Source organism: Mucilaginibacter lutimaris (assembly GCF_042676625.1).
In the GTDB taxonomy this organism is placed as follows: Bacteria; Bacteroidota; Bacteroidia; order Sphingobacteriales; family Sphingobacteriaceae; genus Mucilaginibacter; species Mucilaginibacter lutimaris.
This window is the reverse complement of record NZ_JBHTIA010000009.1, coordinates 172897-288239: the sequence shown is the minus strand read 5'-3', so window position 1 is coordinate 288239 and position 115343 is coordinate 172897. Positions and strand designations below refer to the sequence as shown.

Below are 115343 nucleotides of genomic sequence, written 5' to 3'. Positions count from 1 at the left end.
CAGCCATTTTAGCTGTCGCCAAAAAGTTCACTCAGCAAAAAGAGAAGCCCAAACGCAGCATAGTTTTCCTTGCGGTAACTGCCGAGGAACAGGGGCTTTTAGGTTCGGAATATTACGCAACCCACCCTGTTTACCCGCTAAATAAAACCGTAGCTAATTTAAATATCGACGCGCTGTCGGACTTTGGCGAGACCAGCAATTTCTCCATCACAGGCAAAGGACAAAATGATCTGGATGATTACGTAATAGCTTTAACTAAATCTAAAGGCTGGGATGTTGTAGGTGATGAAGCACCGGGCTCGGGCAGTTACTACCGCTCAGATCATTTTAATTTCGCCAAAGTTGGCGTGCCTGCTTTAGACCTCCACAATGGTTCAAAAAGCATCCAGCGGGGCGAGGAGTTTGGCAAAGAGAAAGCAAAAGAATATAACGAGCAACATTATCACCAACCCTCAGACGAATATAGCGAGGCGATGGATACCAAAGGCATGGCACAAACTGCCCGCCTGATGTACCAGCTTGGCGTAAAACTCAGCAACGAAACAATCTTCCCCGGTTGGAAAAAAGGTTCGGAGTTTAAAGCGGTAAGAGATAAAATGATGGGGAAATAGTGAGCGGTGATAACACCGATGATAGGCTTTTCCTTCGAGCGCCATTGCGAGAAGTGACGGTGACAGGCTATTTTCGATAGGCATATTTACGACTGTTCTATTGAAGATTGCCACGCTACGCTCGCAATGACGCTTGGTTAAGAGACGCAATGACGCGTTTATTAACCCATATTACACTTTATCGATCCTAACCCATTGCATGCCTGCGGCTTCTGCGGCTTGTACACCGGGTTCGCCATCTTCAAATACCAGGCAGTATTTGGGGTCAACGCCCAGTTTTTCGGCGGCGGCCAGAAATGGGTCGGCGTATGGTTTGCCGTGGGTAGTTTCGCCTGCGCAGATTAGCACTTCTACTTTATCAAGTATACCTAATACGCTCAGGGTTTTCTCAACCGAGGTACGGCTCCCGCCGGATACTACACCAATACGCACCTTGCCGGCGTGGTTTATAAGATGGTTAACTACGTAATCTATTGGCTGGGTTTTCTCTATGTATTCGCTAAAGAACACTTTATGCTTTCTTGCCGCAAAGTCAACAGGGTCAAACGTGGTATTGTACCGTTTGTTTATTTCGCCAACTACGTTTAGTATAGGCAGGCCGGCAAATTCATCAATAATATCGCCGTCAATAACATAGCCGTCATCAGCAGCCACGCGGATATAACTTTCTTTGTGCGCGCCCATATTATCGGCAAGTGTGCCATCGCAATCATATAAAAACGCTTTAAAATCACCGGACGAAAGCTTTGTTAAAGCCTTATATTTTTGAATTGATGTAGCCTGTTCCATTTTGGCTGCAAGTATAAATAAACAGGCTAATATATTTGTAATGGTTAGGTAATGACTATCATAGATAGTAATTTGTAATTTTGCGAATGAATCTGAAGATCTATATCGTAATATTTGTGGGTGTGCTTATTATCGTGTTCGCCATATTTAGCCTTTTTGCCGTTGGAGCGCAAAACGAGCAGTGGGTCAGCGTTTTAATAGGCGCGGCAATTGGCTGTGTGCTTGCCATTGGTTTCCGGGTAATGAAAAAGAAACGGCTGCAAAACAAACAACCTCAATAAATATTGCGCCCGGCGCCACCATCAACCTGTATGGTTTGCCCGCTAATGTATGCAGCCTGTTCTGATGCCAGGAAAGTTACCAGCGCAGCCAGTTCTTCGGGCTTACCAATGCGCCCAAGCGGAATGGTTTTAGCTTTTTGATCTATAGCTTCGTCAGGATCTACATCTTTGGGCAAAGTATGTTTAATGCGGTCAGTAAGTATCAATCCCGGCGCTACATTGTTTACCGTGATGTTGTAAGGGCCAAATTCATCGGCCATAAGTTTTGCCATTCCTACTACGCCCATCCGCATAGCGGTAGACAGCACTGAACCGCCAAGCACTGACTTTACCGAACCACTGATGATATTTATGATTCGCCCGCTGCCGGTTTTTTGCAGGTGCGGTAACACTAATCGGCTGGTACGCGCCATGCTAAGCAAGTTCAGGTCGAAGGCTTGCTGCCATTGGGTGTCATCAAAATTTTCAAACTTATCAAATGGTGGCCCGCCTGCATTGTTAAGCAAAATATCTATCCGGCCAAAAGCATTGGCCGCTTTATTTATAAACCCGGCCACCTGCGCAGCATTAGCTACATCAACAGGTATGGCAATAACATTGTTACCCGTTGCATCTTTGATCTCATCTGCGGTTTTGGTAAGCTCCTCTTCATCACGGGAGCCTATAATAACCTTGGCGCCTTCGGAAGATAACGCCATGGCTATAGCTTTGCCTAAACCTTTACTTGCTGCCAAAACAATGGCCACTTTGTTAGTTAGTTTTAAGTCCATTTTGCTAATGTTAAACCTTTGCTAACATAAATAAAATATATTTGTAAAGGCTTAAGTGCCCACCATCGTTACATAAAAATGAAAAACCAAACCGCCCGAACTTTTTTATTGCTGGGCATTGCTCTTATACTATTTGCAAGCGCCGCCCTTTTTGTTGAACCCGGCAAAATGCAGGATGTTATGAACGGCGCGTCGGCGGGTTTCGCGCTTGCCGGCTGTATTAGCTTTGTGATGCTGCTGGTACAAAACTCTAAAAAACGGTAATGAAAAAATTTATCCGGAGTGTTGGTTTCGCGCTTAAAGGCATCAGCTACGCTTTTGCTACGCAGCTAAACTTCAGGATCCAAACATTTGTGGCACTAATTGCCATTGCAATGGGCTTGTATTTTAACATCAGCGCAAGCGAGTGGCATTGGGTAACACTTTGTATTGCTTTGGTTTTAATGATGGAACTGTTTAATACCGGCGTTGAGGCCCTTGTAGACTTGGTATCGCCGGGATATAATGAACTGGCAGGCCGCGTTAAAGATGTAAGCGCGGCGGCTGTATTGGTTGTAGCGCTACTTACCATAATTACCGGGGCTATTATTTTTTTACCGAAAATATTATTACTAATCCATGCTGCATAAAACACGTGGCATAGTATTTAAAACCACCGATTACAGCGAGAGCAGCGTGGTGGTACAGATCTTCACAGAAAAATTCGGCCTGCAATCGTATATCATCAACGGGGCAAAAAAACCTAAGGCTAAAATAAGCCGCAACATGCTGCAACCTCTGCATTTGGTTGATATGGTTGTATACCACAAAAGCAACGGCAACGTACAGCGCATTTCCGAGTTGAAGAACTCGCCCACCCTACAAACTATCCCTTACGATGTGATCAAAAGCTGTATAGCCATATTCCTGAACGAGGTATTGTATAAAGCCGTAAAACAACAAACACCAGACGAAAACATCTTTGATTTCATTTTTAACGCCATAGAACTGCTTGATCATAAAACCCGCGGACTGGCAAACTTTCATCTGCTGTTTTTGGTGCAGCTAACGCGATACCTGGGCTTTTATCCGCATGGTAAAGTTGCTGCGGAAGCGGACTACTTTGATATGAAGGATGGGGTATTCAGCAATTATAAACCAGATAGTTTATCGTACCTGTCGCCGCCGCATACCAAAAATCTGTACACCTTGCTAAAAAGCAATTTCGGAAACATTGACGACGTTAAACTCAGCAACGACGAGCGCCGTTACCTCATTAATAAACTTCTGGAGTATTACGCCATGCATATAGAAGGTTTTGGCAACATCCGGTCGCATGAAGTACTTGAAGAGGTTTTAGGGTAAATCATAATTGAAACAATGAAGAAAAATATCCTTATTCCATTTTTATTAATTGCAACCATTTCAGGTTGCAATATGATGAATAGACATGACTTAAAATCTTATTTAGGTGATATAGGTGTCGAATTGAAAGATGATTATCAAACTTTAAGTTTAGAACAAACAGGTTTTAAAGACTTTACATTAAATGCGACACTAATAGTAAGCAATGATGACAAGGCTGCCATTCTAAAAAGTTTAAAGACGCAGGTAAAATTTATTAAGATTGATACGATACCTTTACTGGGCTTTAACGGGAATGCCACAAATGGTTATTTAAATAAATCGACATACTATTTTTATAAGGGACAAACCAAAGAGGGCATTCCTTGGCAGGAGTATGAACTAAAAATAGATACAGCAAACAATCGATTAGATTTTGAATGGGGCGATTATTAATTGTATAATGAAGAAACATGGCAACTAAAACAAATTTTATAATTTAGCAAAATGCCATCTATTTCGAAAACACTGACGTTGCTATTATTAGCAATTATAATATTCACCGGTTGCGGCCCTCGTAAACCCGAAAAATCTAAAATATCATTCAAAAGCGTGGAGGGGATCACCTTTCTGGAGGTCTCGCGCAAGCAAAATAACGGCCTTTCGTATAATGAATACGGCTTCCATCTGGTGCCCGACTGGAGACTTCGTTTTACATCGGCAGATTCGGCAGCACTTTACAGCCCGGTAAAAGGTAAATTCTTTAACTTTCCACTGGCTTTAGGCACCGATTCTGTTTTTAACATTGCCCATGCCTTTTTAAAGATGAAGGTAATGAGTAAGGATAGTCTGGTATTTCAGTTGTTAGAAACCGAGGGCGATTCGATGGACCTTAATAAATCGCGCGTAACCATGCGCCTATACTCCGAAGATTATATTAAAAATAAACTTAAAACAGATTTTACGGTATTACAGCGCCCCAGCAAACAGGATACTATTTTTGTGCGCGGCTTAGTGGCAAAGGCCAATGCCGATATTAAAAATGCCTTCGCGGCATCTCAGCCGGTGCAGGTTATCAGTAAAAACCCTAACGTTGTGATCAATAAGGTAACGGCGAAACCCAGTTTGTTAGATAACAAGTACAGTACCGATGATGATTATTTAAACCCGTCATATAAAATAACCATTTATAAAGCCTACCAAGATTTTAACTATATGTTTGAGGCCACGGTAGATTCGGCAGGCACATGGCATTATAACAAGCCCCTGCTTGGTACGTTTCTTGGCGATGAATCCGCCAAAAAGAATTATATTAAAGTATCAACAGCTATTATGAATACATATTTGAAGCTGTTTTTAACTACTACCCCCGGTTCAAGCCTGGGAATGAAACACGCCAGTACCATATCAGTAGATGTAAGAGGAATTATGGCCTCAAAATAGTTATCAGGTTAATTAAGTTTTGCTTCTTTTTGATAGTACTAATCCACCAATAACCATTGCTGTGCCTGCAATAGCATATATGGTAATTTTCTCGCCCAATAACAAATAACTATATAAATAGCCGAATACCGGTGTTAGGTATAACCAACCTGCTGCTTTTACAGGATCGGTCTTTACAAGGTAAAGCCAAAGCTGGTTGGCTATAAATGATAACACCACTATCATCCAGGCTAATGACAGAAACAGGTTTGCATCTACATGTTTTATATTAGCTTGAGAAAATACCCAGCAGAAAGGCAGTAATATAATCCCGCCAATAAAAACTTGCCACACATTAAAAACGATGTTTGACATGGAAAGCTTAAGTGTAGAAAAATAGATACTGCTTATTGCATATGAGGTAATATATAGTAATAATAATATAATACCCAAAACGCTGATATGAGCATCGGCCATTCCCGTAGCTGAGGCAAGCACCAGACCCGAAAAAGCTATCAACATACCAGTCACCTCCATGCCGGTTAATCTTCTATTTAAGAACAGGGCCGAAAATAAAGCAATTATAAGAGGTGCAACCGCCAGGAATAACATTCCTATACCTGCCGATACAAATTTTTGCGCGGCAAAAAAGGAACCTAAAGTAAGGGTTGTATTTAAAAGCCCGTAAACTAAAATATTTTTCCACTCGGTACCTTTAGGCCAAAAACGGTATTTACGCTGTAACAGCAACAGGGGGGCAAAAATTAATCCTGTACATATAAAACGAATGCACGCCAGTAACAATGCATCGGCAGACAGGATACCAAATTTAACTACTACTGAACCAGATGCCCATAAAACGGCGAATAGCAGCCCCGGTAAAATATTCTTATACAAAGTTTATAATGTTGTAAAGCTATATTATTTGTTCTTTTTAAAAATCCGGGTAATAAAATTTCCCTCCTCACCTTTTTTCTCTTTAGGCGGGCCAATTAGAAAGGCGTAGTCGTGCAGGGGTTCGAAGTGGTCGCAAACTATTTTAAACATACCTAACAGCGGTACAGCCAATATCATTCCCGGTATGCCCCATACAGCTTCGCCTACTACAATAATAAGAATTGTAAACAGCGGGTTAATATTTAGTCTGTCGCCTACCACTAATGGCTCCAGCAAATAGGTTTGTATGAGCTGTACCAACCCATAAGTTATCAGTACGCCTACTACAACCTTTGTGTCACCACTTTGTGCCAGTGCCATTAAAACGGTTATGGATGTGCCCGTGATGTTACCCGCAAAAGGCACCAACTCTAATACTCCGCATAGTATCGCAAAAAATATTGCGTTATTTACACCTGCTATAGTAAAGCCTATACCGTACATCACCCAAAGCATTACTATCATCAAACCCAATCCGCCTAAATAGCTTTGTGTTACTTTACTTGCATCGTCCAACACCACTTCTGTTTCTTTACGGCTGTCGGGTTTAAATAACCGCAGTATAAATTTCTTAAAATGCGACCGGTAAAAAATGAACAGGAAGGTGTAGACCAACACCAATATAGCATCAACTAAGATCCCGGCAAAAGAGCCTATAAGTGTGGTTACCATACCTGCTGCCTGCCCCATGGTACTCCCCTGCTGTTCTTTAATTATTTTTTGCTGTTCGCGGTGCGAGATACCAAAATGCTGCTTTACATATTCTTTTAAACCTGCAATAATATTATTTACACGCTCCTCAATCTTAGTCAGGTCATCTAACAGGTCGCTTAGTTGGTATTGTAAAAGTGTAATTACGCCCCCAATTACCACAAGCAAAGCAACCACGCTCAATATAGATGACAGGCTGTTGCCTACGCCCTTGCCTTGCAGCCAGTGGCATATAGGTAACAACAGCATAGACAGCACCATACCAAAGGTAAGCGGTATAAGCACAGCTTTGGCAAAGTACAATATGCCAAACACGAGTACAAAAAGTAAAAGAATACGCAGGGTTTGATTGAGGTAGCTTATATTCATTAAGATTGATCAAAGTTGGTAATTGCTAATAAAAAACAATGGGCGTAGGGTTTTATCAGCGATGTCAACATTAACAGATAATTGATCGCTACACCCCGCGCCCATTGTAAAATTCTACGGGCTTGTTTAACCCAATATACGCTTCTTAATGTAATCAACAGCAGAATCGGCCAGATCGTTACCACCTGTTTGCACTAAACAACCATCTTCTTGTATAGTTAGTTCGGCTTCGATGTTATTGTCGATACGGACCATAAGTTTATTTTGGATCTTTTCTACGTGGCATGCTACTTCCCGGCCCGAATAATGTATTTCAAATTCGTATTTGCCATCTTTATCTGCCGGGGTGGTGTCTTTTTCTTCAATCATGGTTTAGTTCTTTTATATATTGGTTATAACACCAAAGACCTTACCAATGTTTCATAAACAAAAAAAGAGAAAACTTTAGGGGCTTTCTCTTTTGTGTTTTTACTGACCTCATTATATCATAAAGAACAATTGGTTGGGTAGGATATATAATAATTAACCAAATATAATATCTATATATTTAGTAGACAATATTAAAATGATATATTTTTACTAACAACCGTAATAAAATTTGGCCAAATGTTAATAAACTACTTTTTGCGGGGAAGCATTTTAAGTGTTAACTGTTTGGCAAAACGTAAACCGCGTTGCAAAATGTTCCCTTTCCGATTTTTTAGGAAGTATTTAATAGCTTCGTAAGTATATTTATTTTCAGTCAATACTTCCGGAAAATATTTAACAGGCTGCTGTGCTACCTGTACGCCATACATGCTTTCAATATTAGAGTGTACGCCGGTACCATCGTGCCCGATGTTGTGAATGAGTGACTGACCGGGGTTAAGCGTAAGCCCTCCATTCAGAAAAACCGATGCATACCAACGGATAGCCCACGAGTTGTTTTTACGGGCTTTAAAATCCTGCATCTGTTTCCAAAAATTCATGGTACCCTCTATGGAAAACTGGTTTATTTTTTCATCATCAAAAGCCTCAATTAACGTATCTATATTGGCTTCAAACTTTTGCCAGGCACTTGCCCAGGTTGCCCACCCCCAGCTAAAAGCCGCGCGAAAAAAGAAAGTTTCGGGCAGGGCCGCATCATGCAGGGGGAACATATAGGCACTAATATGCATCACCTTTTCTTCATGTTCAAAATGCTGCAAGGCATCGTTAAAATACTGTAGGGTGTAGGGCGATGATACCAGATCATCCTCAAATACAATTACATTACCATATTGGCTTACCAGTTGCGTAACCCCGGCTATAATAGAATTAGCCAGTCCCATGTTTTGCTCCCGGGTTATAACTTTTACTGATTTAAAGCCTGTTGCCTCGGATGCTATCAGCCTAACTTCGTCTACAGCCGCTTTATCGGCGCCTGTTTTAGCCCCGTCAGAAAAGATGAAAAGATCAGACTCGGCCGCCAGTATATTTTTTTGCAAATAGCTTAACGTTTGGCCTGTATGGTAGGGCCTGTTATATACAAATAAGGCTATAGGTGCGGGTGAGGTCAATTAGTGATTTTATTATAATGCTTAAAAGATATCGGCTTGCTTATCCGTTTTTGTGCACAATACCGTATAGGCATTCGCAAGCCTCTCTCTGAATGTATTGCTCAACTCAACCAATGTGTTTTTTACGGCAAATTGTGCAAGTATTTTAAACCTGTTAAAAAGCGTGTCAGGTTTTTTTTGGTTGATAAAAGTATTGAAACGGGTAAGCTCCGGGACTATAATAGAGGTAAGGCCTTTTCTGATCTCAAAACCTTCGGTTTGCAGCAAATATCTAAGCGATGTTGGTGTGTACATATTAATATGACCATAGGCCATAAAATGATTTATGCGCTTATCGACATTGTTTTTATAATCTATAGGCACCTCTATCACAAAATTTTTAGCTACACGCTTAATCTCACGAAGCAGGAGGCGCTCATGTTCTACGTGCTCTAACACATGCGATAATATGATGAGATCGAAACTATCGTCGCCAAACGGTAACTTGTACCCATCAAATTCCTGCACCGATACAACCTTCTTAATATTACGCGATCTGATATGTTGTACACCACTCTCAGAGATCTCGACGGCATGAAACTCGGGCGCGAAATTATAATCAGATAATTTTTGCAAAATGCTGCCATCGCCCGCGCCAACCTCCAATACTTTTTCAAAAGATTGGCCCTTGCAAACATCAATAATATGATATGCCTTGTACTTGGCACCAAGCATACGCCAGGCCTCGTCATGGGTTTTGTAAAACTCGTCGTACGCTTCTTTTACGTTGTCGCTTGTCTGGAGCTTTTGCATATGCAATATTAATAAATAACCGTTATCCAACCTGCTTTTTTGTATTTAACATCTTTCAATAAAATGATATAGTAGTACACAGCAGCGGGCAGCTTTTCACCGTTATATGTCGCGTCCCATCTTTTGGGGTATCCTACCGAATTAAACACCTGGCGGCCTATCCTGTCAAAAATTTGTACGGTTACATTCTTATAATCATCAATATTCTTAATTACCCATTCATCATTTATACCATCATTATTAGGTGTTATGGTATTAGGAATTTTCAAATCATTGTTTACAATAACTTTTACGGTTGCCGTGGCACTGCAATTGGCCCCGTTAAACGCAGTAAGTGTATAAATGGTCGTTTGTATTGGCGATGCAATAGGGTTTAAAATATTCGGATCGCTTAGGCCGGTTGCCGGAGACCATTGATATGGAAAATTACCGCCCAAAACACTACCGGCAAGAGTAATACTTTCGCCCCTGTCTATTGTAACTTCGGCACCGGTAGACACAAGCGGCTTACTTGTACTATGTACGGTTACAAAAGACTCTGACAACTGGTTACAGCCGCCTTCAGTAATACTCCATTTAAGTTCAACATCGGTATCAACAGGTAAGCCATTTATAATTGCATGCGGGTTGTTTATATTAGAGGTATTAAAAGGGTTGTAGCCCGCGGGGCTAATTACCGACCATGTACCTACTTCATTGGGTTTGGGCGCGTTAGCAGCAAGTGTTAACTGTGTTAAACCACATACTGATTGAGCATTACCGGCATCTGCAACTGTAGCAGGGCCTACATAATCTACTTTAACGCTGTTACTCACCTCGTCGCAACTGTTAGATCTCGCAACCCTGGTATAATACATGCTGCTTGTGCTGATAAAATTAAACTGATAGTCCTTTTGGGTAGCGTTGTTGATATTTTGCCACAGTACATTATCAGTACTGTAACGCCACTGGTAGGTTATATTACCGGAACCACCCGTTGGAATATTTCCGGATAAGGTAACGATGTTTGAACCTGCAGCGCAAACAGATTGCCTGTCGGCAGTAATTTGGTTATTAGATACAGGCGGTTCAAAATATACATCTGTATAGCTATCATAAATGGCTATAGCGTTATTTATAACCCGTCGCCTGTAGCTTCTTACAACTGTGTTAGCCGTTGCCGTGTTATTATATCCGGCCACATAATCATTATTGGTTGCACCTGTACCGATATCCTGCCATATACCGCCCTGGTATACTTGCCACTGAAAAACTCCTGCCACGTTATTGCCGGGCAGCAAAATATTAAAGGTTGATGATTGGCAGGCATGCAGGTTTGACACTACAGCGTTTATTATGGTAACCTTGTAATCCACAAAGGCACAAGCATCCGTTAAGCGGTAAGTAACTGTTCCGGTAAAATCCTGTTCTACACCCGAAACCGGGCTTAATATACCATTACTTGTTGCAATAAGAGGTGTAAGATGCGCCTTATTCGTTTTTGGCGATATAGTTAAAGTTATGGTACGATTGGCCTGATTAATAATAGCAGGGCCATCCTGGCCGGGTACATTAAAATCAGTTATAGTGCTATTAATACCATTCGTGATAAATACTGAAGCACTGCTTGTTTTATCGCAAGATGCTTTAGAGATGGTCCAGGTGAAATCGAATTGAGAGTTTAACGGCATCCCGGTAATATGCGCGTTTGGATCGTGTATGTTTGTTGGTGTAAAAGGATTATAACCCGAAGCTGAAACTACCGACCAGGTACCCATCTCGTCTGCTGCAGGTGTATTGCCCGTTAATGTATACGAAGTAACATTACATAGCGTAACCGGTGGTCCAACAGATGCTGGGCCAAGGCCGGGAATATAATCGATGGTGACAACATTGCTATAAGCACGGCACGCGCCCGTAACGGACGCTCTCCTGAACCAGGTTTTTGTATTTATTTGCTCCTGCAAAAACCAATTTTCGCTTGTTATATTAACATAATCCTGAAAGTTTACACCATCGGTACTTCGTTGCCATGTATAGGTGGTAGCTGGCGTGTAACCTATTGGCCTGTTACCGGTAAACATATATAACACCACACCGGTACCACAGGCAACCTGCTTATCAACCGAAATAATATTTTGGTCTGTTGATGGCGCTACTGTTAGCTGATAATAAGAATCGTAAGTAGTAATACCTGCTTGAGTAATTGCCCGCCTGTAAGTAATAATAGTATTTGCCCCTGTTAAATTGGCCTGGGCAGTTGTCGTATAATTAACCTGATCAATTGCTCCCGCTGCATTAACCCAAACACCCGCCGACATCATTTGCCAGGTGTAATTATCAGCCGGAGTTGGGAGTATATCACCCGTTAACGATACCACATCTCCGGGGCAGGCACCTATATTTGTTACTTTATTATCTAAGCTCACGGTAACCTTATAGGTTACTTGCGTACAGCCGTTTGATACTATATAGTCTACCGGGCTGTTAAAATTAACCAATGTGCCGGAAACGGGGGTTACTGTTGCCCCCGCTGTAGTAGTAACTGTTGGGCGTAAGGCAAATCTGTCGGTACCCGGGGGTACCGTTAATGCTATTGTTTTATTATTATGGTCAATAACCGCCGGGCCATTTTGTTCGGGAATAGTAAAAGACGCTATACCCGGAATCGCCCCTCCGCCTAAAACTACTTTTTTAGATGCGCTGGTAACACAGCCGCTTGCATTTGTTACCGTTACTACATAAGTTCCGCTTTGATGAAATGTGTTTGTTGCCTGGTTTGGTGTGTCGCCGCCATCCCATTTATACGTAACGCCGCCCGTTGCCGTAACTGTAGCACCACTACATGTGTTAGAGCCATCAGTAATATTTATGGCAAATGGCTGTGGCCTTATTCCCCATGTAAGATTTGTATAGTTTTCGGGCGTGCTTGATTGTATGTTTACGCAGGTAAAATCGCCCGGGAACATAATGATTGCATAACCTTCGGTACCTGTTAAACTGGTGCTATTGTTATAAACCATGTGCCCACCGTCATAAAGTACTACATACGGCACCGAAAAACTCAGCCTGGCACTCAAACCCTGCGAATTGCCTAAAGATGATAAGAGCAAAACCGGATTAGTAACTTTTTTTGAAAAACACATATCGGTTGACCCGTTTGCGCCGGCCGTCCATTCGGTTTTGGGAACAGTGGAATTTGGAATTGTTGATGGATAGCCGTTGAAGTTTGAAAAAGTATAAATGGAAGGTGTAGTGCCAAAATTATAGTTTGCCGACATGGTGATGCCTATCTGGCTGCCGTCAGTATCCGTTATAGTACCTGTTAAGCTTGATACATTAGATTGCGATGGCCATGTTGCCCAGTTAATATCGTAACAACTGGTGGCAAGAACCCGCCCGAAAATATTTGCGTTGGGAACTATTTTTTTAAGCGGCTTAAAGGTAGATGAATCTGCTGGTAACGCACTTTTATTTACTGTTAACGGTATTGTATAAGCAAAACTATTTAGCTTAGCCAACAATAAAATAAAGGTAAGTAATATGGCAAGCCGTTTAATCAGCATAATTTATATGCCTAAGCAATTATCGGGCTTATAAAATACTGAGGTTGATTTACGATAAAATAAGCCCGGCGAAATACCACTTAATAGTAAATGCCTAAATCCTTGGTTAACTAAAAAATCTACCCCTTCTTTATAAACATCCCGTTCCGAATCATCAAGCACTACTACACCGTTTAGGGTTAACGCTTCTACGGCCTGCTTGCAGCAGTTTACCCGGTCGCGGCCATCTACAATAACTATATCAAATTTTTTATTCAGTTTAACCGGCATACGGCAGTAATCACCGTCGCGTACCAGTTCGCAAAATATAAGCTCTGAGTTCTTAGGTTTATCAGGAGATTTTTCAATCTTATCAAACCATGCCTTATCGTGCTCAACCGATACTACTTTACCGGCGTATTTGGCATAGAAGTAGGTGGAATTGCCCGAGCCAAATTCAAATACGCTGTGTTCCTCAGTAAGTCTTGTTTTTATAAAATCGATAAACGAGTAAGTAACCCAAGGTATAGGGTTTCCACCCTGATCAACGGGCGACCTTGTATCAAAAGCCTTGAACCATCCAATATCATCCAGGTAGCCTTTTTTGTCAAAAGAGAGCAATGCACGCAGATGCGATGGATTGGTTAATACTTTTATGAGAGATGAAAATGTACTCAACGTTTTATAATTTTTTGAAACAGTGAAATTAAAAATAATGATTTAAACATCATTACACCTTGCTTGCTTAGCTTTGGAATAAAAATGATAAAAAATGTGGAGGATGCATAAGCTATTAAGGTAGCTACAGCAGTACCCATAATACCCATTTTAGGAATAAGCAACAAGTTGAAAGCAATATTTACTATGGCACCAAAACCTGTGCGGATAAAGCTAAGCCTTACATAATCTTCAGCTATTAATTGCTGCCCGCTGGCAACCCCCAAAAATACAAATACCCCCGACCATATATGAACGGCAAGTACCGGCGCCGCATAAGCGTATTCGGGCTTAAATAATTTATAAATAAGCGGTGCCGCGAAACTTATTACGATAGCCGCAGGAAGGCTAATATAAACCATCAGATCATATAAATTTTGAAGGCGGCGTTTGTACCGTGCAACATCATCGCGCCTGGCATTTAAAATAGCCGGGAAAAGTGTGCTTACAATTACCGAAGGTATAAAGTACCACGCTTCGCTAAACCGCACCACAGTTGCATATGCACCCGCTTCAGAAGCATTACGCATGTTTTGCAGCATTATCTGATCTATACGCATATAAACAGAGACCATTACCCCCGAAATAATTAGCGGCCAGGAATATGATACCAGTTTACGGGCCAAATGACCGTTATATTGCCATTGCCTCAGGCTACGGCCTTTACGTTGATAGGTAATAATATACCCTATGGAAAGCAGCACCCAATCTAACAGAAACGCGTAAACAAACCATATAATAGATGCATGGTATACATAAATAAGCAGCAATTTAATAACTGCAGATACCAGGTAAGATGTAACCTGCACCTGCATAATGTATTTTGATTGTACCTGGGATTGAAAGTACGGATCGATAATATTAAAGGATTGTATAATGCCCGTAAACGAAAGTATCAGCACAAATAAATAGGGTGTACTTTTTGCCGGATAAGCCTGGTAAGCTAAAAAAATAAGCGGAAGTGCCAACAGCCCCGCGCATAGTTTCAGCCTGAAAGATGTACCCAATATGGTGTCGCGGTTCTCGGGGTGCTGGTGTAATTCCTTTACAACATATTGATCTAACCCTAATGAGGTTATCGCCTGGAAAAAGTAAACGTAAGTGATTGCCCCGTTAAGTATCCCAAATAGCTTAAGGTGCAGGTAATTGGCTATCTGGATATTCACCAACATCGTAATTACCAGGCTGCCCACCTTACCAACAAAGGCCATACCCGTGTTTTTAAAATACTTTTCTAAAGCCTGCTTTTCAAATCCGGGGATGCTGGGTATACGCATAATTTGTTTGCAAATATATTCTTTTGATTGATGATGTTGGTAATTACACATAACCAAAAAGGGCCGTCATTACTGACAGCCCTTTCATTATAACGGTTTTCCTTAACCGATTACTGGCTTTGAAATTTCTTAGCGTTAATTTTGCGTTCGTTCTCGTTAAGGAAGATCTTACGGATGCGGATGCTTTGCGGGGTTACCTCAATGTATTCATCAGCTTGTATGTACTCCATCGACTCCTCTAACGAAAATTTGATAGCAGGTGCAATACGCACGTTGGTATCGCTACCAGATGCACGCATGTTGGTTAACTGCTTACCTTTAGTTAAATTAATAACCAAATCGTTATCGCGGATGTGCTCGCCTAAAACCTGGCCTTCGTAAATATCAACACCCGGATCGATAAAGAAACGACCGCGATCCTGTAATTTATCAATAGCAAATGCGGTAGTTTTACCGGTATCCATAGATACCAACACACCACTTAAACGACCAGGGATCACGCCTTTCCAAGGCTCATAAGCCTTAAAACGGTGCGCCATGATAGCCTCACCACCTGTAGCGGTTAAAACGTTGTTACGTAAACCGATGATGCCACGTGCAGGGATATCAAATTCTAAGTGCTGTAGATCGCCTTTAGGCTCCATTACCAGCAGGTCGCCTTTGCGTTGTGTAACTAACTCAATAACTTTACCTGCAACATCGCCCGGTACGTCAACAATTAATGTTTCAACCGGCTCGCATTTAACGCCGTCAATTTCTTTAACAATTACCTGCGGCTGGCCTACCTGTAACTCGTAACCTTCGCGGCGCATGGTCTCGATCAATACTGACAAGTGAAGGATACCACGACCATACACCAGGTATGAATCAGGCGACTCGGTCTCAACAACACGTAGTGCAAGGTTTTTCTCCATCTCTTTCATCAAACGATCGCGCAGGTGGCGTGAGGTAACAAACTTACCCTCTTTACCAAAAAACGGCGAAGTGTTGATGGTGAACAGCATGTTCATGGTAGGCTCGTCAATTTTGATGACCTCTAATTGCTCAGGGTTTTCGAAATCGGCAATGGTATCGCCAATGTCAAAACCATCAATACCAACAACCGCGCAAATATCACCGGCATTAACCGATGTCGCTTTCACTTTACCTAAACCTTCGAAAGTGTATAGCTCTTTTATACGGGTCTTTTGGATAGTGCCATCACGTTTCACTAACGATACAGGTTGGTTTTCCTTTACAGTACCGCGGGCAACGCGGCCAATAGCTATACGGCCTACGAAAGATGAGTAATCTAACGAAGTGATCTGCATTTGCAGTGTCCCTTCATTGATAGGTGCCGGTGGAATGTTTTCCAAAATAGCATCCATCAACGGGAAAATATTGTCCGTTGGTTGTTTATAGTCGGTGCTCATCCAACCTTGTTTTGATGAACCGTAGATAACCGGGAAATCCAGCTGCTCTTCGGTAGCTTCAAGGTTGAAGAAAAGTTCGAAAATCTGTTCGTAAACTTCTTCGGGGCGGCAGTTCTCTTTATCTACCTTGTTTACAACCACAATTGGTTTTAAGCCTAAAGCCAAAGCCTTTTGGGTTACGAAACGGGTTTGAGGCATGGCACCTTCAAACGCGTCGCAAAGTAAAAGTACGCCATCAGCCATTTTCAATACACGCTCTACCTCGCCACCAAAATCGGCGTGACCAGGGGTGTCAATAATGTTGATCTTAACATCTTTATACATTACCGAAACGTTTTTTGATACGATGGTAATACCACGCTCACGTTCCAGGTCGTTGTTATCTAATATTAGTTCACCAGTTTGCTCGTTATCTCTAAAGATAGAGCAACTGTGTAAAATTTTGTCAACCAATGTGGTTTTACCGTGGTCAACGTGTGCGATAATCGCGATATTTCTTATTTTTTGCATAAAATGCGGCCTCTAAATTTGGCGCAAAGATACGCTTTACAAATGGCATTTGAAAGCCCATACAGTATTTTACAATTGATTGATTATTACTTAATTGTTAGGTAACAATGTTCTTGGGCAATAGCGTATAGAATAGAGAAACAAGTGTACCATCACTTCTACTTCCCAAACGCCCATTGCAGAAACTTAGGCATGGCTTTGCCCCAGGTTTCAGGGTCATGAGTACCGCCTAAAACTTCAAGGTATTGGATATCGGCAGGGCGCTCGTAGCCTTTGGCAAGCAGTTCTTTTATTACGTCAATGGTATCGTCGATAGAATCAATAATGCCGTTCTTGTTGCGGTCGGCGGTTTCATCTTTGGTGCCGGTTTGCAGCCAAAATTTAAGTTCGGGTTTGCCGGCGGTGTTTTTCAGCATGGTATGCATCAGGCGGTCGTCATTCGTGTAACCTTTGGCAAGGTCTTTTCCCCTCCACCAGAACGATGCCGAGAACGCGCCCACCTTATCAAACAATTGCGGGTTGTTCCAGGCAATATCCATTGCGGTTAGCCCGCCGAGCGAAAAGCCCGCGAAGGCGGTAGTTTCAAAATTATCTATACCAGTATGCTCGTGAATAAATGGCAATAATTCCGTAACAATGAATTTGGTATACATGCCGGCTTTGGCACCGCGCTTTTTAAAGTCGGGCTTGCCGGCAATGCCGTATTCCTGTATGCGGTCGTCCCCGGCGTGGATGGCCACGGTTAGCAATGGTTTTATGCAGTTGCGTTCGTAAAGGTTCTCCAGCGTGTCAACCATTTTCAGGTTCTCCAGTTCCTGGCCGTCATTCAGTAAAAGTAAGTTAAGGGGCTCTGCTATGGCACCATCTTCGGGCATAAGCAATGTGCAGGTAACATCACGTTCAAGTATTTTAGATGCTATAGTTATTTCCTGCTGTGCTATTTTCATTTCAAAATCTGTACTGTAGTACATAGTAGTAAAAATTATTAAGGGCAAAGTAACGCCGCACCTAAACGGCGCAGCCCTCATGAAATAATCCTCTCCAAAGCAGAGGACTATGAATACCTCTTTAAGAACCCTTTCCTTTGGAGAGGGTAGGGTGAGGCCCTTTAAGGGCGCAAAAATACCGTTATAGTTTTAAAAATTGCCTAAAACATAATTATTTGGCACGGTGTTGACATTTACACACAATCCTGTTAACTTACCATCTTAAAATCAATATTTTGACTGAGCAATATCATCGCTGGCACTCACCAAACTTAAATCTCGACCTTGAAATGCTGGTGTTTGGCGACCGTGGTTTCCCGGTCATTCTTTTCCCTACAACCAAAGGCCGGTATCATCAAAATAAAGATTTTGGTTTAATTGACTGTGTTAAGTGGTTTGTAGACGAAGGCCTGGTTAAGATCTATTGCCCCGACACTATCGACGACCTTAGCTGGTACAACAAGGGCATCCATCCAGCCGACCGCGCCCGCAACTACTCATGGTACGATAAAATGCTGGTAGAAGAACTTGCCCCCTGGGCCATGCACGAAACCGGCGTAAACAAAGTAGCCGTTGCGGGCTGTAGCTTTGGCGGGTACCATGCGGCAAACTTCGCGTTTAAGCACCCCGAAATGGTGTCGCACCTGTTTACAATGGGCGGCGCCTTCGATATTAAAATGTTTACAGATGGTTTTTATAACGACGATATATTTTACAACAATCCGGTAGATTTTTTACCCGGCAGTAACAAGCCCGAGCTTTGGCAGATGAATATTATACTGGGTACGTCAGAGCATGATATGTGCAAGGATTACAACATCCGCATGTCCAACATCCTGAACGAGAAAAACATGAACCATTGGCTGGACATACGCCCATTCGCCAAACACGATTGGCCAATATGGAAGGAAATGTTCCCCCATTATTTGAGCACGATAAAATAGAATCAAGAAGTAAAGAGTCAGGAATCAAGACATAAAAAAAAGACATCACCAACTATACTATAAAACATCACCATGAAAAAAATAGGCATTTTATTTGGACAGGAAAATTCATTCCCCCAGGCATTTGTAGACAGGATAAACGAGAAGGCAGAAAAAAATATCTCCGCCGAATTTGTGCGCATCGATAAAATGATGCAGGGCGAGCCGCTGGGCTACTCGGTAATTGTCGATCGTATTTCGCAGGATGTACCGTTTTACCGTGCATCGCTTAAAAACGCGGCCATCACCGGTACCTCGGTAATCAATAACCCCTTTTGGTGGAGTGCCGATGAAAAGTTTTTTAACAACGCACTTGCCGTAAAGCTTGGCGTGCCGGTACCTAAAACAGTGTTGCTGCCATCAAAAGATCACCCGGATAGCACTACCGACCGCTCTTTCCGTAACCTGGCATTCCCGCTGGATTGGGACGCCATTTTTGATTATGTAGGTTTCCCTGCGTATATGAAACCGTTTGATGGTGGCGGCTGGCGCGATGTTTACAAAATTAGCGACAAGGAAGACCTTTGGGAAAAATTCGCCCAAACAGGTAAGTTGGTCATGCTGCTGCAGGAAGAAATTATTTTTGACGATTACTTCCGCTGTTACTGTATTGGTGGTAAACATGTACGCATTATGCAGTACGAGCCACGTAACCCGCACCACCTGCGTTATGAGCATGGCAAAGCCCCGGCATCTAAAAAAATGCTCGATACCATTACCAAGTACGTTTTGCAGCTAAACCAATACCTCGGCTACGATTTTAACACGGTTGAGTTTGCCGTACGCGATGGTATACCATACGCTATCGATTTTTGCAACCCTGCCCCCGATGCCGAAGTTACCAGCGTAGGGCAGGACAACTTTGAGTGGGTGGTAGAAACCGCAGCGAGCTACGCCATTGAACGCGCCAAAGCACAAAAAGACAACCGCGATAATCTTACCTGGGGCGAATTTGTTAAAACCGGCGCAGCAGGTAAATCACTCATCGCGGCAGCTAAACCCGCCAAAGCAGATGTTAGCGCAGGCAAGGTAGACCACGCCATAACCGACGAAGCAAAACCAAAAAAGAAACCAGCTACACCGAAGAAAGCGGCGGCGAAAAAGTAGTGTTCACTCACCCACTGCCCCCTCTCTGCTTCGCAAAGAGGGGATTAACAGTTGCAGCTCACCCTCTTTGCGAAGCAGAGAGGGTCGACCAGCGAAGTCGGGGTGAGTAAATTCAGAGAAGAATAGTACAACAAAACCCCTAACCAATTATGAACGAGTTCACCTTAGGTGTTGAAGAAGAATTTATGGTGATTGACCCCGTGACCAGGGAACTTCAATCGCATGAGCAAAAAATAGTGGATAGCGCGCAAAAGATCCACGAGGACCAGGTAAAGGCAGAGATGCACCAGGCTGTTGTGGAGGTCGGCACCCACATTTGCCGTAATACCGAAGAAGCGCGTAAAGAAGTGGGCAAGTTGCGCACCACAGTAGCCCAACTGGCCGGCGATATTGGCCTGCGTATTGGCGCTGCAGGAACGCACCCGTTTTCGCACTGGCAACACCAGTTAATAACCGACCATCCAAGGTACTTTGATATTGTAGATGAGTTGCAGGAAGCGGCGCGCTCTAATCTTATTTTTGGGCTGCATGTGCATGTAGGCATTCAAAGCCGTGACATGGCTATCCATATCGCCAACCAGGCCCGTTACTTTTTACCGCACGTCTATGCGCTATCTACCAACTCACCGTTTTGGGAAGGGCGAAACACAGGCTATAAATCGTTCCGAACCAAGGTGTTCGATAAGTTCCCGAGGACGGGGATCCCGGATTATTTCGACAGTATTGAAGATTACGACCGATATATTAAGCTGCTGGTTAAAACCAATTGTATTGACAATGCCAAAAAGATCTGGTGGGACCTTCGTGTTCATCCATTCTTCGAAACCATCGAATTTCGCGTGTGCGATTGCCCGATGCTGATAGATGAGACCATGGTTTTTGTAGCCCTCTTCCAGTGCATTTGCGCCAAGTTGTACAAACTTCGCCAAAGCAACATGAAGTTTATTACCTACAACCGGGCATTAATTAACGAGAATAAATGGCGCGCCGCCCGTTACGGTATAGATGGTAAAATGATAGATTTTGGTAAAGAGCTTGAAGTAAATACCCGCGCGTTGATATTGGAGTTACTTGACTTTATAGACGACGTGGTGGACGACCTTGGCTGCCGCGACGACCTGCAATATGTGCACAAAATATTGGAGAACGGCACAGGCGCCGACAGACAACTGGCCATTTACCAGCAAAATAATAACTTTGCCGATGTGGTGGACTACATTACATCGCAAACTTTAAAAGGGATATAAAAGCCTCTCCCTACCCTCTCCAAAGGAGAGGGTTCAAAAGAAAGCTTTTAAAGTCCTCTTCTTTGGAGAGGATTATTTCATGAGGGCTGCGCCGTTTAGGTGAGGCTAACGATAACATAAAAAAGAAATGAACACAGATAAACCGGGAGTGAGAGTGGCCATATTAGACCTTTACGAGGGTGTGGCTAACGAGGGAATGCGTGGTTTCCGGGATATACTGGAGCGTTACAAGGCGCAGCATAATCTTGCGCTCACTTATCAAATATTTGATGTGCGGCTTAAAGGCCAGGTGCCCGATACCAGCTTCGACCTGTACATTTCAAGCGGCGGGCCGGGCAGTCCGCTGGATAGCGAGGGCACCGAGTGGGAGAAAAAATATTTCCGCCTGATAGATAAACTGGAAGCGCATAACAAACAGGAGGGCACGCAAAAAAAGCATGTTTTCTTCGTTTGCCACTCGTTCCAGTTGATGTGCCGCAAATATGGCCTTGGCGATATTACTTTGAGGCGTTCGCCATCATTTGGCGTACTGCCGGTGCATTTAACCGGGGCAGGGCGTAACGACCATATTTTTGAAGGCCTTAACGATCCGTTTTACACAGTAGATTCGCGCAGCTGGCAGGTAACTAACCCCGATATGGATCGCATCGAAAAATTGGGGATGAAGATACTGGCGCTGGAAAAAGAGCGCCCTTACGTCGACCTGCCACGGGCACTAATGGCTATCCGCTTTAACGAATACTTCTTCGCAACTCAATTTCACCCGGAGGCGGATGCTCACGGCATGAGTGTGATGCTGCAACGTGAGGATAAAAAAGAACTTGTAATAAGCGAACACGGCGAAACCAAGTACCGCGAAATGCTGGAACGCCTGGAAGACCCCGATAAAATTGTGCACACACAAAATACCATCATCCCTAATTTTTTGGATGAAGCTGTGTTGGGATACCAACACGCGTAGTTGCTACTCACCCCTGCCCCTCTCTGCGTCGCAAAGAGGGGTGTGATTTTTTGTTACCCTCTTTGCGACGCAGAGAGGGTCGGCCAGCGCAGCGAAGCCGGGGTGAGTAAAATGAGTGATATATATGGTTACAATAAAGTTTACTATCATGAACCCATCAGCCAGAGAAACATTCAACCAAAACTTCACAGAAGAGAAGTATGCTGATTTTTTGGTAGACCTGAATACGGGCCTTAAAAATCCGATAGAGTTTCGCATTGCGGAAACGCCTGTTTTTCTAATGGATGACCTTAGAGATAAGCTTTTAGAGGCTGGCGAGGAAATAATAGCAACCATCCTGAAACCCAATTTTAAAGAATTAAGCGAACGTGCCATCCCTGATAAATGGCGGGTGGCAAACGAGAATGGTCACCCTCATTTTATAGCCCTAGATTTTGGCATTTGTAAAGATGATGCGGGTAACATCGTACCCAAACTGATAGAAATGCAGGGTTTCCCTTCTTTATACGGTTTCCAGGTACATCTGGCAGAAAATTACAGGCACTCTTTTAACATCCCTGGCAACCAAACCATATTTTTTAATGGCCTAACTAAAAGCAGTTACCTTGATCTGTTACGCAAAACGATCATAGGCCCTTACGAGCCTGATGAAGTAGTGCTGATGGATGTTGATGCCCCCAACCAAAAAACATCTGTCGATTTTTATATTACAGAAGGCTACATTGGCACACCCGTGGTTTCGCTTGCCGACCTCATACAGGAAGGCGACCAGCTATTTTACAAAACCGTTTCGGGCGAAAAGAAACGCATCCGCAGAATTTATAACCGCTTGATATTTGATGAGTTAGAAAAAGACCCGGAGATTTTTAATAAGGTTGTTGATATACGGCAACCACTTGATGTGGAATGGATAACCCATCCTAACTGGTTTTACCGCATAAGCAAATTCACTATGCCTTTTTTGCAGGGCGCTTATATTCCCAAAACACAATTCTTACATGAGGTAAAGCAAATACCCGAAGACCTGCAGAATTACGTTTTAAAACCGCTGTTCTCATTTGCGGGGCAAGGTGTCATTATCGATATTATGGACGGCGATATCGAAAAGATACAAGACCCCGAGAACTGGATATTACAGGAAAAAGTTACTTACCACCCAGTTGTAGAATCGCCTGATGGTGGGGTAAAGGTTGAGATCCGCCTGCTTTATTTATGGCCCGATGGCGATGCCAAACCAACCCTTGCTGTGAACCTTGCCCGGCTAAGCCGGGGCAAAATGATTGGGGTAAGGTATAACAAAGATTTTAACTGGGTTGGCGGCACGGTAGCCTTTATGCACAAATAAACTTTATACTTTTTTTGCAGTCTGTGCGTATATAAATAAAGTATTAATTTTGTGACATGAACATACAGGCAATTATTATCATCGTATTATTTATTGCAGCAGTTTTTTATGTAGGCCGTTTACTGTATAAAAACTTGTTCTCTAAGAAAAGCTGCGGCAGTAATTGTAAATGCGGGGTCAATTTTTCGAACATTGACACCTCTAAGCAATTGAAATAATTGTGCTGTAATAACCGTAGCTTTATCATTTACATTATAGTTTTAAATCCCCTTCATGTCTACTAATAAGCAGATATTTCAGGCCGATAACCCCGGCAGGTGGAACCGTTTTAAATGGCTTAGCCGCCTCATATTAGTTATCTTAATTGTTGGCGCAATTGCAGCGGTTATAACTATTACCTCCAGAGAGTATCCTACCCTTCCTAATCTCGACCCTGCGCCAAAAAAGATCTCTAAAGAAGATATGAATGCGCTTAAGAAATCGAAAAAATACAAGGATTTTAAGATCGAAAAAACAGAGATCGAATCGCTTGCCAGGGCGCGCAGGTTACATCAGCTTAAACACCCCAATAACGACAATCGTATAAACGCCGGTTTTTATAAGTCATGGGAGCCGCAGGCATACAATTCGTTAACCCAGTATATCAACCGTTTGGATATGGTTGTTACCGAAGGGTTTTCTTTTTCAAAAAATGCCGATACCCTCAAAGTAAATATAGATACGGGGCTTATCAACCTCAATAAAAGATACAAAAAGCAGGTTTTGGTTACGTTATCTAACTATGTTAATATAGATAACGTTAGCGGCGAATATGATAGCAAAGATGTTGAACGCATCTTTAAAAGCAAAAAGCTACGAACCGCCTTTATCAATAGCATGGTAGCTAAGCTTAAGCACTTCAATTTTAATGGTGTAAACGTTGATATTGATGATATTAAAAACCGGAATTCAAAAGACTACATTGCCTTTCAAAACGACCTTTACCGTATTTTTAAAGCCAACGATTTACTTACCACGCAAAACGTTATTCCTAACGATGAAGAGTATGATCTGAAACGCTTACAACATGTAAACGATTTTTTGTTTGTAATGGCTATAGATCAGCACTCGGATGGAAGCAACGCCGGCGATGTATCTAACCAGCATTGGGTAGAAGAAATTTTAGACCAGGTTTGTACCATTATCCCGAGCGAAAAAGTTATCCTTACTATTGCGGGAGGCGGATTTGACTGGCCGGAAAACAGCATTGGCACCCCGGTTGGTTATGCCGGGGCCATAAGTACCGCCCAGCAAAAAAAGAGTACCATTACTTACGACCCTTTATCGGCTAACCTGCATTATAATTATTTAGGTACCGATGGCCTTAACCACATTGTATATTTTACCGATGCGGCTACCAACTTCAACATCATCCGCATGGCGGACGACTGGGCTACGGGCGGTGTTGCCTTATGGCGTTTAGGCGGAGAAGACCCACGCCTGTGGACATTCTTCCAAAAAAACCTATCCATCGATTCGCTGAAAAAGACCGGTGTTGATATTAAACGGCTTACCACAGTTGGTTTAAATAACAAAATAGATTACGCAGGCGAAGGCGGCGAGGTTTTAGACCTGGTTACAGTACCTAAAACAGGAAAAATAGATGTAAACCTCGACACCTCCAGCTACACCATTACCAATCAAAAATACATAGAACTGCCAACAAAGTATGTTATCCGCAGGTATGGTTACAAAAAAGGCAAGGTTGTTTTAACATTCGATGATGGCCCCGACCCGGATTTTACGCCGCGAATTTTAGATATCCTTAAAAAAGAAAAAGTACCAGCCTCATTCTTTGTGGTTGGCTCTATGGTGGAGAAGAATATCCCCCTATTGAAACGCATTTATGATGAGGGCTACGAGATTGGTAACCATACCTACCTGCATCCTGATATTTCAACCATCAGCATAGAGCGTGTAAACCTCGAACTTAATGCTACCCGCAAGCTCATTGAATCGGTTACCGGGCGTAGTACTATATTGTTTCGCCCGCCTTTTAATGCCGATGCCGAACCGCAGACCCTTGCAGAGGTTATCCCCGTGGCCGAAAGCCGCAGGCAGAGTTACATTACCATCGGCGAGTCTATAGATCCATGGGATTGGCAACCGGGAGTAACTGCCGATAGTATCATTGCCCGCACCATACGCCAAAAGGATAACGGCAGCATGATACTATTGCATGATGCGGGCGGCGATACACGCGAAGAAACCGTAAAAGCACTACCCGCCATTATCCATTTCTTTAAAAAGAACGGATATGAGTTTACCACCATTGCCGATATTTTGGGTAAGAGCAAGGACGACCTGATGCCGATGCCAACAAGCGACGATAAAACATTCTGGGGCCGATTTTACGATGTAGTTGTAGTAGGCTTTTTTATTGGCAACAGGTTTTTATTTTACCTGTTTCTGTCGGCCATATTCCTGGCCATGGGGCGCATAATCCTGATAGGCATACTGGCGTCAAGGCAATTTGCCATGAATAAAAAGATAGATCAGGCGCCGCACCCACAACCGCCGGTAAGTATTATTGTCCCTGCCTATAACGAAGAAATTACCGCTATCCGCACCATAGATAGCTTGTTAAAAACCGAGTATCCCAACTTTAACATTATTTTTGTGGATGATGGGTCTAAGGATAATACCTTTAAAGTGGTTTCTGAAGCTTATGCAAATAACCCACTGGTAAAGGTATTTACCAAGCCAAACGGTGGTAAGGCATCGGCCCTAAACTTTGGTATTACGCATGCCGAAAGCGATTACGTGGTATGTATTGATGCCGATACACAACTTAAAACTGATGCTATTTTCCACCTGATGGCCTATTTTACAGATGAGGAAATCGGCGCGGTTGCAGGTACGGTTAAAGTTGGTAACGAAACCAATATTATTACCAAATGGCAGTCGATAGAATACATTACGGCCCAAAACATGGACCGCCGCGCGTTTGATATTATCAATAGCATAACGGTTGTTCCGGGGGCTATTGGCGCGTTCCGTAAATCGGCTATATTCAGGGCCGGCGGCTTTACTTATGATACACTGGCTGAGGATTGCGACCTTACCATGCGCATCCTTAAACAGGGCTACGTTATAAAAAACTGTGCCGAAGCAATTGCCTATACCGAAGCGCCCGAAACCCTGAGCATGCTGCTTAAACAGCGCTTCCGCTGGAGCTTTGGAGTTATACAAAGTTTCTGGAAAAACCGCGACGCGCTCTTCAATAAAAAATTCAGCTACTTTGGTATGGTGGGTATGCCCAACATCCTTATCTTCCAGATCATATTGCCATTATTTTCGCCCCTGGCGGATCTTATTATGATACTTGGCCTGTTTGGTAGCCACCCCGAGAAGATGCTGGTATTTTACGTGGCTTTCCTGCTGGTAGACTTTGCCGTAGGCGTAATAGCTTTCAGGATGGAGAAGGAAAAGTATTACAAACTGATCTACCTGATACCGCAACGTTTTATATGGCGACAGCTGATGTACTACATCCTTTTCAAATCTATCCGCAAAGCCCTAAAAGGCGAGTTAAATACCTGGGGAGTGCTTAAACGCACAGGTAATGTAAAGTTGAAGAAAAGCGAACTGGCAGGGGATATTAATGAACCACCGGTATAAAATTTTGTCATTTCGAACGAGGTACGAGGAGAAATCTTGTTAGATAAGTAAATTTTCCACAAGCAACAAGATTCTCTCTATTGTTAGAAATGACTGGGTTATTAATTATACCTTCTCTATCAAACAAACCGCGTATGCAACCACACCCTCTTCTCGGCCTATAAAGCCAAGCTGCTCGTTGGTGGTGGCTTTTATAGAGATGTCTTCTATATCTATCCCGGCGGCTTTGGCAATATTGGCCTGCATAGCAGGGATGTGCGGGTTTATCTTTGGTGCTTCGAGGCAAACCATGGCGTCAATATTACTTATCTGCCAGTTCTTTTCGGCAAGCAGGGCAATTACATGCTGTAATAATACCAGGCTGCTGATGCCTTTCCACCGGTCGTCCTTATTAGAAAAATGGAAGCCAATATCGCGCAGGTTGGCGGCGCCTAAAAGGGCATCGCAAATAGCGTGGAGCATCACGTCGGCATCAGAATGGCCAAAAGCGCCGCTGGTATGTTGGAGGTTTATGCCACCCAAAACAAATGGATGGTTTTGCTTTAGCTGATGTACATCAAAACCAAAGCCTACTTTAATTTTAGCCATTATTTTTTAGAAACATTTTTAACCCCGCCAAAACTGGCAGATAGGGTAAAGCGGAGCGTATTTGCCAACGGGCTGTTTTGCTGGCTTGCTATAAGGTACGAAAAATCAAATTTGAACACATCGTATTTTAAACCGAAACCGGTAGTGGCGTAATGCCTGCCGCCCTTATCGGGGTTTTCGTAAAAGTAACCGGCGCGTATGGCGAATATATCGTTATACAAATACTCTACACCCGGCGAAAAGCTAAGCTCTTTTAATTCCTCGCTAAAGCCCCCCGGTGCATCCCCAAACGAACGGAAGATCCCCGCAGGCACCGATACGTTATCGTCGCTGCCTTTTATGATATTACCGCTTGCATCGCGCAGGGGCGGCGTAGGCACCAAAAGCTTATTAACATCAAATGCTACGGTAAATTTGCTTAATTCATCCAACTGCCAGGTGTTGGCTACACCCAACTTTAAGTTGGCCGGTAAAAAATAGCTTGGCCCGGTGCTGGTATAGCTGATCTTGTTACCAATGTTTGAGATATGCGCACCAAACGCGAAGTTTGAACCATCGCCGTAAGGCTTATTGTAAAACATGGATACCCCTGCCGATACCGCGTTACCGGCCTTATTTTGCTGGCCCGAGCCGGTTACAAATGCGCCATTACTAAAATTAGAATATATGTAACGCAACGTTAAGCCTAACGAAAGGTTTGCGCCAAACTTACGGGCAAAAGATGCGTCAATAGAAAATTCGCTGGGTTTATAAACACCCTGGTCGGTTTGGTTGGCATCAATCAGTTGTATAGACCCCAGGTTGAAGTAACGTAACGACGCGCCAAAGGTGTTGCGTTCATCAATTTTATGGGCATAAGCCAGGTAGGCCAAATTAACATCGGGCACTAAATGCCTTAGCCATGGGCTGTATGATAATGATATGTCGTTGTCGTTTTCTAAAAAAGCCAGTTTGGCCGGGTTCCAGTAGTTGGCATTAACATCCGGCGATATGGCTACCCCTGCATCGCCCATTGCACCCGAGCGTGAATCGGGCGATATATTTAAGAACGGTACAGCAGTTGGTATAGCATTGGTGCCGCTTCCGTTGGTAGTAGTACTGCTTTGCGCCACCGCAAACACCGGCAAAGCAAGCAAAATATATACAGTAAGGTTTTTAGTACTCAAAAACTTCATTGGGTGCAATTTAGTTTTATTATTTAAAAATAATAAAAATTACCACGGTTATTATCCATGCTATATTATAGTTAATACTATTACAGCACCATTAATACAAATTATTGTAACTCCGTTAATAATTAATACGTTTAAATAAGCCTGTAGGTTCATACTTATTGTAAACACCTATAAATAACACATTTTTTATAACACAATTTTTTTAAATTTACCTCCAAATATATTTTGCAAAATATGAAAGTACTTACTAATACTGCTTTAGTGATGTTGGGGTTAGTTGTTATGCTTAGCAGCTGCAGTAAAAAACAGCAATCGCAAAAAACAGGTTTAAGTTACAACGACAGGACAAACGGCGGCTACTTAAGATACCGCCAAAGCCACCCTACCCCCGGGCCTGGCCTTGTGCCTATTGAGGGCGGTACCTTTGTTTTAGGCGGTAGCGCCGATCAGGATGTTACTTACGAATACAATAATGTTCGCCGCAGGGTAACTGTTCCGTCTTTTTACATGGATGAAACCGAAGTATCTAACCAGGATTGGCTGGATTACCTGCACTGGATAAATATTACCTTCCCTAACGATAACGAGCTTTATTACAATGCACTGCCTGACACTTTAGTATGGCGTAGCCCGCTTTCATACAATGATGTTTATGTAGATAATTACCTGCGCCACCCGGCCTTTCAGGATTACCCGGTTGTTGGTGTAACCTGGGAGCAGGCACAGGAATACTGCGTGTGGCGTACCGACCGTACCAACGAAAACATTTTGCGCGAACGTGGTAACCTGGTTACCTGGAAAGATCAGGCAAAAAGCCAGGGAGGTGCCGCGGGCGCTAATTCCGGCCAGCCATTTAACACTGATATTTATTTGAACGGACAGATAAGGGGCCAGGGTGTAGATGGTAAAAAAATGTTAAAAGACTTAAACCCTAATGCACAGGGCGGAACCGGCAAAAACGCCGCGCGCAGGCCGGTACGTTTAGAGGATGGTATCCTTAAACAAGGTTACCGTTTACCTTCAGAAGCGGAGTGGGAATACGCTGCTTTAGCGCTTGCAGGTAACACACAGTTCGAAAACATAAATGATGGCCGCGTTTACCCATGGGATGGCCTTGGCGTACGCTCTCCAAACCGCAAAACACGTGGTTTAATTTTAGCCAACTTTAAACGTGGTGCCGGCGATAACGCAGGTGTTGGTGGTGGCTTAAATGATAAAGCGATAATTACAGCTCCGGTACGCTCTTACCAGCCAAACGATTTTGGTTTATATAATATGGCCGGTAACGTAAACGAGTGGGTTGCCGATACCTACCGCCAAACTTCGTTTGAAGAGATGGACGACCTGAACCCGTTCCGTGGTAACGAGTTTACCAACAAACGTCTTGCCGACCCTACAAAAGGTTTATACGCGAAAGACAAATACGGCCGCCCTATTAAAGACCCTGCAACTTCAAACAAAAAATTGAAGTATGCTGATATGATAGCGCAGCAACAGGCACAGGCCGCGGCCATTACTAATCCTGCAGGTACAACACCTGCAAACAGTGCAGCACCGGGTGCAACAACAGCCGCTGTTAAGGACCCACTGGCAGGCAAAGCCTATACGCCAGATTACCGCGACTTTAATGACACTGTAAACACAGCGCTATACGGGACCACAACACTGGTAAATAACCACTCTAAAGTTTATAAAGGTGGCTCATGGAACGACCTGTCATACTGGATGAACCCTGCAACCCGCCGCTTTGCCGACCAGGAAAGCGCGAGCGCCGATATCGGCTTCCGTTGCGCCATGACCATGGTAGGTGCCCCGGAGATAAACCCACAGGGCAAACCTCACTTGCCTGTTAAAAAGGCAAAAAATTACAAAGCCAGATAATATCTGATCTTAAACCACAAAAAAAGCCGCTTCTTTTTCAGGAGCGGCTTTTTTTGTGCAGTACCCGCTAATCTTACCCGGGTTGGTAGGCTTGAACCAGCTATAACATTTATTCTTAACCTTATGGTGTCGCAACGATGTCACCATTTGATTGACCAAACATCTGATTATTAATCTGTTCATGATTTATGGTGCACATGTGCAAACGTGAACGTGAACATTTTACGCCTAAAATGGGCATAATTGCAGGTCTTTAAGAGGCATACATCGATTTTGACAGAAAACACTCCCTAACGTGTTAATATTCAGCTAAATGTTAACAAATAAATTACCGGTAATTAACGTTTATAAAATAGTTTATCGCTTATTTTTATAGACCTATAAAACAGGTCAGTTAAAATTAACCTAAAACAATTTTTATGACCTGGAGAAAATTCAGCGGTGAGGTAATCCAAACACCCATACTTGAAGAGGTTGAAGCTGCCATTGAACGGGAAACCAACCTGGGCAATAAATTAAAAGTTTGTATTGGTACAGATTCGCAGGTGAAGGGGTCGGTTACCGATTTTGCCACCGTAATTGTTTTTATACGCGAGCAGCGTGGCGCATTCATGTTCATCCACCAGGAGCGCACCTCTCAAAAAATGACCATCAAAGAGCGGATGCTGCACGAGGTGCAAAAATCTATTGACATCGCCTACCAGCTGTGCGACCTGCTTGACCTGTACGACGTGGAACTGGAAGTGCATGCCGACATCAACACAAACCCCATGTTTAAAAGCAATGCAGCTTTAAATGAAGCTATGGGCTACATCCTGAGCATGGGCTTTGTATTTAAAGCCAAACCCGAAGCATTCGCAAGCTCATCATGCGCGAATAAGATGGTGCAGTAGGTTTTTTAGAGAATAGAGATCAGTGATTAAAGATTAGTTTTCCTGCACAATTTTATTTTTGGCAGGCTTTTTTTAACTTGCCTGCACAGCTTTGGCGATTCCAACTAATCTCTGATCTCTAATTAACTAATCTCTACCACACCATGTCCCCACTAATAGAAATTACCGACCCGCGGGTATTTGACCCGGCAACTATATTGATAGATGTACGTGCGGGCGCTAACGCGCATGAACGCTACCTGGCAGGGCACTTGCCTAATGCTATCTTCGCGACGCTGGATGATGACCTTGCCGCGCACCCCGAGGACCCGGCGAAGGGTGGCCGCCACCCCTTGCCATCTTTAAAAGATTTTGCCGCTACTTTGAGTCGCTGGGGTATAAATCCTGATAGCCACGTGGTGGTTTATGATGATAAAAATGCTGCTATGGGTGGCGCAAGACTCTGGTGGATGCTGCGCTCGGTAGGCCACACCAACGTACAGGTATTAAACGGCGGGTTAAAGGCCGCTACGGATGCAGGTGTGGAACTGAGTACCGATGAATATCAAGCTACCCCTGTAGAGGCTTATCCTATTCCCGAAAAATATAACCATACCGCAGAAATTGAAGAAGTGAAAGCCGCTGCCAAAGCCGATAACCGTGTTGTGATTGACGTACGAGAAGGCGCACGATACCTTGGCCACACCGAACCTTTGGACCTTGTAGCGGGCCACATACCCGGCGCGGTCAATCTGTTCTACAGCAACAGCCTATCGCCCGAGGGAAAATATTTGACTTCTCAGGCATTGGCTACACTTTATAATGATACCATTGGCAATGTAAAACCCGAAGATGTAATTGTGCATTGCGGGTCGGGTGTTACGGCTTGCCATACCTTGCTGGGCATGGAGTATGCAGGCATTAAAGGGCCAAAGCTTTATGTGGGTTCATGGAGTGAGTGGAGCCGTAACGATCTTCCAATTGCTACAGAAGCGAATGGATTATAAAAATTGTTGGATTGTTTAATTGTTGTTCGTCCGTTTTGTAGAAATTAAGCAATAAAACAACCTAACAATACTACTTTAAGCTTGTTCAATAGTCGTGAAAACATACGCTTTAAAATTCAAACAGAATATTCCCATAAGCCTTGATGAGGCCTGGGACTTTTTTTCGTCGCCGCTAAATCTTGCCAAAATAACGCCGCCTGATATGCGCTTTGTGGTAACATCAGATTATACCGCCCAAACTAAAATGTACGCCGGCATGATTATTACCTACAAGATCTCGCCCTTGCTGGGCATCAAAATGAACTGGATGACCGAAATAACCCACGTTGTAGATGGCAAATACTTTGTTGATGAACAACGCTTTGGCCCGTACGCCCTATGGCACCACCAGCACCACTTTAAAGAGATTCCCGGCGGGGTGGAGATGACAGATATCCTGCATTATGCTATACCATACAGTGTCATTGGCACCATAGCTAATAATGTTTTTGTTGGTAAAAAGGTGAAGCAGATATTTGAGTATCGGGTAAAAGCGATTGAGGATTTGTTTGGTAAGATGTAGGTATTTAATTCCCTCCCCCGGGAGGGCAAGGGAGGGGTTATTAAGTTGGCAAGACGAAGAAACCCCTCCCTGCCACTACACATCCATTACACCCCTCCCCAAGGAGGGAATAAAAGCAACAAGTTTTTACTTACAATACTGCTTTGCAGCTGCCTCAGCGTCTTTTGAGCCTAAGGCGATAGCTTGTTTAAAATCGGTACAGGCGTTTGTTACATCTTTGACATTTACCCTTGACTGGCCGCGCAGGTAATAGATCTCAGGGTTTTTGGGTTCTATCTTTAGGGCATAATTAAAATCGAGGTCGCTGCGTTGTTTATCGCCGCTTAGGGCGCGTGCAAGGCCTCTCCAGGCATAGGCAACGGTATTATCCAGATTAATGAATGTAACGCTATTAAAATCATCAACAGCGCCCTGGTAGTTCTTCATAGCCAAACGGATCTGACCACGAATGAAATAAGCATCTTCCTGTCCGTCGTTTATTTTAATGCCTTTTGCGATATCTGCCAGCGCACCGGTATAATCCTTTTGATCAAACCTGGCACTGCCACGGTTAAAGTATGCTAATGATGACGCGGTGTCGAGCTTTAAGGCTGTGCCGTAATCCGCCAATGCTCCCTGAATATCGCCTGTATGTTGTTTAGCTACCCCACGCCCAACAAAAAAGTTAGCGTTTTTGCCATCTGCGGCAACCAGCGTGTTAAATATCGGCAAAGCCTCGGCATAAAACTTAGCCCTAATGATAGATTTTACAAACCTGTCGCGCAGGTTATCGTCATCTTTATTAATGGCAGCAATACGTTTATAGTCTGCCAAAGCACCTGCACGATTATTAACCTTCAGGCGGGTTTCGGCACGTTTTAAGAGCGTTTCCGAATCGCCGGGACTGTAGCTAAGTGCCTTATCGTACCAGGCCAAAGCGCTATCGTACTTGTGTTTACCTGCATCTATATTACCTAACAACACGTAAGAGTAATCATTAGCCGGGTTCATTTTAATACCCGTATTCAGATCAGCCAATGCAGCCACGGTATCCCTCAATTCAAGATTAGCGCGTGCACGGCTTACGTAGGCATAAGCGTTTTTGCTATCTAATTTAATGGCTTCATCGGCATCATCTTTAGCTTCATCGTAGTTTTTCAAGCTCAGTTTAATATCAGCACGATTTTGGTAAGCATCCGAGCTTGGTTTCAACTCTATCGATTTATCGAAATCGGCCAAAGCGCCCTCGTTATCGTTCAGGTTGTACTTTACTAAACCATCGTAAAGGTACAGGTCGGCGTTGTTTGGGTCTTGCTTAATGGCCTGCGCAAAATATTCCAAGGCTGATTTTTTATCACCCACGTTACCTAAAGCATTCGCCAGGTACTTGTACACATTAGGCATTTTAGGGTTAAGCCTGATGGTGGTCTTATAATCTGCAATAGCGGCATTATAATTTTTTAAGTTACCGTAGGCGTTACCGCGATAAAATATCGCTTCCGCATTTTTTGGGTTAAGGGCAAGGGCAGCTGTATAGTCGCCTATTGCACCTTTATAATCGCCCATGTTACCTTTAGCGTTACCACGATAAAATATCAGGTCGGAATTTTTAGGGTCGAGAGATACCGCTTTGTCGTAATCTGCAATAGCGCCTTCGTTATCTTTTAAATTGCTTTTGGCAACACCACGATACTCATAAAGCGAGGCATCTTTAGGATCTAAAGCGATGGCTTTGGTAAAATCCTCTACCGCGCCGGCATGATCGCCCAGGCTGGCTTTGGCATTTGCCCGGTAGTGGTACATATCTGCACGTGGGGCCAATTCAATAGCACGGGTAAAATCGTTTATCGCGTCAGCAAACTTGCCGGTTTCGTTATTGATGTTACCCCGGTAAAAATAAGCGAAAGTGCTTTTAGGGTCGTACTGAATAGCCTTGCTGTAGTCTGCAAAGGCCTTATCGCGCTCCTTTAGGTTATTGTATGCGTTACCCCGATAAAAGTAAGCACGGGCATTATTTGGTTCTAACTGTATAGCCTTGGTAAAATCATCTATAGCCCCTTTATAGTTTTTAATATTAGCTTCGGTATTACCCACCCCTATATAAGTTTCGGCACTTTGCGCGAAGCAGCAAAAGGGTAACAGCAGAAATATAATGAGTAATTTGGCCATGTTGTTATGCATTATCTGAAAGGCTTAAATAAAAGGGATACGTTTGCCGTAGCGCCATCGCCGGTGTTGCGGCCATTGATGAAGTGCCCTGCCGAAACAAACGTTGAGAACCGCCTGCTGAAGGTGTACCCGTAAGTTAACGATGCCTGATTAAACGCGAAGTTCTTATTGATGGCCTGTATGGGCGAAAACTTTTTAAAGCTACTGGTAGAGTAAAAACCGCTAAGCGATACCGATACCTGGTGTCGGAATTTCCTGTCTAACGTTAAACCGAATGTGCCGTTGTATCTATCCTGAAAGGGGCCATCGGGACCAAAGTACTGGCGAAAGCCATTCTCGGCCGTGAAATAATAATTTTTACCCAGTACCTTACCGCTACCTGCAAAGGCAAACTTAAGCTCGGCACCTTGCTGCTTGTATCCTAAAGCCAGGTCGTTATACAGCGGGGTAATAAATGTGCCCTGCACGGTAAAGTAATATATATAATTAATGTTGGCGAGGTAATAGCGTATACCCACCTCCAGATCGGTTAGGCCACTGCTAACAGTTTTGGCGTTGTTATCCTCGTAAGTATTCTTTACATAAGGCAGCAAGGCAACCAGCGTAAACCTTCGGCTTAAACCATACTCGGCATATAACGATACTCCCAGCGACTCAAACTGCCCGCCATCGGCAAATAAGCTTTTACGGCGTAACGAATCCCAACCCCTGTCGGCATAAAAATAGCTGAACGATGGCGACAGCAACAACCTTTTAGGCCTCACCGGGAAACCACCCGCATGGCTGGTATTAGGTGCCAGCAGCACGCAGCCTATGGCTATTAGTATATATTTAAGATAGGTATTAGATATTTTCATAGTTAGCTGTTAAAATAATGCGAATGCATCACGCATCCACCTCCCTTCTAAATCTTTGTACGACTGCGAGATCTCGTGCCCAAGGTCCTTAAATACCATTAAGCGCTTTTTGCCCGGTATAATGTTGTATGTGGCGTATTCATTTGCCGGTGGGGCGTATGGGTCTAATAGACCAATGCCCATTATCATATTAGTTTTAAGGCCTGCTGCGAAGTTCTTTCCGTCGTAATAGTTAAGGTTGCTTAATACCTTGCTAAAGGTTAGGCCCGGCTGCGTTTTAATGTACTTTTTTATGTCGTTTATTGGCCAGGTGACCTCGCCATCCAAATTATTTACATCGCACAGGATGGGGTTTTGCGCCGAGCACAGGTTTACCCTTTTATCTAAACTGGCAGTTGCCAGCGCCAGGTAGCCGCCCATACTACCACCCGATACCAAGATATTATCGTGCTTTAAATAGGGTTGCGAATACACAAAATCTACCGCGCGGATGCAATCCATAATAACGCCGCGCATCACGTAGTTGTCGCGGTCTTCTATGCGGTAAAAAATAAACTCATCACGGCGGGTATCAATCGGCCCCCTGCTATTGCCCTGCCCCCTTACGTTTAGGGTGATGATGGCCAGATCTTCATCTAAACCGGTAATGGGCAGCAAATTAACCTGGTAGCCGGGTAAACCCAGCAATACGGAAAACTTGCGGTCTTTGTTCTTGTTTATAGGTACCGTCATCCAGCCTTTGATGAGGTAGTTATCCAGCGAGCGCATCTCTATGGCGAAAACCTTACGGTTATCGGTATTCATTTTAGGCATCGGGGTAACCTTAAACTGAGGTGGCACTTTGGCTAACTCATCCTTGGCTTTTTGCCAGAAGGCGTCAAAATCGGCAGGTTTGGCGTATTGCGAGCGGATAGCCTCGGGCTGTATACCAAATACACGGCGGGTGGTATCGTCATAATCTGATATGTTGACCATAAAGGCCACCTTATAAAATCCCGATTTAAGGGCAGGCAGATCAAAGCTGTATTTCTCTGACGCTTTTTTGCCGATGTTGGCCTTTTGCTTGCCCTCGCCTATCTTTTTACCGTGCTGGGTTATCTCGTACGATACGGTACCGGTTTGTACAGCATCGGTAGGGTTTTTAACCTCGAAGGTATAATTTGCACTGCTGCTGAAAATAGCATTCTTATTACCCGGGGTAAGCACGGTAGATATGCCCTCATCATCATCCTGCGCGGCGGCGGTTGTGTACTGCAGGCATAGCATGGCAACGGCACAACTCAGTATTAAATATATCTTATTTGCTCTCTTCATTGTTAATCATTAATGGCTAAGCCTTAATAGCTTCAGCATTATTCTCGGGGTTGCGGGGCTTGTTCTTGATCAAAAAATCTGATTTACGAATATAATGATTCAGCGGCTCCTCTATGGTTTTAAACAGCAGGATGCTTATGGCATTCAGCAATATAAAAGCGAATAGCACGTTCAGCGCATCGTACTGAAAAGGCGATACCCAGTCCTTCCCCCATTTATCATACAGTTCAAAAATATCGTCGTTCCATTTGTTAAAGTAGTTGTGCATAAAATCGTACATGTAACCAAGGTGTATCAGGTAAAATATATACGAGCTTTTTCCAAGCAGCTCAACAAACGGGTTGGATAATATTTTTTTGAGTACTGTGGTTTCCGTAAGCAATCCGTAGAAAAACAGCGCTATAGAGCCTGCCAGCAGGTAGTTATTGGTGATGATGCCAAACGGATTATGCAGACCTGCCACCTCGCCTTTGGGGATAGGCAGCACGCTCATGATACCTACGCATACAAATATCAATGCGAAGCCCAGGTAGGTATATTTGCTTTTGCTCTGTCCGTCCAGATTTTGCTTACGAACGATAAGCGCCAGCTGGATCCCCGCGAAGAACTCGAAGCACCGGCCCAAAAACGTATAAAGCATCATAAAGGTAAAGTTGCCGAAGAAACCATACCAATCTACATGACTAAATATGAGTACCAGCGTAGCTCCCGCGAGGGTAACTATCACCGGCTGGATGTAAAACTTGCGGTACTTTTGCGCGAAGTAGAATATGAACGGCGCCGAAAAGTAAAAGCACTCCTCTACCGTTAAGCTCCAGCCTTGCGCAATACCCGTAAATTTTAACTGATCAAAAAAGCCCCTTACAAAGGTGATGTGCATAAAGAATAACCCTATGGGGTTTGCAAAGCCGTTGGTTATCTTTTGGTCGTGAGTAAAGTAGTAGGATACAAATGCCCCCAGGGTGAGCAAAAAGTACATGGGGTAAATGCGCGCTACCCTGTTTTTAAGGTATTGCTTAAACCAATCGCCGGTAAGCTTAAAGCTATCGAAGTACCTGAAAGCAATTAAAAACCCCGAAAGCACAAAGAAGATAGTTACCCCTATATGGAACTCGTTAAGAAAACGTTGCACAGCACGGGGAAAATTTTCATCAAACGCGTAGGCGTAATGCGAAATAAACACCAGGTACGCCGCCATTGCACGCACCCCGGTAAGCGCCGGAATATAGTTTTGTAAAGGTTTTTGCGCCAAAACAGTAATATAAGTATGTGTTTTACGTATAAATGTTCGCTTAGGTTATGCAAACCAAATACCAATACGCCTTAACCCCGAATTTTCAGGATTAAGGATTACCCGATTATTGTTTAAAAAGGCCTAAAACTTTGGGGAATAGCCTCTCCCCGGCCCTCTCCAAAAGGAGAGGGAGTAGAGCACTTGCTTGTCAAGTCCTCTCCTTTGGAGAGGATTTAGGTGAGGCTACTTCCCTGCACCACACCTCTGCTTAGTATCCGTTGGTCTATATAGTATTGTATTTCGCTTTTTTTCAATCCCCAGTTGGGGGCTATGAGGAGTTCGCGGTCGCTGAGGCCGAAGAGGCGCTGGATAACAATATCCGGCCGTACCCTGGGCAGCAGTTCGCACAGAAAATCGGCGTACTCATCAATGCCGAATAGTTTGAAAGGCTCGCGCTTGTACTTAACCCCCATCACACTGCCCTCCACAATGTGCAGGTGGTGAAACTTTACGAACTTTATCTGCGGGTGGCGGTTTATCTCATCGGCGTATTTAAGCATCATATCGTGCGTTTCCCAGGGGAAACCAAATATCGTGTGCACGCAAACATCCAGCCTGGTATTCTCGGTAAGCGCAAGGGCTTTCAGCAACTCATCGTGACTACAACCCCTGTTGATCTGGTTCAGCGTATCGTCATAAATGCTCTCCATGCCCATTTCCAGGTCAACGTCAAAGCGGTCGGTATAGCTTTCCAGCAGGGCAATCTTCTCGGCGTCTATACAGTCGGGGCGGGTACCTACGCTCAGGCCTACAATATCTTCGGTGCCGTAGCTTAGGGCCTCGTCGTACAGCATTTTAAGGTAATGGGCGGGGGCGTAGGTATTGGTATTGGGCTGAAAGTAAATGATAAACTTATCGGCCTTGTTACCCCTGCGGGCACGCTCCATCCCCTCTATCACCTGCTGCTTAACCGTAGGCGCGTTGCGGCTAACGCTTGGCGTAAACGAATCCACGTTACAATACGTGCACCCGCCGAAGCCTTTAGAGCCATCGCGGTTGGGGCAGGTAAAGCCACCATCAACAATCACCTTAAACACGCGGTGCCCCGGGTATTTATCCTTAAGCCACGGGCCATAATTGTTATAGCCCTTCTCCCACTGTACCCCTGCCTGGTTAGTTAACATCATGATAACCGCAAAGATAGGGATTTTTGTTTTGTGTGATTTGGCCGATTGTTGATGATCACACCGATGGGAGATTATAATCCAAACCATGTCAAATACACTAATATATGCAAGGAAATGTTCACGTTCACGTTTGCACAACCAGGGTGAATTTCGTGAACATGCTAATTATCAGCATAGTGAATGTTGAAATGGTGACAGCATAGTGACACCATGAACATCAAAAAAATTTGTATGAGGTTTTTGAGGATTGATGGTGGGACTAATGTGAGAAGCCGCAAGCGGGGCGCTTGTAATAGCGGGTTATTAGCTATTAGTTAATTGAAAAACAGGTAGTTTTACGTATAGGAATAGTGAAAATAAAACGCAATATTTACTTTCAAACTTACCTAATCCTAATGTCCTTGTCTTTAAATTTCAAAATATTAATAGATGACAGTTTTATTAATATCGCAACCGATAAGTCTTTAAATCCAATCGATAAAAAAAATGTTTTAAGCGTCATTAATGACTTTGAAGACAAAAAGTGGAGATATAAAAATTTCCAAAATTTCATTTGGGATAATGTTGCCGAGACATCGCTTTCTTATAATGAAAGGGAAAGTTTAATTGATTCCAGCCACTCGTTATTAACAGCAGCAGCGCAGAATCTAAGATTAACCGATAAAATTGGCGATATAAGTAAAGGAAGCGAACTGGCGGAAATTGCATTATATGGTATTATGAAACACCACTATAACGCATTGCCGGTTGTCCCCAAAATTTTCTATAAGCAAAACGTCCAAGATAATGCGAAAGGTGCTGATAGTGTTCACATAGTCATTGAGAGCGATTATACGTTTTCAATCTGGTTAGGTGAAGCAAAATTTTATAATAGCATTGACGATGCCAGATTTGATGTAATAGTAGAATCTATTGAGAATGCACTTGTTACAGACAAACTAAAAAAAGAAAATAGTATAATCACAAACGTCTCTGACATCGACGGGCTGATTACGGATGTTGAATTACGAAAAAAAATTAAACTTGCTTTAAATGGTCGAAAGTCCATAGATGATTTAAAACCAATTCTTCATATACCAATTTTGTTGTTACATGAATGTGCAATAACGAATAAGTGTATTAGTTTATCTGATGATTATAAAGCCGAAATAACCGACCTTCACAAGGTCAAAGCAGAAACTTATTTCAAAAAACAACTTACAAAGCTATCGGCTGTAAATAAATACGCCTCTATAACATTTCACTTGATTTTATTTCCGGTTCCTTCTAAAGAGGCTATTGTAAATAGCTTCTTATCAACTGCTAACTTTTATAAAAATAGTTAATGGATATCTTTGAAACATGCCAAAAGATAAACGATTTTCTTAATGAAAATCAAGAGTCTATCGCAAGGGATGAGTTGATTAAGCTATTAGATTATCATTCTCAACATGAAATCGATTATTCACCACTTGTTAACCATTTGATAAGACTAACTGGTTTATATCCTTATTTGCAAACAGAAACTGCCAACTGGGATGACAAGTTCACCTATGAAATATTTAAAGTTGACATCGGACGTAAAAAAGCAACCCTACACCGTGAGCAATCTTCGTTGCTAAAAAAACTAATAGATGGGAACAATATAGCAGTAAGTGCTCCTACCAGTTTTGGAAAAAGCTTTGTTATAGACGCGTTTATTTCAATTAAAAAACCAAAAAATGTAGTGATAATTGTCCCTACAATTGCACTAACTGACGAGACGAGAAGGCGTCTTTTCAAAAAGTTTTCGAACGATTACAAAATAATAACAACGGCAGAAGTAGAATTAGCGAAAAAAAACATTTTTATATTTCCGCAAGAAAGAGCGATGAGTTATATTAACAAAATTGATTCTATTGATATACTGATTGTTGATGAGTTTTACAAAGCAAGTTCTATATATGACAAAGAAAGATCGCCTTCCTTACTTAAAGCAATTATTAAGTTAGGATACAAGGCCAAACAAAAATATTTTCTTGCACCGAACATTACTTCAATTATTGAAAATGTCTTTACTCAAGATATGTTCTTCGAGTTTAAGTTAAGTTTCAATACCGTATTTTTAGAAAAACATAACCTCTATAAAGACATTGGAAAAGATACTTTGCTTAAAGAACACGCCTTATTAAAAATTTTACATGACACAAAAACAAAATCGCTAATCTACGCAGCATCCTATGCTCAAATTGATAAGGTTTCTGAAATCTTGATAGAAAATTTACCTATTTCTGATAAGCCACTTTTATTGAATTTTTCAAATTGGCTCATTTTGAATTACGACCCAAATTGGAAATTAACAAATTTAATAATGCGGGGTGTTGGAATACATAATGGACAGCTACATAGATCTTTAAGTCAAATACAAGTGAGATTATTTGAAGAAAAAAATGGCTTAGAAAATATTATTTCAACATCATCTATTATAGAAGGCGTTAATACTTCCGCAGAAAATGTTATTATTTGGAGAAACAGAAGGAGCGGTGGTAACAGTGTACTTGATAGTTTTACCTACAAAAACATAATCGGCAGAGGAGGCAGAATGTTTAAATATTTTGTTGGAAAGATCTTTTTATTGGAGCCGCCTCCCGAAGAAGATACAACTCAATTAGATATTCCGTTTCCAGATTCAATTTTAGGTGACATCGATGAAAATTTATATAAGGGAAGTCTAAACAACGAACAAATAAACAAGATTATAACTTACAAAGATGAGATGTATGAAATCCTTGGAAAGGAATGTTATGATGCTTTGCTAAAAGAAAATGTTTTTAAATCTAATAACTCTGAGTTTATAAAAACTATCGCTAAAGATATGAAATTAAACCCTGAAGATTGGAATGGCTTATCATTTTTAAATTCTACAGATTCAAACTCTTGGGATAGATTACTTTATAAAATAATTTATCTGCAACCTGGAGAATGGGGAGACGGTGCATATGGAATTCAAAATAAAAAGTTTATAGCTTTTATTAAAGTGTTAGTGAATAACTGGACTAAAACAATTCCCCAACTGTTAAATGAATTAGACGCCGACGATATTGATATTCAACAATTCTTCAAATTAGAAAGAATAGCAAGTTTTAACCTATCGGCATTGGTAAGCGACATTAATGTATTGCAAAAAGAAATTATCAATAACGGTGTGGATGTTTCACCATTTATTTCAAAAGTATCTCATGCGTTTTTACCGTCAGTAGTGTATCAGTTAGAGGAGTATGGTTTACCTCGAATGATTGCTCGCAAAATCCACTCAAATCACATAATTGACTTTATGGACGAAAGCCTTACCATTCATATTGCGATTCATAAGTTTCAAGAAATCGGTAAGATTAAATTATTACAATATAAATGTTTTGATGAATTCGATAAATATATTCTTGACTACTTTTATGATGGAATTACTCTGTCTAATGAGGAAATCAACTAAGACACCCCTAAACCCGATAGCAGCGTATACCGTGTATAGCGGATAGCGGGGCTGGCGTAACCGATGGGGTGCTGACGTTCGTTTACTTATCCCTTTTATAACACACCCCTAACCCCTCTCGAGAGGGGAACTTTAAACTAATACTTATCTTTTTTATAACATACCCAACCCTCTCAAGAGGGGAATTTCAAACTGATACTTATCTTTTTTATAACACACCCCTAACCCCTCTCAAGAGGGGAACTTTAAACTAATACTTATCTTTTTTATAACACACCCCTAACCCTCTCTCGAGAGGGGAACTTTAAATTGATACTTAGCTTTTTTATAACACACCCCTAACCCCTCTCGAGAGGGGAACTTGGCTAAAATAAAAAACGAGGGTAAGCTTGGGGCTTCCCTCGTTTTTTTGTTGTGGTTATGAGTTTTTGGCTATTTATCCCACCATACGTGGGTTGATAGTAAGTCGGGGCCTTGCCTTGCAATGGCTTCCTGGTAATGCGCCTTGTTAAGGTCGTTTTCTGATTGCGGGTACTGCTGCCTGCGTGGTATGTGCTTATCGGCATTAAGGGCGGTTGGCACAGGGTCTACCAGCGTAGGGAAGCCTGTGCGGCGGTATTCGGCCCATGACTCCCAGCCGTTACCCATATAGTTGGCAATCCATTTTTGGGTGATGATCTGCTGAACTGCTGTTGCGGGGTTAAACACCACATCGGGCCGGGCAAGGTACGCGGTTGCACCTGCTCCCTCAATCCCATTTTGCTGTAACGACGCGGTTACGCCCTGTGTGTACAGGGTTGCCGCGGCGGCATCGCCTCCGGGTATCCAGCCACGGTGCGCGGCTTCGGCCTGTGCAAATAGTATCTGGGCGTAGCTCGTCCAGGTGGTTGGCGCATCCTGAGCAGAATAAGCCTCGCCAATTTGCGATACGTTGCCTTTTTTGCTACGTGTACCTATGTTATACGCGTCTAAAGCTTCACCGGCAAGCCCGTAAGGTAACCCTACGAATGTACCGGCCGATGTTGGCGCTACGTAAACGGGTAAACGTGGGTCGTTGTTACCTTGCAGCCTGTTAACTACCTGGTCGCTCACGGCGTAATCGTACCGGTTGCGGTAGTTGCCAAAGAATGGGTTCTCGTTGTTTTGCTCCTGCAAATAACGGAAGGTAGCGTTATCGTCGTTAGAGGTCATGACACCCGCGGCTATAGCTTTCTGAAACTCGGCCTGGCCTGTGGTGGCGTCTACCTTGCTTAAGCGCAGCGCCATTACCGCGCGTAACGAGTTTGCCCAGTGTTTCCACTTGGTGTTGTCGCCGCCAAAAAGGATATCGCCTGTAAGTTGCCCGCCGTCATCAAACTGTGCCTGTGCTTCGGTCAGTTCTTTAAACAGGTCGGTATAAATATCCTTTTGGGCATCAAACTTTGGCGTAAGGTTGTCGCGGCCTTTTAGGGCTTCGGAGTAAGGGACATCGCCCCACCTATCGGTAATGGTAAGATAAATAAACGCCCTTAAGATGCGTGCAGCCGCTATCTGGTTGGCATTAGAGCCGAATGACAGCGTAAGCTTGGTACCTTTGGTTGCAGGGTCGGTATTGGTGGTAATAACCTGTTGCAGATCTGTTAACGGGCCGGTGTAGTAGCCCTGGTAATCGTACTGTGCCAGTGCAAACCGGCTCTCGTTGTTGTAAAACGTTTCGGCCAGGTACTGCGAGTAAAGCTCGCCTGCGGCACTGTTTATATTGGTAGTTGCGTTACCGCCGCCTGTACCGCCAAGGTATTGCAAAGCGCTGGTAAAACCGTAGCCCGGCGATAGCTTAATGGGCTGATTGGGGTTTACGTTGATATCGTCGGATATTTTTTTACATGATGTAATGGCTACACCTGCAATAAAAATGATCAGAAATTTATTAAAATACTTTTTCATAAGTGCTTTTCTTAGAATGTTAAGTTAAGGTTAAAGCCAAGCGTGCGGGTTGCAGGCAATTGCCCGCCCTCGTAAAACGAGGTTTGCAGCTGCGATGGGTCTATACCCTTTACTCTGGCCTTGGTGTATATTAACCATGGGTTTTGGCTTACAATAGAGAATCTTGCTGTTTGCAGCGGCGTTTTGCCAAACCATTTCTTTGGTAAATTATAACCAATGCTTACCTCTCTTAATTTAATATATGTAGCATCGTAGGTGTATTGCTCCCAAATGGCGCTGTAGTAACCTTCGTTTAGGGTGCGGGTATCAACAAACGTAGTGTTTGGGGTACCATCTTCATGCACGCCTTTTACCAGTGTACCACCGCCTGTTGCAGGGTCGTCGCGCCTTGGTTTGCCGTTCTCGTTAAGGCCTACGGTAGATTCGCCCAAACCCGAGCCTGCAAGGTTTTGTTGTGTTACCGATACAAATTTACCCCCGTACTGGAAATCGAACGACAGGCCAAGCGTTACACCTTTGTAGGTGATGTTATTGGTGAAACCACCTGTAAACTTAGGCAGGATGTTACCCAGGTGCACATTGTCGTTACGCTCGGGGAAACCATCGGCATCAACAACAATATTACCGTTAGCATCGCGCACAAAGCCCGAACCAATAAGCTCGCCGTATGGTTTGCCCACCTCACTGTTAACCGAGAACGACGGCGAACCCACAAAGCCGAAGCCTGATGCACCCGCACCCTGGTAGCCGCCTATGCCGGCACCACCACCACCTTCCGGCGATGAGCGTAACACGTTAAAGTTAGGGTATAACGATACCACTTTATTGCGGTTGAACGCTATGTTAAAGATAGCATCATACACAAAGCTGCTGGTTTTAACCGGTGTACCGCCTAACGAGATCTCGATACCGTGGTTAACAATAGAACCCGCGTTGATAACGATGGTTGAGTAACCTGTGGTACCGTTAACAGGCAAGCCCAGGATCTGGTTTTTGGTGTTACGGTTGTAATAGTTAACATCTAAGCGGATGCGGTCGCCCTTCAGGAAGTGCAACTCGGTCCCCAACTCGTAAGATGTAGACAGCGTTGGCTCGATGTTAGGGTTTGGTAAGCTGTTTGGCACAAACTGTACCGGGCTGCTGCCATAAGGCACCTGGCTTAGGTTATAAGTTTGCCCGGTTAAGTATGGCGACAGGTCTGACCCTACCTTTGCTACCGATGCCCTTAACTTACCAAACGTAAGGAAATCGTTTTTAGGGATAAAGCCTGCCTCGGTAAATACAAACGAAGCTGATGCTCCACCGTATAAGTACGAGTCTTTATTACGTGGCAAGGCCGACGATTGATCGTTACGGATGTTTAGATCTAAATACAAGAATTGTTTATACCCTAACGATGCGTAACCGTATAAACTGTTCACCACTTTTTGGGTATGCTCGGTATTGGTGGTAGGCCTGTCTAACGAGTTACCAACGGTATACAGGTCTGGTATGGCTAAACCACCAACAGTGCTGCTGGTTAAGTATTTGGTTACATCCTGCCTCGACTCGCCAAAGGCACCCGCGCGCAGGCTAAGATCTTTACCAAACATGTGGTCGTACTCTAACGATGCTACATAGTCGTACTCTTTGTACTGGTAGCTGTTCTCCGCATAAGCATCAGGGTTAATGGTATTAGAGCCCACCCTGCTGTTAGCATCACGGTTCAAATAATCGCCACGGGCAATAACCGATAGTTTAAGGTCCTTACGGATGTTGTAGGCAGCCGTTAAATTACCATACACCCGGTTGTTGTTGGCCTCTGAGGTGTTAACATAAGCCTCGGTGTAAGGGTTATCCCAGTATTTAGGCGTCAGATCGCCGGGGGCTGTAATATTCCATGTGGTGTAAGTACCATCTGCACGGCGGTAGTTCTTTAATTGATCTATCTCCAGGTCGCGGTGGAACCACTGGTTAAACGAGCCCGATGTTTGGGTACCGTAACCTTCGGCAGGTACATTCTTCAGGTTTTCCTGAAAGATGTTAATGTTGGCGCTAACGGTAAACTTAGGGGTAATTTTCATATCACCGTTAAAGCTTACATTGTTACGCCTTTGTTTAGTGTTAGGGCTAACGCCTGTGCGGTTTAAGTTAGTGTATGATACACGGGCGTTGTAATCATCGCCTGCTTTAGAGAACGATACGTTGTTATTGGTAGTAACGCCTGTTTTGTAAAAATCCCTCACGTTGTTTGGCTGCGCCACAAAAGGCTTAAGCTTACCAAAGCCGGGGTTGGTTGGGTCCCAAAAATACCATGGAGCGTATAAGGTGCCATCCATTTTAGGGCCCCAGCTTTCGTCTACCGCGTAATTGTAGTACTTGGTACCGTTAAACTGCTGCAGGTAGTCGGGATCGGTAGCGGGGTTATAGGTATAGGTCAGGAAATCCTGGCTGGCACCACCGCCATACTCGTTTTGGTATTTAGGCAGGGTGTACACACGCTCTAAAGTAGTGGTTTGGTTTACAGATATGCCTAAACCTTTATTAGAACCTCTTTTAAGCGTAATAACCACCGCGCCTTCTGATGCACGCTGGCCATATAATGCTGTAGCCGCAGGGCCTTTAAGCACAGTCAGGGTTTCCACATCATCGTTATTAATGGCGTTAGGGTCTGTTACTACACCGTTAACCACGTAAATTGGGTTACCGCCCTGTAACGAGTTGATACCCCTTATACGTATGGTTGATGCGCCAAACTTCGCGCCCGAGCCACCCAGTATCTGCACACCGGCAACTTTACCGGCTAAGGCGGTGTTGAAATCGGCCTGGCGGGTAAGTGTCAGGTTTTCGCCTTTAATTTGCTGTGCAGCATACCCCAGCGATTTTTGCTGGCGCGATATTCCCAATGCCGTAACTACAACCTCGCCTAATTGCTGGCTGCTTTCGGCAAGCTGTACGTTAATGGTAGTTTGGCCGCCAATGGCAACCTCTTGTGTGGTGAAACCCACAAAGGTAAATACAAGGGTTTTACCACCGGCAGGTACGTTAATGCTAAACCTTCCGTTCGCATCGGTAATTGTACCCGCCTGGGCCTCTTTAACCCTTACGCTAACACCGGGCAACGGCCCCTTGTCAGACTTTGCTGTAACCGTACCCGTAACCGTTTGGGCCTGGGCAGATACAACAGCAACATTAAACAGTAAAATGATTAGTAAAAATAATCTATTCATATTGGTCACTCCTATTCATAAAAATTAATTTGAATTTGGCATTGTTTAAAAAATACGCCCCCCACGCTCGGGGGAGGCGTATTAACTAATTAACTGATCTTATAAAGAACAACAAGCGTGGTTATATTTTTACCGGCACAAAAAAAGCCGGGGCATGTAAAACCAAAAAGGACAAAGGCATCCTGTAAAAACAAAAAGTTTAAATAGTAGGGTAATTAGGGGCATTGTTAGGCGCACAAACTGGAAGGGTACACCGTGCAGAGAATGTATAGATACATTCAACAATGCAAACTTATTAATTTTTGATTAAAAACAAGCTTAATGAATTAATTATAGGCCGACATATATAATAATTAATTCCAATAAGGAAATATTTATAATAACAATAACTGAATAAGCGATAATCTGATTATAATATATCGTTATACGACAAAAATATCACTATTCCGTACAACCATATTTCAGTTAATATCTTGACAACACCGTTGCGGTAACCATTTTATTACAAAAACACCGCTAAAATGGGCAAATATAAGTCGCACATAGCCCTTAAAAATCCAAAAGCGACATTAAAATTCCATTAGAATTAGAAATTGATGAGAAGCGATAAATGGATATTGCTCCTTAATATCCGTAGTTAAGTTGTGCTTGTTTTATTTGTCTGCTCTGTAAACGGACGGACAACATCTTTAACCATAAACCTGAGAGTAACACTTATTTGCCTAAACACATAAAGCCTGGCACATCAAACACTAACCAATTTATTATGCACGCATAGCTTTGGCTTGTTTAAAAATTGGTTAATTTTACGGCTGTAACCAATTACACTACCGCATGGAAAGCATTGCTCCTTATAAATCTCAGTACAAAATCCGCTTTGTTACAGCTGCTTCGCTCTTCGATGGGCACGACGCTACCATTAACATTATGCGCCGCATTTTGCAAAGCACCGGTGCCGAGGTTATACACCTGGGCCACAACCGCAGTGTAGATGAGATTGTGAACTGCGCCATACAGGAGGACGTGCAGGGTATTGCCCTCACAAGCTACCAGGGCGGCCACGTGGAGTACTTTAAATATATGTACGACCTGCTTGCCGAGCGTGGAGCTGGGCACATCAAGATATTTGGTGGCGGTGGCGGGGTGTTCCTGCCTGCCGAAATTGCCGAACTGCAAGCCTACGGCATCACCAAGATCTACTCGCCCGATGACGGCCGCACCATGGGCCTGCAAGGGATGATAAACCATATGATGGAGGAGTGTGATTACCTCACCCCGTCCCTCTCCAAAGGAAGCCTCACCCCAAACCCCTCTCCGAGGGAGAGGGGCTTAAAGAGCACTATGGATAAGGGGTATATTGCAAGGTTAATTACTGCGGCGGAGTTAGGAAGCCTCTCCCCAGTAGAGGAGGCTAAAAGGGAAGTCTCCCCTTTCGGGGGAAATTTAGAGGGGGCTCCTACCCCTGTCCTCGGCATCACCGGTACGGGTGGGTCTGGGAAATCGAGTTTGGTAGATGAGATAGTGCGCCGTTATTTGATGGAGACGGATAAAACGCTGGCAATTATCTCGGTTGACCCCAGCAAGCGTAAAACAGGCGGCGCCCTACTTGGCGACCGCATTCGCATGAACGCTATTAACAGCCCAAGGGTGTACATGCGCTCGCTGGCTACAAGGCAGGCCAACCTTGCCCTTAGTAAGCATGTGCAGGAAGCTATTGATATTTGTAAGATGGCGGGTTACGATATGGTTATTGTGGAGACGAGCGGCATTGGCCAATCTGACACCATGATAACCGATTACTGCGACCTATCCCTCTATGTAATGACACCCGAGTTTGGCGCGGCTACCCAGCTGGAAAAAATTGACATGCTTGATTTTGCCGACCTTGTTGCCCTCAATAAATTCGACAAGCGGGGCGCTTTAGATGCCATACGCGATGTGCGCAAGCAGTACAAGCGCAACCACATGTTGTTCGACGCTAAGGACGAGGATCTGCCCGTTTACGGCACCATGGCCTCGCAGTTTAACGACCCGGGCATGAATACGCTGTTTACCGCCCTCATGAAAACCGTTAAGGAAAAGACGGGGGTGGATTTGTTAGGGAATCAAGAAACAAGAACCAAGATAAAAGACGGCGAGTCCGAAAAGATTTACATTATTCCGCCCGACCGTATCCGTTACCTGGCAGAGATTGCCGAAAGCAGCGCCGCTTATACCGATTGGGTGAACGAGCAATGTAAGATTGCGCAGCAGATGTATAATGTGAGGGGTGTGATGGATCTGTTGGATGAACACACCCCTAACCCCTCTCAAGAGGGCAACCCGATGCTGAAGGATATTTATCAAAATCTGGAAGACCACCTGAACGCCGATTGTAAGCGATTATTAAAGGAATGGCCGGAAACGGTTGCCAAGTACAAGGCGGATAATTTTATATATAAAGTAAGAGATAAAGAGATAAAGCAGCCGCTTTATTATACTTCGTTATCCCAATTGAAGGTGCCTAAAATTGCATTGCCTAAATACGAGGCATGGGGCGATATATTACGCTGGCTGCTTACCGAGAATGTACCGGGAGAGTTCCCTTATGCCGCAGGGGTGTTCCCGCTGAAGCGCGAGGGTGAAGACCCAACCCGCATGTTTGCAGGAGAGGGCGGTCCCGAACGGACGAACAAACGTTTCCATTATGTATCGCTTGGTCAGCCGGCGCACAGGCTTTCAACCGCTTTTGATTCGGTAACCTTATACGGCGAAGATCCGCACGTGCGCCCCGACATTTACGGCAAAATTGGCAACTCGGGCGTAAGCATCGCCACATTGGATGACGCCAAGAAGCTCTACTCAGGCTTCGACCTGTGCCACGCCAGCACCTCTGTAAGCATGACCATCAATGGCCCTGCCCCCATGTTGCTTGGCTTCTTCATGAACGCTGCCATTGATCAGCAATGTGAGAAGTACATCACCGAGCATGGCTTGGAACATTTAGTGGAGGAAGCTTATAGGAAAGTGTATGATGAAAAGGGATTAGAAAGGCCGAAGTATCAAACAGCCTCTCCCCAGCCCTCTCCAAAGGAGAGGGAGCAGGAAGCATTGGCGAAAGAAAGAAGCCTCTCCCCAACGCTCTCCGAAGGAAGCCTCACCCCAGCCCTCTCCAAAGGAGAGGGGGTTAAAAGGTTTGGATTTGAAACTGCTGATTTGAAGATTTGGGATATATTAAAAGGCAATTCAAAAGATAACAGGCAAAACCCTACCGAAGCCGAGAACTTGCTTTGGCTGTTGCTTAGAAATAATAAGATAGGTTTTAAAATAAGGCGTCAACACGCTATTGATGGTTACATAGCCGATTTCGTTTGCTTGCCAAAAGGTTTGGTTATTGAGATTGATGGTGGATACCACAATTACACAACAGAGCAAGACAAAGTAAGGACACGTGTTTTAAATGATGAGGGATTTGATGTTATTCGTTTTACTAACGATGAAGTATTAAACAATACTCAAAAAGTTTTAGAAGAAATAAAAGCCAGATTAAATATCCAGACAGACAGGAAAGTCCTCTCTTTTGGAGAGGATTTAGGTGAGGCTGCTATCGGGGGAGATTTAGAGGGGGCTTCCTTTGGAGAGGATTTAGGTGAGGCTTCCTTACCTCCAGGCAACAATGGCCTTGGCCTTATGCTGCTCGGCCTAACCGGCGACCAGGTTTTGCCTGCGGATGTTTACGAACAGATCCGTGCATATGCTATTGCTACGGTGCGTGGCACCGTACAGGCCGATATTTTGAAGGAAGACCAGGCGCAAAACACCTGTATTTTCTCAACGGAGTTTGCCTTGCGGATGATGGGCGATATCCAGCAGTATTTTATCAAAGAAAAGGTAAGGAATTTTTACTCGGTATCAATCTCAGGCTACCACATTGCCGAGGCTGGTGCTAACCCTATTACGCAGTTAGCCTTTACGCTAAGCAATGGTTTTACGTACGTAGAGTATTACCTGAGTCGTGGGATGCATATAGATGATTTCGCGCCAAACCTATCCTTCTTCTTTAGTAACGGTATCGATCCTGAGTACTCCGTTATCGGCCGTGTGGCAAGGCGCATTTGGGCCAAGGCCATTAAAAATAAATACAAGGGTAACGACAGGTCGCAGAAGCTGAAATACCATATCCAAACAAGCGGCCGCTCGCTGCACGCGCAAGAGATCGACTTTAACGATATCCGCACCACGTTACAGGCGCTTTATGCCATTTACGATAACTGCAATTCGCTACACACCAATGCTTATGATGAGGCCATTACCACCCCAACCGAAGAGTCGGTACGCAGGGCAATGGCTATACAGTTGATCATTAACCGAGAGCTTGGCCTCGCCAAAAACGAGAACCCTATACAGGGCGCGTTCATCATAGAGGAATTAACCGACCTTGTAGAGCAAGCCGTACTTACCGAGTTTAAGGCCATTAACGACCGTGGCGGCGTATTGGGCGCTATGGAAACCATGTATCAGCGCAGCAAAATTCAGGAAGAATCACTTTACTACGAAACACTTAAACACACGGGCGAATACCCTATCATTGGCGTAAACACCTTTCTTAACAAGAAGGGCTCGCCAACTATTGTACCGTCGGAAATTATTCGAGCCACCGAAGACGAAAAGCAGTTCCAGATAGCCGCCCTGCACCAATTCCAGCAACGAAACGCCGACCATGCACCTGCAATGTTAAAAGAGTTACAGCAACGCGCCATAGCAGGAGAAAACATTTTCGAGGCATTGATGCAGGCCTGTAAATATTGTAGCTTAGGGCAAATAAGCCACGCGCTTTACGAAGTAGGCGGGCAGTACCGCAGGAATATGTAGGGGTTGGTGAGTGGTGAATAGTTAAATGTTGAGTGGTTGCATATTTACAGATATATTCGAGAACCAATCACTAATCAACTTAAGTAACCACTCACCACGGGTTGTCCGCTTCGTGTTTGCGTTATCTCGTATCTAAAAACGGACGGACGGCTTAACCTGCCTTATTTCCATCAACCTGTAACATTAGCGTTGCCAGGCCAGTCAAACAGCCATACAAACACCGCATGGCCTTATCTATAACCAACCTCAGCAAACAATACAGCAACCAAAAAACCGCGTTAAGCAATTTCTCTATCCAAATTAATAAGGGCATATTGGGTTTGCTCGGGCCAAATGGCGCGGGTAAATCAACCTTAATGAAATTGATTGCCACCATTAGCAAACCTACCGGCGGCAGCTTACTTTTAGATGATACCGATATTGTACAGCACCCTGATGCCATCCGCAAGGTACTGGGCTATCTACCGCAGGATTTTGGGGTGTATCCCAACCTTAACGCCTACGAGTTTTTAGAATACATAGCGGCTATGAAAGGCGTTGGCGGCCCCGGCCTGCGCAAACGTATAGATATTTTGCTGGAGGGCGTAAACCTTACGGCAGATGCCAAAAGACCCATAGGCACCTACTCGGGCGGCATGAAGCAGCGTATAGGCATTGCCCAGGCACTGCTAAACGACCCCAAAGTGTTGATCTTCGACGAACCAACCGTAGGCCTCGACCCCGAAGAGCGCATGCGTTTCAGGCAGCTTATTGCCGACCTTGCGCAGGATTGTGTGATCATCCTGTCGTCGCACATCGTGTCGGATATTGAAACCATTGCCGACGAAGTCGCCATTATGCAGGGCGGCAAACTCATTACCAAAGATTACCAGCAGGATATTATTAACCAGGCCGACGGCCGCATATTTGAAACCTTTTTAGATAACGCCGCGCTTACCCAATTTAAAAGCCGCTATAAAGTAATTGATACCGCCCGCCAACACGACCGCATTAAAACCCGTTATATTAGTACGGCAGCAGATGTAGCAGCGTCATCCGCTCTTGTTAAGGCTACTTTAGAGGATGCTTACTTGTTTTTAACCCAAAACAACGCCTAAGCATATGCCATACATCTATAATATTATTAAAGCAGATTATTTGCAGCGCACCCGTAGTTATTCATTTTTGATAACGCTTATAGTTACGGTTTACGCGGCGTATTCATTTTTACCGCCCGATACGGCCAATTATACAACCTTAAGCGCTTCGGGCTACAAGGGCGTGTACAACTCGGCATGGGTGGGCTATGTAGCCGCCACCATGACAACCGTAATGCTATCTTTTTACGGCTTTTTACTGGTTAACAGCGGCATCAAAAAAGATATTGATACCGAAGTAGGTTTAATTATAGCTACCACCCCCATCAGCAATTTTAAATACCTTTTATGCAAACAGCTGAGTAATTATCTGGTGCTGCTAACCATTGCGGGCTGCACCTTTGCCGTAAGCATCCTTCTGTTTTTTATTCGTGGTGGCGGGCATCCCTTCGTTATTTCCAACTTCGTGTTGCCCTACCTGTTCTTTGCTGTTCCAGCTTTATTTGTGGTGGCGTCACTGGCTGTAGTGGCCGAGGTATTTATGGGTAAGCGCAGCATCCTGCAATACATTATCTACTTTTTTTTATGCGGGGTAGCAATGTCTACCATTACCCAAAGCGGCAAAAACACCACCGGCGTGTTAGACCCATTTGGTTTAAGCCTGGTAACTAAAAGCATTACCGCCCAAATTAACACCCAGTTTCACGAGCATATAAAAGATGTATCCTTCGGATTTATTTTTAACGGGCACCATAAGTACAAACCCTTTATTTGGGGTGGCATTAGCTGGTCGGCGGTATTTATGTTTAGTCGTTTATTATGGATAGGGCTTGGCTTAGTGCTGGTGTATATCTCCTCGCTATTCTTTCATCGTTTTGATCTTAAACAGGCATCAGCCAAAAAGAAAAAGCTTAAACCCGCAAAGTATCCGGTTGAAACCACTATACCCACCATTACCTCCGCAGGCATAACCTGCGAAGCTATGCCTCCGCTGGTATTTAACTACAGCATATTGCCCTTCGTTAAAACCGAATTGCTGCTACTGGTTAGGCAGGGTAACAAATGGTTGTGGCTGCTAAATGTAGGGCTGTGGGTAGCCATGTTTATAGCGCCTTTACCAATAGCCTACAGCTACCTGCTACCTATACTTTTATTTTTGCAGGTAACCCGCTGGAGCGCCCTGGTTACAAAAGAAAAGACCAACCGGGTGCATTACTTTGCCTATGCATCGTACAAGCCCTTATTACGCATGCTACCCGCGCAAATCATAGCCGGGGTATTACTGGCGCTTGCCTTAGCGCTGCCGGTGATAGCGCGTAATGCCTTGATATTAAATGGCTACGCTATTATAAACATTATTAATGGCTGTGTATTGATTGTTTTATTAGCAACAACCCTTGGCATTTTAAGCGGGGGCAAAAAGCTTTTCGAGGTGTTATTTTTTATGCTGACCTATTCGGCTATTAATAAAGTTGATGTTACCGATTACCTGGGCAGCATGCCACATGGCAATATGTATTTAATAATTATAGTGCTTATAAATACAACACTCTTATTTGCAGGCTTTATGGTGAGGAACTACCAAATAAAGCATTTGTAAAGGGTGATAAAGATTGCCGGCTTCTATATACCTGTCCGCTTTATTTCCGCACTGTCTTATACCCGCAAACGGACGGACGGCCTGACTGTTGACAGTTTTTATCGCGCAACCATTTCGGCTTCGTCAACATATATCTGGAAACGGGGAAACATATCCCCCCCTGCCTTTATCGATTTTATGCGGCCTATTACCCCGTAGAACTTGCCTTCATTATTTTTAAACTCATCCAACGGGAAACGTTTCTTAGGGATAATATACTCGAAGCTAAAAATTTGAGTAGCAGTTTTATTAGTTGCCGTTACCATCAAAGTATCGGTTTTATCGTTTACTAAAGTTATACTGTTAAATCCTTGCTTTGATGTTATTGGATGCGCGGCTAATAACACTTTATGGCCTATGTGAGGTGTTATCTTTTTTTGGGCTTGTTCTTTAGTTACCTTCCGCTCGTTCATCAATCCCGCTTCAGAGTATATGTACATGTATCTAAAAGCCGCAGCATCGTCGCTGTCTATTTCGGCAGCCGGGATCCTTTTCAAGATCTGAAGAGACAACGTGTTTGCATCACCCCATTGCTCGGCCGAAAGAAATCCTACCAGCTTATTCCACTCGGCATCTGTATATTTCGACTGCGACTTTACACTACTTACTATAAACAACAATACGATAAGTGTTATAAACAGCTTTTTCATGAGTGTAATATAACAAGGAAAAATTGCATTACGAGTTGCTTGTCACTAATTTTAGTCACCATTTATGAAGAAGCTGTTGTTGCTGTTTATCATCGTGTTATTTACTATCCCCGCTTTTGCGCAGGATGTAACATCTACCTGCAATAAGATAAACGAGTTAAATAACCGGGTACTAAATGGCACAGTTAAACGAACCGATGCCGCAAAGCAACTTAAAACAGCCCTGGCAGAACTGAAAGGTGCATTGTATCGCGCCTATTTTAACAGAAGCCAACTGGCTTCTGCAAATAAGCCCTGGACCTTCCCGCTTAAAGGCTATAAAAGCAACGCCATTGGCGGCACAAACGGCAATGGTTATAATGACAGAGGCTACAACTACCTCGATGGCAACAAGCACAGCGCCCATCCTGCACATGATATATTTATAAAAGACGTTAACCAGGATGGTATAGACGACCGAACGCTTAAACCTGTAGATGTTTTGGCCGTGGCTGATGGCATAGTGGTAGCCTGCGCAAATGAGTGGGAGCCTACAAGCGCCTTGCGCGGTGGTAAATTTATATGGGTGTATCATCCCTCATCTGGCATATTTAGCTATTACGCCCATAACCGCGATATATTTGTAAAGCCGGGCGATGAACTTAAAGCAGGGCAAAAAATTGCGGAGGTTGGCCGTACAGGGCTTAATGCTTATAAAAAACGTTCGCCTACACATTTACATTTTTCTGCATTTAAAATTACAAATGGCTTGCCCGTCCCTTTTGATCCCTACAAGCAACTGGTTAATTCAACAAAACGATGAAAAGCATCTTAGCATTTATATTATTTGCAGGGCTTACTGCATTTACCCCTATCGATAATGTGTATACACGTTTTAAACCTGCGGCGGGGTTTATGCGCATCAATGTATCACCGGGCAGCTTTGGCGCATATTTGCAAAGCCTGCCGCTTAAGCCCATGGGCACCCACACCAAAACCTACACTGGCAGCATTGCCCGTACAGACCCATATACAGCGGCCGTAGTAGATATGAGCATTGGCAGCCAGGATTTACAGCAATGTGCCGACGCTGTAATGCGGCTGCGTGCCGAGTACCTGTATCAGCAGAAAAACTATAATGCCATTACCTTTAATTTTACAAGCGGCTTTAAATGCGACTACACACATTATGCTAACGGTTATCGTTACGTTAACGGGCGTTGGGTACTCAAAGGCAAAAAAGATTACAGCTACCCAAACTTTTTAAGGTATATGAACCTCGTATTCTCTTATGCCGGTACGTTATCGCTCCAAAAAGAATTAAAGCCTGTTGCCAATCCTAACGATATCAAGGCAGGCGATGTATTTATTAAAGGTGGCTCGCCGGGCCATTGCTTTATAGTGATGGACGTAGCCGCTGATGCAGGGCATAAAAGACAGTTCCTGCTTGCGCAAAGTTTTTTGCCGGCCCAAAACATCCAGGTGCTGCAAAATGGCTCGCCCTGGTTTAGTTTGGATAAACCAGCGGATATCCCCTATGGCGAGTTAATAGATGCAAAGTATTTGAAAAGATTTTAAACAGGGTGTTTAATACAGGTTAATTAATCTGTATTGTACGTATTGGTAAGCGATGTTTTGTAACAAATTAGCCGTGTACGGTTTCACCCTTACCGTAATTTTGAATCACCCGGGCTTCGTAGGCCAGGAACTCCGCCCAGCGTGCATCTACATCGATGCCAGAGGCATGCTTGCGTGCAAGCCTTAAAAACATGGCGTAATGGGTAGCCTCACTAATCATCAGTTCGTGGTAAAAAACAGAAAGCTCTTCGTCGTTAATATTTTCTGACAGTACCTTAAAGCGCTCGCAGCTGCGGGCCTCTATCATGGCAGAAAGCAACAACCTGTCAACCAGTTGCTGTTCGCGGCTGCCGCCCACTATCATATACTTACGTAACTCGTTCACGTAATTATCGCGCCGTTCTTTACCCAGTATAAACCCTCGTTTCAGCAAAAGTTCATGAACCATTTTAAAATGCTCCATTTCTTCCTGCGCAAGGGCTATCATTTCCTGTACAATATCACTCAGGTTTGGATTTTGAATAATAAGGGTAATAGCATTGCTCGCCGCTTTTTGCTCGCAGTAGGCATGGTCTGTTAATAGTTCTTCAATATTGCTTTCAACAACGTTTTTTACCCAGAGGGGATCGGTGGGTAATTGAAGTTTAAGGATGGTTTTCTCGCTCACGGAAGCAAAGATAGGTGTTAACGCGGAAAGCAAAAAAACTAAAGCAGAAAGCTCGGGAGCAACCCGATATCTAAGACGCTTTTAGCTTTGTGCTTTCTGCCTATCTATAAAGGCTTTTATTTTCTATAAATTTTAAAACAGCATCAGGCACAAAATATTGTACATTCTTTTTCTCGGCTATAGATTTGCGGATAAATGTTGCCGAAAGTTCCATCTGCGGTGTCATAGTAATGGTTACAGCGGGGTGCGATGCAAGTTCGGCGTTTTCATAACCGGGGCGGGGGTAAACAAAAATTTTATAATCGCGTAATATCAATTTATAGTTTTTCCACTTGTGCAGGGTAACCAGGTTGTCTGATCCCATGATGAGGGCGAACTCGTGTTCGGGATACTTTTCCTTTAAATGAGCGAGTGTATCTATGGTATAAGAGGGCTGCGGTAATTTTAGTTCAACATCGCTTACGTCGATATTAGTTGCGTTGTCAGTAGCCAGCTTAGCCATTTCCAGGCGGTCGTAAGTATTTATCAGGTCACCGTATTTTTTGAGCGGATTTTGGGGAGATACAACCAGCCATACCTTATCAAGCGCGGTATAGTTAGCCATATAGTTGGCAATTATTAAATGGCCAATATGTATTGGATTAAACGAACCAAATAGTAAACCTATTTTCATCTTTGTTGATGGTTAATAGTTCATGGATCATATTTTAGCGACTATGCATATGAGGAAATGGCTATGATCTATGAACCATTATCTATGACTCAATAAACCCTGTCACTAATTCCTTTGCCTCTTTGCAAGCCGTTTCAAGATCGTAATTTTTAAGGATAATATCAAACTGCGGCGCATAGTCAAGCTCTTTTTCTGCTTTTGCGAAGCGTTCCTGCAGCTTTTCGTTACTATCGGTGCCACGGCCTGCCAGGCGTTCCTTTAAAACTTGCAGCGACGGCGGTTGTACAAATATAGCCAGGGCCTGCTCTTGGTACTTGCGTTTTAAGTGCATTCCTCCCTCTACATCAATATCAAAAATTACCGTTTTGCCTTTCGCCCAAATGCGTTCAATTTCGGTACGCAGTGTACCGTAAAAGGTACCTGTGTAAACCTCTTCAAACTCAACAAATTGCTTTTTAGCTATGCGGTGTGTAAACTCGGGCAGGCTAATGAAATAGTAATCCTTGCCATCAACTTCGTCGCCACGAGGTGCTCGGGTAGTGGCCGAAATAGAAAATTCCAATTCCGGCATTTCGCCAAGCAGATGATGCACAATTGTTGTTTTGCCTGCGCCCGACGGGGCCGAAAATATGACGAGTTTACCGTTTTGGCTCATTGTTTAATTGTTCATTCGTTCATTAGTTCAGTGGTGAAAAGTTTACCGGCCATTGCCAACAAATAAACTAATGAACCAGTGAACAAATGAACTATAATACGTTTAACAGTTGTTCTTTAATTTTTTCAAGCTCTTCTTTCATGCCTACAACCAGTTTTTGCATGCTGGCATCATTAGCTTTTGAGCCCAGTGTATTTATTTCGCGACCTATCTCCTGGGATATAAAACCAAGTTTTTTACCGTTGGCATCAGCGTTTTTCAACGTTTCAATAAAGTATTCGCAGTGTGCTTTTAGGCGGGTTTTTTCTTCGGTGATGTCAAGCTTATCTATGTAGTAGATCAATTCCTGCTCAAAGCGGTTCTTGTCGATACTTTCTGCACCTACGGCTTCGCTTAAAAATTGGTTAAGGCGCTCGCGGATAGCCGGAACGCGTTTGGGCTCTTCAACCTCAACAAGCTCCAGATTATTCAGGATAATGCCGATGCGCATTTTTACGTCGGCCTCCAAAACATTACCCTCATCGCTTCTGAATTTTTGGAAATTGGTCATGGCCTGCTGAAAGGTTTTTTCAACAAGTTTCCATTCATCTTCAGATACAGTATCTTCTTCGTACTTAACAACTTCTGGCAAACCAAGGGCAAGCTGCAGCAAATTACCACCTTGCTCGTTAAGTTCGTCGCTAACGCTTTTAAGCTGGTTGTAGTAATGTTTAAGCAGTTCGCGGTCAATGCCGGCTGCTTTAACATTTGATGTTACCTGCTCTACATTGATAGACAGATTAACCTTACCACGCTCAATTTGCTTACTGCAATCGTTACGTAGTTGAAACTCTTTTTCTGAGAAGATCTTTGGTAAGCGCAGTGAGAGTTCAAGAAATTTACTGTTCAGGGACTTGATCTCAACGGTATATTTTGTTTTGCCGGAGTCATAGCTGGCAATTCCATACCCTGTCATGGATTTTATCATGTGCAAAGATAATATTTTAGATAATAAATGTGAGATTGACGATGTACCTATTCACAAATCAACAAGTCTCTAATCTCCAATCTCAACTTTAACACTTTTTCACACTTTGGCGTATATACATTTCATAAGTTTGTTGCGTTTAATAAATATGCCCTTGAAGTTTTTAACAGCCTGTATTATAAATTTATTATGCTTTGCCTTTTTTGCTTCGGCGCAGCAGGTTATTATAAAAGGGGCAATTTATAAACGCATTTCATCCGAAAGGCTTAATGAAGTTTACATAACCAATATGAAAACCAACAAAGCCGTTTATTGCGATAACCTTGGCGGTTTTAGCATTGAAGCTGCCGTAGGCGACACCTTATTGTTTACCAAAAATGGTTACACCCCACAAAAACAGCAGGCAACAAGCTATGGTATGGTTGTTTATATGCAGCCTGCAATGCAGTTGAATGAGGTGCGCATACAAGGGCAAACAAAAAAGCAGGAACTAAGCGAGGTGATGAACATTTATCGTAGCAAGGGGTTGTATTTTGATGGCAAACCACCGGCTACCATATTCCTCCCAATTGGAGGTTCGCCGCTAACCGGTTTGAGAGAATTATTTAGTAAAGACGCCAAAAACTTACGGCGCTTTGCTGCATTTAGTAAACGCGAGGTTGAAGCTACAGAAGTTGACCGAAGGTATAACAAACCGTTGGTTATGCGCGCGACGGGTTTAACCGAAAGTGATAGTACTACTGTACGCAGATTCATGGAATATTACCGCCCTTCTTTCGAGGATCTTAAAACATGGGGCGACTACGATCTGATTAAAAAGATAAAAGCCCAGTACGAGTATTTTAAGAAAAACGGAGATAAAGGCGGATTGCAGAAGTTGTTTTAAATAGAGATGGTGAGTGGTTGATTGCGATGAATAATGAGTAGTGCTAAATCCGAAATCGAAAACCGCAATCTTAAATAAATTTATATCCCCAAGGCTGCACACGCTTTCTCAGCTGCCAGCTTCTCAGCGTTTTTCTTACTAAATTCTTTGCCCGATCCCATTATCTCGCCATCTACGCTGGCCTGTATAGTAAAAAGTTTGTTACTTTCGCCTTCCTGGTTCTCTATCACATCAAAGCTAATGTCTTTACCATGGCGTTGGCACCATTCAATAAGTTTACTCTTAAAGTTTGTTTCGGTTTGCTCCAGCGTGTGGATATCAATGTGCGCTTTAATAATGTGGTTCACCAAAAAGTTACGGGTAAAGTCGTACCCTTTATCCAGGTAAACGGCACCAATTAAAGCTTCAAAGGCATCGCCCAGTAGCGAACCTTGCCTGCCTGTATTTAATATTTTGGTATCAAACTCGATAAGCTTGTCAAAACCCAACTTACGAGCAAGCTGATTAAGGTTGTTTCGGCTTACAATTTTTGATCGCAGTTCGGTTAAAAAACCTTCATCTTCATAAGGGTATAGTTTAAAAAGAACCTCGGCAACTACGCTGCCTAATACGGCATCACCCAAGAACTCCAGGCGTTCGTTACTGTTTTTTACACCTTTACGGATGTTTTGCGCTACAGATTTATGGCGAAATGCCAACTTGTATAACGACAAATTGCCCGGCACAAAACCGAGCAAATTTTTTAAAACCTTAACATACTTTCTGTTTGGCGAAAGGTATAGCTTATAAAAGCGACTTAATGGCATCCAGGCTAAATTATTGCTGGTATTTTTTAAATATAACTGAAGCATTGTGGCCGCCAAAACCAAAGCCATTGCTTTGTGCAATGTTAACTACACGTTTTTGGGCGGTGTTGAATGTAAAGTTAATTTTAGGATCAAAAGCCGGGTCGTCAGTAAAATGGTTGATGGTTGGCGGTATAATATCGTGTTTCAACGCCAGGATAGAAGCAATCGCTTCAACAGCACCCGCAGCACCAAGTAAGTGGCCTGTCATTGATTTTGTTGAACTGATGTTGATATTATAAATATGGTCGCCAAAAGCATCGGTAATTGCTTTTACTTCTTGCGGGTCGCCAATTGGGGTTGATGTACCATGTACGTTTACATAGTCTACATCTGTAGGCTGTAACCCTGCATCTTCTAAAGCGGCTTTCATTACCAGCGATGCACCTAACCCTTCGGGGTGTGGGGCAGTCATGTGGTACGCATCGGCACTCATGCCACCGCCTACCATTTCGGCATAAATTTTAGCTCCGCGTTTAAGCGCGTGCTCTAATTCTTCCAAAATTATAGTTCCCGCTCCTTCGCCGGCCACAAAACCATCACGGTCCAGATCAAACGGGCGCGATGCGGTTGTAGGGTCGTCGTTACGGGTGCTCAGGGCATGCATAGCGTTAAAACCGCCAATGCCGGCTTCGTTAATAATAGCTTCAGACCCACCTGTAATAAACATATTTGCTTTACCCAGGCGCAGGTAATTAAAGGCATCAATAAGCGAGTTATTAGATGATGCACATGCGGAAACCGTAGTAAAGTTTGGCCCGCGTAAACCATATTTAATAGAGATATGGCCCGGTGCAATGTCGGCTATCATTTTAGGGATAAAAAACGGGTTAAACTTGGGTGTACCATCGCCTTTGGCAAAGTTTACAACCTCATCTAAAAATGTTTTTAAACCGCCAATGCCCGACCCCCAGATAACGCCTATACGGCTGGTATCCAGTTTTTCGAAATCTAATCCGGCATCTTTAACAGCCTCCTCTGTAGAGAACAGGGCGTATTGCACAAACGGGTCCAGCTTACGGGCCTCTTTACGGCCCAAAAAACCTTCCGCGTCAAAGCCCTTTACTTCGCAGGCAAATTTAGTTTTGAATTTTTCAACATCAAAACTCTTGATAAAGGCAGCGCCGCTTACCCCATTAATAAGGCTGTTCCAATATTCGGAAACAGTGTTACCAATCGGAGTAAGCGCTCCAAGCCCGGTTACTACAACTCTTTTAAACTCCATTGAACAGTTTTAGGGAGCTTTAAATTAAGCTTTAACGTTTTTTTCTAAGTAAGCAACAGCCTGGCCAACAGTACCGATAGTTTCAGCCTGGTCATCAGGGATTGCAACGTTAAATTCTTTTTCAAACTCCATGATCAATTCCACGGTGTCTAAAGAGTCAGCACCAAGATCGTTGGTGAAGCTTGCTTCTGGTGTAACTTCACTTTCGTCAACACCCAGTTTTTCCACGATAATTGCTTTTACTCTTGAAGCGATATCAGACATAGTCTTTATAGTTTAATGATTAATAAATTCAGTGCAAAGAAAAATAAATTATGTTAAATATCAAATCTAAAAACTTTGACAATATTGAGTGAACAATCAATTTAGGCAAAAGGTTTCAGCTTTGGCTTTTAACCGGCGTAAAAGTAATGATTTTGAGTAGAACTATTAAAGTTTAATATCTATTTCAGATTTATAGTAATAAAGTTACACTGGATAAATTTATCATATTGTTTATTAGGTGTTTAAGTGTATATTCTGAAAGGGTTGGATATGCTATATTTAATTAAAACGGATGCCATAGCTTACATATTAGCAATGTTTTTTCTTTTACAAGGCTTTTACCTGTTTACCGGATCATGAAAAATAAAGTTGTATTAATTATAACTTATACAACAAAAGTGTGCACACTATCGTACAAACAGCCGCAGCCTTTATTTCTTAATTGTATCAACAAAGTTTATGGTAAGTGCAGGGGTTTCGTATTTTTACGGCTTTAAAACAAAATGGTTTTGAACAGGAAAGTTTTAAGGTTTGAGATCGATCTGGATTTTGTGCTGATAGCGGTTACCACATCGCTAAAAGATTACCGCATTTGTTATCATATAAACAAATGTTTAAATTTTAATTTTACCCGGGTTGATGATTTGACGCTGGAGACCAATGTTAACGGCGCGCCTATGCTTTTCTCGTTGTATCATTTTAGCTGGGAAACTACCGAAACGGATTTCTATTTTATTGGAAATAAGGGAAGTGAGGGTTACCTGGTGCCCGAAATGCGCGAGGTCGATTACTTTATAATGATAAAAAATTATATAGATGACGACGACCTGGATAACGTACTTTCGTGCTTAAATAAGATCCCCGAAATTGTTGCGGCGGTAAAGATTGACCCGAAAAAAATAAAATCACGGGAAAATCTATTATTTTAGCGGAAATTTAGATGTGTAAATTATACACAATACTGTAACATATAGCCTGAATTTAACCTGAAAATATGAATTTTTACTATAATCGTACTAAGATTGTTGCCACAATGGGCCCGGCCTGTTCCAAAAAGGAAGTGTTATTATCAATGATACGCGCCGGTTTAAATGTGTGCCGATTGAATTTTTCGCACGGTAAACCCGAAGACCACAAAAAGTTTATTGACCTTATCCGCGAGATAAACGACGAGTATAAAACCAACGTAGGTATCCTTGCCGATCTGCAGGGTCCTAAGATCCGTATTGGTTTGGTTAAAGATGGCGGTATACACCTTATTAATGGTACCCGCATCAACATTACTACCAACGAGTGTATTGGAGATGATAACCAGATCTACATCACCTACGAAACGTTCCCGCAGGATGTGCAGGCCAACGAGATCATTTTATTGGATGATGGCAAACTGCAGTTAAAAGTTATTGAAACCAACCGTAAAGACACTGTTGTGTGTGAGGTTGTGCACGGCGGTATATTAACTTCACGTAAAGGTGTTAACCTGCCAAATACAAAAGTATCTATCCCAAGCTTAACGCCTGATGACCTGGAAAACCTTAAATACGCCCTGGAATGGGATGTTGATTGGGTTGGCCTTTCTTTTGTGCGCACCGGCCAGGATATTATTGATCTTAAACGCATCATCCGCGAGAGCGGTAAGGCCGCGCGTGTAATTGCCAAGGTTGAAAAACCTGAAGCTATTGCCAACATCGATGAAATTATTGCAGCTACCGATGGTGTGATGATTGCCCGTGGCGACCTTGGTGTTGAGTGCCCGCTTGAAGAAGTGCCTTTGCTGCAAAAAATGATAGCCCGCAAATGCCGCGACGCTTCAAAACCGGTTATTGTTGCTACGCAGATGCTTGAATCAATGATAACTACTCCACGCCCAACCCGTGCCGAGGTTAACGACGTAGCCAATTCGGTACTTGATGGTGCCGACGCGGTGATGCTTAGCGGCGAAACATCTGTTGGCGAGTTCCCGGTTATTGTTATCGAAACAATGGCTAAGATCGTTCGTAACGTGGAAGACCTGGGTTATCCGTTTAACGCTTCGAAAGTTGAAAACACTGACCCTGCTTCTGCAAATTACCTGAGCGACGCGCTTTGCGGCTCGGCAGTTTACCTGGCAGAGCATACCAACGCGAAGGGTATTGTGAGCATGACGGTTAGCGGCTATACTGCTTTTGAAATTTCGAGCTACCGCCCTAAAGCAGGTACTTACATTTTTACATCAAACAAGCAACTGTTAAACGCGCTAAGCCTTGTATGGGGTGTACGTGCGTTCTACTACGATAAAGCTGACAGCACGGATGAAACCATTGCTGATGTAAACAACATACTTAAAGCCGAACAATTACTTAGAGAAGGCGATGTGGTTATCAACACCGCTGCTGTTCCAATTTATAAGCAAGGTAAAACCAATATGCTTAAAGTAAGTGTTATTGAGTAGGTCGGATTTTTATATCTGAGGGGGAAAGTCCGAAGATTTAAAAAATATAAAAAGGGTTGAGCGGTTAGCTTAACCCTTTTTTGTTAACATCTCTTTGGATGAGAGGAGGCCAAGAAGAAAATAGGTTTACCTCACCTTAGAGATAGTTATAAGATACTCTACTTCGCCTTTGTCTCGTAACTTTTTGGATCAAGCGCCTTTGGCGACCAGTTCTCAAAAAACTCCATCACTTTAGCTTTACTGTGGCCCTTGCCTTCTTCCAAATAGCTTGAGTTTTGGGTGTGCAGGCGTGTGCCCTTACCATCCAGCACCACAAATACCGGGAAACCGAAGCGTTGGGGGTAACCAAGATCGGCCAGTACCTTTTCGTTCATGTTCTCTTTGCTGTAGTTTACATGCAACACCACGTAATTATAGTTCATGTATTTATTAAGTTCGGTATCTTGGGTTACCAGGTCGTTAAACCTAAGGCACCAGATGCACCAGTTACCGCCAATTTGCAACAGCACGTTTTTATGCAAGGCGTTTGCTTTTTTTACGGCCGCTGCTATATCTGCCTTAGCATCCGCAGCAGGGTTATACAGGTTAGGCGCTGCCTTTTTAACGGTATCTGCAGTCTTAGGCGTTTGTTGTGCATCCGCTGTAAAAGCAAATGCAACAAATGAGGCTATAAACAGTATTTTTTTCATGAGCGATGTTAATTTTTTAAATATAAACATAGTAGCACCAAGCTTACAAGTAATCATAAATATCGGCAAAAAAAGGTACTGTGTATGCAGAGCCTTGTTTATTTAATTAGTTTTAAGCGAGTTGTCTCTGTAAGCGGTGGTCTCTTTATCAGCATTGGTAGAGTGGTAGGGCGTATTGTTTGTGTTTGCGCCACCCTCCCGATTCTTTTTACGCAATAAGCGGCGCCTGCGTCGTTTTAAACGATAGCGCTCCGTCCAATGATCAAAGTTGCCCGTAATGGCCAAAATTGCGCCTATTACAAAAATCACCATTATAAATATAACGAAGAAGTGCAGCGCGTTTGAAAAAAAATGTCTCATAGTTAATTAAGTAGTTCGGGGCTTGATATGGCAATAGCCGTGCCCCCTACATTAAATTTGTGCCGAATTGCAATATAGCGCAGTATCCTTAGGTAATACATGTCGTACAATTTAAACTCCTGTAAAGTGCCTTTATTATATCGCTAAGCCACTTTTGTGTACCCAATAGTATAAAAAGTGTTTAATCTGCCGGCGGCCCGCATGAATGGTGCGGGTGCTTATTATATAAATCCTACTACATTATGCAGGTAGTTGTTCATCATTTCAATATCTACCAAGTCATTCATATACCCTATGTGCATATCGGGGCGTATAAGCAGGGCCTTGCGCATTCCGGGCTTTACCTCAAAAGCCTCGAATACATGCCAGTTGGTATTTGATGGCGGCAAATGGAAAAAATTAATGCTGCCCTTATAATCTTGTGTTATCCATTTGGCGAGGGTAAACAGGTAATCTTCCTTTATCTCACCAAGGGTAATTAGCGTGAAGCCTGGCTTGCTGCACCATGCGTGTATATCGGTTTCGGTCTTTCTCTTCTCGTCGAAAATTTTGAGGTATGGAAGGCGGTCGCCGGCCTTTATTTTAGTATCGCGGCTAAGCTGCAAATTAAGTTTGCTATCGCGGTAATTTATGCCCGTTTGTGAAATCCGTTCAAAAAAAACTGCCTTGGATCTTTCGCTACGCCATGCCCTGTTCAATAACTTTGGCAGTAGCCAGCTCTTAAATAAGTTGACAAACCAGTTACCAGACATGATGATGCTAAAGGCCCTGTCGGTAGTTTTTAGCAGCTCCTTAGCAACAGGCATACGCTCTATTGCATAACTGTTTAGAATATCGGGTTTTATTTGCTTGTTTATTACACCTGCTAACTTCCATGCGAGGTTGTAGGCATCCTGCAGGCCAGTGTTCATCCCCTGCCCCCCAACCGGCGAATGAATATGCGCAGCATCCCCAATTAAAAAACAGCGCTGCTCCCTAAATGCACCTGCCATACGATGGTGCAACCTGTAAGTAGTAAACCAGTTTAAATTACTTACCTGCAAGGTTCGGGAAGTGATATTATTGATATATGGCAAAACATTTTCAAGCAACAGCTCTCCTTTCCCTTCCATTTGAGGTTGTATATTACCAACAATGCGGAAATATCCTTCTTCGGGCATCGGGAAAAAACCCGCGAAGCCGTCTTTGGCAAAAAAGAGCTGAACATAGCTTTTTTCCAGATTTTTATTATCCAGCTTAACATCGGCCAGATAAAAATTATGCTGGTAGGTTTCTCCGTTAAAAGAGATCCCCAATTGTTTACGAATAGTGCTGCGGGCGCCATCGGCGCCTATAACCCAATCGCAGGTTAACTTATATTCATTTTCGCCGTTTTTTAGAGTTACCAATACCTGGTTGGTATGTTGCTGCAGACTGATAATGGTAGTGTCCCAATAAACCGGGCAGCAGGCTTTTGTAAGGTAATCAAGCAGGAGACGCTCGTTTTTGCTTTGCTGAAAAAGCTCCAGATACGGATACGCCGTTTGCCCATCGCCAATACCCGTTAAAGATAACGATGCCCGCGGCTTGCCATCCTGGTAAAAAGAAGCGCCGGCTACCTGGGTACCAGCTTTAAGCACCTCGTTAACAAGGCCCATTTGCCTATAAATTTCTAATGACCGCGCCTGCACAACTAATGCTTTTGATTGATTGGTTGGCCCTTGCTTTACATCAATAATAATGGGCTGCACACCATTTCGCAGTAATTGCGCGGCCATCATCAGGCCGGAGGGGCCTGCACCTACAATGAGCACACTGGTATGTTGCGGCAGGCTTATCATTTCATTTACGCATGGAATAACAAAAATATAGCCGGGCGCTTACGCAGATCTGGTACCTGTTTTTGCCATTCGCTTATAGGCATGGTTTTAATAAATTCTGTAGGCGCGGTAATATCGCAGGCTATACAAAGGCGTGTTTCAGACTTGCAGGTTTTTAAAATTTCCTGCAGCATACTGTCATTACGGAACGGGGTTTCGATGAACATCTGCGTTTGCTTATTACGCCCGGCAAGGTTTTCCAGTTCTTTTATGCGTTTGCTGCGTTCCATTTTATCTATGGGCAGGTAGCCGTGAAATGTAAAGCTTTGCCCATTAAATCCGGATGCCATCAGCGCCAGCAAAATAGAACTTGGGCCAACCAACGGCACAACCTTAATGCCTTTGCGGTGTGCTTCGGCAACTATATCAGCGCCGGGGTCGGCTATGCCGGGGCATCCTGCCTCGCTCATCAGGCCCACATCATTACCGGTTACCAATCCTTTAAAAAACTCTTTGAGCCCGGCGTCCCGGTTATGCTTACCATAATCGTGGATCAGCAATTCGCTTTGCGGGGTTTTTAAACCGGCCAATTTTAAAAAGCGGCGAGCGGTTTTTTCGTTCTCTACAATATATTCCTTTACGGTGTTAATAGTATCAACCAAATACGGCGTAAAGGATTGGGCCGCGGCCTCATCTGCAAGTGGTACAGGTATTAAAAAAAGGGTTCCGTAGGCCATAATATATAAATGCAAAAAACGACAATGAGTTTCGCCGTATAATAAAAAGAGACGCGATATCTCGCGTCTCTACAATTTTTCTATTTCAATTTGCTTAGTGCTTCGCGGATGCGTGGGATCATTTGCTGTATATCTTCTAAAGTGCTTGCCCCTACCGATGCCCTGAACCAGGTAACTTCTTCGCCCGTACCAAAAGCCGAGAATGGCACGAAGGCCACCTTAGCTTCTTTTATCAGATAAAAGTTTACATCTGCACTGTTTTTCAATACATGCCCGTCGGGAGTAGCTTTGCCGGTGTAATCTATTTTGATGGTTAGATAAATGGCCCCCATCGGCTCAATAGAATCAACAGAAAATCCATCGGCTTTTAAATTCTGGAAACCCTCGTGCAAGGTGCTCAGGCTGGTTTGGATATCGCTTTTTAACTTATTGAGGTAAGTATTTACGTAAGTTTCATTCACCAGATACTCGGCCATGGCAACCTGCTCGGCCTTTGGCGACCATGCCCCCATATGGCCAACAATGGCTTTCATATTGCTAACAATTTCTGTTGGGCCAAAGCCCCAGCCTACACGCACGCCAGTAGCAGCAAAGCATTTTGACCCACCATCAATAAATATGGTGTAATCCTTCAACTCCGGGCGAAGGGTTACCGGGTCGTAGTGTTTGTATTCGCCAAAAGTTAGCTGCGAGTAGATCTGATCGTACAATAAGTACAATGGTTTCTCATCAGCACCGCGGCTTTGGTTTTCGGCTATTACGAGGTCGCAAATCTCTTCCAGGTCTTTTTTACCAAACATGGTACCGGTGGGGTTAAGTGGCGAGCATAATGCCAGCATGGTTGCGCCTTTTAAATGCGGGGCAATCTCATCTGCTGTAGGCATAAAATTATTCTCGGGGCGTGTTTCTACCAAAACAGCTTCGGCGCCTGTTAAGTCGCAATAGTGGTTATTGTTCCACGATGGTGTAGGGAAAACAACCTTGTCACCCGGGTCAACTAATGCCAGGTAAGTAGAATATATTAAAGGGCGTGAACCGCCCGAGATCAGGATCTGGTTTGCACCATACTCCAAACCCATCCTGTTTTTTAGGAAAGCAGATACACTTTCGCGCAGGTTTAGCATCCCATCCGCCGGAGGATAGTTGGTTTGGTTGTGGTTGTAAGCATCAATAATACCGTCTTTAAGCTCGGTTGGGATAGGATAAATGTTCGAATCGAAATCGCCAATGGTTAGGTTGGCAATATTTTGTCCTTGTTTTTTTAACTCGTTAATTTCACCCGCTATCTTGATGATCTCGGACCCGCTTAAATTTTGCGCTAATACTGATACTTTCATTTATAAATTTTTACGAAGCGCAAAGATAGGGTTATTGAGGTGAAAGGACAAAAGAGCGGCATAGCGAAGTTTACTCACCCGACTGAACTTCGCTGGTAGAGGCAAGTGAGATCTGCGGTAAACAAAAAGGCGAAAAGTTTATCACCTTTCGCCTTTTACCTTTAAGCTTTTACCTTTTTATAAATAAGCTTTCCTCAGCCTGATTATCCTGGCCCAGTGCATCAATTTCATGATGGGGTAAACAGGGTCGATCTCGAACCATTTGGCGCCAAAGTTTGCGTTGTTAGGCCGCTTGTGGTGGTTGTTCTGGAACAACTCGCCCAGCATTAAAAAATCGAAAGGCGTAGTGTTTTTGGATTTATCGTTATTATCGAAATTAGAATAGCCGTATTTATGCCCACACCAGTTTACAATAGCGCCGTGTAAAGGGCCCATGATAATGTGTATGGGTATTAGTAAAAACATCCACCATTGTGTAGCAAATTCTATATAGAAAGCAATGTAAAGCAAGCCGAATATAATGCGTGATACATATGATGACCCTATGTAATCTAAAAACTTCCACTCCGGGTAGTTACCTTTAAAGCGCTCTTCAGGTTCTTTAACCTTTTTCTCATGCTTACGATAGCTAATGGCCGTATAGTACATCATCTGGAACACATCTTTAAAAAAGTGTGGTGAATGCGGATCTTTCTCAGTATCGCTGTAAGCATGGTGCTCACGGTGCATAATGGCGTAAGCACGCGGATTTAAGTATGATGAGCCTTGGAAAACGTAGGTCATTACGTGAAATGTGCGCTCAAAAAACTTATGGGTAGTAAACATTTTGTGAGACGCGTACCTGTGTAAAAAGAACGTTTGAAAGAACAGCGACAGGAACCAGTGCCCAAGAAAGAAAATTAATATAATCACGGGTGTAAAATTATTGTAGACGTATTATTTATAATGATTACAAATATACGATTAAATGCTTACGCGGGATTTTAAAAATGATTTTTAAGGTTGCCCGCAATAAAAAAGCCGCCGGATAACCTCCGGCGGCTTTAATTTTATTTATGCGTATAGCTTATACCTGCGCGTCGCGTAGGGCTTTGATCTTATCGTGACCTTCGTTGATCAACTGTTGTTGTTGCGCAATAAGGGTTGCAAATTGTGGCGATAAGCCATTATCTTCTGATAAGGCATCGCGGTATGCTTTCTTAATTGCATCCTCGCCGCGCTCACACTCTTCTAAAATGCTTTTACGGTCGTGCCCGCTAAAGGTAGCTTTTACATCTAACCATGCGCGGTGAATGGTACCGGTAGCAGTGTTACCTGTTTCAACCTCGCCGCCTGCCTGGCCAACTGCTGCGCTAAGCTCCTGTACGTTACGGCGACTGTCGCTTGCAAACTGGTCAAAAATCGCTTTAAGGTCGGCATCGCCTTCACCTAAATCTTTTGATGCGCGGTCAAAACCATCTATACGGTCGTTATTAATTTCTATTAGGTCGTTTAATACTTCAACTGATTTTTCAAATGTAGTTTCCATGGTAGTTATTATATTTTGTTTGGTACTACCAATGCAACCACCATGCCACGTTTAATTTTAAATTAAATAAATTATAAAAAACATCTTTAATCAGTACCTATTTAATGGTATACTTAGTTAAGTAAGAGGTGCTCTTAAATCCTAACAAGTTGGCATCGGTTTGAATTAAGCCAACCCCTTTGGCCAGATAATAATCATAGTCGCCAAAATCCTGGAAGCCATCTCCCAAACCAAAATCATATTGTACTATGGTGTGGGTATGGATAACGTTTTTGTATGTTTTACCAAGCACAGTTTTGGTAATGCCTGTTTCTATTATTTTATTTTTGGTGCGGGCCGGTACATCATTCACCAAACCATTTGGAGACATCCGGGCTGTCCACTCGCCGCCAACCGGAAGGTTATCGTCCAATATGAAAAACTCCACTGTAACTTTTTCCTGCACGGTTGTGGCTATTATCTTATACTTTTTATCTTTTACATAATAGTATTGGACCACATCTTCCTTCCCTGCAGTACTGCTTTTTAATTCGTAATAATTTTGTCCGTTAAGTGGAGTAATTACGCCAGTTATATGCGCTTCTGCACTCTCGGTAAGGCCTGTAACATCGCTTTGATAAGTCCATGAGCTACCTGTAGTAGTAGGTAAATAACTATCGTTAGCGCTGCTATTAGGATTGTTAACGGTAGGGTTGCTGTTAAAATTATCAGAAGGGGTGTAACCGGTATAATCAACAGCATCCTTTTTACAAGCGTTAAAGCATAAAATAACAACCGGAAAGAGTACGAGTAAATATTTTTTCAAACGTTAAAATTTAATAGTTAAACCTCTATAAAGATAAATAAACAAAGCCAATAAGCAAGTTCGGGATATGTAAGCGAAATACAAAAGGCCGCCCATACAGGCAGCCCTCTTCAGTTTAGTTAGCTTATGTTATTATGCTTTTTCGCCTTTGGCAGATTGGTTGATAGCACCTTCGGCTACCTGGGTAAGCAATTCGTCTGTTTGTTTTTCTTCCTGCAATGTAGCATCAAGCAACTCTACAGCTTCGGTATAACCTAAAACACCAGCAAGGGTTTTAAGGGTACCGTATGAAGCAATTTCGTAATGTTCTACCTTTTGGCAGGCAGAGATGATACCGGCATCGCGGGTAATGCTGCCATCTTCGGTACTTTCAACTATCTCTTCAGACTCTTTGATCAAGCCGGCCATCGCCTCACATTTTTTTGCTACAGCCTTTTCACCTATCGATTCAAAAACAGAATCTAAACGGGTTATCTGGTTTTCGGTTTGTTCGATGTGGGTTTCAATCGCACTGCGCAATTCATCCGTAGTGGTTTTTTTAGCCAATTTGGCCAAAGCTTTGGTAAGGTGCTTTTCGGCCCAGTAAATATCTTTTAATTCGTCGATAAATAATTCATTCAAGGCCGATTCTTCAACTATTTCGGTTGTCTCCGGCGCTTTTGCGGTTTTGGTTTTTGCAGCCGGTGCCTTCTTGGCCGGAGCTGCTTTGGTTGTTGTTGCCATAATAATAGATGTTTAATTTGTTTACAACTACAACACGAACCAGCGCTTTAAGTTTTATTTATAAGATAATTTATTAATTACAATTACCTAAGCGCCTTTCTTAGTTTTTAAGCTACTCATCAATTGTTCGTACAGGTCATCACTTTTAGTTGTACGCGGTTTAAGCTTCTTAATAGTTGGGCGTTTGCCTTTGGCTTTAGCTTTAATGATCTTTAGCAATTCGTCGTTGTACTCATCTTTAAATTTGGATACATCAAAATCTTCGGCGTATTGATTAATAAGGGCCAGGCCAACATCAAGCTCCTTTTTGCTTACGGTAACATTATCTGCAATATTTAAATCTTCGGTACTGCGTATCTGCTGCCCAAAGCGGATGCGGGTTATCACCAGCACATTGTCTACAGGGTGTACAATGCAAAGGCTTTCGGTACTGCGCAGTACAAAACGCGCAAGCCCGGCTTTACCCGATTTTTTAAGCGCCTGCAATAGCAGCGCATAGGCTTTGTTATTTTTGGTATCGGGTTCGGTATAGTATGATGTTTCATAAAACATTGGGCTAACATCGGCTATATCTACAAAACTCTCTATTTCAACCACCTTGCTTTTTTCGGGCGCGGCGGCCTCAAAGTCGGCCTCTTCTACAATTACGTAATCGTCGTCGTTAACTTTATAACCTTTTACAATTTTATCGTACGGTACCTCTTTGTGGGTTTTCTCGTTCACGCGCTGATAGCGAATGCGCTCATGATCGCGCGCATCCAGCATATCCAGATCAATGCTGCTTGTTTGCACTGCCGAATACAGTTTAATTGGGATGCTTACCAACCCAAACCCTAACGAACCTTTCCAGATAGACCTCATAAACGTATGATTTAATGCTGTTTAGTATAACTACTAAATAAGGCAACGGTTTTTAAAACTTGCGAAGGCCGTGCAATTATCTGTGTGTGTTTCAACATGCAATAATGATATGCGTGTTAGTACGCATTTTAATATACCAGCACAACGGCATTGCCGCAAAAGCTTGATTGAATGAACTTTACAAACACAAACTAAACACTAAAACATTATGAAAAAGTTATTACTAAGCGCAGTATTTGCATTAACCCTATGCTTCGCTGCAAAAGCACAGGACGAAACATTGACCGAAAACCCCGCAGAAATTAAAGACACGAAAGTGTTAACCATCGACGAGTTAAAGGCCCAACGCGCCGAATTGGTTGCGATGCTAAAGTCTGAAGAGTTCCAAAAGGTGTTGGCAAAAGCCGATAACCTTAAACCCCAGAAAGATGTCGGGATTGCTGGCCTTGACGCGTTATCAAACCTGGTTACCACCATGATGACCCAATTAAAAGAGAACCGCGCTTTGCTACCGCAAATGTATGCCAGCGTAACCGGCCAAACGCTTGACGGGCTACCCGCCACCGAGGTAAAACCGCTATCGCCAGACCAACTTGTTGGTTTCTCTAAACTTTGCCTTGCAATGGGGTCGAGCTTGTTAAAATCATCAAAAGACCTGATTACTTTGCCGGGCGAAATTAAAAGCGCGGGCTTAATGAAAGGCATTAAGGGCCTAAAATCATTAATGTACATCAAAAGCAACCTTGGCGCTATTAAACAAGAAATTGCCTTTAACTCTAAAATGATAAATAACCTGGTGCAAACCAATAAACTGGCCATGGCCGCAACCACAACCAAATAAAGGCTTCTTTTTATTTAGTTTTAAAGAGGGTGCTGCACGGGGGGTGCGGCCCCTCTTTTTGTTTTATTGAAGATATGCTGCTGTTGAAAATGAAGGCGATGATGTGGATGATTTTCTGATGGTTGCCTCAATCATTTTTTGCACATTTGCAGCTCAGCATCTTACACCCCAATGGAGCAGTATTTCATAATAGATTTCGATAGCACCTTTACACAGGTAGAAGCCTTAGACGAGTTAGCCCGTATATCTTTAAAAAATCACCCGGAGCGTGAAGCCATCTATAAAAAGATAGAGGACCTTACCAATGCTTCAATGGAGGGCCGCCTATCGTTTACCGAGAGCCTGGAACAACGCGTAAAACTGCTTTGTGCCAACCGCGATCATTTAAAAATGCTGATAACCCATTTAAAGAAAAAGGTATCAACCTCATTCTCGCGTAACACCATATTTTTTAAAAACCACCAGGATACGGTGCTTATCGTATCGGGCGGGTTTAAAGAGTTTATTATCCCTGTTGTTACCGAGTATCACATCAAAAAAGAAAATATATACGCCAATACCTTTGTATTTGATGAGGAAGGCAACATCATAGGTTACGACCGCGAGAACCCACTATCGCAGGAGGGCGGCAAGGTTAAACTTTTAAAAGAACTGAACCTGCCGGGAGAAATTTTTGGCATTGGGGATGGCTACTCCGACTTCCAACTGAAGGAATCGGGTATGATCAAAAAGTTTTTTGCATATACAGAGAACATCGAACGTAAGTCTGTTGCCGAGAAAGCCGACCACGTTACACCAAGTTTCGACGAGTTCTTATACATCAACAAACTGCCAAGGGCCATATCATACCCTAAAAACCGCATTAAATGTTTAGTTATTGGCGATATTGACGAAGAGGCTTTAACACAAATGAAACGCGAAGGATACAACTTTCGCCATCGCGACAGCCTCGAAGAAAAGTACCTGGATGAAGCGGGCGTTTTATTTTGTACCGAGGCAAACTTGCCTAAGCCAGAGCAATTGGAAAATGCCGGCCGCTTAAAAGTAATTGGCTGCTTTGGCCGGGTGAACCGTAAACTTGCCGAGGCCGCGTGCGAAAAGGGTATCATCGTATTCGACGACCCGAAGGCCAACCCCCGCAATACCGATTTTATCCCCCGCAGGGTAATTGCTTTTATGAACGAGGGCAAAACCCACATGAGCTGCAACTTCCCCGATCTGCAGCCGCCCCGCATTAATAACGCCCACAGGTTAATTCATATACACAAGAATGTACCTGGTATACTGGCACAAATAAACGAAGTTTTTGCTAACCACAACATCAACATAGTTGGCGAGTTTTTGGTAACCAACCCGCAAATAGGTTACGTAATAACAGATGTTAATACAGGTTACGGTACCGAAGTACTAAACGAATTGAAGGCTATTGAACAAACAATAAAATTCAGGCTGTTGTATTAGAGATTAGAGACTTGTAATCAGAGATTAGGCATTTCACACCAGTAACTAATCTTTAAACTCTATTCTCCAGTCTCTATCAGCGGCACCACCAACACCGGCACCTGCGAGCTACGCACTACGCTTTCGGCAACGCTGCCCATCAGCAGTCGGTCTATACCACTTCTGCTGTGGGTGCCAATCACTATCAAATCAGCTTTAAATTCTTTGCTGCAACTAAGTATGCCGTCGGCCGTTGAGCCATACTCATTAAAGTGGGTTACCTCTAATCCCTTCGCATATCTTTCAATGGTACGCTCAATAATGTTATCTGCCTGGTCTTTCTGGATGCTTAATATATTCATCTCATCGTAATTAGGCGTGGTTGAGCCTATGATCGGGTCTGTTGAAGTATCCGCAATTACGGCAGGTTCCACAATATGCACCAGGCCAACGTGCGCGTTAAATGTATGGGCTATATCAAAACCGTAAGATGCCGCGTATTCTGCAAATTTACTGTCATCTATCCCGATAAGTATCTTGCTAATCTTCATGTTTGTAAGGGCTTGGGGTTACTCTTACTAAACAATCAAATACCAATATGTTTTATGAAAGATGCAAATGCTTAAAGCCTGTATTTACCAAACATTCGTTTTACATACTTACTTTTCGCAAGGTCTGTTTTAGCCAGGGCCGTTTTCTGCGCCGTATAAATACCGCCATCGCCGCTAAAAAAATAAGCGGTAAAACATGCTATGGCGAAAAAGATGGCATAATGGCCGCCAAACAACTCTATCCCCATTAGGGTGCAGGCCACCGGGGTGTTGGTAGCACCCGCAAATACGGCTATAAAACCAAGCGCGGCAAACAAGCCTGCAGGTGCATTCATCAAGTCGGCAAGTGTGTTACCTAGCGTAGCACCAATATAAAACAGCGGCGTAACTTCGCCCCCTTTAAACCCGGTACCTAACGTGATAGCAGTATAGATCAGTTTCCAAAGCCAGCTCAGAGCATCTGCCCCACCGTGCTGAAACGCCGATACAATAGTTACCGCGCCTGGATATTCGGCATCAACACCAAGGCTCAGGTAATCGGGCTTGCCCAAAATATAAGTGAGAGCGATGATAGCCAAACCTCCCGCTACCGGTATTACCCAGGTAGTTTTTATTAGTTTAAGCAAGATATTTTTAACCGTATGCACCGCCTGTGCAAAGGCATAACTTACCAGCCCAAAAAGGGCTGATGCCATTATTACTTTACCTAAAAGCCACAAGCTAACCGGCAGCTGGATGCCATATAAGGTTTGCCCGGTATTTACAATATTCACATGATATAGCGTATGATGAATACCCCAAAGCGATACGATAATATCACCTATATAGCCCGCTATGAGGCAGGCGAAAAAACACCTGTACGGGATGCTGCCAATGGCAATAACCTCCAGCGCAAAGACGGTTCCTGTTAATGGCGTGCCAAACACCGCGCCAAAGCCTGCTGCTACTCCCGCGGTGAGGACTATCTTTTTATCGGCATCATTAAGCTTAAACCAAGCGGCAAACAGGTTGGCCAGGCTGCCGCCAATTTGCACGGCTGTACCCTCTCGCCCTGCCGAACCGCCAAACAGGTGTGTAATAACTGTAGTTATTAAAATTAATGGAGCCATGCGCTTAGGCACTCCTGCACCGGGTTGGTGTATCTCATCAATAATGAGGTTGTTTCCCCTTTCGGCACTTTGTCCGTACCATTTATAGAGTAAGTGAATAACCACACCCGCAGCAGGTAGAAGGTATAAAAGCCAGGTATGCGCAAAACGAAAATGGATAGCCTGGGTTAACAGCCACAGGAAAAAAGCCACCATACTGCCAATTGCCACAGCAACCAGAACAATAATAACTACCCAGCGGAGGAGATACTTTACAAACGCGAGGAAATTTTTAAACATAGCCTACGTGCAAATAAACAAATATTTGGGGTAGGCGTCATCAGCTTTGCAGCGGTTCAAGTAGGCAGAACACCATTGCCTTTGTATAACACAAATGTATTATAATTTCGGAATTATTTGAAGGTCAAACGACTTTCAACTTCTGACTTAAGACTATTATCTTTGGACCCTATGAGCATCTCTCCCGAAATAGAAAAAAGACTAACGCTGTTGCAGGAAAAATACAACGCCATGGGCCAGGATATGACATCCTACCTGGATGGCCTGCTGCATGCCGACTTTTTAACCTATTGGGATTACATTCACCTGGATACGCTTTTGAGCCTGCAAAGTCCCAAAACACCCTTCCCGGATGAAGAGATCTTTATCATGTACCACCAGATCACCGAGCTATACTTTAAACTTAGCCTGCATGAATGCAGGCAGATAGCGGAACATGAGAACCTTACGGCCGACTTTTTTACCGCACGTATCAAACGCATCAACCGTTATTTTGAGGCTTTGACAAATTCGTTCGAGATTATGGTGGATGGTATGGAGAAGGAGCAGTTCCTGCAATTCAGGATGAGTTTACTGCCTGCCAGCGGTTTCCAAAGCGGGCAATACCGCATGATAGAGATCTATGCCACCGATTTTATAAACCTTGTAGCACCGGATCATCGTCAGCAATTAGCGGGTGCGCCGGTTGAAGAACAGTTTGAGCAAATCTACTGGAAGTATGGCGCCACCGAATTATCTACCGGTAAAAAAACATTGACCTTAAACCAGTTCGAGAAAAAGTACGCCAAAACATTTATAGAACTTGGCAAGCAGGTGGGCAATAAAAACTTTAATGCGCTGCTGCAGCAGTTTAAATATAACGGGCAAAGCACCAAAGCGTTGGAAGAACAGCTAAGGCAGCTGGATGTAAACGTAAATGTGAACTGGCCGCTAAGTCATTACAAATCTGCCGTGCGCTACCTGCACCGCGAGCCCGAAGAAATAAAAGCGACCGGCGGTACCAACTGGCAAAAGTACCTGCCCCCACGCTTTCAGCGCCGCATCTTTTATCCATCCTTATGGAGCATAGATGAATTGGAGAACTGGGGCAAGGCCTGGGTGGAAAAAGTGGTTAGCGAATTATAAAGATGGCTGGTAAAGCGATTTTTACACCTTACAAGAAACATCCTATCGCTATTACTTTTTGCGTTATTTATTTTCTCCTTTGGTGCTGGATGGGTTACATCGCATACCACGATTTTACTCACAATGGCGATGCGGAGGTCATTGGCCTTACGTTATACTATTTTGCACTTATAGTTTTTTTACCTTATCTGCTAATAACGATGGCTTTCGCGATGTTCTCCACCAAGTCAAAAAAGTTTTATTGGGATATGGCTGGTTTTGTACTCATCTTTATTCTAATAGCCGCATTAATGGCTTTTCTTGTCAGCTTTATAAAAAGGTGATCATACAATAGTCGGTTGCAAATTATTGGTGGCAACCGCATCATTCACCAATCTTTCTATCTCATAAAAGCCTTCAAATTTATTGATGATCAGCATCGATCGGTTCTTGGGGTTGCGGTTTACCAGGAAAAGATGGCTGTTGCGGTGGGTCACCTTCATGATCGCGTCCAGGTTAATGGTTACATCCGGCTGGTTAAGAGTATGCAGCGTTATTTTTTTATCATCAATAATTAATTTAGTGGCATCAACCCCTTTAAAATATTTTTTGCGCCCGTAAACAAACCCCATAATCATGGCTGCCACAATTACTGAAAAAATAATAATATCCCGCGTATCTCCTCCGCGGTAAAGCAGATTAAACGCGAAGATCGAAACGATGCCTATGTAGGAGAAGATCATGCTGTACATCCAGGCTTTTTTCAGTTTGGCGTTGCCTTCGGCAGTATATTTGTACTCTTGCATTTTAGGGGCTTTGTTAAATTGCTGTAATATAGCGTTCACACAGTCCAAAAAGTAAAAAATCGCTCAAAAATTTTTAACTTGCCACTTTCTGAATTATTTATCTACTATCATGACCGACACGCTGGACATAAAAATAACTAAAACCGCTCACTCACGCTTGGCTGAGACGGATTTTGACACCCTGCCATTCGGCAAGGTTTTCTCTGACCATATGTTCTCTGCCGATTACATCGACGGCGAATGGAAAAATTTTGAGATCTTGCCTTATGGCCCAATTTTAATGAGCCCGGCAATTTCTTCTCTGCATTATGGCCAGTCGTTTTTTGAAGGCATTAAAGCATACAAACATGCCGATGGCAAGGTTTCCATCTTCCGCCCTGACAAGAATGCTATTCGTTTCAACAAATCGGCTGAGCGCCTTTGCATGCCAACCCTGCCCGAAGAACTTTTTGTACAAACCATAGCCGCTTTGGTTGATATTGACCGCGACTGGATCCCTGCGAAAGCTAACCATGCTTTGTATATCCGTCCGTTCATGTTCGCTACCGACCCATACCTTGGTGTAACGCCATCGGCTACATATAAATACATGGTTATTGTTGGCCCGGTTGGCCCGTACTTCTCAAAACCGCTTAGGGTTAAAATAGAAACGCATTACACCCGCGCTGCCGAAGGCGGTATGGGTTACGCTAAAGCTGCCGGTAACTACGGTTCATCTATGTTGCCTGCGCGCAAAGCAACCGAAGAAGGCTTTGACCAACTGATCTGGACCGACGCAAAAGAGCATAAATATATCGAAGAAATGGGTGCCGCTAACGCGATGTTCCTGTTAGATGGTAAGCTAATTACCGCCGAAGCTAAAGACACCATATTGGATGGCGTGACCCGCGATACAGTTATAGCTTTAGCTAAAAGCTGGGGCATCCCGGTTGAAGAGCGCAAGGTATCTGTTGCCGAGTTGATAGAAGGAGCTAAAAACGGCAAACTGACTGACGCCTTTGGTGCAGGCACCGCCGCTACCATTGCTTCGGTTGCATCAATAAGCTTTGAAGGTGAAGAATATTTCCTAAGCGAGCCAGCAACCCGCGAGTTTTCAAAACGTGTATTATCCACCCTCGACGATATCAAATACGGCCGCACCGAAGACACTAACGGCTGGAACTACGTAGTGTAATTGAATATTTAAATTATATACAAAGCCCTGCAGAAATGCGGGGCTTTTTTGTTGTGGATTTTTGAATTAGCTACATCGTCGCCTTAACCACAATGTATGGCGATAACGCTTTGCTTTCGATAGGGATGATCTTGGTAAAAGCTTTACCTGCCACCCAGATAGCTTTTACGATGGCTTTAGACAAACTTTTTTGTTCTGATTTATTCTCCAGCCATACGGTGAATTTACCGTGATAGTAGGCTTCAACATCTTTTAACCCGAGTGCTTTACAGCTATCCCGCAGCAGGTCGAGGTCCATGCTGTTGATGTTATGCTTGTCGTAGTTTTCTTTATCAAAATTCTTCTGCACCCATCCGTTAACACTTTTAAAATTGGGCAAGGTGATGAATAGCGTACCGCCGGGTTTCAAAAACTTAAGATGTTCATTAATAATAAATTTGGTATCATTAAAATGCTCTATCAACCCAAAGGAAAGCACCATATCAAACTTTTGAATCGGCTGGTAGGTAAACAGATCGGCCTCCACAATATCTATATCGCCGGGTGTAAGATCATTGGCTGCAAGCAGCTTATTAACCAGTTCGGGATGTATAAAGTAATCTAAAAGGGTCGTTTTTAATTCCTGATATTTTTTGAGATAGATGGAGTAATACCCCGGGAAACCACCAAGTTCTATGGCGTTTTTAATTCCTTTTTCAGCGATCAGCTTGCCTAAAATATCGCCAAAAACATAATTGGGCTTAAGTTTAAATATCAGCCCCTTGCGCGATTCCCAAAACGACTTCCAGAAGGAACGGTCGGTTAAATTATTCTCCATTAAATATTTTCAATACGGGTTACCGTTTAAGTTTTTTTCTCCAAAATGCGGGCGGGGTTACCCACTGCCACGCTGTTATCAGGTATATCTCTTATCACCACGGCACCCGCCCCAATTACTACATTATTACCTATGGTAACATCACCAATGATGCATACGTTGGCACCCACATCCACATTATTACCTAAACGCGGGCACCTGCTAAAGGTTCCATCCGCATATTTTTTATGGCCTATAGTAACGCTGTTACGTAGTACACACCCCTCACCCATAATAACACCCTGGTTTACTACCAATGCCTGCCCGTGATAAATAATAAGGCCCTTCCCGGCAGTTGTTTTTCTCGGCAGTTCGATACCTAAATGCCATTCTACAATTAATTGGTAAAGCACCAGGTGCCAGCAAAAAAGTATTTTTAAAAGAGTGTGTCGGTTCGCCAACTGCACCGAGCGAAACAAAAACAATACTAACTGCCCCTTTATATTGCCACGGTTGGCGCTCCAATCCTGGAATAAATAGGCTATAAAGTTCATGTTTACGGGGCTGTTTTGCTGTTAAACTTCATTTTGATTGGAATGAAGTATTCAAAAGTAAAATTTTTAATTTTAGTATCATTATACTTGCCCCGATAAATGAAGGTTGCACTCATCAATACATCAGATTCTGGCGGCGGCGCTGCCGAGGCCTGTATGCGCTTGTTAAAAGCCCTACAGCTACAGCAGGTAGATGTAACCATGGTGGTTCAGCATAAAAAACGCGCGGAAGATACCGTTTATACCATCGAAAGAAACCTATTTGGCAAACTACGTTCTAAGCTTAACTTCTTGCTGGAGCGTATTCCTTTTATGCTTTTTCAGGAGCGCGACAAACAAGTAAGGTTCGCATTTTCCACCGCTAATGCAGGTACCGATATTAGCCAAAATAAAGTTATTAAGGAGGCCGACATCATTCACCTCCACTGGACCAACTCCGGCTTTCTGTCAGTAAAAGACGTTAAGAAACTTATCGCCTTAAACAAACCCGTTGTATGGACACTACACGATATGTGGGCCTTTTCAGGCGGTTGCCATTACGCGGGCCCTTGCAACCATTTTAAAAACCAGTGCGGTAATTGTTATTTCCTGCGCGATCCTGAGGATAATGACTTGTCTCATGACGGCTGGCTCAGAAAGAAAGACGCGCTGAGCATTGCCAAAAACTTATCCATAGTAACTTGCAGCCACTGGCTGGGCGAAGTAGCTATGAAGAGCACCTTGCTTAAGGGCTTTATGATACAGGCAATACCCAACCCTATTGATATTGAACTGTTTTCGCGCAAGGATAAAGCCAAGGCAAGGGCCAAATGGAATGTTAACCCATCTGCCAAAATTCTTTTGTTTGGCGCGGCTAACATTAACGACAGGCGCAAAGGCATCAGCTTTTTGGTGGATGCTTTACATATCTTAAAAACCCAATACACCTCTACTGAAGTGGAGGTGGTAATATTCGGCAAAAATAAACACTTTGATACCAGCACATTGCCTTTCGCGGTAAAACAATTGAATACCATCACTTCTCCTTCAGACCTGGCCGAGATCTATAGCATGGCCGATGTTTTTGTATCGCCTGCTATTGAAGATAACCTGCCTAACATGATCATGGAAGCGATGAGCTGCAGTACACCTGTGGTTGCATTTAATACCGGCGGCATCCCCGACCTGATAGACCACCAGGTGAACGGTTATATGGCCGAATTTAAATCGGCAATTGACCTTGCTGCCGGCTTAAATGATGTATTAAGTGCCGCTAACCGCGAGGTATATGCTGCGGCGGCGCGCGACAAAGTGAAACGCATGTTCAATAACGAGAAGGTTGCCGGGCAATATATCGATCTATACAAATCCATTTTATGAAACCCGTCCTGTCAGTAATTACAATCGTTTATAATAACGTGCGGGATATTGAGCGTACCATGCTTTCGGTACTCGATCAAACTTACGAGGCTATAGAATATATTGTGGTGGATGGCGCATCCAACGATGGCACGCTTGAAATTATAAAACGCTATGAGACCCGCATTGCCAAACTTATCAGTGAAAAAGACAAAGGCATTTACGATGCCATGAATAAAGGCCTTGCCCTTGCAACCGGCGATTATGTGATTTTCATGAACTCGGGCGATGAGTTTTACGCAACCGATACTGTAGCCAACGTATTTGCCACCGCCTCTGATGCCGACATTTATTACGGGGAAACGGAAATGGTGAATGACGGGCGCGAAAGCCTTGGCCAACGCAGGCACAAAGCCCCTAAAGAATTTACATGGCGGGGATTTAACTACGGAATGAGCATTAGTCACCAAGCTATTTATATCAGGCGTGCACTTACAGAACCGTACGACCCCAAATACCAGCTTAGTGCCGACATAGACTGGATCATCCGCGCGGCAAAAAAAGCTAAAAAGATCGTAAAGGTAGATGGCTATGTAGCAAAATACCTCGTGGGCGGCATGTCGAAGGCTAAACACAAACAAAGCCTTTTGGAGCGTTTTGATATAATGAAGCGCCATTATGGGTTTATACCTACCGTGCTTAACCATGCGGTTATTGCTTTTAATCTTGGCTGGTATTGGTTAAGGAACCGAAGGACGAATGATTAAACTCTTCGATACATATTGAAAATGGCGAGGTGGCTATCGCTTGCCATGACATATTTTAATTTAAACAAAAAAGAGCGACAGGTTAACCTATCGCTCTTCTCATATAACTACCTGATCTTAAGTTAGGCTTTCGCAAACTCAGGTTGTTTGTTTTTGCGTTCTACGTAAACGGCACCCGCAAGGGCAAGTATTAATAGTATCGAACCCACTAATGAGATATTCTCTCCGACATAATATGAAGTTGGGTGGAAAATAAATTCAACTTTGTGGTTACCTACCGGTATGCTTGCCGCACGTAAAAGGTAATCGGCACGGTAATAGGGTTGTTCTTTACCATCTATGTACATCGTCCAACCCTTATCGTAATATATTTCAGAGAATACTGCAACCTGGTTTGATGTTGACCCGGTTTGGTATATAAGATGATCCGGCTTATAGCTGGTTAACTGAATAGTGCCATTTGCAGCAGCCCCCAAAGGTTTATCTTCGACCAGTTTTTTGTATTTCTCATCTATCATCGCCTCGTCTTTAGGCGAGAAACTGCTGATCGCCTGCATCTCCTGGTCGGCATCTTTTACATATTTGATGCTTTTTACAAACCACGCATTGCCGCAAGCAGTAGAGTTGGCATGCATGCTTGGGCTGCCTGTTTTAGGGTCGGCAGTGATGATGTATTTGGCATTTAGCATATCCAATACATCCTGGTTGATACTTTTGGTGAACTGGTTCTGTATTACCTCATCAAAACGCCTTAACCTGGCCGAGTGGAAACCACCTACTGTTTTATAGAAATATGATGAACGCGAATCGCGGAATGGATCGCCAAGGGTAAGATCCATAACCCTAAAGTTAGGGTCTTTATCGCGCATAATAAATTCATCTATATCACGCGGGGTATAAGCTTGTGCGTAAGCTTCTTTATCAACAAATGTCTCATCCTTTAGGTAACGCTTGTCAACACTCCACATATCAACCAAAACTATAGCCATAAAAGCAAGCGCAGCAAATGTTAAGCTTATTTTTTGTTTAATAACAACGTAAAGCAAGCCAAAAGCTAAAGCAATGAAGATGAACGTACGGATCGCATCAGCACGTTCTAAAGCCTGGCGGTCTTCAACCAAAGCACCGGCAACCTGATTGGCCATTTGAGTATTCCCCTGGAATGCCTGGGTGAGGCCACTAACCAAAGTTTGATGTTCGCTTGATTTGAAGCTCAGGAATAATCCCGGTACAGCTATCATCAATAATGTTAAACCACCTGTAATATAAAATGCGAGTTTTACATTTTTAAATATGTAAGGTTTATCGCGGTTAACAAATACTTCGTTCAATGCCAGGAAACCAAGTATAGGAAAACATATCGACGCGATAACCAATGTAGACTCTACCGCCCGGAACTTATTATAAAGCGGGAAGTAGTTAAAGAACAGATCTGACAGGAAAGGCAGGTTTTTACCAAATGATAAAAATACGCTTAATAGCACTGCCGATAACAGCCACCATTTTATCCGGTTCTTAACTATAAGTAACCCTAACACAAATAGGAAAAATACAATGGCGCCAAAATACCATGGGCCGGAGGTACCCGGTTTGTTACCCCAGTAAATAGGTAACTGGCTTGCAAACTGCCTGGCCTGGCCTTCATCAACCCGGTTTTCGGTTAATACTTTAACAACCTTTGAGTCGTCAGATACAGGCCCGCTGCTTGCACCGCCGTAAGCGTTAGGAATAAAGAAGGTAAACACCTCGCTTACACCCTGGCTCCAGTTGTAGGCATATTCTCTGTCGAGGCCGGTATTTGCAGCACCTGTTTCACTTTTTAGGTTGCCGGGGCCACGGATGGTATATTTACTGTATTCGTACGTTGTCCATAATGAACCGGCATTTACAATTACCGCCAGTATGGTAGCAACAGATAAATAAGCTATAGACTTAAAGAAAGGTGCTGTTTGTTTTTCTTTAATGGCGTGGTAAAGCTCTATACCTATTAAAATGGCGATAGCTAATAGCAGGTAGAAGGTCATTTGCACGTGGTTGGCACGAATTTCCATAGCCAGGAAAAATGCCAGCAAGGCCCCACCGGTAAAGTATTTACCCCTAAGCGTAAGAATAATACTTGCCAATATAGGAGCAAAAAATGCAATCGCGTAAGCCTGGTTAGAGTGCCCGGCCTCAATATAAATAAAGTTGTATGACGAGAACGCGAAAGCCACAGCGCCTGCAGCAGCAAGCCAATTGTTTAATTTTAACGTAACAAATAAAAAGTATGCGCCAAAAAGATAAAGCAAAATAATATTTACAGGGTTAGGGAACACTATATTCAGGGCATCAACAACATAAGTGGTAACATTTTTACCGTACTTGGCCCAAATTTGATAGCTTGGCATACCGCCAAACATTTGGTTTGTCCATAATGGCGCGGTACCGGTGGCGGCTTTGACATCCATTATCTCTTTTTGCATGGCCTTGGCCTGCAAAACATCGCCCTGGTACATTACCTTTCCCTGCATTAAAGGGTTAAAGAAATAGGCAAAAGTAATTACGAAAAATATTGCAGCGACAATAAGATGCCCACTATTCCGCTTGATCCAGTTGTTCATTTAAACTCTTTTAGGGATAATAATTATAATTTTCAAAAATAGAAAATTGAATGAGATTAGAAACGATAAGTTTTTATAAGATATTTACTTAGCAATTGTGGGGTTGGTTGCTAAAGTAGTAGAACAAGAATATCATAATCAAAATGCTTACAACGTAAACAATTACATTAAGCTTGTTAAATTCCTCGCGGTTGCGGCGTATGTTGTAAACGTTGTATAAGGCAAGGCCGGCAATAGCCACCCAAAAAAAGTTATTGATGGTATTGCAACCTGTAAAAAGTTGTATTAAAACCGCCAGTACAATACAATTGGTGAGTATTAACAGCACGGTTGGCGGGGTATTATTATGGTTGCGCCTGCGTTTGTATAGCCCTTCGGGTAGCATTGATTATTTAATTTCTTCGTAATCTACAAATTCTCCCTCATTATCCGGTACAGAACTCTTAGTTTCCGGTTTATAGTCTACACGCACACGGCCATCGGGCCTTGGCTGCTGCTGGTAGTTTTGTTGCTGGCGTGCCTGTTCCTGCGCTTTGTTAATGATGCTGCCAAAAAGCATAGGCAAAAATATACGCACAAGGCTGCGTATGATATATAACGAACAAATGGTTATGATTAAAAAACGTATTAAGCCCATCTGGTTTTAAATTAGCTTACAAATATAAGTATATAACGTAAGAATTGGATGGATAGTTTACCACTTGCGATTTGTCATTTAAAACGATGTACGGGGAAAATCTTGTTAGACATAACGTACTTTGCTCATCTATCAAGATTTCTTACTATTATTCGAAACGATAGCCGGTTTATTAGGAAAACTTCTCTTCCATTGTTTTTTCTAACGCGAACATTTCGTCGCGTAGTTTGGCGGCTAACAGGAAGTCCATATTCTTAGCAGCCGCAACCATATCCTTGCGTGTGTTTTCGATAGATTTTTTTAGGTCGGCTTTGGTCATGTACTGCACTATCGGGTCGGCAGCAAGGGTCAGCGTATCAGTTTCCACGTAGGCCTGTTGTACCCCTCCTTTAAAGTCAACAACGGAGGTCTGCTCCATGATCTCTTCTTTTGATTTTCCAACCGTGCGCGGCACAATGCCATGCTCCTCGTTGTATTTTATCTGCAATTCGCGGCGGCGGCTGGTTTCTTCCATCGTTATCTGCATCGATTCGGTTATAGTATCGGCATACATGATAACCCGGCCCCGGTCATTACGCGCAGCACGACCAATAGTTTGGATCAGCGACCGCTCCGACCGTAGAAACCCTTCCTTATCGGCATCTAAAATAGCCACAAGCGATACTTCAGGTAAATCCAAGCCCTCGCGCAGTAAGTTGATACCAATTAACACATCAAATTCACCAAGGCGAAGGCCACGTAAAATTTCTACACGTTGCAGGGTCTTTACTTCTGAGTGGATGTAACGGCATTTGATGCCCAGCCTATCCATATATTTAGCCAGTTCTTCGGCCATGCGTTTGGTTAGGGTGGTTACCAATACGCGGTCGCCCATCTTAATAGTTTTATCTACCTCGTCAAGCAGGTCATCCACCTGGTTTATCACCGGGCGAATTTCAATGATCGGATCCAGCAGGCCGGTAGGGCGTATTACTTGCTCCACTACTACCCCGCCGGATTTTTCCAGTTCAAAATCGGCTGGCGTGGCGCTTACATAAATGGTTTGCGGGGCAAGGCGTTCAAACTCCTGAAAATTTAGCGGCCTGTTATCCATTGCCGCGGGCAAACGGAAACCATAATCAACCAACGATATCTTTCTCGACCTGTCGCCACCATACATAGCACGAATCTGCGGAACGGTTACGTGGCTCTCGTCAATCACCATCAGGTAATCATCCGGGAAATAATCCAACAAACAGAAGGGGCGCATCCCCGGCGCACGGCCATCAAAAAAGCGCGAATAATTTTCAATACCACTACAATACCCCAACTCGCGTATCATCTCCAAATCGTAATTAACCCTTTCCTCAAGTCGTTTTGCCTCTATAAATCTACCGTCATCAATAAACTGCTTTTTACGGGTCTCTAATTCCTCCTGTATAGCCCATACAGATTGCTGAAAGCGTTCGCGCGGGGCCACATACAAGTTGGCGGGATAAACCACCATATGGGTCATTTTTTCGATGGTTTTGCCGGTAGTGATGTCAAACGTGCTTAACTCCTCAATATCATCTCCAAAAAAGCTGATACGGTAAGCGTAATCCATATAAGCCGGGAAAATATCCACCGTATCGCCTTTAACTCTAAATGTTCCCCGTTTAAAGTCGGCAGTAGTGCGCGCATATAAAATTTCAACTAACCGGTGCAAAAAGGCATTACGGCTAATACGTGTACCGACCGCGAATTTAAAGACCGAATTGGCGAAATCCTCGGGGTTACCCATACCATAAATACAAGATATAGACGATACCACTATCACATCCCTGCGGCCGCTCATGAGTGCAGAGGTAGTACGTAAGCGCAGTTTTTCAATCTCCTCGTTTATTTGCAGGTCCTTTTCAATATAGGTGTTTGATGAGGGGATGAAAGCTTCGGGCTGATAATAATCGTAGTAGGACACAAAATAATTCACCGCGTTGTCAGGGAAGAACTGCTTAAACTCGCCATACAACTGTGCCGCTAAAGTTTTATTGTGGCTCAGTATAAGTGTAGGCTTTTGGGTTTGCTCAATTACGTTGGCAATAGTAAAAGTTTTACCAGACCCGGTTACCCCTAACAGGGTTTGAAATGGGTCGCCGCTATTTACACCTTCAACCAGTTGCTTAATGGCGCCCGGCTGGTCGCCGGTGGGTACGTATTGAGAAGTTATCTTAAAATCCATTACTCAAAAATAGTGATTTGTAATTAGACATTTGTGATTAGGCTGTCAAGATTGCTAAGCTTTTTAGTCAGTACGCAACCAAACCTGTTACAAATAAATTATATGTTGATGACAGCCCTATGTCAGCATCTTTTTCATACAACCATTTTATTTGCAGAATGATTGCGTAAGTGCAGTTATTTCAAAAGCCTCTCCTAAGTCCTCTCCTTTGGAGAGGCTTTTGAAAGCTCCTCTCTTTTCGAGAGGGTTTGGGGTGAGGCAAAAAAACTTTATATTTAGCCATGCCCACTCATACTTTTGTTCTGAATAAAACCAATAGCATTGCCAACCAGTTTTTGGCCGAAATGCGCGATGTAAACATCCAGCAGGATAAATACCGTTTCCGTAAAAACCAGGAGCGGCTTGGCGAGATACTGGCTTACGAGATAAGCAAAACATTGAACTATGAGGTCACCGAGGTTGAAACGCCGCTGGGTACCGCTAATATCAACCTAAATACAGAGCAGCCTGTTATAGCTACCATACTGCGCGCGGGTTTACCCTTTCACCAGGGTTTCCTTAATTTTTTTGACCGTGCCGATGCTGCCTTTGTAACCGCCTGCCGAAAAGTTAAAAAAAGCGGGGCATTTACCATCCAGATCGACCAGATCTCGGCCCCTAACCTCGAGGGCAAGACTTTAATTATGTGCGATACCATGCTGGCAACCGGGCAAAGTATCGCGCTGGTTTGTAAAGAGATCATCGCCCAGTATAACCTAAAAGCCTTGCATATTGCCGCCGTAATATCCAGTACCGAGGGCATTGCCCATGTGCGCGCCAACCTGCCGAAAGCACAGATCTGGACCTGCGCAGTAGATGATGAGATGACCAGCAAGGCTTACATTGTACCCGGACTTGGTGACGCGGGCGACCTGGCATTTGGGGAAAAAGTGTAGCTCAGATTTGAGATCCCGGAATTTCTATTTCGGATTTGTTAGTGTAATTTTGAGTTGATGAATAATTCCGAAATCCCACATCCGCAATCCGAAAAAAAGTACCGTCATATTTTCTTCGACCTTGACCATACCATTTGGGATTTTGACAAGAATGCCGAGGAAACCCTGCACGAACTTTACGGCACTTATAAGCTAAAGGATATTGGCCTGCACTCTGCCGACCTGTTCATAGAAACCTATACCCGTCACAATCACCGCCTTTGGGCGGAATATCATTTGGGCAGGATAACCAAAGCGCAGCTTCGCGAGGAGCGTTTTAAGTCAACATTTATTGAACTTGGCGTTGAACCCGGTTTGATGCCTTCCGACTTTGAAGATGCCTACGTAAATCTCGGCCCAACCAAAACCAACCTGTTTCCGCACGCGCACGAAACATTGGCCTACCTGCAAAGCAACTACACCCTGCATTTAATATCAAATGGGTTTAAAGAGGCTACCGAAATGAAGGTTGCCGGCACCAACCTTGCACCTTATTTTCAAAACATTATTATATCCGAAGTGGTTGGCGTAAATAAACCCGACCCTGCCATATTTAATCATGCCCTTGAACTGGCCGGCGCGACTATTGAAGAAAGCTTAATGATTGGTGACAGCATCGAAGCCGACATACGCGGCGCTATGGATGTGGGTATGGATGCCATTTACTTTAACCCCGCCAATCTCGAAAAACCTGCCGATGTTGCCATACAGGTTACTCATTTAAAAGAGTTAACTTTATTACTATAAATATCGCCAAAGAGCGCCGTGCAATTGATGCCGCATTAGATACCTACCGCAATTTGCTGGATGGGTTTACCAACGAGCGCTTTACCCAAACCCCACCCATGGGTGGCTGGAGCTATGCCGAGGTGTACGACCATATCCTGAAAGCCAGCATGGGCGCTACCATCGCCCTGGAGCGCTGTACGAACAACAACTGCCCGCCAACAAAAAAGGGCATGAACTTTTGGGGTTGCTATGTTATGCTAACCGGCATTTTTCCGCCGGGTAAATCAAAAGTACCGGATAACATGGCTGATAAACTTACACCTGCCCGGATCAATATAGAAGAAGCTAAAAACCTCATCATTAAAATCCGCAAACGGATAGACGGCGTTACAGGCCTTATTGCCAATGCCAATAAAAACACACGCTGGCTGCACCCCTGCCTGGGAATGCTAAACGCCGCGCAATGGTTTAAATTTACACGCATACACCTGGAGCATCACTTAAAGCAGTTAGAGCGCATTAAAAGTGACTTTGTAAAGGGATAATATATTCAACTGGTCATCGCTGCGCCCGGCTACCCTTTCTGTGAGGAATAGAAGCGATTTCTAATAAACCTTCCTTACTCTCTTTCCACGCAGTGGAGAGAGGGTCGCGCACGAAGTGCCGCGGGGTGAGTAAAATCCGAAAATGTTCACGTTCACGTTTGCACAAGCAGGTATATTTTATACAAATAGCTAATTATTAGCTATTTAAAGTTAAAACTACTGCCACTGTTTTGACACCACATCTTCCGGATATTTCCTTAAGCAATTAGAACCAAGTCCGGATGATCTCTTTTTAAATACAACTCTATTTTCACATCGTTTTCATGTTACAATGGTAACTTAACCTCATCAAATGGCCAATTCCGGCTTATATACCCTGTTCTCAAATTATTTTTTATTTAGCGTAACCTTTTACATTTAACAAAGTCTTAACACTATAATAATTTGATTACTTGATATTTGTAAAAATAAGGAAAGATGAATTTTGAATTTACTTACTTGTTTGTAATAGGATTACTGGTATTGCTTGGTGCATTCTATCTAAGCCCTTACGAACTTAAGGTTAACGAAGACGACGACGAGGAATAAGCCCCCGCCAGCCAACCTGCCAGCGTTTATTAATTAACGGCTATTTACATTAGCCCCCTAAGTTTTGATGGCAAAACGCGAAGTAGATATAGTTATAATATCAGATGTGCATTTAGGCACGTATGGCTGCCACGCCAAAGAACTCCTCAAATATCTTAAAAGTATCAAACCCAAAATGCTTATCCTCAACGGGGATATCATCGATATCTGGCAATTCAGCAAATCTTACTGGCCCGAGGCACACATGAAGGTGGTGCGCCGCATCCTTAAATTTGTTACCGAGGGCGTGCCTGTATATTACCTTACCGGCAACCACGACGAAATGCTGCGTAAATTCACCGATTTTAACCTGGGCACTTTTCAACTGCTCGATAAAATAGTGCTCAATATCGACGGTAAAAAGGCTTGGATCTTTCATGGCGATGTGTTTGATGTTACCATGCAGCACTCCAAATGGCTGGCCAAACTCGGCGCCGTTGGTTATGATACACTCATACTAATCAATAGCCTCACCAACTGGTTCCTGACAGCCATGGGCCGCGAAAAAATGAGTTTCTCCCAAAAAATAAAAGCTAAGTTTAAAGACGCGGTAAAGTTCATTAACCAGTTTGAGCAAACCGCTGCCGACCTTGCCGTACAAAAAGCTTACAGCTATGTTATTTGTGGGCACATCCACCACGCCGAGATCCGCACCATACAATCTACCGAACAAACCGGCTCGGTACTGTACCTTAACAGCGGCGACTGGGTAGAAAGCCTTACCGCCCTTGAGTATCACAATAACGACTGGACCATTTTCAAATACCAACCCGAAGACTTTAAACAAGACCACGACGAAGACGACATCACCGATGCCGAAGACCTCAACGCCAAACTTGATGTACGCAGCTTATTGGAGAGGTTTAAACAGGAAGCGCATTAGGTGCCGAATCAAATAATTGGCTTTCAATCCTTATCATAACCAAGCAACAGTCCTTTATATATTTGCAGCATTTTTCTAAATGCCGATTGCTGTGTTGGTGTGATATTAATGGTGTAGGTACCATTTTTCCCGTTGAATGTTATGGTGGCTGATTTTGCACCGGCCAAGCCGATCAGCACTGGCAAATCCTCATCCCTCACATTATAGTCGCAGTCCTCCCAGTCCTTACGTTTAACCCGCTCTTGTGAAAATTTCATTTGAAGATTGATTTTTTTACCATCAGCGTTGAAAGTTACGTTCTCCGTAAATATCCATTTATCGGCGCCATGTGTAAGCTGTAACTTAAGGAAGTTATAGGAGTCGGATTTACTGATGTAAAGATACACTCCTTCAGAATAATCATCTCGTGGCGAACTTTTATCAAATAAATAGTTAAATACATCCCCCTTTTCTTTTCGTGTTTTTCGATATAATTTTCTAAAGTTGGCAACATCCACTTCAATTGAAGCTAATTTTCTTAATGCGGCCTTATCTTCATCTGTTAATACAACTCTTGCATTTTCAAACTTATCTTCCACCTCCATTTCTACAGGGTTTTGCTGTAATTTTGAGCTATCTGTAATATTCACTTCGCTCAAGGTAGGGTTTGAAACAAATAAACCTTCAGCCCAGTGGGTCGATTCATTGGTTTCGGCGCAAATCGCCAATATAATTGCCCCAAAAAGGAAAGCAAACGCACAACCTTTCTTTAACTGCTCGTTATCATCCTTAGTTACTCTAACGGTAGATTGGGGCTGTTCAACAGATTCCACCGAAACAGGTACTTCTAATTCAGATGCTGTGTAAAGAGTCCCGCAATATGCGCACCGAAGGTCGGTGCCAGAGGCGGGCACAAGCCCGCCACCGCAGTTTTGACATTTTTTAAGTTCGTGAGTAGGCATTACATACGCAATGTAATAAATATTGTTGTACGATTTAGGCGCTTAAAACCTATTAACTTTTTGCCATATTTTCGTGGCAGCTGTTATCACCAAAGTATATTAATCCCGAAAAACGTCTTTCACTCCCATTTCATCATTTAATAATCTTCCATAAACATTTCTTTACTAAATTGCCCGCAATTCTACGCGTATGAAAATATTGTTCGGTATACAGGGTACAGGGAATGGCCACATTAGTCGCGCCCGCGAAATTGTTCCCCTGTTGCAGCAATATGGCGAGGTGGACCTGCTGGTGAGCGGCACCGAAGCTGAGGTAAGCCTTTCGCAGCCGCTTAAATACCGTTTTCATGGCTTTAGTTTTGTGTTCGGTAAAAATGGTGGGGTTGATAACTGGGCCACCTTCAAGATCATGAACCTGCGCCAGCTCTGGAAGGATATGCATAGCATCCCGCTAGAACAATACGACCTCATCATCAACGATTTTGAACCTGTTAGCGCCTGGGCCTGTCGCCTGCAAAAGGTGCCGTCGGTATCGTTAAGTCACCAATGCTCTTTTGTATCTCAAAAAACGCCGAGGCCGAAAAAGTGGAACTACGCCGAATGGCTTTTTAAATATTACTCGCCCACCACGCACCACATCGGTTTCCATTTTGAGCGGTACGACGATTTTATCCATACCCCGGTTATCCGAAGCGACATACGCCAAATGGTGACCAGCAACCTGGGTCACTACACGGTTTACCTGCCTGCCTACAGCGACAAAACGCTTATAAAACATTTAAAAGGGACTAACGCCGAGTGGCAAATTTTTAGCAAGCGCACCAAAATAGCTTACCGCGAAGGCAATGTACAGGTGTTCCCGGTAAACAACGAGGCGTTTAATACCAGCCTTGCAAGCTGCGCCGGCTTGCTTACAGGTGGCGGTTTTGAAGGCCCTGCGGAGGCGTTGTTTTTGGGTAAAAAGGTTTTGATGATACCCATGCGCGGCCAGTACGAGCAGCAATGCAATGCCCTATCGGCATCCAAACTGGGGGTTGAGGTAGTACACACCATCGGTCACGATTTTGTACAACGCATTAACAACTGGCTTGCCGACGACCGCCGCATAGTAGTTGATTTCCCCGATGAGACCGCGAGGATAGTGGATGAGATGGTAAAAAAGTACGCGAGGAAATAAAAGATACAAGACATTAGAATCAAGAGACAAGATTATAAAAGTCAGGGCCTTGTAATTCCACTGAACTCACCCCCGACTACGCTACGCTGGTCGGCCCTCTCTGCTTCGCAAAGCGGGTGGGAAGCCTCACCCCGGCCCTCTCCAAAGGAGAGGGTGGTAAAAGCTTTACCCTCTTTGCGCGCAGCGAAGAGAGGGTGGTCGAGCGAAGCAATGACCGGGTGAGTAAATACGCCCAAACTCTAAATTTTTCTACTAATTTTGCAGCCAATAGCCAACCGGTATGATCAGTATTTTTAAGGTATTTAACCCACTTAACGTATTATGGCTGGCCATTTTAATATTTGTGCTGCGAATAGGCTATGTTGCCGAAGCGCCCGATAAACTCCAATTTATTTTTGTGGAGCCATTCGCGCGCCTGCTTATCCCCGCTTCGTACGAGTATGCGTTTTCACCGGTGGCTAACGTTTTCCTTGCAGGGGTGATCGTGTTGGGGCAGGCCTTACTGCTAAACTACCTGGTTAACTATTACAACCTGTTGGGTCGGTCTACCTTTTTACCGGCGTTGATGTATGTTACGCTCACCGCGTTGTTCACCCCGTTCATGACGTTGAGCGCGCCGCTTATTTGCAACTTTTTGGTAATTTGGATGCTTTTTAAACTATTTAGTTTTTACAAAAGCGACGATGCCAAATCTACCGCTTACGACCTGGGGATGATAGTGGCCGCGGGCTCTATTATTTACCTGCCATACATTTACCTCTTCTTATCTATCTGGATAGCGCTCATCATATTTAAACCCGTTAACTGGCGCGAATGGATCTCAGGCATTTTGGGGTACGCTACGGTCTTCTTCTTCTTCGCGGTATTTTATTACCTCAACAATAAACTGGGTAGCTTTTACCATATATGGGCCCCGCTGGGCACCAAGTTCCCAAACAGCATTAATATTAAGTATTATAACTACCTGGTGCTGGTGCCTGTACTGCTTATTTTGGTGTTGTATTTTTTTAAACTACAGCAAAACTATTATAAAAGCTACGTGCAGGTGCGTAAATCATTCCAGTTGTTGTTTGCTATATTTTTAATTGGTGCAGGTTCGTTCTACGTAAAAACACAATTTAACATAAACCACTTTTTACTGTGCGCTGTACCCGCGGCGGTGTTTTTTTCGTACTATTTTATTACCGCTAATGTAAAGTGGATGTACGAAAGTTTGTATTTATTGCTGCTTATCAGCATCATATATTTTCAGTTTAACACTTTTTAACTTTTACATTCGTTCAAATTTCATAGGTTATATTAGTTTTGTACCATGAAATTTGGTGTAGTAATTTTCCCCGGCTCAAATTGCGATGAGGATATCATCCACGTTCTTCAAAATGTAATGGGCCAGCAGGTGGTGCGTTTGTGGCATAAAGACCACGATTTGCAAGGTGCTGAGTTTATTGTTTTGCCGGGAGGCTTCTCCTTTGGCGATTACCTGCGTTCGGGCGCTATTGCCCGCTTCTCGCCTATTATGCAGGAGGTTATTCAGTTTGCAGCCAAAGGCGGCAGGGTGATGGGTATTTGCAACGGCTTTCAGATACTGACCGAGGCAGGCCTTTTACCGGGTGCATTGCTGCACAACAAAAACCGCAAGTTTATTTGCCGCAACATCCATATGAAAGCACAAACCGCAAACTCGCTGGTTACGCAGCTTATAGATCCACAGCGCGCATTAAAAATACCTTTAGCCCATGGAGAGGGTAATTATTTTGCCGATGCTGATGTTATTAAAGCGATAAATGATAACGACCAGGTGCTTTTCCGCTACTGCGACGAAGCGGGTAACATTACCGACGACAGCAACCCTAACGGTTCTATAGAAAACATTGCAGGTGTAACCAATGCCGGCCGCAACGTGTTTGGCTTTATGCCACACCCCGAGCGCGCGTCTGAAAGCCTGGTAGGCAACGAGGATGGCCTGGCCATTTTTGAATCGATATTATCACTGGCAAGAGCGTAAATGCCAAACCTGGTTATTGATATTGGCAACACTTTTACCAAAGTGGCCGTTTTTGAAAACAGCGACCTGCTTAAAGTAGAACAGTACCAGCAACCAACCAGCCAGGATATTAACGGCTTTTTAAGCGAATACGAGATTAACGGGGTTATAATATCATCAGTAAAAACAGATAAACAACCCTGGCAAACGCAGCTTGAAGGTGGCTTTAGCGTAGTACAATTTAACAGCAGCATAACGGCGGGTATAAATAACCGGTACAGATCCCCTAAAACTCTTGGTGCCGACAGGTTTGCGGCGGTAATTGGGGCCAACTATTTATTCCCAAATACCAACAATATTATTATAAGCGGGGGCACCTGCATTACTTATGATTTTGTTGACGACCAGGCAAATTATTTTGGCGGCAGTATATCACCGGGATTAAATATGCGTTATAAAGCCGTTAACCACTACACCGCGGCCCTGCCACTGGTAAAGCCGGATGAAGATTTTTCCGCCGCCTATGGCGATGATACCATATCGGCCATTAGATCGGGGGTGCAAAACGGGGTTAAATATGAGCTGCAGGGTTTCATAAACGAGTACGTAAAAACAACACAAGAGTACAACATTATACTAAGCGGGGGCGACAGTATTTTTTTTGATACTCTATTGAAAAATAGCATCTTTGCCCCCTATATTAAAATTGAGCCTTACCTGGTTCTTAAAGGATTAAACGCAGCGATACAAAAGCATAATGACTAAACAAATAAGGTTCCTGATAATATTGTTCTTATTTACCGCGACGGCACTTGGCGTAAAGGCGCAATCTACTGCAACTACCAGTTCGCCATATTCGCGCTACGGCTTAGGCGATATTAACCCCATGCTGTTACCCCAAAATACCGCTATGGGTGGCATAGGCGTTGCAACCAACACTATTAACGGTTTCTTTTCGGTGAACCCCCTTAACCCGGCATCAAACGCCAACATTGGTTTAACCGTAATTGATATTGGTTTATACGGCAAATTTAACACGCTTGAAAAAACGGGCCAAACATCGCAAAACAACGCGAATTTCAGGTTAAGCCATATTGCTTTTGGTATCCCGGTGTCAAAACGCTCTGCTGTTACATTCGGCTTAATGCCATACAGTGAGCTGGGTTACAGCTACAGGCAGATTACCCCAAATTTTGGTACAGGCTCTGCCGCAGATACCAATGCTGTAAATTACCTGTATGATGGTAACGGCGGTTTATCAAGGTTTTATTTAGGTTACGGCTTTGGCATAGGCAAGCATTTATCTATTGGTGCAAGCGCCTCATACATATTTGGTAATCTTAAAGAAAGCCAGTCTACCGAAGTACCTACCCTGCCCGGAACCTTGAACTCACGTATCGAGGAAAGCAACAGTATTAAAGGTTTCAATTACGATTTCGGTATCCAGTACGGGATAGATTTCTCTGAAAAGAAACGATTAACCATTGGTTACTCGGCATCGGCAAATACCAAGTTAAATACAACAAACAGCTACATTGTTAGCAGCTACTACCGTAATGCCAACGGCGACGAGGCCGTAGCTACCGATAGTTTGATAAACACCCAGCAGCCATCTGCCAAAATACAGCTACCAATGATCAACCGTTTTGGTATAGCATTCCAAAACCAGGGTAAATATTTAATAGGTGCAGATTATACCATGAGCAACTGGTCTAAACTAACTGTTGCCGGTGTTAATAAAGATCTTAAAGATAGCCGCACATTTAACATAGGCGGCCAGTTTACGCCTAACATCAACTCCCTTTCAAATTATTTTGCAGCAGTTGATTACCGCCTGGGCTTTGTATACGACCAAACGTACCTTAAGGTAAACAATACGGATATAAAACGCTACGCTGCCACATTTGGCGTTGGTTTACCACTAAGGTCTAACACCACATCTACCTTTTACAAGGTAAATATTGGTGCAGAGGTTGGTAAACGCGGCACACTCGTTAACAGTTTGGTGAAAGAAAACTACATCAACGTGCACCTGTCGTTCACGCTTAACGATAAGTGGTTCCAGAAATACAGGTTCGATTAATCTTCAAAAATCGCAATGCAAAGCAGGCTTAAACAACTGAGCATTTATTTACCGGCTGTTTTTTTAGCCCTGCTTTTGAGTGCCTGCGAAAACGATATAAACAAAGTAAAGGCCATAGCCGCTGCAGACGCTACCAAACCTATACAACGCACCACAAAGGTTAATATGATATTAAGCGATTCGGGCTTTGTAAAGGCACAGCTTACAGCCCCACTGCTTATAGAATACGCTACCAAAGAAAATCCTCATTATATAATGCCTAATCACGTTAAGGTGGTTTTTTATAATGCCGATCTGAAACAGGATGGTAACATTGTTGCCGATACCGGCTATTATTATAAAGAGAAAGACCTTATCGTGTTCCGCAAAAATGTGGTTGCCACACGCGCCGATGGCACCACGTATAAATCGGAGGAGCTGATTTGGGACCAGATGAAGAAAAAGACCTACTCCAATAAAAAAGTCTTAATGACCAAGCCTGATGGCGACCAAATGGAGGGAACCAGCTTTGAAAGCGACGATAAGTTAAAGAACCCTATCTTTCAAAACGCTACCGCCATTATCCATGTTGATGGTAACCTGGCGCAATAAATTGCGTTATACAATTTTCACAAAATTTTGTGTTATAGAATTTTAGTAAAAATTGTATCTTGCGCCTCTTTTTGAGAATTATAAAACATAGAAAAATTATATGGGCATAATGGGTTTTTTGCGGGAGCGAATGGGAACAATTCTCGCAATTGTGATTGGTGTAGCGCTTTTAGGCTTTATTGCCGAAGAAGTAGTGCGTTCGGGCAGTTCTTTTTTCAGGGGCGATGCAACCACTGTAGGTGAAGTAAACGGCGAGAAGATCGCTTATCAGGATTTCAATGCCAGGTTAGAGCAATCAACACAACAGTTTAAACAACAAAGCGGCGGCCAAAGCCTAACACCGCAAATCAACAGCTACATACAGGAAACCACCTGGAACCAATTCTTAACAGAAAAGTTGCTTAACAAAGAAATAAGCCGTTTAGGCCTTATTGTTGGCAGCGACGAGCGTCAGGCCATGATAAGCGGCAACAACCCCGACCCGCAAATACAACGGCAGTTTGTTGATGATAAGGGCCAGTTTGACCCGGCTAAGCTTAACCAGTTCTTAACTTACCTGCAATCGCCAAAGGCCGATAAAGCGCAATTGGATGCATGGACCGATTTTGTTATAAACTTACAAACCGCTAAACTACAGCAAAAATACATGACGTTGGTTACCAACGGCCTTTACGTGAACTCGCTTGACGCACAGGACGATTACCTTGCAAAAAACAAGTTAGCTAACTTTAAATACACTGTACTCGACTATACTTCGATACCGGATGCTAACGTTAAATTAACCGATAACGATTACAGTGATTATTACAACGAGCACAAAAACGAGTTTAAAAACGCTAACGAGCTTCGCAGCTTCGAATATGTAAGCTTTAACGCTGCGCCTTCAAAAGATGATACCGCGGCTGTAAAAACCCAGATAGAAAAAATATTACCTGAGTTTAAAACAACAGCAAACGATTCGCTTTTTGTACAGATCAATTCTGAAACAAAATCACAACTTGCTTATCAGAAAAAAGGCCAGTTAGAGCCTAAACTTGATTCGATCATGTTTGGTGCCGAAAAAGGCTTTACATACGGCCCTTACCTGTCTAACGGCAGCTACAAAATAGCTAAACTGGTTGATGCACGCATCAGCCCCGATTCTGTAAAAGCAAGAAGCATCATTTTAAACCCGGCTGCCGAAGGCGGTGTTGACAAAGCAATGGCTAAAGCAGACTCTCTTAAAAAGTTAATTGCCGGTGGTAAACCGTTTGCCGAACTTGCTAAAAATTTCTCTGCCGATAAAGCATCGGGCGATAAAGGTGGCGATATGGGTACTATGGGCCGTGGAGCATTGCCCCCTGCTTTAGAAGATGCTTTATTTAACGGCAAAACCGGAGATCTAAAAATTGTAAACGGCCAGTTTGGTGTTGCCCTTATACAAATACAGGAACAAAAAGGCTCGTCTAAAGTAGTTAAAGTTGCCATGGTTGATAAACCGTTGGCACCAAGCAGCAAAACACAAAACGCGGTTTACAGCAAAGCACAGTCTTTCTTAAGCTCGTTAAACGGCGATAATTTTGATGCGCAGGCTAAAAAAGCAGGCCTTGCTATTAAAAATGCCGAGGATGTAAGCGGTAACGCAGCTACAGTATTAGGTTTAGAGAACGCGCGCGAGGTTGTTAAATGGGCTTTCAAATCAGAAAAAGGCACATTCTCTGACCAGGTTTTTGCCGTAGGCGATCAATACGTTGTTGCACGTGTATCGGTTATTAAACCGGCTGGTACTTTACCTTTAGATGCTGTTAAAAAACAAATTGAGCCAATGGTTCGCATCGCGGTTAAAGGCAAACAACTTTCTGATAAATTTAACGCAGCTTTAAATGGCGCTTCAACCATAGAGCAGGTTGCACAAAAAGCAGGCAGCACGGTTGTACCATTACAAAACATAGTATTTGCTAACCCGGTTATTCCTGGCTCATCAGCCGAGTATAAAGTTGTAGGTACTGTATTTGGTTCGCAGCCAAACAAGGTGTCAAAACCTATCGAAGGCCAGCAAGGTGTTTACGTTATCTCTTTAGATAGCTTTACCAACCCTGCACCGCTTACCAACAACGTTCGCGAGAAAACTCAGTTAGGCCAGGCTATTGCTCAACGCTCGCAAGGCCAGGTGCTTGATGCGCTGAAAGATAAGGCGAATGTAAAAGATAACAGAGCTAAGTTCTTCTAAGAAAAATTTAAAGTAATTTTGCATCCGGCACCAACGTTATAGTTGCTGCCGGATTTTTTATTTAATAGCGAGTTGTATATTGAGGGCTTAATAGGCATTCAATAAATCGCTCATTCAATAAATCACAAATTGATCACGTCATGGAAATACAGGAAAACATCATTAATAAAGTTGCGCAAAGCGGCCTGGTTACTTTAGACCCTGCCCAGTTTTATGCCCCCGGCGAGCGTGTGGTGTATGATATTAAGGATAACCTCTTTCATGGCCTCATGCTGCGTGAGAAAGATTTTCGTGAGTTTGTAAAAACGCACGACTGGGCGCAATACGAGGGTAAAAACGTTGCGGTTACCTGCACGGCCGATGCGATAGTACCGGCATGGGCATATATGCTGCTGGCAAACCGTTTGGCACCTTACGCACGCGAGGTTGTTTTTGGCGATGCCGATGTATTAGAAACCGTGCTATTTGTAAAAGAAGTAGCAGCTATTGATGTAGAGCAATACCGCGACCAGCGTGTAGTGATAAAAGGCTGCGGCGATGTGCCCGTACCGGTATCTGCTTATGTAGAGTTAACGCAAAGGCTTACGCCGGTTGCCAAAAGCCTGATGTTTGGCGAGCCATGCTCAACTGTACCCATTTATAAACGCAGGGATTAAACCGTAGTACGGTAATTGCGTCTATATCAACCAAATGAAGAAATACTATTTAGTCCTTATACTTCTCACCGTCTTTACCCATGCTTTTAGCCAGGACGAGGCCACAAAAACCAAAGAGGTTGCCTTTAAAGCAGGTGAGCAAATAACCTATAAACTTAAGTATGGTTTCTTTAGCGCTGCCGAGGCTGTAATAAAGGTTGAGAATAGTCCGCTGAAGTTTGATGGCCACCCGGCCTTGCATATAAATGCCAATGCCCGTACGCTGGGTACATTTAACCTGCTGTTTAAAACCAAAAATGAATACCACTCCTATATAGATCCTGTAACGCTGCTTCCCTATTACTATTCAGAGAACAGGCAGGAATCTAAATACCGGCATAGCGATAAGGTAACTTTTGACAGGGAGAAAGAAATTATTACAGCAGATAAGGGGCAGTTTCCGTTTAAGGGTAATGTGTTCGACTTTTTATCGTGCTATTACTTTGCGCGCAACATAGATGTATCGCACCTTAAGATAGGCGAAAAGCTTGAGCTGCGTTATTTTTTGGAAGATGGCATCCACTCGCTAACCATTACCTACCTGGGTAAAGAACAGGTAAAATGCGGGCTGGGCACCTTTAACTGTTTAAAGTTTAACCCCACAATTATACCGGGCCGTATATTCAGGAAAAACAGTATGCTATATTTGTGGATCACTGACGATAAGAACCGCATACCCGTTAAGGCACACGTAGAACTTATTGTAGGTAGTTTGGTGATGGACCTTAGTCAGGCAAGCGGTTTAAAATACCCGCTAAACCCGGTAAAAAAATAAATAAAAAGATGATTGAAGTTGGAAGCGTGTTACTGCACGAAGATGTAATTAAAAACAATTTTGTTTGCAATTTAAACAAGTGCAAAGGTGCATGCTGCCTTGAAGGAGACTCGGGCGCGCCGCTAAACCACGACGAATTACAGATCCTGGCCGACATCTACCCCAAGGTAAAACCCTACATGACAGCCAAGGGTATTGCAACTATTGAGCGCGAGGGCACCCACGTTACCGATTTTGAGGGTGACTATACCACACCATGTGTAGATACCAATAAAGAGTGCGCTTACGTAACATGGGAAAACGGTATCACCAAATGCGCTATTGAAAAGGCTTACGAAGAAGGTGCGGTAGACTGGCAAAAACCTATATCGTGCCACCTGTACCCTATCCGCATTACCGCCTACCCCGAGTTTGATGTGCTAAATTACGACCGCTGGAGCATTTGCAGCCCCGCATGTTCATTTGGCGACGAACTGCAGGTAAAAGTACATGAGTTTTTGAAAGGTCCCCTCATCCGCAAATATGGCGAAGAGTGGTACCGCGACTTGGAAGATACGGTAGCGGGGATATAATTTTTAATCCGTTGTTCTGTATACTATAGGTGTGTGTATTGATAAAAACGATAAAATATTTAAGGTTAATCAGACAATCAAAACGTAGGTTTACTGCTATGAAACTAAGTAATTCTTTTAGCGGGGCGCTCAGAACATTTGCTTACTTTATGGCAAGCGGGAGTCAATATACACTTAAAGGTATAGATTATATTTCCTTATACGGTAACGAACCAAGTGCTATTGAGCAGGTATATGCCATTTTTGCCAATGTGATTGAATTAGATAATAATGGAAAGGTACTAAATGCAAAATATGCTGAAAAAAGGGCAACTGACTATCTGCGCGCATACTGCGATCCTTCATTTAAAGTCGACCCTCCATACGAGGATTGGGAAATCGCCCTACATGAACCACCGCCATTGAAAGATCAAGTCTAAATCGAATAATTAAGTAAGAAAGTATTCTGGTTATATCTAAACGATTTTTCAACGACTCGGTGTTTACCTCTTTGAAACCGCACTCATTCATAGATCGCTCAGCGCTTCGTCTACTTACCCCGTCGTTGCTTTGCTCGGCCAACCCCTCTCTTCGCTGCGTGGAAAGAGGGAAAACTTTCCTTCTTTTTTCTCACCCTCTTTGCGAAGCAGAGAGGGTCGCGCACGTAGTGCCGCGGGGTGAGTAAACTCCGCGAGGGCATCAACTATTTGTCGCCTGCCCAATGCCATCTTTTACAATTAATTTAAATAATATTGCATTTTATATTATCTATTAATGAAAAAGGCTTTAATAACGGGTATTACCGGACAAGACGGCGCATATTTAGCTGAGTTTTTACTGAAAAAAGGATACGAGGTACACGGTATAAAACGCAGGTCGTCATCTTTTAATACTGACAGGATAGACCACCTTTACCACGACCCGCATGAAAGCGGCGCCAGGCTAAAGCTGCACTACGGCGACCTTACCGACGCCATGAACCTTACCAGGCTGATACAAGAGATACAACCCGATGAGATCTACAACCTTGGCGCTCAAAGCCACGTTAAGGTAAGCTTTGATTCGCCGGAATACACCGCTAATGCCGATGGCCTTGGCGTACTGCGCATATTAGAAGCCGTACGTTTGTTAGGCTTCACCAAAAAAACACGTATATACCAGGCATCAACATCAGAACTGTATGGTTTAGTACAGCATGTGCCGCAAAGCGAAACAACTCCCTTTTACCCGCGCTCGCCTTATGCGGTGGCTAAACTTTACGGTTACTGGATAATTGTTAACTATCGCGAAGCATACGGCATGTATGCCTGCAACGGTATTTTATTTAACCACGAAAGCCCGATACGCGGCGAAACTTTTGTTACCCGTAAAATTACACGTGCTGTTGCCAAAATTGGCCTAGGCCTGCAGGATTGCCTGTACATAGGCAATTTAAGCGCCCAACGCGACTGGGGCCACGCGAAAGACTATATTGCCGCCATGTGGTTAATGTTGCAGCAGGACAAGGCTGAAGACTATGTAATAGCAACAGGTGTTACCACTACCGTGCGCGAATTTATTAAAATGGCTTTCGGAGAATTGGGTATCGAGATTGAATTTAGCGGGAAGGATGAGAACGAACGCGGGGTAATTATTGATTTAGACCAGCAAAAGGTTGAAAGCCTGGGCTTAAACCCCGATGGTTTAAAGTTTGGCCAAACCATTGTAAAAGTAGATCCTAAATATTTTAGGCCTACCGAGGTTGACCTGCTGATAGGCGACCCATCTAAAGCCAAAAAACAATTAGGCTGGGAACCAAGTTATGACTTGCAGGCACTGGTAACCGATATGGTAACATCAGACCTGCACCTTGCCAAAAAAGACGAGCACATAAAAAAAGGCGGCTTTAATACACAAAACTATTTCGAATAGTAAACGCAAAACATGAAGAGAATTTTTATCAGCATTACGCTATTACTGATTACCGTGGGTATAGCCCGTTCGCAATCGGTATACCAGCCCTACTCTTACGATTTTTATCAGAAGTTTAATGCTGATGCCTATTCTACCAAAACCCGCTTGCACACCGCAATTAAGCCGTTTTTTGTAGATGATTCGTTGCTGATGCGCCGCTACGATTCTATCATGAACTATGGCAATAACGGCTCAACCAATATTTTATACCGCAAGCTTTTTAACGAACATCTGATTGATGTTAAGAGTCAAAGTGCTACCTTCTACGCAGATCTGCTGCCCGATTTTAACATCGGCCGCGATTTTTCCCAAAAACGCAATACCTACCTAAGTTCAATAGGAATGCAATTTGGTGGTACCGTTGGTAAAAAGTTTTACTACAATGTATCAGGCTATTTAAATCGTGCCGAAGTGCCCGATTACCTTTCTACCTATATCAGGCAGGTAGGTATAGTGCCGGGCATGGCTTATGCCGGTAGTTTCAATAACAAACAAAATGCATACGCATGGGATTATATTACCGCTGTTGCATCTTATACACCATCTAAGTACCTTAACATCAGCGCCGGGCGAGATAAAACTTTTATCGGCGATGGCTACCGCTCGCTGCTGTTGTCAGATTATGCGTCGCCATACCCTTTCTTTAAATTAACCGCCAACCTTGGCAATGTTAAATACATGGCTATGTGGGCCTATTTTACTGACCCGGCCGGCACCAGCGACAGGCGCATCGATCGTAATAAATTTGGCGTATTCCATTATTTAGACTGGAATGTGAGTAACCGGTTGTCGTTTGGTTTTTTCGATTCGGTAATATGGGCAGGTACTGATGATGCAGGCCACTCGCGCGGCTTCGATTTTAGCTACATTAACCCTGTTATATTTTTAAGGCCGGTAGAAGCAGCGGGCGGCTCGCCCGATAACGCTTTGATCGGCCTTACAAGCAAGTATAAATTAACTGACGGAGTAACAGCTTACGGCCAGTTTTCGCTTGACGAGTTTTCTGCAAGTGAATTTTTCTCGAATAAAGGCAGCTCGCGTAACAAATATGGCTGGCAGTTAGGCATACGCGGGGCAAACCTTTTTGGTGTAAACAACCTTAACTACCTGGTAGAGGCCAATACGGTTAAGCCTTACACCTATTCAGAACGTTCCAGCATCCTTAACTACTCCGCCAACAGCGAATCGTTAGCGCATCCATGGGGAGCAAATTTCCGCGAGGTGGTTGGCCTGCTAAATTACTCCTATAAACGCTTCGATATTATGGGCGAGGTTGACTATGGCCGCTATGGTTTGGATATCAACAACCTTAACTACGGTAAAGACATTTTTAAACACTATACCCAGCCGTTTGCGCTTTACGGCAATTCTATTGGTCAGGGTTTAAAAACCAATATGGTTTACCTGCAAGGCAAAGTTGGCTACGTGCTTAACCCTAAATATAATTTAAGGCTGGAGCTTGGCGGCATTTACCGCACCGAAAAGAACAGCGACTTTAACGACAAAACCAGCATGATCACCTTTGGCGTTCGCAGTTCATTCCGCCAGATCTACACGGATCTCGCGAGTTACAAAACCCATTAAAGAAAATTCAAATCGCATAAGGAAGGCCCCGAGATTTCGGGGCCTTCCTGTTTTTTAACGACTTTTATCAACTTTAAACCGACTTCATTTCGCCTTTTATCGCACGCAAAAATTCGTTGGCGTGCTGCGAACCGATGATGTACACCAAACCATCGCGATCTGTTAAATGGATGGCATCATTGCCAGCGGCATAGAATCGGATGGTGCCCTTGGTGTGCAGGTTGTAAACCGGGTTGTTAAAAAGGTAGCGGCTGTAGGTGCCCTTCTCTACCTTAACAATACTGTTCAAGTCTATCTTAACCCGTCGGGTGCTCCACAAGCCATCAAGCAAAATACTTTTATTGATAACCCTGGTGCTGAAGTGCAGCAGAAACCCCATTATAATGGAGATAATAATAATTACAAACCCAACAATGGCAAGCAGGTCGCCGTTGCGTTCGCGTTCATCAGTAAAAAAGTAGGCGGCAAAACAAAATAAAGCCAAAACCAGGCGGATGGTGATGGGTATCCACTCCCTGCCCAGGTACTGTTTTTCTACAAATACTGATTTATCGCTCATAATTTAAACAGCTCGAATATAGTAACTTTTTTAGTGTTATCGTTTACTTTATACCTTTCGTCGGGCCGGTAGCCGCCTATCCAGATAATGTCGCCATTGCCGTTAATCAACACCGGTACACCGGCCTTTTGATGCAGCGGCACCTTTTGATGAATGAAAAAATCGCTCAGCTTTTGCCTCGTTTTCATCCCCAGCGGGTAAAAGGCATCTCCCTGCTGCCAGGCACGTATAGTTAACGGAAATTTTAGCAATTCCGCATCCACAGATACTGCTAAAGAGTTGTTCTTAACTATTAACGCGCTGTCATCATGCAGTAGTGTAAGCTTATAGTTGCCAAAAAGTACATGCGCATCATTTTGATCTATGCTCACCTCCGCATTGGTACCATCATTTTTAGCGCTGATGATGAGTTGCTCCCTATCTACCACCAAAACAAAGCCCGGGCTTTCAAATACCCTGCCTGCATGTTTGCCTAAAGCGGTTATCAGGTCATCTACCACAGTTTCTATAAACCCAAACGGTTGCAGCAGTTTAAAAAGCAATAAGCGTTGTGGCGATAGTTGCTTTACCTTATCAATAGCGATGTGCACCTCTTCCCCGTGCTGCACAAGTAAATCCCCTTTCAGTTCGGTAACTTTGTTGTTCAGCAAAATTTCCAGGTCTTTAAAGTTGCGCAGGTTGTTCCCGAACGTAGCTTCCAGATTCGGGTTCAATTCTTTTAACAATGGGACTACCAGGTGCCTTATTTTGTTACGGGCATATTTGGTAGAAGCGTTTGAGGCATCCTCTACATATTTTAAACCTTCGGCGGTGATGATAGTCTTTATCTCGTGACGCGTAAGGAAAAGCAGGGGGCGCGCCAATTGGCCGTTTTTTGGCAAAATACCATGCAGCCCGGCTATACCTGTACCGCGTGTAAGGTTTAACAATATTGTTTCGATAGTATCGTTCTGATGATGTGCAAGGGCCACGGCATTGTAACCGCCTGACTTACTGATTTGAGCGAACCAATTATACCGCAGCTCGCGTGCGGCCATTTGGATAGAAACTTTATTAGTATTGACGTATTGTTGAGTATTAAAATTTATAGTGTGGAATGGCACATCCAGTTGTTGCGCAAGCCGGCTGGTAAATTCCTGGTCGGCATCGGCATCGGCGCCACGTAGCATAAAATTGCAGTGAGCTATGCTAAAGTTGTAACCGGCGGCCTTTAACAAATGTGCCATCAATACCGAATCCATGCCCCCGCTTACCGCAGCCAGTATAGTATCGGAAGGTTTAAACAGGCTGTTTTGTTCAATAAAATCAACAAAGCGTTTAACAGGAAGCATACATCAAAATTATTAATTTAATAACCCCCGCAAAAAACTAATTTTGCTATCGTGATAAAATACATTTTCAGTACATTGTTTATCTTCCTGGCAATAACGGCGTCGGCTCAAAAAAAGTCGATTGTTAAGCTCATACAATCAAAAAGCAGCCAGGTCATACAGCTTAACGGCAAAAATGTACTTAAGGTTTACCAGGGTGTTTTTCAGCAGGATTACTCCATCATGCGGTCAGACAGTGCATATTTTTACGTTGCCGATAATGCTTTTGATGCTTTTAACCATGTACACATTACCCAAGGCGATACACTTAACATCTATTCGGACAAGCTAAATTATAATGGTAACACCAAAATTGCCATACTTACCGATAATGTAAAACTAATTGACAGGGATGCCACCCTTACAACTAATTACCTTACTTACAACACCGCTACACGCATAGGTACTTACACCGGCGGCGGTAAACTGGTTAACAAAGACAATACGCTCACCAGTAAGAATGGTTACTATTTCGCCTTCTCGCGCGATTCTTATTTTCGCTATAATGTGGTATTGGTTACGCCCGATGCTTTAATTAAAACAGATACCTTACGTTACAATACCGGCAGCCGCATAGCTTATTTTTACGGCCCTACCAATATTTACGACACCAAGGATAAAAAAGACACCCTTTACACCGAGAACGGCCTTTACAATACCCAAACCGAGCAGGCATTTTTTGGCAAGAAGAACCTGTATAAGCAAGGCACCAAAACATTAAAGGGAGATAGCTTATTTTACGACAAATTAAAGGGCTATGGACGCGCGGTTAAACGAGTAACGTTTCATGACCGGGAACAAAATATTACCCTCAAAGGCGACCTTGCTACTTATTACAAGCAGGGAGAACGTACTGTTGTTACCCAAGACCCTTATGTAATTATTGTTACTGAGGAAAAGGATTCGACACGAAAGGATACTGTGCCTATAACTAAGCCCGGCGTAAAAACGGCCAACCCTACGGCAATAAAATCACCCGTTGTGATAAAAAAGGCGGATGCTTTGGCTGTAAAAAAACAAGCGCCACCTAATACCATTCCTGTTAATAGCGGAGGTGTACCTGTACAGGCACTAACCGATAGCTTAACTAAAATTGCAAAGGCTAACCCAAATGCGGTTAAGGCTGCCAGCACCATTATTGCTACCAAGGTAAACGCACCGGGTGTTAAACCCTTTAAAGGTAATACCCCGGCAAAGGGGGCCGGCCTTTCGGCATTCCCTATGGCGCAAAAAGATACGGTTGCAAAGGTTACACAGCCCGAAAAAAAGGTGAAGCGCGATTCGATCTACATATCTGCCGACACGCTGGAAACACAGATACTTACCTATAAAGATTTAAAAATAATGCAGGAGAAACAGCGCCTGTCAACCATTCGTGATACATCTGCAAAGGCAAAAAAAACGCCTAACGCGGTGCAAAAAAAGAATGATAAGTTTTTAACCTTAAGCGCCCCACGCTTTACGCGCGATACCGCTTATTTGCATAAGGATTTCTTTGCCAATTATAAGTTCCCGCCAAGGGATATTGCACTAACATTACCGGCAAAAGCCAAAGGCCAGCCAGTAAAACAGGCGGCTGAACCTGCACCGACAACAGCACGTAGTAAGGCTGATAGGGGCGCTTTCGGCACATCGGGTGATAAGGCCTCCCAACAAGGCGATAAAGGGGCATTCGCTGCTTTGCCAAATGCCGCTAATGCAAGACCCGCCGACACCAGCAATGTAGATAAAGACCCTATATTTTATACCCCGCCCATTACACTAAGCGATACGGCAAGGGTACGTATCATTAAGGCTTACCACGGCGCCAAGCTATTTAAATCTGACCTACAGGCCAAGGCCGATTCGATGTTTTACAGTTATGCCGACTCTACTTTGCGCTGCTATGTAGAACCGTTGATATGGACCCAGGGTTCGCAGCTATCCGGGGATACCATCACTATGCAGATGAAGAACAAGAAGATGGATAACCTGAACCTGTTCCCTAAGTCGTTTATCGTGAACATTGAGAAAGGTGATTCTACCAACTTTAACCAGGTAGCAGCCAAGCGCATGAAAGGCTTTTTTAAAGAAGGTAAATTAGACAGGATGTACATTGTTGGCAATGCCGAGAGCATTGCCTATAGCCGCGATAGTTCTAAAAGGGTAGATGGTATGCAGCGATCGTTAGCCAGCAAAATGCGCATCTACTTTAAAAATAACAGCGCCAATAATATCTTCTTTATCTCTAAACCCGAGCATCGTTACGGGCCTTTAGCTAAATTCACCGAGGAAGATAAGATCTTGAAAGGCTTTATCTGGAAACCCAAGGAACGACCTGTATCTAAGGAATCCATCATCCCATCATACAACCGCAAAATAGCAAGGGCCAAAGCTGCAGCCGATAAAAAAGCAGCCGATGCCAATAAGGGCAAGCCGCTTAAGCCTGGAGAAAAAGCCGCGAAAGATTCGTTGCAAAACAAATTGACTGTACCCGCAGGCTTAAAAGCAGGCAAGGATACCGCGGGCGTAAAATCTCAGGTTATTAAAGCGCCTGCCGGTACAAAAGCAGATAGTACCGCAGTAAAATCAAAGCCGGTAATAAAACCTGGTGCTAATAACCCAAAGCAAGATAAAACAGCGGTTACACCAGCGCCTGTTAAAGCAGTAGCAGATACCCTTAATAAGCCTTCTTCAACGCTTAAAACAAAAAAGGATTCTACAGCTGCTAAGCCGTAGTTTGAGCATTTAAGAAACTAATAAGCAGATCAACCGCGCGGCCACGATGGCTGATGCGGTTTTTTTTATCCATAGTCATTTCTGCAAAGGTAATATCGTAACCATCGGGTTGAAAGATGGGGTCGTAACCAAAGCCTGCGGCACCGCAACGCTCGTAGCGGATAGTGCCATTTACAATGCCATCAAAAAAGTGTTCCTCCCCGTTCCACATCAGGGATATTACTGTACGGAAACGTGCCTTACGGTTTGTTTCATTCTTAAGGTTATTCAACACTTTGTCGATGTTGGCCTCATGGTC

General features: G+C 43.5%; 105 protein-coding genes and 1 riboswitch (2 of these 106 only partly in view). Of the genes, 53 read left to right on the top strand and 52 right to left on the bottom strand.

Annotated elements, in window-relative coordinates; all coding sequences use genetic code 11:
- Positions 1 to 611 carry the 3' portion of a M28 family metallopeptidase gene (locus ACFQZI_RS13935; protein ID WP_377143428.1) on the top strand. Its footprint begins 1039 nt before the window's first position, so 611 of the gene's 1650 nt are visible here — the last part of the coding sequence; its start codon lies beyond the left edge, outside the window; the stop codon is at positions 609 to 611.
- Positions 612 to 782: 171 nt separating this feature from the next.
- Here ACFQZI_RS13935 and ACFQZI_RS13930 read toward each other — a convergent pair whose 3' ends face one another.
- Positions 783 to 1400: an HAD family hydrolase gene (locus ACFQZI_RS13930; protein ID WP_377143426.1), complete on the bottom strand. Its 618-nt coding sequence runs from the start codon at positions 1398 to 1400 to the stop codon at positions 783 to 785.
- A gap of 86 nt (positions 1401 to 1486) precedes the next feature.
- Between ACFQZI_RS13930 and ACFQZI_RS13925 the strand changes: the two genes are divergently transcribed.
- Complete coding sequence (locus ACFQZI_RS13925; RefSeq protein WP_377143424.1) at positions 1487 to 1681, top strand: hypothetical protein; 195 nt, start codon at positions 1487 to 1489, stop codon at positions 1679 to 1681.
- On the opposite strand, the gene ACFQZI_RS13920 is transcribed toward ACFQZI_RS13925, so the two are convergent.
- Complete coding sequence (locus ACFQZI_RS13920) at positions 1675 to 2451, bottom strand: SDR family NAD(P)-dependent oxidoreductase (RefSeq protein WP_377143422.1); 777 nt, start codon at positions 2449 to 2451, stop codon at positions 1675 to 1677. The two genes, ACFQZI_RS13925 and ACFQZI_RS13920, sit on opposite strands and share 7 nt — an antisense overlap.
- Before the next feature lie 78 nt (positions 2452 to 2529).
- Here ACFQZI_RS13920 and ACFQZI_RS13915 point away from each other — a divergent pair, with 78 nt between their 5' ends.
- From ACFQZI_RS13915 to ACFQZI_RS13895, 5 genes are read left to right on the top strand one after another with little or no spacing between them, the layout of a single operon-like run.
- Positions 2530 to 2715 carry a hypothetical protein gene (locus tag ACFQZI_RS13915; RefSeq protein WP_377143420.1) on the top strand — a complete coding sequence of 62 codons (186 nt, stop codon included), beginning with the start codon at positions 2530 to 2532 and terminating at the stop codon, positions 2713 to 2715.
- On the top strand, positions 2715 to 3080 hold the full coding sequence (locus tag ACFQZI_RS13910) for a diacylglycerol kinase family protein (RefSeq protein WP_377143418.1): 366 nt from the start codon (positions 2715 to 2717) through the stop codon (positions 3078 to 3080). Before ACFQZI_RS13915 ends, ACFQZI_RS13910 begins: the two co-directional genes overlap by 1 nt.
- Positions 3070 to 3795: a DNA repair protein RecO gene (gene recO / locus ACFQZI_RS13905; RefSeq protein WP_377143416.1), complete on the top strand. Its 726-nt coding sequence runs from the start codon at positions 3070 to 3072 to the stop codon at positions 3793 to 3795. Before ACFQZI_RS13910 ends, recO begins: the two co-directional genes overlap by 11 nt.
- A gap of 15 nt (positions 3796 to 3810) precedes the next feature.
- Positions 3811 to 4230: a hypothetical protein gene (locus ACFQZI_RS13900; RefSeq protein ID WP_377143414.1), complete on the top strand. Its 420-nt coding sequence runs from the start codon at positions 3811 to 3813 to the stop codon at positions 4228 to 4230.
- A gap of 51 nt (positions 4231 to 4281) precedes the next feature.
- A complete protein-coding gene (locus ACFQZI_RS13895) occupies positions 4282 to 5217 on the top strand; it encodes a hypothetical protein (RefSeq protein ID WP_377143412.1) in 936 nt (311 codons plus the stop codon).
- Between the two features lie 12 nt (positions 5218 to 5229).
- Here ACFQZI_RS13895 and ACFQZI_RS13890 read toward each other — a convergent pair whose 3' ends face one another.
- The 10 genes from ACFQZI_RS13890 to ACFQZI_RS13845 form a co-directional block, all read right to left on the bottom strand.
- Positions 5230 to 6093, bottom strand: coding sequence for a DMT family transporter (locus ACFQZI_RS13890; RefSeq protein ID WP_377143410.1), 864 nt, complete (start codon positions 6091 to 6093; stop codon positions 5230 to 5232).
- A gap of 24 nt (positions 6094 to 6117) precedes the next feature.
- Entirely contained in the window at positions 6118 to 7212 is a 1095-nt protein-coding gene (locus ACFQZI_RS13885) for an AI-2E family transporter (RefSeq protein WP_377143408.1), read from the bottom strand.
- A gap of 126 nt (positions 7213 to 7338) precedes the next feature.
- Positions 7339 to 7581, bottom strand: coding sequence for a hypothetical protein (locus tag ACFQZI_RS13880; RefSeq protein WP_377143407.1), 243 nt, complete (start codon positions 7579 to 7581; stop codon positions 7339 to 7341).
- 248 nt (positions 7582 to 7829) lie between these two features.
- Positions 7830 to 8750 carry a sugar transferase gene (locus tag ACFQZI_RS13875; RefSeq protein ID WP_377143405.1) on the bottom strand — a complete coding sequence of 307 codons (921 nt, stop codon included), beginning with the start codon at positions 8748 to 8750 and terminating at the stop codon, positions 7830 to 7832.
- A gap of 21 nt (positions 8751 to 8771) precedes the next feature.
- Complete coding sequence (locus ACFQZI_RS13870) at positions 8772 to 9542, bottom strand: class I SAM-dependent methyltransferase (protein ID WP_377143403.1); 771 nt, start codon at positions 9540 to 9542, stop codon at positions 8772 to 8774.
- Between the two features lie 8 nt (positions 9543 to 9550).
- Complete coding sequence (locus ACFQZI_RS13865; protein WP_377143401.1) at positions 9551 to 13087, bottom strand: gliding motility-associated C-terminal domain-containing protein; 3537 nt, start codon at positions 13085 to 13087, stop codon at positions 9551 to 9553.
- A 3-nt stretch (positions 13088 to 13090) separates the two neighbouring features.
- Positions 13091 to 13744, bottom strand: a complete 654-nt coding sequence (locus tag ACFQZI_RS13860) for an FkbM family methyltransferase (protein ID WP_377143399.1) — start codon at positions 13742 to 13744, stop codon at positions 13091 to 13093.
- Positions 13741 to 15060 carry a flippase gene (locus ACFQZI_RS13855; protein WP_377143397.1) on the bottom strand — a complete coding sequence of 440 codons (1320 nt, stop codon included), beginning with the start codon at positions 15058 to 15060 and terminating at the stop codon, positions 13741 to 13743. Before ACFQZI_RS13855 ends, ACFQZI_RS13860 begins: the two co-directional genes overlap by 4 nt.
- Positions 15061 to 15170: 110 nt before the next feature.
- Positions 15171 to 16982 (bottom strand): translational GTPase TypA, encoded by a 1812-nt coding sequence (typA, locus tag ACFQZI_RS13850; protein WP_377143395.1) that lies wholly within the window; start codon positions 16980 to 16982, stop codon positions 15171 to 15173.
- A 158-nt stretch (positions 16983 to 17140) separates the two neighbouring features.
- Entirely contained in the window at positions 17141 to 17953 is an 813-nt protein-coding gene (locus ACFQZI_RS13845) for an alpha/beta hydrolase (RefSeq protein ID WP_377143393.1), read from the bottom strand.
- Positions 17954 to 18204: 251 nt separating this feature from the next.
- Here ACFQZI_RS13845 and ACFQZI_RS13840 point away from each other — a divergent pair, with 251 nt between their 5' ends.
- The 7 genes from ACFQZI_RS13840 (at position 18205) to ACFQZI_RS13810 (ending at position 27271) form a co-directional block, all read left to right on the top strand.
- Positions 18205 to 18912 (top strand): alpha/beta fold hydrolase, encoded by a 708-nt coding sequence (locus ACFQZI_RS13840; protein WP_377143391.1) that lies wholly within the window; start codon positions 18205 to 18207, stop codon positions 18910 to 18912.
- 72 nt (positions 18913 to 18984) lie between these two features.
- Positions 18985 to 20058, top strand: coding sequence for an ATP-grasp domain-containing protein (locus ACFQZI_RS13835; protein WP_377143389.1), 1074 nt, complete (start codon positions 18985 to 18987; stop codon positions 20056 to 20058).
- A 149-nt stretch (positions 20059 to 20207) separates the two neighbouring features.
- On the top strand, positions 20208 to 21305 hold the full coding sequence (locus tag ACFQZI_RS13830) for a carboxylate-amine ligase (protein ID WP_377143387.1): 1098 nt from the start codon (positions 20208 to 20210) through the stop codon (positions 21303 to 21305).
- Between the two features lie 127 nt (positions 21306 to 21432).
- On the top strand, positions 21433 to 22266 hold the full coding sequence (locus tag ACFQZI_RS13825; RefSeq protein ID WP_377143385.1) for a type 1 glutamine amidotransferase: 834 nt from the start codon (positions 21433 to 21435) through the stop codon (positions 22264 to 22266).
- A 148-nt stretch (positions 22267 to 22414) separates the two neighbouring features.
- A complete protein-coding gene (locus tag ACFQZI_RS13820; RefSeq protein ID WP_377143383.1) occupies positions 22415 to 23611 on the top strand; it encodes a hypothetical protein in 1197 nt (398 codons plus the stop codon).
- 56 nt (positions 23612 to 23667) lie between these two features.
- A complete protein-coding gene (locus tag ACFQZI_RS13815; RefSeq protein WP_377143381.1) occupies positions 23668 to 23829 on the top strand; it encodes a FeoB-associated Cys-rich membrane protein in 162 nt (53 codons plus the stop codon).
- A gap of 55 nt (positions 23830 to 23884) precedes the next feature.
- Entirely contained in the window at positions 23885 to 27271 is a 3387-nt protein-coding gene (locus ACFQZI_RS13810) for a glycosyltransferase (RefSeq protein ID WP_377143379.1), read from the top strand.
- A 105-nt stretch (positions 27272 to 27376) separates the two neighbouring features.
- Here ACFQZI_RS13810 and ispF read toward each other — a convergent pair whose 3' ends face one another.
- Together ispF and porV are read right to left on the bottom strand one after the other, a co-directional pair.
- A complete protein-coding gene (gene ispF / locus ACFQZI_RS13805; RefSeq protein WP_377143377.1) occupies positions 27377 to 27859 on the bottom strand; it encodes a 2-C-methyl-D-erythritol 2,4-cyclodiphosphate synthase in 483 nt (160 codons plus the stop codon).
- Entirely contained in the window at positions 27859 to 29034 is a 1176-nt protein-coding gene (gene porV, locus ACFQZI_RS13800; protein ID WP_377143374.1) for a type IX secretion system outer membrane channel protein PorV, read from the bottom strand. Before porV ends, ispF begins: the two co-directional genes overlap by 1 nt.
- Before the next feature lie 234 nt (positions 29035 to 29268).
- Here porV and ACFQZI_RS13795 point away from each other — a divergent pair, with 234 nt between their 5' ends.
- The 4 genes from ACFQZI_RS13795 (at position 29269) to ACFQZI_RS13780 (ending at position 33356) form a co-directional block, all read left to right on the top strand.
- A complete protein-coding gene (locus tag ACFQZI_RS13795; protein WP_377143372.1) occupies positions 29269 to 30915 on the top strand; it encodes an SUMF1/EgtB/PvdO family nonheme iron enzyme in 1647 nt (548 codons plus the stop codon).
- 419 nt (positions 30916 to 31334) lie between these two features.
- A complete protein-coding gene (locus tag ACFQZI_RS13790) occupies positions 31335 to 31808 on the top strand; it encodes a ribonuclease H-like YkuK family protein (protein WP_377143370.1) in 474 nt (157 codons plus the stop codon).
- A gap of 143 nt (positions 31809 to 31951) precedes the next feature.
- Positions 31952 to 32794 carry a sulfurtransferase gene (locus tag ACFQZI_RS13785; RefSeq protein ID WP_377143368.1) on the top strand — a complete coding sequence of 281 codons (843 nt, stop codon included), beginning with the start codon at positions 31952 to 31954 and terminating at the stop codon, positions 32792 to 32794.
- Between the two features lie 94 nt (positions 32795 to 32888).
- Entirely contained in the window at positions 32889 to 33356 is a 468-nt protein-coding gene (locus ACFQZI_RS13780; RefSeq protein ID WP_377143366.1) for an SRPBCC family protein, read from the top strand.
- 126 nt (positions 33357 to 33482) lie between these two features.
- On the opposite strand, the gene ACFQZI_RS13775 is transcribed toward ACFQZI_RS13780, so the two are convergent.
- The 5 genes from ACFQZI_RS13775 to ACFQZI_RS13755 all read right to left on the bottom strand — a co-directional run bounded on the left by ACFQZI_RS13775 (position 33483) and on the right by ACFQZI_RS13755 (position 40096).
- A complete protein-coding gene (locus tag ACFQZI_RS13775; protein ID WP_377143364.1) occupies positions 33483 to 35504 on the bottom strand; it encodes a tetratricopeptide repeat protein in 2022 nt (673 codons plus the stop codon).
- An 11-nt stretch (positions 35505 to 35515) separates the two neighbouring features.
- Positions 35516 to 36361, bottom strand: coding sequence for a hypothetical protein (locus tag ACFQZI_RS13770; RefSeq protein WP_377143362.1), 846 nt, complete (start codon positions 36359 to 36361; stop codon positions 35516 to 35518).
- A gap of 9 nt (positions 36362 to 36370) precedes the next feature.
- Positions 36371 to 37675: an acetylxylan esterase gene (locus tag ACFQZI_RS13765; RefSeq protein ID WP_377143360.1), complete on the bottom strand. Its 1305-nt coding sequence runs from the start codon at positions 37673 to 37675 to the stop codon at positions 36371 to 36373.
- Positions 37676 to 37691: 16 nt separating this feature from the next.
- Positions 37692 to 38927 carry an acyltransferase family protein gene (locus tag ACFQZI_RS13760; protein ID WP_377143358.1) on the bottom strand — a complete coding sequence of 412 codons (1236 nt, stop codon included), beginning with the start codon at positions 38925 to 38927 and terminating at the stop codon, positions 37692 to 37694.
- A gap of 215 nt (positions 38928 to 39142) precedes the next feature.
- Positions 39143 to 40096 (bottom strand): TIGR01212 family radical SAM protein, encoded by a 954-nt coding sequence (locus tag ACFQZI_RS13755; RefSeq protein ID WP_377143356.1) that lies wholly within the window; start codon positions 40094 to 40096, stop codon positions 39143 to 39145.
- 395 nt (positions 40097 to 40491) lie between these two features.
- On the opposite strand from ACFQZI_RS13755, the gene ACFQZI_RS13750 reads away from it, so the two are divergent.
- Positions 40492 to 41421: a HamA C-terminal domain-containing protein gene (locus tag ACFQZI_RS13750; RefSeq protein ID WP_377143354.1), complete on the top strand. Its 930-nt coding sequence runs from the start codon at positions 40492 to 40494 to the stop codon at positions 41419 to 41421.
- Positions 41421 to 43544 (top strand): DEAD/DEAH box helicase, encoded by a 2124-nt coding sequence (locus ACFQZI_RS13745; protein WP_377143352.1) that lies wholly within the window; start codon positions 41421 to 41423, stop codon positions 43542 to 43544. The genes ACFQZI_RS13750 and ACFQZI_RS13745 overlap by 1 nt, the downstream gene beginning before the upstream one ends.
- A gap of 432 nt (positions 43545 to 43976) precedes the next feature.
- Here ACFQZI_RS13745 and ACFQZI_RS13740 read toward each other — a convergent pair whose 3' ends face one another.
- Together ACFQZI_RS13740 and ACFQZI_RS13735 are read right to left on the bottom strand one after the other, a co-directional pair.
- Positions 43977 to 45467 carry a SusD/RagB family nutrient-binding outer membrane lipoprotein gene (locus ACFQZI_RS13740; protein ID WP_377143350.1) on the bottom strand — a complete coding sequence of 497 codons (1491 nt, stop codon included), beginning with the start codon at positions 45465 to 45467 and terminating at the stop codon, positions 43977 to 43979.
- 11 nt (positions 45468 to 45478) lie between these two features.
- On the bottom strand, positions 45479 to 48676 hold the full coding sequence (locus ACFQZI_RS13735; protein ID WP_377143348.1) for a SusC/RagA family TonB-linked outer membrane protein: 3198 nt from the start codon (positions 48674 to 48676) through the stop codon (positions 45479 to 45481).
- An 834-nt stretch (positions 48677 to 49510) separates the two neighbouring features.
- On the opposite strand from ACFQZI_RS13735, the gene ACFQZI_RS13730 reads away from it, so the two are divergent.
- From ACFQZI_RS13730 to ACFQZI_RS13720, 3 genes are all read left to right on the top strand, one after another.
- The gene (locus ACFQZI_RS13730) at positions 49511 to 53527 is read left to right on the top strand and encodes a methylmalonyl-CoA mutase family protein (protein WP_377143346.1); all 4017 of its coding nucleotides are present in this window, start codon (positions 49511 to 49513) and stop codon (positions 53525 to 53527) included.
- Positions 53528 to 53751: 224 nt separating this feature from the next.
- Positions 53752 to 54624 carry an ABC transporter ATP-binding protein gene (locus ACFQZI_RS13725; RefSeq protein WP_377143344.1) on the top strand — a complete coding sequence of 291 codons (873 nt, stop codon included), beginning with the start codon at positions 53752 to 53754 and terminating at the stop codon, positions 54622 to 54624.
- A gap of 4 nt (positions 54625 to 54628) precedes the next feature.
- A complete protein-coding gene (locus ACFQZI_RS13720) occupies positions 54629 to 56203 on the top strand; it encodes a hypothetical protein (protein ID WP_377143342.1) in 1575 nt (524 codons plus the stop codon).
- A gap of 98 nt (positions 56204 to 56301) precedes the next feature.
- Here the strand turns inward: ACFQZI_RS13720 and ACFQZI_RS13715 are convergent, their stop codons facing one another.
- Complete coding sequence (locus ACFQZI_RS13715) at positions 56302 to 56892, bottom strand: hypothetical protein (RefSeq protein ID WP_377143340.1); 591 nt, start codon at positions 56890 to 56892, stop codon at positions 56302 to 56304.
- Between the two features lie 64 nt (positions 56893 to 56956).
- On the opposite strand from ACFQZI_RS13715, the gene ACFQZI_RS13710 reads away from it, so the two are divergent.
- Together ACFQZI_RS13710 and ACFQZI_RS13705 are read left to right on the top strand one after the other, a co-directional pair.
- Complete coding sequence (locus ACFQZI_RS13710; RefSeq protein ID WP_377143338.1) at positions 56957 to 57694, top strand: M23 family metallopeptidase; 738 nt, start codon at positions 56957 to 56959, stop codon at positions 57692 to 57694.
- Positions 57691 to 58449 (top strand): DUF4846 domain-containing protein, encoded by a 759-nt coding sequence (locus tag ACFQZI_RS13705; protein WP_377143336.1) that lies wholly within the window; start codon positions 57691 to 57693, stop codon positions 58447 to 58449. Before ACFQZI_RS13710 ends, ACFQZI_RS13705 begins: the two co-directional genes overlap by 4 nt.
- A gap of 67 nt (positions 58450 to 58516) precedes the next feature.
- Here ACFQZI_RS13705 and miaE read toward each other — a convergent pair whose 3' ends face one another.
- The 4 genes from miaE to ACFQZI_RS13685 form a co-directional block, all read right to left on the bottom strand.
- Positions 58517 to 59116 carry a tRNA-(ms[2]io[6]A)-hydroxylase gene (gene miaE / locus ACFQZI_RS13700; RefSeq protein WP_377143334.1) on the bottom strand — a complete coding sequence of 200 codons (600 nt, stop codon included), beginning with the start codon at positions 59114 to 59116 and terminating at the stop codon, positions 58517 to 58519.
- A 100-nt stretch (positions 59117 to 59216) separates the two neighbouring features.
- Positions 59217 to 59789 carry a nicotinate (nicotinamide) nucleotide adenylyltransferase gene (nadD, locus tag ACFQZI_RS13695; protein WP_377143332.1) on the bottom strand — a complete coding sequence of 191 codons (573 nt, stop codon included), beginning with the start codon at positions 59787 to 59789 and terminating at the stop codon, positions 59217 to 59219.
- Positions 59790 to 59871: 82 nt separating this feature from the next.
- On the bottom strand, positions 59872 to 60444 hold the full coding sequence (gmk, locus tag ACFQZI_RS13690) for a guanylate kinase (protein ID WP_377143330.1): 573 nt from the start codon (positions 60442 to 60444) through the stop codon (positions 59872 to 59874).
- Positions 60445 to 60535: 91 nt separating this feature from the next.
- Complete coding sequence (locus ACFQZI_RS13685; RefSeq protein ID WP_377143328.1) at positions 60536 to 61411, bottom strand: YicC/YloC family endoribonuclease; 876 nt, start codon at positions 61409 to 61411, stop codon at positions 60536 to 60538.
- Positions 61412 to 61700: 289 nt separating this feature from the next.
- Between ACFQZI_RS13685 and ACFQZI_RS13680 the strand changes: the two genes are divergently transcribed.
- Positions 61701 to 62297 carry a hypothetical protein gene (locus ACFQZI_RS13680; RefSeq protein ID WP_377143326.1) on the top strand — a complete coding sequence of 199 codons (597 nt, stop codon included), beginning with the start codon at positions 61701 to 61703 and terminating at the stop codon, positions 62295 to 62297.
- A gap of 80 nt (positions 62298 to 62377) precedes the next feature.
- Here the strand turns inward: ACFQZI_RS13680 and rnc are convergent, their stop codons facing one another.
- The 3 genes from rnc to ACFQZI_RS13665 are packed head-to-tail and all read right to left on the bottom strand — an operon-like array spanning position 62378 to position 64631.
- A complete protein-coding gene (rnc, locus tag ACFQZI_RS13675) occupies positions 62378 to 63103 on the bottom strand; it encodes a ribonuclease III (protein ID WP_377143324.1) in 726 nt (241 codons plus the stop codon).
- A gap of 10 nt (positions 63104 to 63113) precedes the next feature.
- Entirely contained in the window at positions 63114 to 64367 is a 1254-nt protein-coding gene (gene fabF, locus ACFQZI_RS13670) for a beta-ketoacyl-ACP synthase II (RefSeq protein ID WP_377143322.1), read from the bottom strand.
- 24 nt (positions 64368 to 64391) lie between these two features.
- Complete coding sequence (locus ACFQZI_RS13665) at positions 64392 to 64631, bottom strand: acyl carrier protein (protein WP_067058906.1); 240 nt, start codon at positions 64629 to 64631, stop codon at positions 64392 to 64394.
- A 509-nt stretch (positions 64632 to 65140) separates the two neighbouring features.
- Here ACFQZI_RS13665 and ACFQZI_RS13660 point away from each other — a divergent pair.
- Both ACFQZI_RS13660 and pyk read left to right on the top strand, forming a co-directional pair.
- The gene (locus ACFQZI_RS13660) at positions 65141 to 65560 is read left to right on the top strand and encodes an IPExxxVDY family protein (protein ID WP_377143320.1); all 420 of its coding nucleotides are present in this window, start codon (positions 65141 to 65143) and stop codon (positions 65558 to 65560) included.
- A gap of 65 nt (positions 65561 to 65625) precedes the next feature.
- Positions 65626 to 67062 carry a pyruvate kinase gene (gene pyk, locus ACFQZI_RS13655; protein WP_377143319.1) on the top strand — a complete coding sequence of 479 codons (1437 nt, stop codon included), beginning with the start codon at positions 65626 to 65628 and terminating at the stop codon, positions 67060 to 67062.
- A gap of 158 nt (positions 67063 to 67220) precedes the next feature.
- On the opposite strand, the gene ACFQZI_RS13650 is transcribed toward pyk, so the two are convergent.
- The 10 genes from ACFQZI_RS13650 to ku all read right to left on the bottom strand — a co-directional run bounded on the left by ACFQZI_RS13650 (position 67221) and on the right by ku (position 75901).
- The gene (locus tag ACFQZI_RS13650; protein ID WP_377143317.1) at positions 67221 to 67751 is read right to left on the bottom strand and encodes a thioredoxin family protein; all 531 of its coding nucleotides are present in this window, start codon (positions 67749 to 67751) and stop codon (positions 67221 to 67223) included.
- Between the two features lie 102 nt (positions 67752 to 67853).
- A complete protein-coding gene (locus ACFQZI_RS13645; RefSeq protein ID WP_377143315.1) occupies positions 67854 to 68111 on the bottom strand; it encodes a hypothetical protein in 258 nt (85 codons plus the stop codon).
- Between the two features lie 221 nt (positions 68112 to 68332).
- Entirely contained in the window at positions 68333 to 69931 is a 1599-nt protein-coding gene (locus tag ACFQZI_RS13640) for an FAD-dependent oxidoreductase (protein WP_377143313.1), read from the bottom strand.
- Positions 69932 to 69936: 5 nt separating this feature from the next.
- Entirely contained in the window at positions 69937 to 70647 is a 711-nt protein-coding gene (locus tag ACFQZI_RS13635; RefSeq protein ID WP_377143312.1) for an SAM-dependent methyltransferase, read from the bottom strand.
- Positions 70648 to 70727: 80 nt separating this feature from the next.
- The gene (locus ACFQZI_RS13630; protein ID WP_377143310.1) at positions 70728 to 71984 is read right to left on the bottom strand and encodes a pyridoxal phosphate-dependent aminotransferase; all 1257 of its coding nucleotides are present in this window, start codon (positions 71982 to 71984) and stop codon (positions 70728 to 70730) included.
- 177 nt (positions 71985 to 72161) lie between these two features.
- A complete protein-coding gene (locus ACFQZI_RS13625) occupies positions 72162 to 72896 on the bottom strand; it encodes an acyl-CoA desaturase (protein WP_377143308.1) in 735 nt (244 codons plus the stop codon).
- A 154-nt stretch (positions 72897 to 73050) separates the two neighbouring features.
- The gene (locus ACFQZI_RS13620) at positions 73051 to 73512 is read right to left on the bottom strand and encodes a ferritin-like domain-containing protein (RefSeq protein WP_377143306.1); all 462 of its coding nucleotides are present in this window, start codon (positions 73510 to 73512) and stop codon (positions 73051 to 73053) included.
- 97 nt (positions 73513 to 73609) lie between these two features.
- The gene (locus ACFQZI_RS13615; RefSeq protein WP_377143305.1) at positions 73610 to 74317 is read right to left on the bottom strand and encodes a hypothetical protein; all 708 of its coding nucleotides are present in this window, start codon (positions 74315 to 74317) and stop codon (positions 73610 to 73612) included.
- A gap of 132 nt (positions 74318 to 74449) precedes the next feature.
- Positions 74450 to 75040, bottom strand: a complete 591-nt coding sequence (locus ACFQZI_RS13610; protein WP_377143303.1) for a YciE/YciF ferroxidase family protein — start codon at positions 75038 to 75040, stop codon at positions 74450 to 74452.
- A gap of 87 nt (positions 75041 to 75127) precedes the next feature.
- Positions 75128 to 75901, bottom strand: coding sequence for a non-homologous end joining protein Ku (gene ku / locus ACFQZI_RS13605; RefSeq protein WP_377143301.1), 774 nt, complete (start codon positions 75899 to 75901; stop codon positions 75128 to 75130).
- A 208-nt stretch (positions 75902 to 76109) separates the two neighbouring features.
- Between ku and ACFQZI_RS13600 the strand changes: the two genes are divergently transcribed.
- Together ACFQZI_RS13600 and ACFQZI_RS13595 are read left to right on the top strand one after the other, a co-directional pair.
- Positions 76110 to 76742, top strand: a complete 633-nt coding sequence (locus ACFQZI_RS13600) for a hypothetical protein (protein ID WP_377143299.1) — start codon at positions 76110 to 76112, stop codon at positions 76740 to 76742.
- 171 nt (positions 76743 to 76913) lie between these two features.
- Positions 76914 to 78203, top strand: coding sequence for an HAD-IB family phosphatase (locus ACFQZI_RS13595; RefSeq protein ID WP_377143297.1), 1290 nt, complete (start codon positions 76914 to 76916; stop codon positions 78201 to 78203).
- 59 nt (positions 78204 to 78262) lie between these two features.
- On the opposite strand, the gene ACFQZI_RS13590 is transcribed toward ACFQZI_RS13595, so the two are convergent.
- Entirely contained in the window at positions 78263 to 78733 is a 471-nt protein-coding gene (locus tag ACFQZI_RS13590; RefSeq protein ID WP_377143295.1) for a universal stress protein, read from the bottom strand.
- A gap of 71 nt (positions 78734 to 78804) precedes the next feature.
- Positions 78805 to 80121: a voltage-gated chloride channel family protein gene (locus ACFQZI_RS13585; RefSeq protein WP_377143294.1), complete on the bottom strand. Its 1317-nt coding sequence runs from the start codon at positions 80119 to 80121 to the stop codon at positions 78805 to 78807.
- A gap of 24 nt (positions 80122 to 80145) precedes the next feature.
- A riboswitch (Fluoride riboswitch) is annotated at positions 80146 to 80210 on the bottom strand.
- Positions 80211 to 80292: 82 nt separating this feature from the next.
- Between ACFQZI_RS13585 and ACFQZI_RS13580 the strand changes: the two genes are divergently transcribed.
- Positions 80293 to 81246 (top strand): tryptophan 2,3-dioxygenase family protein, encoded by a 954-nt coding sequence (locus tag ACFQZI_RS13580; RefSeq protein ID WP_377143292.1) that lies wholly within the window; start codon positions 80293 to 80295, stop codon positions 81244 to 81246.
- Positions 81247 to 81248: 2 nt separating this feature from the next.
- A complete protein-coding gene (locus ACFQZI_RS13575) occupies positions 81249 to 81569 on the top strand; it encodes a hypothetical protein (RefSeq protein ID WP_377143290.1) in 321 nt (106 codons plus the stop codon).
- Here the strand turns inward: ACFQZI_RS13575 and ACFQZI_RS13570 are convergent, their stop codons facing one another.
- Entirely contained in the window at positions 81570 to 82031 is a 462-nt protein-coding gene (locus tag ACFQZI_RS13570; protein ID WP_377143288.1) for a hypothetical protein, read from the bottom strand.
- A gap of 109 nt (positions 82032 to 82140) precedes the next feature.
- Here ACFQZI_RS13570 and ACFQZI_RS13565 point away from each other — a divergent pair, with 109 nt between their 5' ends.
- Positions 82141 to 83205: a branched-chain amino acid aminotransferase gene (locus tag ACFQZI_RS13565; protein ID WP_377143286.1), complete on the top strand. Its 1065-nt coding sequence runs from the start codon at positions 82141 to 82143 to the stop codon at positions 83203 to 83205.
- Positions 83206 to 83275: 70 nt separating this feature from the next.
- Here the strand turns inward: ACFQZI_RS13565 and ACFQZI_RS13560 are convergent, their stop codons facing one another.
- Both ACFQZI_RS13560 and ACFQZI_RS13555 read right to left on the bottom strand, forming a co-directional pair.
- On the bottom strand, positions 83276 to 84022 hold the full coding sequence (locus tag ACFQZI_RS13560) for a class I SAM-dependent methyltransferase (RefSeq protein WP_377143284.1): 747 nt from the start codon (positions 84020 to 84022) through the stop codon (positions 83276 to 83278).
- Positions 84023 to 84048: 26 nt separating this feature from the next.
- Positions 84049 to 84555, bottom strand: a complete 507-nt coding sequence (locus ACFQZI_RS13555) for a serine acetyltransferase (protein ID WP_377143282.1) — start codon at positions 84553 to 84555, stop codon at positions 84049 to 84051.
- Positions 84556 to 84654: 99 nt separating this feature from the next.
- On the opposite strand from ACFQZI_RS13555, the gene ACFQZI_RS13550 reads away from it, so the two are divergent.
- Positions 84655 to 85914 (top strand): glycosyltransferase, encoded by a 1260-nt coding sequence (locus ACFQZI_RS13550; RefSeq protein ID WP_377143281.1) that lies wholly within the window; start codon positions 84655 to 84657, stop codon positions 85912 to 85914.
- Positions 85911 to 86660, top strand: a complete 750-nt coding sequence (locus ACFQZI_RS13545; protein ID WP_377143279.1) for a glycosyltransferase family 2 protein — start codon at positions 85911 to 85913, stop codon at positions 86658 to 86660. The genes ACFQZI_RS13550 and ACFQZI_RS13545 overlap by 4 nt, the downstream gene beginning before the upstream one ends.
- Positions 86661 to 86782: 122 nt before the next feature.
- Here the strand turns inward: ACFQZI_RS13545 and ACFQZI_RS13540 are convergent, their stop codons facing one another.
- The 4 genes from ACFQZI_RS13540 to uvrB all read right to left on the bottom strand — a co-directional run bounded on the left by ACFQZI_RS13540 (position 86783) and on the right by uvrB (position 92097).
- Positions 86783 to 89260: a YfhO family protein gene (locus tag ACFQZI_RS13540; RefSeq protein ID WP_377143277.1), complete on the bottom strand. Its 2478-nt coding sequence runs from the start codon at positions 89258 to 89260 to the stop codon at positions 86783 to 86785.
- Positions 89261 to 89348: 88 nt separating this feature from the next.
- A complete protein-coding gene (locus ACFQZI_RS13535; protein ID WP_377143275.1) occupies positions 89349 to 89645 on the bottom strand; it encodes a hypothetical protein in 297 nt (98 codons plus the stop codon).
- Positions 89646 to 89648: 3 nt separating this feature from the next.
- Positions 89649 to 89897 carry a DUF4834 family protein gene (locus tag ACFQZI_RS13530; RefSeq protein ID WP_377143273.1) on the bottom strand — a complete coding sequence of 83 codons (249 nt, stop codon included), beginning with the start codon at positions 89895 to 89897 and terminating at the stop codon, positions 89649 to 89651.
- A gap of 172 nt (positions 89898 to 90069) precedes the next feature.
- Positions 90070 to 92097, bottom strand: coding sequence for an excinuclease ABC subunit UvrB (gene uvrB / locus ACFQZI_RS13525; protein WP_377143271.1), 2028 nt, complete (start codon positions 92095 to 92097; stop codon positions 90070 to 90072).
- A gap of 281 nt (positions 92098 to 92378) precedes the next feature.
- Here uvrB and upp point away from each other — a divergent pair, with 281 nt between their 5' ends.
- The 4 genes from upp (at position 92379) to ACFQZI_RS13505 (ending at position 95855) form a co-directional block, all read left to right on the top strand.
- Entirely contained in the window at positions 92379 to 93032 is a 654-nt protein-coding gene (upp, locus tag ACFQZI_RS13520) for a uracil phosphoribosyltransferase (protein ID WP_377143270.1), read from the top strand.
- A gap of 57 nt (positions 93033 to 93089) precedes the next feature.
- Positions 93090 to 93818 carry a YjjG family noncanonical pyrimidine nucleotidase gene (locus tag ACFQZI_RS13515; protein WP_377143268.1) on the top strand — a complete coding sequence of 243 codons (729 nt, stop codon included), beginning with the start codon at positions 93090 to 93092 and terminating at the stop codon, positions 93816 to 93818.
- Positions 93809 to 94345 (top strand): DinB family protein, encoded by a 537-nt coding sequence (locus tag ACFQZI_RS13510; RefSeq protein WP_377143710.1) that lies wholly within the window; start codon positions 93809 to 93811, stop codon positions 94343 to 94345. Before ACFQZI_RS13515 ends, ACFQZI_RS13510 begins: the two co-directional genes overlap by 10 nt.
- A gap of 655 nt (positions 94346 to 95000) precedes the next feature.
- The gene (locus ACFQZI_RS13505; RefSeq protein WP_377143267.1) at positions 95001 to 95855 is read left to right on the top strand and encodes a UDP-2,3-diacylglucosamine diphosphatase; all 855 of its coding nucleotides are present in this window, start codon (positions 95001 to 95003) and stop codon (positions 95853 to 95855) included.
- 23 nt (positions 95856 to 95878) lie between these two features.
- On the opposite strand, the gene ACFQZI_RS13500 is transcribed toward ACFQZI_RS13505, so the two are convergent.
- On the bottom strand, positions 95879 to 96796 hold the full coding sequence (locus ACFQZI_RS13500; RefSeq protein ID WP_377143265.1) for a hypothetical protein: 918 nt from the start codon (positions 96794 to 96796) through the stop codon (positions 95879 to 95881).
- Between the two features lie 190 nt (positions 96797 to 96986).
- Here ACFQZI_RS13500 and ACFQZI_RS13495 point away from each other — a divergent pair, with 190 nt between their 5' ends.
- The 13 genes from ACFQZI_RS13495 to ACFQZI_RS13435 all read left to right on the top strand — a co-directional run bounded on the left by ACFQZI_RS13495 (position 96987) and on the right by ACFQZI_RS13435 (position 110398).
- Positions 96987 to 97973: a glycosyltransferase family protein gene (locus ACFQZI_RS13495; RefSeq protein WP_377143263.1), complete on the top strand. Its 987-nt coding sequence runs from the start codon at positions 96987 to 96989 to the stop codon at positions 97971 to 97973.
- A gap of 280 nt (positions 97974 to 98253) precedes the next feature.
- Positions 98254 to 99240: a DUF6427 family protein gene (locus tag ACFQZI_RS13490; RefSeq protein ID WP_377143262.1), complete on the top strand. Its 987-nt coding sequence runs from the start codon at positions 98254 to 98256 to the stop codon at positions 99238 to 99240.
- A gap of 45 nt (positions 99241 to 99285) precedes the next feature.
- A complete protein-coding gene (gene purQ / locus ACFQZI_RS13485; protein ID WP_377143260.1) occupies positions 99286 to 99978 on the top strand; it encodes a phosphoribosylformylglycinamidine synthase subunit PurQ in 693 nt (230 codons plus the stop codon).
- Complete coding sequence (locus ACFQZI_RS13480; RefSeq protein ID WP_377143258.1) at positions 99979 to 100722, top strand: type III pantothenate kinase; 744 nt, start codon at positions 99979 to 99981, stop codon at positions 100720 to 100722.
- Positions 100715 to 102040, top strand: coding sequence for a hypothetical protein (locus tag ACFQZI_RS13475; RefSeq protein WP_377143256.1), 1326 nt, complete (start codon positions 100715 to 100717; stop codon positions 102038 to 102040). Before ACFQZI_RS13480 ends, ACFQZI_RS13475 begins: the two co-directional genes overlap by 8 nt.
- A 15-nt stretch (positions 102041 to 102055) precedes the next feature.
- Positions 102056 to 102631, top strand: coding sequence for an LPS export ABC transporter periplasmic protein LptC (gene lptC, locus ACFQZI_RS13470; RefSeq protein WP_377143254.1), 576 nt, complete (start codon positions 102056 to 102058; stop codon positions 102629 to 102631).
- A gap of 100 nt (positions 102632 to 102731) precedes the next feature.
- Positions 102732 to 104840 (top strand): peptidylprolyl isomerase, encoded by a 2109-nt coding sequence (locus tag ACFQZI_RS13465; protein WP_377143252.1) that lies wholly within the window; start codon positions 102732 to 102734, stop codon positions 104838 to 104840.
- A 140-nt stretch (positions 104841 to 104980) separates the two neighbouring features.
- Positions 104981 to 105496 carry a DUF2480 family protein gene (locus tag ACFQZI_RS13460; protein ID WP_377143250.1) on the top strand — a complete coding sequence of 172 codons (516 nt, stop codon included), beginning with the start codon at positions 104981 to 104983 and terminating at the stop codon, positions 105494 to 105496.
- A 34-nt stretch (positions 105497 to 105530) separates the two neighbouring features.
- Positions 105531 to 106310, top strand: a complete 780-nt coding sequence (locus ACFQZI_RS13455; RefSeq protein WP_377143249.1) for a DUF3108 domain-containing protein — start codon at positions 105531 to 105533, stop codon at positions 106308 to 106310.
- Between the two features lie 8 nt (positions 106311 to 106318).
- Positions 106319 to 106882: a DUF3109 family protein gene (locus ACFQZI_RS13450; protein WP_377143247.1), complete on the top strand. Its 564-nt coding sequence runs from the start codon at positions 106319 to 106321 to the stop codon at positions 106880 to 106882.
- 98 nt (positions 106883 to 106980) lie between these two features.
- Positions 106981 to 107301 carry a DUF7677 family protein gene (locus ACFQZI_RS13445; RefSeq protein WP_377143246.1) on the top strand — a complete coding sequence of 107 codons (321 nt, stop codon included), beginning with the start codon at positions 106981 to 106983 and terminating at the stop codon, positions 107299 to 107301.
- Between the two features lie 334 nt (positions 107302 to 107635).
- Positions 107636 to 108772 (top strand): GDP-mannose 4,6-dehydratase, encoded by a 1137-nt coding sequence (gene gmd, locus ACFQZI_RS13440; protein WP_377143244.1) that lies wholly within the window; start codon positions 107636 to 107638, stop codon positions 108770 to 108772.
- Positions 108773 to 108784: 12 nt separating this feature from the next.
- Positions 108785 to 110398, top strand: a complete 1614-nt coding sequence (locus ACFQZI_RS13435; RefSeq protein ID WP_377143242.1) for a gliding motility protein RemB — start codon at positions 108785 to 108787, stop codon at positions 110396 to 110398.
- Between the two features lie 73 nt (positions 110399 to 110471).
- Here the strand turns inward: ACFQZI_RS13435 and ACFQZI_RS13430 are convergent, their stop codons facing one another.
- Together ACFQZI_RS13430 and tilS are read right to left on the bottom strand one after the other, a co-directional pair.
- Entirely contained in the window at positions 110472 to 110957 is a 486-nt protein-coding gene (locus ACFQZI_RS13430; RefSeq protein WP_377143241.1) for a hypothetical protein, read from the bottom strand.
- Positions 110954 to 112288, bottom strand: coding sequence for a tRNA lysidine(34) synthetase TilS (tilS, locus tag ACFQZI_RS13425; protein WP_377143239.1), 1335 nt, complete (start codon positions 112286 to 112288; stop codon positions 110954 to 110956). The genes ACFQZI_RS13430 and tilS overlap by 4 nt, the downstream gene beginning before the upstream one ends.
- A gap of 51 nt (positions 112289 to 112339) precedes the next feature.
- Between tilS and ACFQZI_RS13420 the strand changes: the two genes are divergently transcribed.
- On the top strand, positions 112340 to 115045 hold the full coding sequence (locus tag ACFQZI_RS13420; protein ID WP_377143237.1) for an OstA-like protein: 2706 nt from the start codon (positions 112340 to 112342) through the stop codon (positions 115043 to 115045).
- Here ACFQZI_RS13420 and ACFQZI_RS13415 read toward each other — a convergent pair.
- Positions 115035 to 115343: the 3' portion of a non-canonical purine NTP diphosphatase gene (locus ACFQZI_RS13415; RefSeq protein WP_377143236.1), read on the bottom strand. Its footprint extends 279 nt past the window's final position; the window shows 309 of its 588 coding nt (coding positions 280–588); its start codon lies off the right edge, out of view — the gene reads right to left on this strand; its stop codon occupies positions 115035 to 115037. The genes ACFQZI_RS13420 and ACFQZI_RS13415 overlap by 11 nt on opposite strands.

Excerpts from the sequence above, each read along its gene's own strand:
- ACFQZI_RS13930 (WP_377143426.1), bottom strand. The coding sequence starts at position 1,400 with ATGGAACAGGCTACATCAATTCAAAAATATAAGGCTTTAACAAAGCTT.
- ACFQZI_RS13925 (WP_377143424.1), top strand. The coding sequence starts at position 1,487 with ATGAATCTGAAGATCTATATCGTAATATTTGTGGGTGTGCTTATTATC.
- ACFQZI_RS13920 (WP_377143422.1), bottom strand. The coding sequence starts at position 2,451 with ATGGACTTAAAACTAACTAACAAAGTGGCCATTGTTTTGGCAGCAAGT.
- ACFQZI_RS13915 (WP_377143420.1), top strand. The coding sequence starts at position 2,530 with ATGAAAAACCAAACCGCCCGAACTTTTTTATTGCTGGGCATTGCTCTT.
- ACFQZI_RS13910 (WP_377143418.1), top strand. The coding sequence starts at position 2,715 with ATGAAAAAATTTATCCGGAGTGTTGGTTTCGCGCTTAAAGGCATCAGC.
- recO (WP_377143416.1), top strand. The coding sequence starts at position 3,070 with ATGCTGCATAAAACACGTGGCATAGTATTTAAAACCACCGATTACAGC.
- ACFQZI_RS13900 (WP_377143414.1), top strand. The coding sequence starts at position 3,811 with ATGAAGAAAAATATCCTTATTCCATTTTTATTAATTGCAACCATTTCA.
- ACFQZI_RS13895 (WP_377143412.1), top strand. The coding sequence starts at position 4,282 with ATGCCATCTATTTCGAAAACACTGACGTTGCTATTATTAGCAATTATA.
- ACFQZI_RS13885 (WP_377143408.1), bottom strand. The coding sequence starts at position 7,212 with ATGAATATAAGCTACCTCAATCAAACCCTGCGTATTCTTTTACTTTTT.
- ACFQZI_RS13880 (WP_377143407.1), bottom strand. The coding sequence starts at position 7,581 with ATGATTGAAGAAAAAGACACCACCCCGGCAGATAAAGATGGCAAATAC.
- ACFQZI_RS13870 (WP_377143403.1), bottom strand. The coding sequence starts at position 9,542 with ATGCAAAAGCTCCAGACAAGCGACAACGTAAAAGAAGCGTACGACGAG.
- ACFQZI_RS13865 (WP_377143401.1), bottom strand. The coding sequence starts at position 13,087 with ATGCTGATTAAACGGCTTGCCATATTACTTACCTTTATTTTATTGTTG.
- ACFQZI_RS13855 (WP_377143397.1), bottom strand. The coding sequence starts at position 15,060 with ATGCGTATACCCAGCATCCCCGGATTTGAAAAGCAGGCTTTAGAAAAG.
- typA (WP_377143395.1), bottom strand. The coding sequence starts at position 16,982 with ATGCAAAAAATAAGAAATATCGCGATTATCGCACACGTTGACCACGGT.
- ACFQZI_RS13845 (WP_377143393.1), bottom strand. The coding sequence starts at position 17,953 with ATGTACTACAGTACAGATTTTGAAATGAAAATAGCACAGCAGGAAATA.
- ACFQZI_RS13835 (WP_377143389.1), top strand. The coding sequence starts at position 18,985 with ATGAAAAAAATAGGCATTTTATTTGGACAGGAAAATTCATTCCCCCAG.
- ACFQZI_RS13830 (WP_377143387.1), top strand. The coding sequence starts at position 20,208 with ATGAACGAGTTCACCTTAGGTGTTGAAGAAGAATTTATGGTGATTGAC.
- ACFQZI_RS13825 (WP_377143385.1), top strand. The coding sequence starts at position 21,433 with ATGAACACAGATAAACCGGGAGTGAGAGTGGCCATATTAGACCTTTAC.
- ACFQZI_RS13820 (WP_377143383.1), top strand. The coding sequence starts at position 22,415 with ATGAACCCATCAGCCAGAGAAACATTCAACCAAAACTTCACAGAAGAG.
- ACFQZI_RS13815 (WP_377143381.1), top strand. The coding sequence starts at position 23,668 with ATGAACATACAGGCAATTATTATCATCGTATTATTTATTGCAGCAGTT.
- ACFQZI_RS13810 (WP_377143379.1), top strand. The coding sequence starts at position 23,885 with ATGTCTACTAATAAGCAGATATTTCAGGCCGATAACCCCGGCAGGTGG.
- ispF (WP_377143377.1), bottom strand. The coding sequence starts at position 27,859 with ATGGCTAAAATTAAAGTAGGCTTTGGTTTTGATGTACATCAGCTAAAG.
- porV (WP_377143374.1), bottom strand. The coding sequence starts at position 29,034 with ATGAAGTTTTTGAGTACTAAAAACCTTACTGTATATATTTTGCTTGCT.
- ACFQZI_RS13795 (WP_377143372.1), top strand. The coding sequence starts at position 29,269 with ATGAAAGTACTTACTAATACTGCTTTAGTGATGTTGGGGTTAGTTGTT.
- ACFQZI_RS13790 (WP_377143370.1), top strand. The coding sequence starts at position 31,335 with ATGACCTGGAGAAAATTCAGCGGTGAGGTAATCCAAACACCCATACTT.
- ACFQZI_RS13785 (WP_377143368.1), top strand. The coding sequence starts at position 31,952 with ATGTCCCCACTAATAGAAATTACCGACCCGCGGGTATTTGACCCGGCA.
- ACFQZI_RS13775 (WP_377143364.1), bottom strand. The coding sequence starts at position 35,504 with ATGGCCAAATTACTCATTATATTTCTGCTGTTACCCTTTTGCTGCTTC.
- ACFQZI_RS13770 (WP_377143362.1), bottom strand. The coding sequence starts at position 36,361 with ATGAAAATATCTAATACCTATCTTAAATATATACTAATAGCCATAGGC.
- ACFQZI_RS13765 (WP_377143360.1), bottom strand. The coding sequence starts at position 37,675 with ATGAAGAGAGCAAATAAGATATATTTAATACTGAGTTGTGCCGTTGCC.
- ACFQZI_RS13755 (WP_377143356.1), bottom strand. The coding sequence starts at position 40,096 with ATGATGTTAACTAACCAGGCAGGGGTACAGTGGGAGAAGGGCTATAAC.
- ACFQZI_RS13750 (WP_377143354.1), top strand. The coding sequence starts at position 40,492 with ATGTCCTTGTCTTTAAATTTCAAAATATTAATAGATGACAGTTTTATT.
- ACFQZI_RS13745 (WP_377143352.1), top strand. The coding sequence starts at position 41,421 with ATGGATATCTTTGAAACATGCCAAAAGATAAACGATTTTCTTAATGAA.
- ACFQZI_RS13740 (WP_377143350.1), bottom strand. The coding sequence starts at position 45,467 with ATGAAAAAGTATTTTAATAAATTTCTGATCATTTTTATTGCAGGTGTA.
- ACFQZI_RS13735 (WP_377143348.1), bottom strand. The coding sequence starts at position 48,676 with ATGAATAGATTATTTTTACTAATCATTTTACTGTTTAATGTTGCTGTT.
- ACFQZI_RS13730 (WP_377143346.1), top strand. The coding sequence starts at position 49,511 with ATGGAAAGCATTGCTCCTTATAAATCTCAGTACAAAATCCGCTTTGTT.
- ACFQZI_RS13725 (WP_377143344.1), top strand. The coding sequence starts at position 53,752 with ATGGCCTTATCTATAACCAACCTCAGCAAACAATACAGCAACCAAAAA.
- ACFQZI_RS13720 (WP_377143342.1), top strand. The coding sequence starts at position 54,629 with ATGCCATACATCTATAATATTATTAAAGCAGATTATTTGCAGCGCACC.
- ACFQZI_RS13715 (WP_377143340.1), bottom strand. The coding sequence starts at position 56,892 with ATGAAAAAGCTGTTTATAACACTTATCGTATTGTTGTTTATAGTAAGT.
- ACFQZI_RS13710 (WP_377143338.1), top strand. The coding sequence starts at position 56,957 with ATGAAGAAGCTGTTGTTGCTGTTTATCATCGTGTTATTTACTATCCCC.
- ACFQZI_RS13705 (WP_377143336.1), top strand. The coding sequence starts at position 57,691 with ATGAAAAGCATCTTAGCATTTATATTATTTGCAGGGCTTACTGCATTT.
- nadD (WP_377143332.1), bottom strand. The coding sequence starts at position 59,789 with ATGAAAATAGGTTTACTATTTGGTTCGTTTAATCCAATACATATTGGC.
- gmk (WP_377143330.1), bottom strand. The coding sequence starts at position 60,444 with ATGAGCCAAAACGGTAAACTCGTCATATTTTCGGCCCCGTCGGGCGCA.
- ACFQZI_RS13685 (WP_377143328.1), bottom strand. The coding sequence starts at position 61,411 with ATGATAAAATCCATGACAGGGTATGGAATTGCCAGCTATGACTCCGGC.
- ACFQZI_RS13680 (WP_377143326.1), top strand. The coding sequence starts at position 61,701 with ATGAAAACCAACAAAGCCGTTTATTGCGATAACCTTGGCGGTTTTAGC.
- rnc (WP_377143324.1), bottom strand. The coding sequence starts at position 63,103 with ATGCCATTAAGTCGCTTTTATAAGCTATACCTTTCGCCAAACAGAAAG.
- fabF (WP_377143322.1), bottom strand. The coding sequence starts at position 64,367 with ATGGAGTTTAAAAGAGTTGTAGTAACCGGGCTTGGAGCGCTTACTCCG.
- ACFQZI_RS13665 (WP_067058906.1), bottom strand. The coding sequence starts at position 64,631 with ATGTCTGATATCGCTTCAAGAGTAAAAGCAATTATCGTGGAAAAACTG.
- pyk (WP_377143319.1), top strand. The coding sequence starts at position 65,626 with ATGAATTTTTACTATAATCGTACTAAGATTGTTGCCACAATGGGCCCG.
- ACFQZI_RS13650 (WP_377143317.1), bottom strand. The coding sequence starts at position 67,751 with ATGAAAAAAATACTGTTTATAGCCTCATTTGTTGCATTTGCTTTTACA.
- ACFQZI_RS13645 (WP_377143315.1), bottom strand. The coding sequence starts at position 68,111 with ATGAGACATTTTTTTTCAAACGCGCTGCACTTCTTCGTTATATTTATA.
- ACFQZI_RS13640 (WP_377143313.1), bottom strand. The coding sequence starts at position 69,931 with ATGATAAGCCTGCCGCAACATACCAGTGTGCTCATTGTAGGTGCAGGC.
- ACFQZI_RS13635 (WP_377143312.1), bottom strand. The coding sequence starts at position 70,647 with ATGGCCTACGGAACCCTTTTTTTAATACCTGTACCACTTGCAGATGAG.
- ACFQZI_RS13630 (WP_377143310.1), bottom strand. The coding sequence starts at position 71,984 with ATGAAAGTATCAGTATTAGCGCAAAATTTAAGCGGGTCCGAGATCATC.
- ACFQZI_RS13620 (WP_377143306.1), bottom strand. The coding sequence starts at position 73,512 with ATGGAAACTACATTTGAAAAATCAGTTGAAGTATTAAACGACCTAATA.
- ACFQZI_RS13610 (WP_377143303.1), bottom strand. The coding sequence starts at position 75,040 with ATGGCAACAACAACCAAAGCAGCTCCGGCCAAGAAGGCACCGGCTGCA.
- ku (WP_377143301.1), bottom strand. The coding sequence starts at position 75,901 with ATGAGGTCTATCTGGAAAGGTTCGTTAGGGTTTGGGTTGGTAAGCATC.
- ACFQZI_RS13600 (WP_377143299.1), top strand. The coding sequence starts at position 76,110 with ATGAAAAAGTTATTACTAAGCGCAGTATTTGCATTAACCCTATGCTTC.
- ACFQZI_RS13595 (WP_377143297.1), top strand. The coding sequence starts at position 76,914 with ATGGAGCAGTATTTCATAATAGATTTCGATAGCACCTTTACACAGGTA.
- ACFQZI_RS13590 (WP_377143295.1), bottom strand. The coding sequence starts at position 78,733 with ATGAAGATTAGCAAGATACTTATCGGGATAGATGACAGTAAATTTGCA.
- ACFQZI_RS13585 (WP_377143294.1), bottom strand. The coding sequence starts at position 80,121 with ATGTTTAAAAATTTCCTCGCGTTTGTAAAGTATCTCCTCCGCTGGGTA.
- ACFQZI_RS13580 (WP_377143292.1), top strand. The coding sequence starts at position 80,293 with ATGAGCATCTCTCCCGAAATAGAAAAAAGACTAACGCTGTTGCAGGAA.
- ACFQZI_RS13575 (WP_377143290.1), top strand. The coding sequence starts at position 81,249 with ATGGCTGGTAAAGCGATTTTTACACCTTACAAGAAACATCCTATCGCT.
- ACFQZI_RS13570 (WP_377143288.1), bottom strand. The coding sequence starts at position 82,031 with ATGCAAGAGTACAAATATACTGCCGAAGGCAACGCCAAACTGAAAAAA.
- ACFQZI_RS13565 (WP_377143286.1), top strand. The coding sequence starts at position 82,141 with ATGACCGACACGCTGGACATAAAAATAACTAAAACCGCTCACTCACGC.
- ACFQZI_RS13560 (WP_377143284.1), bottom strand. The coding sequence starts at position 84,022 with ATGGAGAATAATTTAACCGACCGTTCCTTCTGGAAGTCGTTTTGGGAA.
- ACFQZI_RS13555 (WP_377143282.1), bottom strand. The coding sequence starts at position 84,555 with ATGAACTTTATAGCCTATTTATTCCAGGATTGGAGCGCCAACCGTGGC.
- ACFQZI_RS13550 (WP_377143281.1), top strand. The coding sequence starts at position 84,655 with ATGAAGGTTGCACTCATCAATACATCAGATTCTGGCGGCGGCGCTGCC.
- ACFQZI_RS13545 (WP_377143279.1), top strand. The coding sequence starts at position 85,911 with ATGAAACCCGTCCTGTCAGTAATTACAATCGTTTATAATAACGTGCGG.
- ACFQZI_RS13540 (WP_377143277.1), bottom strand. The coding sequence starts at position 89,260 with ATGAACAACTGGATCAAGCGGAATAGTGGGCATCTTATTGTCGCTGCA.
- ACFQZI_RS13535 (WP_377143275.1), bottom strand. The coding sequence starts at position 89,645 with ATGCTACCCGAAGGGCTATACAAACGCAGGCGCAACCATAATAATACC.
- ACFQZI_RS13530 (WP_377143273.1), bottom strand. The coding sequence starts at position 89,897 with ATGGGCTTAATACGTTTTTTAATCATAACCATTTGTTCGTTATATATC.
- uvrB (WP_377143271.1), bottom strand. The coding sequence starts at position 92,097 with ATGGATTTTAAGATAACTTCTCAATACGTACCCACCGGCGACCAGCCG.
- upp (WP_377143270.1), top strand. The coding sequence starts at position 92,379 with ATGCCCACTCATACTTTTGTTCTGAATAAAACCAATAGCATTGCCAAC.
- ACFQZI_RS13515 (WP_377143268.1), top strand. The coding sequence starts at position 93,090 with ATGAATAATTCCGAAATCCCACATCCGCAATCCGAAAAAAAGTACCGT.
- ACFQZI_RS13505 (WP_377143267.1), top strand. The coding sequence starts at position 95,001 with ATGGCAAAACGCGAAGTAGATATAGTTATAATATCAGATGTGCATTTA.
- ACFQZI_RS13500 (WP_377143265.1), bottom strand. The coding sequence starts at position 96,796 with ATGCCTACTCACGAACTTAAAAAATGTCAAAACTGCGGTGGCGGGCTT.
- ACFQZI_RS13495 (WP_377143263.1), top strand. The coding sequence starts at position 96,987 with ATGAAAATATTGTTCGGTATACAGGGTACAGGGAATGGCCACATTAGT.
- ACFQZI_RS13490 (WP_377143262.1), top strand. The coding sequence starts at position 98,254 with ATGATCAGTATTTTTAAGGTATTTAACCCACTTAACGTATTATGGCTG.
- purQ (WP_377143260.1), top strand. The coding sequence starts at position 99,286 with ATGAAATTTGGTGTAGTAATTTTCCCCGGCTCAAATTGCGATGAGGAT.
- ACFQZI_RS13480 (WP_377143258.1), top strand. The coding sequence starts at position 99,979 with ATGCCAAACCTGGTTATTGATATTGGCAACACTTTTACCAAAGTGGCC.
- ACFQZI_RS13475 (WP_377143256.1), top strand. The coding sequence starts at position 100,715 with ATGACTAAACAAATAAGGTTCCTGATAATATTGTTCTTATTTACCGCG.
- lptC (WP_377143254.1), top strand. The coding sequence starts at position 102,056 with ATGCAAAGCAGGCTTAAACAACTGAGCATTTATTTACCGGCTGTTTTT.
- ACFQZI_RS13465 (WP_377143252.1), top strand. The coding sequence starts at position 102,732 with ATGGGCATAATGGGTTTTTTGCGGGAGCGAATGGGAACAATTCTCGCA.
- ACFQZI_RS13460 (WP_377143250.1), top strand. The coding sequence starts at position 104,981 with ATGGAAATACAGGAAAACATCATTAATAAAGTTGCGCAAAGCGGCCTG.
- ACFQZI_RS13455 (WP_377143249.1), top strand. The coding sequence starts at position 105,531 with ATGAAGAAATACTATTTAGTCCTTATACTTCTCACCGTCTTTACCCAT.
- ACFQZI_RS13450 (WP_377143247.1), top strand. The coding sequence starts at position 106,319 with ATGATTGAAGTTGGAAGCGTGTTACTGCACGAAGATGTAATTAAAAAC.
- ACFQZI_RS13445 (WP_377143246.1), top strand. The coding sequence starts at position 106,981 with ATGAAACTAAGTAATTCTTTTAGCGGGGCGCTCAGAACATTTGCTTAC.
- gmd (WP_377143244.1), top strand. The coding sequence starts at position 107,636 with ATGAAAAAGGCTTTAATAACGGGTATTACCGGACAAGACGGCGCATAT.
- ACFQZI_RS13435 (WP_377143242.1), top strand. The coding sequence starts at position 108,785 with ATGAAGAGAATTTTTATCAGCATTACGCTATTACTGATTACCGTGGGT.
- ACFQZI_RS13430 (WP_377143241.1), bottom strand. The coding sequence starts at position 110,957 with ATGAGCGATAAATCAGTATTTGTAGAAAAACAGTACCTGGGCAGGGAG.
- tilS (WP_377143239.1), bottom strand. The coding sequence starts at position 112,288 with ATGCTTCCTGTTAAACGCTTTGTTGATTTTATTGAACAAAACAGCCTG.